The following is a 111,868-nucleotide window of genomic DNA, read 5'->3' as shown; positions in this document are numbered from 1 at the left end:
GTCGCGCACCGGTTGCTTGAGTTCGATGCCGATCATCAAGCCCTGGCCACGGATCGCCAGCACATTCGGGTTGTCCGCCAGCTCGGCCCGCAGCCGGTCGAGCAATTGCTCGCCCTGGCGCCGGGCGTTATCGACCAGCCCTTGCTCCTCGACAATCGCCAGCACCGTGCAACCGGCCCGACAAGCCAAGGGGTTACCGCCAAAGGTGCTGCCGTGGCTGCCGGGCGTGAACAGTTCGGCGGCCTTGCCCCGGGCCAGGCATGCGCCGATGGGCACGCCGTTGCCCAGGCCCTTGGCGAGGGTCATGACGTCCGGCACGATGCCCTCGTGCTGGAACGCGAACCACTGGCCCGTGCGACCGATGCCGGTCTGGATCTCGTCGAGCATCAGCAGCCAGGCCCGGCGGCTGCACAGTTGACGCAAGGCCTTGAGGTAACCGGGCGGTGCGAGTTGCACTCCGCTTTCTCCCTGGATCGGCTCGACCAGTACTGCGACGATGCGATCGGCATGAGCCCGCTGGACGTCCTCCAGCGCGGCGAGATCGCCAAACGGCACCTTGATGAAATCCCCAGGCAGGCGGTTGAAACCCAGGCGCACCGACGGGCCATCGCTGGCAGACATCGTGCCCAGGGTACGGCCGTGGAACGCGTTGTCCATGACCACCACCAACGGCTGCTCCACGCCCCTGTGCCAGCCATAGAGCCGCGCCAGTTTCAGCGCGGTCTCGTTGGCCTCGGCCCCCGAATTGTTGAAGAACACCCGCGTAAGCCCGGACAGTTCGGTGAGCTTGTGCGCCAGGCGTTGCTGCCAGTCGATGCTGTACAGGTTGGACGTGTGCAGCAACAGGCCGGCCTGTTCACTGATCGCCGCCACCAACCTGGGGTGGGAATGGCCAACGTTGGTCACCGCCACGCCCGCCACCGCATCAAGGTATTCGCGACCGTCCTGGTCCCACAGGCGCGTGCCCAAGCCGCGAGTGAAGCTCAGCGCCAGGGGTTGATAAGTGCACATCAGGCAGGCTGCGGTCATGACATCAAGCTCCATCGGGTGGTTTTTTCCAGTATGGTTAGCCACTCTTGCTGGATAAACGCCGCTTTACTTCAATCATTTAAAAGCCGAGCTTGATAATGGACCTGTTCCAGGCAATGACCGTCTACGTGAAAGTGGTGGAAACCGGCAGCCTGACCGCTGCGGCCCAGGCGTGCGAAATGTCCACCACCATGGTGGGCAATCATCTTCGCGCGCTGGAACAGCGTCTGGGTGTGCGCCTGATCAACCGGACGACCCGACGCCAGCGCCTGACCGAATTCGGCTCGACCTACTATCAGCGCTGCCTGGAAGTGCTGGGGCTGGTGGCCGACTCCGAACGCCTGGCCGAACAGACGCAAGGCGAACCCACCGGCACCCTGCGCATCACCGCACCACTGACCTTCGGCACCGAACGCCTGGCCCCGGCACTGGCGGATTTCAACCAGCGTTTTCCCCAGGTCAAGCTCGACGTGGTGTTGACCAACCAGCGCCTGGACCTGCTCGACCACGGGTTCGATGTCGCCATCCGCCTGGGTCATCCCGATCCGAAGATGATCGCCCGGCCATTGATGGACTACACCCTCACCGTCTGTGCGTCCAAGGCTTACCTGGCTCGACGAGGCACACCAAGGCAACCCGCCGACCTGCAACAGCATGATTGCCTGTCGTTCGCCTACTCGGCGGGAGACGAGTGGCGCTTCGCCCAGGACCACTGGCCGATCAACGGGCCCGAGGGCGAGATCAAGGTGCCGGTGAACGGCCCCATGCTGATCAACAGCTCTTCCGGCCTGCACCGTGCCGCGCTGGCCGGCATGGGCGTGGTGATGCTACCCGACGCGTTGGTGGCCCAGGACCTGAAGGACGGACATCTGGTGGCGCTGCTGCAGGATTACCAATTGCCCCACCGGCCCATGAGCCTGATGTACGCACAGGATCGCTACCGTCTGCCGAAGCTGCGCAGTTTTGTCGAGTTCGCCCTGCAGCGTTGGGGTAAACCTCGAACAGGGGCCGAATGAGCGCATGACGAGGCTCGCCCGGACGCCGTGCGGCGCTAGTGGCGCACCGTCCCATCGGCTACTCTTCAACCGCGGACGAGCATTTTGATATCAAGGTTGATTGAGGGACGCATGATGGGAAATGCCTCGAACATGGACGCGCTGCGGTTCGACTTGTCGGACCTGGACGAAGGCGTGCTGCACACCATCCTGGAGCTGGTCAGCGACGGCATCTGGGACTGGAACGCCAATACCGGTTTCGTCTACCGCAACCCCGGCTGGTACACGATGCTGGGTTACTCGCCGCACTCCCTCGACAACACCGTGTTGACCTGGGAAAACGTGATCCATCCCGAGGACTACCCACGGGTGATGGCGTTGTTCGACGATTACCTGGAGCAGCGCTCCACCGGCTACCAGGCCGAGTACCGCTGCCGCATGCGCGACGGCGGCTGGCTCTGGATCGAGGACCGCGGCTACATCATCGCCCGCAACCCCGACGGCACGGTGGCGCGCATGCTCGGCGCCCACCGCAGCATCGACGACAAGAAGCGCCTGTTCGAACAACTGGAGCGGCGCAATTCGTCATTGGAAGCGGCCATCGAAGAACGCACCCGCGAGCTGTCCCGGGTCAACCAGCAGTTGCAGGTCCAGCTCGATGAAAACCGCAGGCTGGCCGAAACCGACGCGCTGACGCGGGTTGCCAATCGCTATCGCCTGGAACAGGCCCTGCCGCTGGCGTGCGAGCGCGCCCAACGCTTTCGCGAGCCGTTGTGCCTGATCGCCATGGATGTCGATGACTTCAAGGACATCAACGATCGCTACGGCCACGCGTTCGGCGACGCGGCTCTGGTGCAAGTGGTGCAGAGTGTCCGGCGCAGCGAGCGTGACGGCGACTTGCTGGCGCGCTGGGGCGGCGATGAATTCATTCTGATCTTGCCCAACACCACCCTGGCTGACGCCCGGCTGGTGGCCGAAACCATTCGCCGTGGCCTGTCCGACCTGCTGCCGGTGGGCGACTTCCAGATCACCATGAGCTTCGGCGTGGTGCAGCGCCTCGACGATGAACAGCAGGCGGCGCTGCTGAACCGGGCGGACCAGGCGCTGTATCGCTCCAAGATGGCGGGCAAGAACGTGATCTGCGAGTAAAAAAGAATGCAGCTTCGAGGCTCGTGAAAGGGTCACAAGGGTATCGTCTGTCACCCGGTTTTCGACCTTGCCGACTCAATCCACTTCACCGTCTCGCGTTTACCTGGGCTGCGCCGGCTGGTCGCTGCCCCGGGAGCAGTGGCCTGCGTTTCCCGTCGAAGGAACTCATCTGCAGCGCTACAGTGCTCGATTCAGCGCCGTCGAGATCAACAGCTCGTTCTACCGTGCGCATCGCCCTGCCACCTACGCCAAGTGGGCTGACAGCGTCGCCTCCGACTTCCGGTTCTCGGTCAAGGTACCCAGGCAGATCACCCATGAACGGCGCCTGATCGATTGCGAAGGATGGGTGGACGAGTTCCTGGGGCAGTGTTCGCAGTTGGGCGAAAAACTCGGGTGCCTGTTGATTCAATTGCCGCCCTCGCTGGCCTTCGATGACGCCGTCGCCCAGGCGTTCTTCACGGCCCTGCGTGACCGATACCAAGGCCCGGCCGTGCTGGAGCCGCGACATCCGAGCTGGCTTGCGCCGCAGGCCATGGCGCTGTTGCAGGCCGAGCGAATCGGCCGTGTCGCGGCCGACCCATCGCCCTTGCCCGGCGGCGACCAGCCCGCCGGCTGGCCGGGCATCCGTTACTATCGCCTGCACGGCTCGCCACGGATCTACTACTCGCCCTACGAAGACGCCTGGCTGGCGCACCTGGCCGACCACCTGAAGGCCGATCCGCACACGCCGACCTGGTGCATCTTCGACAACACCGCCAGCGGCGCCGCGACAGCCGACGCCTTGCGGCTGATGACGCTGTTGCACGACTGAACACCGAGCCCGCCAACAAATGCGCACCGGCCAACGGTCCGACCGTGACAACGTTGCCCGCGTCCAATAGATTAGTCGGCCGGAAAAAGCTCAACGCCTTTCTCGCCTCATCCCGCTAACAGAAGTAGTGAAATTTCAATGTCCGATTCCAACACCGCTGAATCCGTAGTCACCCTCTCGTCCAAAGCGGAATACGAAAACTCCATCAATCTTTCACAGCATCTGCCCCAGGCCAAGAGCATCAGCGAGATGGTCCTGGATGCCTTCCAGTCGAAGCGCGAAAGCGATCAGATCCGCGAACTGCGCACCGCCATCCGCCAGGCCCACGATGCGTTCGACGATGACAAGGCCTACGAACTGATGGGCCAGCTCAAGCAACTCAAGGACGCCGAAGCCGCCGACTTCGCGGCACTGGAAGACTTGAGCAGCCGCTTCCCCATCAGCCGCATCCTGTCGAGCTACAAGGATGACCCGGCGTTTCAGGAACTGGTCTATGGCCTGGCCTTGAAGGTGCTGAACCAGACCCACCAGGCCATCAGCAACCCGAGCGGCGGCAAAGGCAAGGCCTCGCGTGCCAAGAAGGACGCCGAAGTCTTTGTCATCAGCAAGGACGGCATCAGCGTCACCCTGCCCTTGCGCACACCGCGCTCCAAGCCGAACGTCGACCGCGAAGCCTTCGAGTTCCTGGGCTTCAACTTTGTCGGCGAAGGCGATGACGCCGAACTGGAAAACGACCTGTTCCTGGACAACGACGGCACCGAACAACCGGTCACCCGTAAAAGCATCATCACCGCCCTGCAACAGCAGAAGGCCTTCGACGGCTACAGCATCGCCCAGCAATAACCTGTCACCCGAAGCCATTTTTTGTGGGAGCGGGCTTGCTCGCGAAGACGTCGTGTCAGCCAACATCACCGTCAACTGCACCACCGCATTCGCGAGCAAGCCCGCTCCCACAAGGTTTTTTGACGAACGTTGATCCTGCGGCCAACCCGAACAACTGTGGGAGCGGGCTCGCCCGCGAAGGGGCCGGTACATCCAACATCGTGCAAGCTGACCCTCCGCATTCGCGAGCAAGCCCGCTCCCACAAGGGTTCAACGGCGTTCACTGCCCCAGACACCTTCGCAAAAAAACCCCGCGCTTCTCTCGAAGGCGGGGCTTTTTCATGGCAGCGATGCGGGCGTTCCTCAAACAGTTGCGAGCCGCTCGACCATGTCTGGAAACTTCTCGACCAACCTGATCAACAGCGCCGCCTGGGCATTGGGCCTGGACTTTTCCTGCTCCCAGTTCCTGAGCGTGCCAGGACTGGTCCTGATGCTCTTGGCGAAAACGGCTTGGGACATGTGGAGCTTGTCACGCAACGCCACAATTTCCTGGGCCGATACCTCGGGCGCCGGTTTATCTTCGATCGATACCTGGCGAAGGGTCAGCTTGCCCCCCCGGTGAGCGGCCATTTCCTCGATGCCCTGCATCATCTCGGCAAACAGATCACGTTTTTTCATAAGGTACCTCGCACTTTCAACTCAGCCTCAATGGCGCGCTTGAGCGACTTCTCTTGCTCGCGGGTCAGGTTTTCCAACTCGTCCTTGTCATAAATCGCGAACATCCAGAACTGAAGATCATTCATGAGCCAATAGTAAATGACTCGCAAACCACCTCGCTTCCCCTTGCCACGACGCTCATCGAACCAGCGCAGCTTACGAAAGCCGCCGGTACGTGGCATGACGTCACCGGCCGTTGGGTGCTGCAGCAGATAGGACTGGAGCAAACGATATTCATCGTCAGTCAGGTAATGTCCCACCGTGGCGGTGAACGCAGTCGTTTCAAAAAATAAGATATGCATGGCAGAAACTATAAGCAAATTGCCTACAGTTCAACACGCCATAATCTATTGCGACGAATGACAGTCAATCCAGGCCTGTCTACACAAAAAACCCCGCGCTTCTCTCGAAGGCGGGGCTTTTTGTACAGCGTCTGAAGCTTAGGGTGCGTACGTCAGCAGCAGCTCACTGGGCACCTTGAAGTCCAGGGACATCATGACGCTCAGGGCGGTGATGGTGAAGATCGAGAACACGAACAGCTTGCGTGCCCAGACCGTGTCATCCACGGCCTTGTAGCCGGTCCAGGCCATGTACAGCCAGTACATGCCCATGGCGGCGGCGACGGCGAGGTAGCTCATGCCGGCGTAGCCGCTGAAGGTCAGCATCAAGGTCGCCACGAGGAAGGCCAGGATGTAGAGCAGGATGTGCTTCTTGGCCACCCGGATGCCGCGCTTGACCGGCAACACCGGAATCGAAGCCGCCAGGTAGTCGTTGAAGCGGAAGATCGCGATGGCATAGGAATGCGGCATCTGCCACAGGCTGAACATCACCAGCAGCGTCAGCGCGGCCATGTCGAAGCTGTTGCTCACCGCGACATAGCCGATCACCGGCGGCATCGCCCCCGACAGGCTGCCCACCAGCGTGCCGTGGACCGACTTGCGCTTGAGGTACAGGCTGTAGAGGCCGACGTAGATCACAAAGCCGATCACCGCGAACAACGCTGCCAACGGGTTGGCCACCCGATACAACAGCGCCACCCCGGCCACGCCCAGCACCGTGGCGAACGCCAGGGCCAGTTGCACCGGGATCAGGCCCTGGACCAGGGCTCGGTTCTTGGTGCGCTCCATCTTGATGTCGATGTCGCGGTCGATGCAGTTGTTGAATACGCACCCCGACGCGACCACCAGGGACGTGCCGATCATCGCCGCCAGGAAGATGGCCAGATCGACATGCCCTTTCGAGGCCAGGAAAAACCCGCCTGCCACAGAAAGCACGTTACCGAAAATGATCCCCGGCTTGGTGATTTGGATAAAGTGCTTTAAGGACATCCGGACTTTCCTCAGTGCGCCATCATGTTGGTGTGGATGCTGAACATGATCCACAACGACAGGCCGACCAGCAGGACAATCACGATCGCGGCAAAGACAAACGCGACCACGTTGTTGCGTTGGGCGGCGGAGCGGTCCAGGTGCAGGAAGTACACCAGGTGCACCAGTACCTGGACCACGGCGAAGATCAGGATGATCCACAGGGTCAGGCTCTTGGGCAGCGTCGGGTACATCACCAGGCCGAACGGAATGACGGTCAGGATCACCGACAGGATGAAACCGATGGCGTAGGACTTGACGCTGCCGTGGCCGGCGTCGTGGCCATCGTGGGAATGTGCGTTAGCCATTTACAGGGTCCCCATCAGATAAACAACGGTGAATACGCAGATCCACACCACGTCCAGGAAGTGCCAGAACAGGCTCAGGCAGCTCAGGCGCGTCTTGTTGGTAGCGGTCAGGCCGTTTTTCTGGACCTGGTACATCATGATCGCCATCCAGATCAGGCCGCTGGTCACGTGCAGGCCGTGGGTGCCGACCAGGGTGAAGAAGCCCGACAGGAAGCCGCTGCGGTTCGGACCGTAGCCTTCGGAGATCAGCATGTGGAACTCGTTGATCTCCATGCCGATGAAGCCGGCACCGAACAGGAAGGTCATGGCCAGCCAGCCCAGGACCTGGTTCTTCTTGCCCTTGAACAACGCCAGCATGGCGAAGCCGTAGGTGATCGAGCTGAACAGCAGCAAGGCGGTTTCGCCCAGTACGTACGGCAGCTCGAAGATGTCGTGGCCCGACGGGCCACCGGCGACGTTGTTTACCAGCACCGCGTATGCCGCGAAGATCGACGCAAACAGAATGCAGTCGGTCATCAGGTAGAGCCAGAAACCGAATACGGTCATCTCGCCCGAGTCGTGGTGATGGTCATCGTGCCCATGGTCATGACCATGGGCGTGTCCAACATTGGTCACTAAGTTCGACATGGTTTAAGCCTGTTCCAACGAGGTTTCAACACGGGTGGCGGAGGCTGGGATCTTCCCGGCCGCGACCAGACGTTTGTGCTGCTCGGCTTCGGTGCGCTCGATGACATCCACCGGCACCATGTAGCCCTGATCGTCACGGGCAGCATGAATCACGAAATACGCCACGGTGCCGACCAGGCTTGCGATGGCCAGCCACCAGATGTGCCAGATCATCGCGAAACCGAACACCGTCAACAGGCCGCCCATGACCACACCGGTGGCGGTGTTGTTTGGCATGTGGATCGGCTCGTACTTGGCCGGAACCTGGTACGCGGTACCGTTTTCCTTGGCTTCGGTGAACGGGTCGATGACGTCTGCCTTCGGCAGCACGGCGAAGTTGTAGAACGGTGGTGGCGACGAGGTCGACCATTCCAGGGTATGGGCATTCCACGGGTCACCGTGCTCGCACATGTTCTCTGGCTTGTTGCGGTCGCGCACGCTGACATACAACTGGATCAGCTGGCAGGCGATACCGACCGCGATCATCAACGCACCGAACATGGCGACGTACAGGTACGGCACCCACTCAGGGTTGGTGGTGGTGTTCAGGCGACGGGTCATGCCCATGAAGCCCAGGACATAGAGCGGCATGAACGCGACGAAGAAGCCGGTGATCCAGAACCAGAACGCTGCCTTGCCCCAGCCTTCGTGCAGCTTGAAGCCGAACGCTTTCGGGAAGTAGAAGGCGAAGCCGGCGATATAGCCGAACACCGCACCGCCGATGATCACGTTATGGAAGTGCGCGATCACGAACAGGCTGTTGTGCAGCACGAAGTCAGCACCCGGGATGGCCAGCAATACGCCGGTCATGCCGCCAATGGCGAAGGTCACCATGAAGCCCAGGGTCCACATCACGTGGCTGGTGAAACGCAGACGGCCCTGATAGATCGTGAACAGCCAGTTGAACAGCTTCACCCCGGTCGGGATCGAAATCAGCATCGTCGCCAGGCCGAAGAAGGCGTTGACGCTCGCACCCGAACCCATGGTGAAGAAGTGGTGCAGCCAGACCATGAAGCCCAGCACCGAGATCGCGCCGCTGGCGTAGATCATCGAGTGGTGGCCGAACAGTTTCTTGCCGGAGAACGTCGAGATGACTTCGGAGAAAATACCGAACGCCGGCAGGATCAGGATGTACACCTCGGGGTGACCCCAGGCCCAGAACAGGTTCACGTACATCATCGGATTCCCACCCAGTTCATTGGTGAAAATGTGGAAATCCATGTAGCGGTCAAGCGTCAGCAGAGCCAGGGTAGCGGTCAGGATCGGGAACGAAGCGACGATCAGCACGTTGGCCCAGGTGCAGGTCCAGGTGAAGATCGGCATGTCCATCAACTTCATGCCAGGGGTACGCATTTTCAGCACGGTGGCGAGGAAGTTGACCCCCGTCAGCGTCGTACCCAACCCGGATAGCTGTAGCGCCCAGATGTAGTAATCCATCCCCACGCCCGGACTGTATTGCAAGCCCGACAGCGGCGGATAGGCCACCCAACCGGTCTTGGCGAATTCGCCAACGCCCAGGGACAGGTTGATCAGCACCACGCCGGACACCAGCAGCCAGAAGCTCAGGGAGTTCAGGAACGGGAAGGCAACGTCACGCGCGCCGATCTGCAGCGGCACTGCAAGGTTCATCAGGCCGGTGAAGAAAGGCATCGCCATGAAGATGATCATGATCACACCGTGGGCGGTGAAGATCTGGTCATAGTGTTCAGGCGGCAGGTAGCCAGGCGAACCCTCGGTGGCCATGGCCAACTGGGTACGCATCATGATGGCGTCGGCAAAACCACGCAGCAGCATGACCATGGCGACGATGATGTACATCACGCCGATTTTCTTGTGGTCGACCGAGGTCAGCCATTCGGTCCACAGGTAGGTCCACTTCTTGAAGTAAGTGATACCCGCAAACAGCGCCAGGCCACCGAGCGCGATGATGGCGAGGGTCACCATGACAATCGGCTCGTGGAACGGGATCGCTTCCCAACTTAATTTACCAAACATCGTTTACTCCTCTGCCCCGGCAGCTGAATGCGAACTCATGTCCATCCCTTCCATGTTGTGAGCCACTTCCTTCTCTTTCTTCTCGTGGTGCATCGGCTTGCCCGGGTTCATCCCTTCATACTTGTCGATGATGGTCTGGAACAGGTTCGGCGTGACCGAGGAGTAGAGTTCGACTGGGTTGTTCTGGCTCGGCTTGGAAAGGGCTTCGTATTCAGCCTTTTCAAGCTGTTTAGGTGCCTTTTTCACTTCGTTGACCCAGGCGTCGAAATCTTCCTGGGTCGTGGCGATTGCCTTGAACTTCATGCCGGTGAAACCTGCACCGCTGTAGTTGGCGGAGATACCGTCGAGTTCAGCGTTCTGGTTGGCAATCAGGTGCAGCTTGGTCTGCATGCCCGCCATCGCGTAGATCTGGCCGCCCAGGCCCGGGATGAAGAACGAGTTCATCACGGTGTCGGAGGTGACCTTGAAGTTGATCGGCGTGTGGGCCGGGAACACGATCTTGTTGACGGTGGCGATGCCTTGTTCCGGGTAGATGAAAAGCCACTTCCAGTCCATCGAGACGACTTCGATGGTGACCGGCTTGACGTCCGAATCCAGCGGACGGTACGGGTCCAGGGCGTGGGTCGACTTGTAGGTGACATAACCCAGGGCAATGATGATCAGGACTGGAATCGTCCACACCGCGACTTCGATCTTGGTCGAGTGCGACCACTTCGGCGTGTACACGGCCTTGGTGTTGGACGCGCGGTATTTCCAGGCGAACAGGAAGGTCATGACGATAACCGGCACGACCACCAGCAGCATCAGCAGCGTGGCGGTGATGATCAGGTTGCGCTCATCCAGGCCGACCTGGCCCTTGGGATCGAGCAGGGTCATGTTGCAGCCTCCCAGCAGCAACGTGCCGAGCAACGGCAACAAGCCTAGTAATCGGGGGTACCTGTTTTTACTCATCTCACGACCTCTAAAGCAGCTTGCGCAATGCAGTTGGGTTTTGATCGCCAACACTTCACCCTGCCAAGGGTTGGCATTTTTCTTGGATTGAATAAGGGCTGCCCGTCGAACGTCAGACGCTGTTCGACACATCCTGGGCCAGCAGTGAGTTCTTATTCGTTGGTCAAAAGGCCTAGTTCAAGCCCAATTCCATTTGGTGCGGGTATTGGAGGCTCCGACACCTGGGGTCGCATGGGGCGCTGGCGCCCTTCGACCGCCTTCGTGCTCAAAGCCTGAGCCGGGTCGGAAAATCGGTGCGGGCGATTGTAGTGAGCTGAGGCGCTGTAGACCATGTTTCATCCCGAAATAATTTTTCTCCGATCCGGCAATAATCCTTCACCGAAATTGCAACAGGCCAGCATGTTATCGAAATTGATTCTCAACAAGAACCCCAAAAAAGGTAAGGCTACTACGCCCGATTTAGACAGCCTGGCGTATTCACGGTGGAGATTTTTTCGCGCAAAGCGCCTGTTTTACGGGGGTTGGGCCGCCCGTCGCTTCGCTGTTAAAAATGCCTGCTGGCCGGGAAGAGGGTTTTACGAAATCCGCCGAGCTTTTGTTACAGGAGTGGGTGTTTATTCACCCCCGCAAAGGCGGTAGGACTCCAAATATGTGACAACATGTCGCACATTGTCGCAGGCCATTCTTGCCTCGGATCAAGGACGACCCGCCACAAGGCTGAAACGAAAAACGCCCCGGCTCTGCTGGAGAGAAACCGGGGCGTTCAGCAAGGGGGATTCAGCGCAATTGCTTGCGGTTGCGCGACACCAGCAAGGGCACCAGCACCACCGTCAGGACGAAGGCCACCAGGGCCCATTGCGCCAGGGACAGGCCGAGGATCGGCGGGTAGGGGGTGGAGCAGAAGCCATCGACCTGGAACCCCAGCGGGAAGATCTTCGCCAACGGCAGACCATCGACAATCGGCTGTAACACGTCGACGCCGCAGCTGACGGCCGGGAAGAACTGGGTGTACACGTGATGCCCCGCCACCCCCGCGCCGGCCAGGGCACTGAGCACCACCAGCCCCTCGAAAATCGTCACGCTGCGACGGGTGCGCATGGCCGCACCAATAAAGGCGAAGATTGCGATCAGCAATAGCGCATAGCGCTGCAGGATGCACAGCGGGCACGGCGCCTCGCCGAGGGCCACCTGCATGTACAGCGCGCCGCCGATCAACGCCAGGCAGATCAGCCCCAGCAACACCAGATAGCGCCGCTCACGACCTAACCGCGTCATTTCCTCATTCATTGCGTTTCCCTTTGTCTACATGGATCAACGCGCGGCCTTGCAACACTCGGCGCGCCATCGGATGGCCGAAGTCTACACGCTGACCATGACAGTGAACGAGCGGCCGCCGGCAACTTTGCAGGCACTAGACAGGAAAAGCGTTAAGGGCGGATTAATTTGCGTGGGTGCAGGGGCTTTGGGAATGGGATTGGGCATGCTGGCCCCTTCGTGAGCAAGCTCGCTCCCACTGGTTTTTTCGGGGTGTTCACGGGCTGTGTTCACGGGCTGTGTTCACGCCAAAACGTTATGGGAGCGGGCCTGCCAGGCTGGTTACTCCAGTGCCGCTGCCGGCCCGAAGAATTCGTAGCGGCTCTGCCCATCCGGCACGCCCAGGGCCTTGAGGTGGCGCTTGACGGCGCCCATGAAGCCCTTCGGCCCGAGGAAGTAAGCATCCAGGTCACGCTGTTCCGGCAGCCAGTGCGCCAGTTGCACTTCGCTCAACAACCCGACCTTGTCAGCCGGCGGGCTCACGCCGTCGTCTTCGTCGTAGCAATAGAAACGCTTGAGCTGCGGGTGCCGTTTGGCCAGGTCATCGATCCAGTCACGGAACGCATGGGCCCGGCCGTTGCGGGCACAGTGGATGAAATGCACCGGGCGCTCGGTTTGCAAAGCCGCCTGCAACATCGCCAGGGTCGGGGTGATGCCAACGCCGCCACTGATCAGCACCAGCGGCTTGTCGCTGGCCGTCAGGTAGAAATCCCCGGACGGCGGGAACAACTGGATGCTGTCGCCGACCTGGACATGATGATGCAGGTGGTTGGACACCCGCCCGCCCGGCTCGCGCTTGACGCTGATCCGGTACTGGCCGTTGTCCGCCAGGGCCGACAGCGAATAGTTGCGACGCACTTCCTCACCGTCCAGGATCAGCTTCATACCGATGTACTGGCCGGGCTCGGCGAGCAGGATCGGGCCCTTGTCCGCTGGCTCGAAGTAGAACGACGTGATCTCCGAGCTCTCCTGCACCTTGGCCGTCAGCACGAACGTCCGCTCGCCACGCCAGCCACCCGGCGCCGCGGCTTTCCGCTCATACAGGCCGGACTCGGCACCGATCAGGATATCGGCCAATTGGTTGTAGGCCGCCGCCCACGCGGAAATCACTTCGGGGGTGGCGATTTCTTCGCCCAGCACCTCGGCAATCGCCCGCAGCAGGCAGGAACCGACAATCGGATAATGCTCCGGCAGGATCTGCAAGGCGACGTGCTTGTTGACGATCTTCGCCACCAGGTCTCCCAACTGGTCGAGCTGGTCGATGTGGCGGGCATACATCAACACGCCATTGGCCAATGCCCGGGGCTGATCGCCGCTGGCCTGGTGCGCCTGGTTGAACAGCGGGCGCACCTCAGGGTACTCGGACAGCATCATGCGGTAGAAATGGGTGATCAGTGCCTCGCCGCCGCTTTCCAGCAATGGAACGGTGGCACGAATAATGGCGCGTTGTTCTTGACTGAGCATTAAGGTGACTCCTGATGTGTACGGATACCCTCTCTTATCAGATTCCATGCCAATATTTTTATTGTTATTTATCAATTACTTATAAATAAAGTAGTCATAAAGACACAGATCGACTTATAGTCCTTGTGACTACATGGAGTCATTATGACCGCAACCTCCCTGCTCACCTCCCTGCTGCCGCTGGTGGCCGACCTGTCTCGCGAATTGCCTGAGGGCGAACGCTATCGACGCCTGCTCGGCGCCTTGCGCGCGTTGCTGCCTTGCGATGCGGCCGCCTTGTTGCGCCTTGACGGAGACTGCCTGGTGCCCCTGGCGGTGGATGGATTGAGCGCCGACACACTGGGCCGGCGCTTCCGGGTCAGCGAACACCCGCGCTTCGAGGCCCTGCTGGCCAACCCGGAACCTACCCGCTTCGCCGCCGACAGCGCTCTGCCCGACCCCTACGACGGCTTGGTCGAAGGCCTGGACGAACACCTTGAAGTCCATGACTGCATGGGCTGCCCGCTGTTCGTCGATGAGCGCCCCTGGGGCCTGCTGACCCTCGACGCGCTGGACCCGGGGCGCTTCGAACCGATCGATCTCGGTGCCTTGCAAGCCTTCGCCAGCCTCGCCGCCGCGACGGTCAGCGCTGCCGAACGCATTGAGCGCCTGGCCTTGAAGGCCGAAGACGAACACCGTCGCGCCGAGGTCTACCGCCAGGCCAGCGGCCAACAGCACCGCGACATGGTCGGCCAGAGCAAGGCCCACAAACGCCTGGTGGAAGAAATCAACCTGGTGGGCGGCAGCGACCTGACCGTGCTGATCACAGGTGAGACCGGGGTCGGCAAGGAACTGGTGGCCCAGGCCATCCATGGCGCCTCGAAACGCGCCGAACAGCCGCTGATCAGCCTCAACTGCGCCGCCCTGCCGGACACGCTCGTAGAAAGCGAGCTCTTCGGCCATGTACGAGGAGCCTTCACCGGCGCCACCAGTGACCGCCGAGGCAAATTCGAACTGGCCGACGGCGGGACATTGTTCCTCGACGAAGTGGGCGAGCTGTCACTGACCGTCCAGGCCAAGCTGCTGCGCGTGCTGCAAAGCGGCCAGTTGCAACGGCTGGGCTCGGACAAGGAGCACCGGGTCGATGTACGGCTGATCGCGGCCACCAATCGCGACCTCGCCGAAGAAGTGCGCAACGGCCGTTACCGAGCCGACTTCTATCATCGCTTGAGTGTGTATCCGCTGCAGGTTCCGGCGCTGCGCGATCGCGGCCGGGACGTGCTGTTGCTCAGCGGCTTCTTCCTGGAGCAGAACCGTTCGCGCATGGGCCTGGGCAGCCTGCGCCTGAGCAGCGATGCCCAGGCGGCTCTCTTGGCCTACGACTGGCCGGGCAATGTGCGCGAGCTGGAGCACCTGATCGGCCGCAGCGCCTTGAAGGCCCTGGGCCGTTGCGCGGTGCGACCGAAAATCCTCAGCCTCGGCGCCCAGGACCTGGACCTGCCGCAAGTCGCTGTGGATAACGCCGCGCCCTCGACCGTCAATCCGCAGCCCGACATGACCGGGGTCACCGGGGATCTGCGCGAAGCCGTCGATCAGTTCCAACGCAACCTCATCGGCGCGGCCCTGGAACGCCACCAGCACAACTGGGCCAGCGCCGCCCGTGAGCTGGGCCTGGACCGGGCGAACCTTGGGCGGATGGCGCGGCGGTTAGGGCTTAAATAGCTGTGTGTAACTAGGGCGCTTGCCCCCGGTCAGGTTGCACAGCGCCCCTCTCTTTATGGGCGCTGCGCACCCAAGCGGGAGCAAGCTCCCTCGCCACACAAAAGCCATCTGCCCAGTGCGTCTGTCCAAGACGATCCCGCTGTCGACAGGTTTCCCCCTAAAGCCTGCCCCCAACGGGTCGATAACCCGTTATCACAAGCTGTTCTGGCGTTCTTCACGCTCGCCCCACCTTTTTCCACAGAAGGTTTTTATGTCTTCCAACAAAGCCCGCGCAGATTCACTTTCGCTTCTGCTGTTTACCTTGCGCAGCGGCAAGCTGATGGCGATCAACCTGCTCAAGGTCAGCGAAATCATTCCCTGCCCGCCGCTGACCAAGCTGCCGGAGTCGCACCCGCACGTCAAAGGCATCGCCACCCTGCGCGGCACATCGCTGTCGGTGATTGACCTGAGCCGCGCCATCGGCGAACGCCCCTTGGAAGATCCGGACGGCGGCTGCCTGATCGTCACCGATGTCAGCCGTTCCAAGCAGGGCCTGCATGTGCAGGCCGTGAGCAAGATCGTCCACTGCCTGACCACCGACATCAAACCGCCGCCCTACGGTTCCGGCGGCGTGCGGGCGTTCATCACCGGCGTGACCTCGGTGGATGGCACCCTGGTGCAAGTGCTGGATATCGAAAAGGTCATCCACGGCATCGCGCCGGCACAAATCGAAACCGCGCCCACCGAGCTGAGCATGGAAGACGCCGAGGTACTGGGCAACGCCCGGATCCTGGTGGTCGATGACAGCCAGGTCGCGCTGCAACAATCGGTGCACACGTTGCGCAACCTGGGCCTGCAATGCCACACCGCCCGCAGCGCCAAGGAAGCCATCGAATGCCTGTTGGACCTGCAAGGCACCGCAGGGCAGATCAACCTGATCGTCTCTGACATCGAGATGTCCGAGATGGACGGCTACGCCCTCACCCGGACCCTGCGCGAAACACCGGACTTCGCCCACCTCTACGTGTTGCTGCACACTTCCCTGGACAGCGCCATGAACGCCGAAAAGGCCCGCCTGGCCGGCGCCAATGGCGTGCTGACCAAGTTCTCCTCGCCGGAACTGACCAAGTGCCTGATCACCGCTGCCAAGGCCGTGGCCGAACAAGGTCACTGAAACCTATCGGCCCGGCTGTGGCGCCTGCGTTCCAACGCCGGGGCCATCGCCGTCCGGCAACCTCAGGCATACTCGTGCCCTGACATCCCGGAACGAGGCCCTTCGATGAAAACCCGCACATTGATTCTCCTTGGCTTCACCGCCCTGGCCGCCCAGGCCCATGCCTCCAGCCCGGACGCCTGGGCTGCCTACGATAAAGCCGTGCTGGCCAGCTGCGTCAAGGCCAGTGGCCTGAAGAACGTCGAACCGGTGGGCAGCGCCGCGCAATTCGACGATCGGGTCGGCTACACCGCACTGTTGCTGCAAGGCCAGTACCCACAGAAACACATGAAAGGGGCGACCGGTACCGAGTTGTGCCTCTACCGCAAGAAGACCAAGACCGCCCATGTGACCGAGTGGGACTCGATCCGCCCCGCCTCCGCCGATCGGTGAATGGCGCATAACTTGCTTCGCCCGGCGCATCACGGCGTTTTTTTGTCGCCGCTTTCCAGCCATCTGCGAACGGGCGTTCAATGAGCACAAGGTTTTCCTGCGTAGGGTGCGGCAAATGCTGCTCCGACCACCACGTCCCCCTGACCCTTTCGGAGGCTCGGATGTGGGCCGAGGACGGCGGCCAGGTCATTGTCCTGGTGGAAGCCTTCCTGTCCAACGGGCTCGGCCTGCCAACGACGCAACGCGAGCATGCCGAGCGGCGCTCGGCGGTGGTCCGCAGCGGCACTGCCGAGGCCCGCGTGGCGATCACGTTCGCCGCCTACAACGCCGGCCCCTGCCGCAATCTTGACGCAGACAATCGGTGCAGCATCTACGAACGCCGCCCTTTGGTGTGCCGCATCTATCCGATGGAAATCAACCCGCACATCCCTCTCAATCCAGCGGCCAAGGATTGCCCGCCACAATCCTGGGAAACCGGCCCGCAACTGATCGTCGGCGGCACGTTGGTCGATGAGGAACTGGCCACGCTGATCGAACGCTCGCGCCAGGCCGATCGCGAAGACATCGCGACCAAGGACCGCATCTGCGCCGCCCTGGGCATTCGCACCACCGCGCTGAAAGGCGACGGCTTCACCGCGTACCTGCCAGACATGAGCGCATTTGCCAGCGCGCTCGACCAGGTGCAATTGCAGCCAACGGAGCAGGCAACCGGTGAATGGCTGTTCCATCTGTCCGGTGATGACGTAGCCCGCGAAGTCATGGCCTGTGGGGCGCGGGTCGTCACCGAGGCAGCCTCGGATTATGCGTTTATCTCGCTGCGGGCCGCCTAGGCCTACGGGACGGCAACGTCATCCCCTGTGGGAGCGGGCTTGCTCGCGAAGGCGGGCTTGAATTGAACATTGATGCAAGCTGACCCGACGTCTTCGCGAGCAAGCCCGCTCCCACAGGGGAAATTATGAGTGTTCCATCAGGCCCCCTCTCGCCTAACCCTCGCCGGGAATGTTAGCGTGCTTGGTATTCTCTGCCAGACGAGCCTTGCACGATGAAAAAAACCGTACTTGCCTTCAGCCGTATCACGCCTCAGGTGGTCGAGCGCCTGCAACAGGACTTCGACGTGATCGTGCCCAACCCGTCGAACGGCGACATCAATGCCCAGTTCAACGAAGCCCTGCCCCACGCCCACGGTCTGATCGGGGTCGGGCGCAAGCTGGGGCGCGAGCAACTGCAAAACGCCGCGAACCTGCAAGTGGTGTCCAGCATTTCGGTGGGCTTCGACAACTACGACCTGGCCTACTTCAATGAGCGCGGAATCCTGCTGACCAACACCCCCGACGTGCTCACCGAAAGCACAGCCGACCTGGCCTTCGCCTTGCTGATGAGCAGCGCCCGCCGTGTGGCGGAGCTGGATGCCTGGACCAAGGCCGGGCAGTGGCAAGCCACGGTGGGGCCACAATTGTTCGGCACCGACGTGCACGGCAAGACCCTGGGCATCGTCGGCATGGGCAACATCGGCGCCGCCATCGCCCGCCGTGGCCGGTTCGGGTTCAACATGCCGATTCTCTACAGTGGCAACAGCCGCAAGCCCGAGCTGGAAAGCCAGTTGGGCGCACAATTTCGCGAGCTGGATCAGTTGTTGGCCGAAGCGGACTTCGTGTGCCTGGTCGTGCCATTGAGCGAGAAGACCCGCCACCTGATCGGGCAGCGCGAGCTGGGCCTGATGAAGTCCAGTGCCATCCTGGTCAACATTTCCCGCGGCCCGGTGGTGGATGAGCCGGCGCTGATCGAAGCCTTGCAGAGCCAGCGCATCCGCGGCGCCGGGCTGGACGTGTACGAAAAAGAACCGCTGGCTGAATCGCCGCTGTTCCAGCTGAAAAATGCCGTCACCCTGCCCCACATCGGCTCCGCCACCTTCGAGACCCGTGCCGCCATGGCCGACCTGGCCGTGGATAACTTGCGCAGTGCCTTGATGGGCGAGCGGCCGCAGAACCTGGTCAACCCACAAGTCTGGAAATAAGCCACCCGGCAGATCGGCTGCCAAGGGAGGCAAACCGTGGCGAGGGGGCTTGCTCCCTCGCCACGGTTTATCTCTGGACGTTATAGGTCAGCGTGCGCCCAAGGCGACATTCGTCGCCACTGGCCGAGGCTTGCGAAACACCAGCACGTTCCCCAGCATCACCAATACCAGACCGACCAAGGCTGGCGCCGTCCACTGGTAGCCTTCGGCAACTGCCGAGACATTCAACGCCACCACCGGAAACAGCACCGTGCAATACGCCGCCCGCTCCGGCCCCATGCGTCCGACCAGCGTCAGGTAGGCAGTAAAGCCAATCACCGAGCCCGGAATCACCAGGTACAACAGCGAACCGATGTAGCGCGAGTTCCACTCCATGTCGAAGGCAATGCCTTTGAAGGCACACCAGGCCGCCAACATCATCGCGCCATAGGCCATGCCCCAGGCGTTGGTGGTCAAGGGCTTGAGACCGGCTTTCTGTTGCAGGCTCGAGAGCATGTTGCCCGCCGAGAAACACAAGGTGCCCAGCAGCGCCAATGCCAACCCGAGCAGCGTTTGCGGGCTGGCGTGGTGGCCGACCAACTCCGGCCAGAACAGCAACGCCAACCCCGACAACCCTAGCGCGCCCCCCAACAGCACGTTTCGGGCAATCCGCTGACCGAAGAACACCCGGGCATTGAGGGCGTTCCAGAGCGTGGCGGTGGAAAACACCACGGCGACCAAACCACTGGGGATCCACTGGCTGGCGGTGAGAAAGCACATGAAGTTGATGCAAAACAGGCACAGGCCCTGGGCCACGCAAATCAGGTGACCGCGCCGGTTCATCACTTGCAGCCGCCGGCTGAGCAGCAGCAGCGCGAACAGGATCAACGCGGCGAGACCGAAGCGGTAGACAATCGACACCGGGATGGCAACGACGCCCAGTTGCAGTTTCAGCGCGATCCAGGTCGTGCCCCAGATGAGCACGGTGAGCAGGTACAACGAGAGGTTCATGGCAACAACTCCTGACAATGACCTCCAGTATCACGACGCCATCCAACCGGCACTTGCATAAACTTGCGGTTTTGTCGGCGACCAGGCTGGCAGACGCCAGCCGACAGAGTAGGATGCAAGGCGTTGGAGAGAACCGATCATGCCCACACTGCAAACCCTGCAAGTCTTCCAAGCCCTCGCCAGTTCGCCCAATGCTCGCCTGGAGCACAGCGCCGAGCTTGGCGACGGCATGGCAGCCGCCCTGTGGAGCAATCATCATGACGCCCGGGACTATGAGGCTCCGACCCACCACACGCTGTCGTGCTACATCGCGGGTGGCACCGGCACGTTTCGCCGCGAGCGGCCTGCCACCACCGGCGGCCCCGACAAACTCTGCATCCTGCCGGCCGGGCATGAGTCGGCCTGGGTCATCAACGGCGATATTCGACTTGCCCACTTGTACTTCAGCCCGGAACAATTCGCCCTCGGGTGCGTCACGCTGCTGGACCGCGAGCCCCGTCAGGTGCAACTGCACGAGGCGACATTCCTCGACGACCCGCAGCAGGCCAGGCGTTTTCGCCAGTTGATCGCCTTGAACTGGGACGAGCCCGGCGAACGGCTGTTGACCTCCAGCCTGGCCCACGACCTGCTCGACCACCTGCTGCTCAGCCAGGTCGGCCAGCGCCAGGGGCTGCGCCTCAAGGGTGGCCTGGCCGCGCACCAGCGGCGCTTGCTGGTGGAGTACATCGACAGCCACCTGGCCGACGCCATCAGCCTCGGTCAGCTGGCGGCGCTGTGTGCACTGTCGCACTACCACTTCGCGCGGATGTTTCGCGAAAGCTTCGAGCTGCCTCCCCACCAATATGTGCTGGCAAGGCGCCTGGCACGGGCTCGGCAGCTGTTGCGCAGCACCTCGCAACCGCTGGGCGACGTGGCATTGGCCTGTGGATTTGCCAGCGCCAGCCACTTCACCAACCGTTTCCGCCAGGCGCTGGGCGCAACGCCGGGAGAGTATCGGCAAGCGTTCCTGACCCGATAATAGTGGCGCTGAAATGAAAAGGGCCTGCAATGCAGGCCCTTTTTCCGTTTCCGATGGGTTTAAATTGAACCGGGCATCAGCCGTGAAGCGCAGCCCGTTCGTTCTCCAGGAATTCTTCTTCCAGCAGCGCATCGGCCGATGCGACCGATTCGGTCGGCGCCGCACTGGCTGCGCGCTTGCCGCGCAATTTGCCGAACAGGTGCTCCAGGGCGTGCTCAAGCTTGGTCGCCGCACCTTCGATCGCCTGCTCCAGCGAATCGGCTTTGTGCGTCACGGAAACCGGCTGATGGCCTTTTGGCCGTGCCTCAAGCTGGCAACGCATGTCATGGGGACCCGGCTTGTCGCCGTTCTCGTCCCGCAAATGAACTTCAACCCGTGTCAGATCTTCTTCATAACGTTCGAGCGTGCTTTCGATGGTAGTACGTACCCACTCCTCCAGTCGGATGCTGCTTTGAATATGGTTATCGCTGTTGACTTGGATTTGCATAGTTCATCCCTTATTTCAGCTAGCTCGCCGGGGGCCATCGACGTGGGTGCAACGGCCCCTTGAGTACAGAGTCGGGCTGGCGGAGGAACAATTCAACCCCTGAAAAAAGAAAAATATCCATTTGCAAATAAAGCCGGACAACGGGCAAAAGCGCTGTTAATGTCGGGAGTTTCCTCGCTACACCATTCTTCAGAAAACCATCCTTGCTGCACCGTCGACGCACATGGCGCCCTGAAACGGGCAAGCGTTGCCGCCTCATTTCCATCCATTGCAGCCCGATGCCCCGCGAACATTGTCCGACGATTTTTCCGGCATGCCCCTTGCTACCCCATGAGAGAGCCGCCACCGGTCTAGCCCCTTTTCGGGTTGTCAGCCGTGCGGCCCCTGGAAACACCCGATGAACACGATCATGGAATGGCCGATGGTCCGGTGTTGCGAACTAATCCCGATCAAGGCCGGTCAACAACTGCACGTTCAATCAGGCGGTGACGCATCATGGACAACCCTTTTCAGATCATTACCGACGCTTTTGCGCCGCACTATCAAATCAACCTGAGCATCCAGGGCCTGGACGGCAGCATCATGCTGACCCTGTCCAAAAGCGGGCGGATCGTCGCCAAGCGCATGATCAGCGCCCAGCAGCGCAACGACCCGGAACGCCTGCGGCGCCTGGTGCAGAGCATTCAGTTCGGCATTGCCATCGAACAGGGCCACAGCGCCGTGGCCATCCTCGAAGCCATGACCGGCGGGGACAACATCAAGCTGCCCCCACCGCACGCGCAAGGCGCGACATCTTCTGCGGCCGGTCTCTAGATCTCGCCTTTTTCCACCTCGGCATGCTCACTGGAACCCGCACCCACCTTGCGGTGCGGGTTTTCGATCTTCACCGAAGGAAACTGCGACGAGGCGTAGCGCACCACCAGGATCGCGAACGCCAGCAGCAGGATGCCGCCGCACAGGTAGATGATGCCCAGGTCCGGCGGGCTGTGGTGGGACACGTTGGAGATCAACAGACGCGTCAGCGCTGTGATGGCCACGTAGATCAGGAAGCGCACCGGCATGTGGTTGGTCTTGAAATAAATCCCGACCATCGCCCCCAACTCCAGGTAGATGAACAACAGCAGGATGTCATCGATCTTGATGTGCCCCGCCTCGATCATCTGCAGGAACTCCATCACCGCCGCCCACGCAGTCACCGCACCGATGGCGAACAACGCCAGGTAGTGGAAGGTCTCGACGAACAGGTTTCCCAACGATTCGGCCAGTTGATGCACGTTCTGGCGCAGGTTCTCGGCCCAGTTGATTTTCACGATGTAGTTTCCTTAGGTCGACTCGACCGGATGATGCGGGTTGGACGTGACGGTTTCTGCATGCAGAAAGAAGGCCAGCGGCTGGGGATGAGATGGCGATAAGCTGGCATCCGACACGTCTGACGCGCAAATCAGCTTCATGGCCTTGGACGACAAACGCCGAAATCGGTCTACATTAAAAAGCCACTACCCAAAGTGAAGGGATTCGCTTATCCTTCGACCTGTACATAAATACAGTAGTCGCACTTTTCAATTCGTCGAGATGGACCGAAGAAGCGGCTCGGGTTGGCCAACACTTTCGCAAGGCTGTGCCTGGGCTTCTTCTCCAGCATCGCCCAGCTGGCCCTGAGGAACGATCAGGGAATGAATTTTGTATCACTGACTGACCCGCATGCAGCGCTGAGCGCATGTTCACTCAATTCGCACCGCACACTATGACGAGGCCAAGAAATGGCTGTTGAAACCCTTTACCGCAGTACGCGCGATTTGGAGACTACCTTCGTGGACCGAAAACTCGCCGATGCACACGACCAGATGCTTGAGCTGGCAGAGCTCCTCACGGACGTGCTGATGAAAAACGTTCCCGGTCTCTCAGAGAAGCACGCCGAAGATGCAAGCATCTACATGGCGAAAAATCGCGCTATCTTTGCAGCGGCCTTCAAAAATAATGCAACGGCGCTGACTGAGCTCTCTGCCCCAGCAGGTTCTGAAGACTAGGTTCCGCCAGCCTAGGGCAGATCATCCTGTGTGCTCCTGCTCGAAAAGCGAGCAGGAGCGCGATGCGACTCTCGCGCAGCTACTTCACAATGTATAGCCTGGGTCGCTGATGCCCTGAGCGAATCTGTAAACTCACCAAGGTTCGCATTTGCTCACTGAGACGTTCCGTAGAGAGAAGAAGGCTTCTCAAGGCGTCGAGCAAAATTTTTTGTCCCTGGACATCCAGCTTGTTTCTACTGCTGGCAATTTCTTCGAGCAGATCCATAAGGTCGTTGCACAGTTCATTGACTGGATCCATCTCTGCCTCCAGGCACACTCTTAACAAGTGACTTCACGTGCATCTTCACATGCTTATCCAAAGTTAAAGCCATCAAGCCGCTCCTTGAGTTTCGTCGCAATGTGCGCGAGTTCTTCACTCGCGGCCATCGTCTGATCGGAACGCACTGCCGACAGATTTGAAAGATCACGAATACGAATGATGCTGCGGTCCACGTCCTTGGCCACCAGCGCCTGCTCCTCACAAGCGGTTGCGATCATGGTATTACGCTCATCGATGCTGCTGACGGTGGTGGTAATGCCTTGCAGCGCCTTGTTCGCTGAAGCCGCTTGTTCGCGAGTCTGTGCGGCCTGTACAGCGCTGTCATTCAGGGCGCTTACCGTTTCCTGAGTGCCGTTTTGGATATGACTGATCATACGTTCAATATCCATGGTCGAAGTGCTCGTACGGTGCGCCAGGGAACGAACCTCATCGGCAACCACGGCAAACCCTCGGCCGGCCTCGCCCGCCCGCGCTGCCTCGATCGCCGCATTGAGCGCCAGCAAATTAGTCTGTTCGGCAACCGATCGGATCACTTCAAGTACCTTGCTGATCTCTACGGTATTGGACGCCAAAATATCTGCACGCTGTGAGGCATCGTTAACGCTGCCGTCCAAGCGCGCGATCGCGTTGAGCGTCGAATCAAGCTCCCGTTGACCATCGCGAGCCAAGTGCAAGGAAGCGCGCGACTCATCGGAAGTACTAATGGCATTGTGCGCGACTTCATCAACGGCCTGACTCATTTCAGTAATTGCAGTGGCGGCTTGTTCCAGCTCGCTGTTTTGCGCCTGGAGGTCGTTGTTGCTGCTACCGACCAAGACGCTTAACTCTTCTGCCGCGTTGGAAAGCTGTCCTGCCGCTTGATAAACGTCGATCAAGGTATCGCTCAAGTTTTTCCGCATGATCATAACGGCCCGCAGCAACAGCGCCGCTTCATCGTTCCCACTGGCGTCCTGCGCCGGTTCACGCAGATCGCCTCGGGCAATGGCGTTGGCACATTCCAACGCCTGTGCAATGGGCCTGGAAATACTAACGGTCAGCCTATGCGCAAGAAATATTGCCCCTAGCGCCACCAACATAATCGCGGTCAGTGTCACTCGTATTGACGTCTCATAGGCGTTTTGTCCGGCTGCGCTAGCCAATTGTTGTGCTTGATCATTGAGCTTCTCCAGCTCACCTAGCACCTTGACCATGTCTTGAGCGATGCTGGTCATCTCCCCTTCGACCAAGGCAGTGGCTTCGCCCGTCGAGCCACGCTTGATGAGATCGTGGACATGGAGCGCCGAAGTACGATAACTCTCGAAGAGCTTGCCTATTGTGGTGAACAGGCCTCGCTCCTGATCCGTACTGATGATGGGAAGATAAGCCGCCTGAGCCGCTTCAAATTCGCGGATATCAGCAACAAGCAAATTGTAGTTATTGGCAAGTTTCAAATCATCGGTGGACACCAGCAGACGAAATACACTGAATCGAGTCTTGCTAAAGGCCAAGATTATATCGTCTCCCAAGGCAATCCCTGGGAGAGCGTCCTGCTCAACCACCAGGCTCGCCTGCCTTATTTCCCTAGCCTTATACGTAGCAAAGGCGCTTACGCCTATTAACGCGGCAATCACCAAAACGAAACAAAATCGGATCCGTGCCGCAAACTTCAGGCGTCTTAGCTGCATTGACTTACTCGTCCTATCGAAGAAACATCGACCTCGAATTCTCTCCTTAATCCCGGAAAATTAAGATAGCGTTGCGCGCTCGGGGTAACTGAAACCCGCCTGAGGATAAGCGTAAAAACAGATCACTTTGAACCGTGCCGAAACACCTACTCGCCAACGCCTACATCTTCTCGCGGGAGCGACAAGCGCCTGGCGCCATACCAAACCATCTTTCGCAAGCCTTATTCAAAGCACTGGAATGCCTGAACCCCAAACTGTAAGACACCTGTTTGAGCGTGAGCCTTGTGTTAACCAGCAAGTGATAGCAATGCTGCTTCTTAACCTGATCAACCAGTAACTGAAAGCTTTTATTCTCTTTTTCCAAGGCTCTGACCAACTGATGGGTCGACATGCCCAAGGTAAGCACAATATCGCCCATGGCCAGGGATCTGGCTTGAACCAAGTGCTGCAGGATCACTTTCTTTGTCGCTGCTGCAATATTTTCCGAGCGCATCTCATCCAGGCGGCGTTTAAGGTATTGATCATGAATTTGTTGCAGCGATGCGTCGGACGTAGCGATAGCGATATCCATGTCCGACTTCTGAAACACCATGGCATTGGCAGCACAGGAAAATCTCAGATCATGACCAAAGATCTGCTCCAACTGGCGAGTGTCTCGTGGTTTTTCATAAGCAAACTCAGCCCTTACAGGAGTAATACAAACAGTCGGTACTAGCCAGCGCAAGAGGCCGAGGGTAATAGCCGCCACGGCATCGATAAACGCCCTGGGCAGCACCTCACCTTGTGCATTACCCGACAAGCCCGCAATCCTGACCGTGGTTTCGTCACATTCAAAAAACATACAAAAACCCGTGCCGATGATGGAGTGATGATCAACCATTCGAGCCATCGCTTCGCCGAGCGTCGAGCTAGACATCACCGCATACCCTAAAGCACCCAAGTGACCAGGGTGGGCACTTTTATAAGCCAGCAGGCCTAAATCCTCATTGCCACTGTGGCGTATGGCGAGTTCGAACAACTGAGACAACTCACTCATGGGAACTTGTTCAACCCCATGAGACAAGACGTAGTTTTCAAGCCTGAGTAAAGTTCTTTTGTCGAAATTTGATATCGAGTTGATGAGCGCTCTGGCGAACGCTAGAGAAACACTCTGCAAACCTACCTCACACCCTGATGATCAAACTTTCAAATCTTTCATCCTGAGAGGTTTTCTGATCAATTGATCAAAAAAATACTGACAGGCAAGTGCCAGTCTATAACGCCACCGCCAAAGCTGGCTAGCCGGAGCCGTTTTCAGCCCCCACACTCCCCACAAAAAAACGCCAACTGCCCAGAGAGTCAATATTCAACAAATCGCAACTAACCACCCGCAATAACCGCCTCATTTTCACCCTGCACGACTTAATTCAAAGTGCCTCCTAGATGCTTTGATTAAATGCGTCAGTGCGAATCACACAGCCCTCAAAACCTGAACATCCCACACCACCTGCATTCAAAATACGTGTGCTGGCCCTAGTGGCCTGTGTGGCTTATTCGAGTACTCAAATTAACCGTACAGGCCACTAGCGATACAACAAGCGCTCCGCCAGTTCATCGGCTACCCGGGCCGGTGAGCGTTTCTCCGCCTGGGCGTGGGCGAAGATTTCGGTCAGGCGCGCGCCGATCTTCGACAGGTGTGCGGTGATGCTCGGCAGTTCTTCGCCGCGGTGCTTGAGGGCGACATAGATCAGACCGCCGGAGTTGATCACGTAGTCGGGCGCGTAGAGGATCCCGCGCCGCTCCAGTTGATCGGCCACTTGCAAGTTGCTCAACTGGTTATGGGCCGAACCGGCCACGGCCGAGCAACGCAGTTGCGCCACGCTGTGACTGTTGAGGACGCCGCCCAGGCCACAGGGGGCGAGGATGTCGCAAGGGGTGCTGAGCAGTGCGTCATTGGCGATGGGGTGCGCGCCCAGTTGCTCCATCGCCAGTTGTACCTTGCCGGGGTCGATGTCGCTGACCAGCAGTTCGGCGCCAGCGGCGTGCAGTTGTTCGGCCAGGGCATAACCGACATTGCCCAGGCCCTGGATCGCCACGCGCAGGCTTTCCAGGTTATCGCTGCCCAGGCGGGCCATGGCGGTGGCCCGGATGCCGGCGAACACGCCCATCGCCGCATGGGGGGCGGGGTCTCCCGAGGCCGTGGTGCTGGTGACGTGGCGGGTCTGCTGGGCGATGCAATCCATGTCGGCCACCGACGTTCCGCTGTCGATGGCGGTGATGTAGCGCCCGTCCAACTGTTCGATGCACCGACCAAAGGCTTCGAACAACGCGGCCCGGCTTTCGACATGGGCCGGACGCATGATCACCGCCACCCCGCCACCCACGGGCAAGCCGGCCAGGGCAGCCTTGTAGCTCATGCCCTGGGCCAGGCGCACGGCGTCCGCCACGGCACTTTCGTCGTCGGGGTAGGCAAGATAACGACAGCCACCCAGGGCGGGCCCGGGACGGCTGCAATGAATGGCAATCACCGCCTTCAACCCGGTCATCGGGTCTACGCTTAAGTGCAGCGATTCAAGGCGGGAGCTTTGCATGAGAGCGAACATCGACAGGCTCCCGAATCACTTTGTTCGTTTCGCCAGTATAGGCGCGCGCTCGAAATTTGCTGAAACACACCGGCATAAGTCCGTTGGACCTCCAGCGTTTTCGGCATAACCGCCGACTGCGCCGGCCCGGGACTGGACGAAAATCCATGGCAGAGCTACAACGGGGACATAGCCCGGAGAGTGTAATGAAACCGCGCCAAGCCTTTTTTGCCTGCCTGCACCGCTCGCCCCCGGCGCTGTTCGAAGCCGCGCTGTGGATCGCCGCCGAACATGATCGCGACGTCGACGTGCCGGCCCTGCTGCGCGACTTCAGGGACCTGCAACAACGGGTCAGCCATGACCTGCCGATGCTGCCGGTGAGCGAGTTGGCCCAGCCCTTGTTACGCCGACTCAACGACCTGGGGTTCGCCCAGGACGACGCCACACCGCTGCGCCCGCGGGCGGCATTGCTCGACAAGGTCCTGGTGGGCAAGCGCGGGCAGCCGCTGGCCCTCGGCCTGATTGCCCTGGAACTGGCGCGCGGCCTGGAAATCCCGATGGTCGGCGTCAATTTCCCTGGCCACTTCCTGTTGAAGGTGCCTGGGGCCGACCATTTGCTCGATCCGTGCGGCGGACGCCGGTTGTACCCCCATGACTGCCGGGACCTGCTGCACCGTCAATATGGCGCGAACATGCCGCTCAAGGCTGAACACCTGGTCAACGCCGAGCCGCTGCAGATGCTCCAGCGACTGTCACGCAACCTGCGCCAGTTGCACCTGGCGAACGACGACTACATTGCCGCGCTGATCGACGCCGAACGGGTGCTGGAACTGGGCAACGCCAGCGCCGCCGACTACCTGGCCCGCGCCAGCCTGTACCAGCGACTCGATTGCCCCAACGCCGAGCGATTCGACCTGGAGCATGCGCTGATGCTCAGCGAGGACCCGATCCAGCGGCTCCGGCTAACGGAACGGCTCGGGCACCTGCCACCGAATTCGATTGTGCATTGAGACAGGATGAAGCGGGCCACTGTTGACCGACCTGACGCCTTCGCGAGCAAGCTCGCTCCCACAAGGCGCTGTGTGCTGCCGGCAGAGAGAGGGCGGCTGTCGGGCCGCCTTCGCGAGCAAGCTCGCTCCCACAAAGCGCTGTGTGCTGCCGGCAGAGAGAGGGCGGCTGTCGGGCCGCCTTCGCGGGCAAGCCCGCTCCCACAGTGGGGCCGCTACCTATTCCCTGTGGGAGCGGGCTTGCCCGCGAAGGCGTCAGGTCGGTCACGGCCCTATCCGGCAGGCGTATCGGGCTGATTCGCAGGATGCGCCCGCTGGAACGCCGCATGCCCGGCCGCCAGCCCCGCCACTCGACAGATCCGCGGGTACGCCTGCAACGAGACATTGAACCGCTCAGCCGCGTACAACTGCGGAATCAGGTAGACATCCGCTAGCCCCGGCGTCGCGCCGAAGCAAAAACCCTCATCGCCGATCAACCGCTCCACCGCCGCCAACCCCTGGCTGATCCAGTGCCCGATCCACTCCGTCACCTGCCCCTCGTCATGCCCCCACTGGCGCAGTTTGTTGAGCACGCTGACGTTGTGCAGCGGGTGAATATCGCAACCGATCAACGCCGCAACGCCCCGCTCGTGGGCTCGAATGGCCAAGTCCGCGTTGAGCAACGGCACCTGCGGATACCGTTCTTCCAGATACTCGATGATCGCGGGAGATTGCACCAGCACGTCCCCCTCATCGGTCCGCAGCGCGGGCACTCGCCCCTGGGGATTGATCGCCAGGTAGGCCGGCTGGCGATGCTCGCCTCCCGGTGGGGCGATCAGGTTGATGGGCAGGGCCTGGTAGTCCAGCCCCTTGAGCGCCAGGGCGATGCGCACCCGGTACGACGAAGTGGAGCGGTAGTAGGTATAGAGTTCCATGCTCGCCCCTCAACGCGCCGGCAGGATCTTGCCACGGCACTCGCCAAACCCGATGGAGGCAAAGCCCTCGCGGCGGCAACGGGCCCGCAGGATGATTTCGTCACCGTCCTCGAGGAACCTGCGCACTTCGCCAGACGCCAGCTCGATCGGCTTCTTACCACCCTCGGTGATTTCCAGCAGGCTGCCAAACTGACCGTTCTGCGGGCCCGACAAGGTGCCCGAACCAAACAGGTCACCGGCCTGCAACTGGCAACCATTGACGCTGTGGTGCGCCACCATCTGCGCCACGGTCCAGTACATGTACTGGGTGTTACTCAAGGTCAGGCGATGCGCCGGCAGGTTCTGCTCGCGCATGGCGTCGGTCAGCAGCAGCACTTCCAGTTCGATGTCGAAGGCACCACCGGCCTGGTCGCGCGCGTCCAGCAGATACGGCAGCGGTTGCGGATCGCCCTGCGCACGCGCCGGTTGTGCACGACGAAACGGCTCGAGCGCCTCGGCCGTCACGACCCACGGCGAAATGCTGGTGAGGAAGCTCTTCGACAGGAAAGGCCCCAGCGGCTGGTATTCCCACGCCTGGATATCCCGGGCCGACCAGTCGTTGAGCAGGCAAAAACCGCCAATGTGCTCGGCGGCGTCACCAATGGCGATGGGTTCGCCCAATGCATTGCCCTGGCCGATCCAGATCCCCAGTTCCAATTCATAGTCCAGCCGTGCGCACGGACCGAAGGTGGGTTCGGCCTGACCGGCCGGCAGCGTCTGCCCCTTGGGACGGCGCACGTCGGTGCCGGAGGGACGGATGGTCGAGGCGCGGCCGTGATAACCGATGGGCACGTACTTGTAGTTGGGCAACAGCGGGTTGTCGGGGCGGAACAGCTTGCCGACATTCTGTGCGTGCTCGATCCCCACGTAGAAATCGGTGTAGTCATTGATCCTGGCCGGCAGGTGCAACTGGCAATCGGCCGCGGGGAACAGCCATTGCGACTGCTGGGCTTCGAGCTGGGCACGCTGAGGGCTGTCCTCGCGCAGCAGCTCCAGCAGCCGCTCACGCAAAGCGACACGGGCGCCACGGCCCAACTCGAAAAACCCGTTGAGCTCTCCGCCAGCCATGGCTTCGACCGCTGCTCGCGCCGCGCCGTCGAACAGGCCGGCCTGCAACGCGGCCGACAGATCGAGAATCTGCTCGCCGATGGCCACGCCGCCGCGTCGGGTGCCGCCCTGGTGGCTGAAGATGCCCAGCGGCAGGTTCTGCAGCGGGAAATCGGCATGACCGTTGGCAGAAGCCACCCAGCTACGGACGGGGGAAAGTTGAGTCATGGGTTATCTCCGGGTCGGGTCGAAGGTGACAGGCAGCGAGGCCCAGCACCCATCGTAGTCGGTTTGCAGTTGCGGGCAGTCCATGGCGAAACGGCTCGGACGCAGCACTTGGCTGGTCTCGAACATGAAGGCCATGGTGTTGTCGATTTTCGCCGGCTGAAGTTCGGCGTTGACCGCCTTGGTACAGGTTTCGCCGTCCGGGCCATGGGCGCTCATGCAACTGTGCAACGACGCCCCGCCGGGCACGAAGCCCTCGGCCTTGGCATCGTAGGCGCCCTGGATCAGGCCCATGAATTCGTTCATCAGGTTGCGGTGGAACCAGGGTGGACGGAAGGTCTTCTCGGCCACCATCCAGCGGGGTGGGAAAATGACGAAATCCAGGTTGGCCAGGCCGTGGACGCTGGTGGGCGAGGTCAACACGGTGAAAATCGACGGGTCCGGGTGGTCGAAGCTGACGGTGCCGATGGTGTTGAACCGCCGCAGATCATATTTGTATGGCACGTTGTTGCCGTGCCAGGCGACCACGTCGAAGGGCGAATGCCCCAGCTCGCAAGCCCACAACTGGCCGAGGAACTTCTGCACCAGGGTGGTGGGCTGGGCGAGGTTCTCGTAATGGGCGACCGGGGTCAGGAAGTCCCGCGGGTTGGCCAGGCCATTGCTGCCGATGGGCCCGAGGTCCGGCAGACGCAGCGGCGCGCCATGGTTTTCGGCGAGGTAACCGCGGGCCTGCGCATCCAGCAGTTCGACGCGAAACTTCAAGCCCCGGGGCAGCACGGCGATTTCCAGCGGCGCCAGTTCCAGCACGCCCAGTTCGGTGATGATCCGCAACCGGCCCAACTGCGGCACGATCAGCCATTCACCGTCGGCATTGAAGAACACCCGCTCCATGGAGCGGTTGGCGCAATAGTGAAAAATGCTGATGCCGGCCGGCTTGTCCATGCTGGCATTGGCGGCCATGCGCACCAGGCCATCGAGGAAATCGGTGGGCTGCGCGGGATTCTCCAGCGGGTTCCAGCGCAACCGATTGGGCGTGACCTCGCCCAGCGGGCCGCCGACCAGTTGCCGCTCCAATGGGGTGAAGGCCGGGTGGTTGGCCGACGGCCGGATGCGGTACATCCAGGTCCGCCGCGCTTCGCTGCGGGCCATGGTGAACGCGGTGCCGGAGAACAACTCGGCGTACAGGCCGTAAGGGGCTTTTTGCGGAGAGTTCTGGCCGACGGGCAAGGCGCCGGGCAGGGCTTCGCTGGCGAACTCATTGCCGAAGCCTGATTGATAAGCCAGGTCCGACGCTGGGGAATCGAGGTTCATGGAGCCTCCAGGGATGCGGCCCGTGACTCATGGGATGAGTGTCAGGCGCACCGGGTTATTTTTATCGTAATTCAATTACGCATAACGTAATTTGCTCGACAACGACCGTCAAGCTATAAAGACGCCCATTCGCCCCTGGACCCCGCGCCGCCATGCAAACCCCGCTCAATAACGGTAAACAGAAAGTCCGCTCGGCCGAAGTCGGTACCGACATTCTCAAGGCCTTGGCCGAGCTGTCGCCGTCCACGTCGCTGTCGCGCCTGGCCGAGCACGTGCAAATGCCGGCAAGCAAGGTACATCGCTACTTGCAGGCGCTGATTGCCAGCGGATTCGCCGAGCAGAACACCGCCACCAACCACTACGGCCTGGGCCGTGAAGCGCTGCGCGTCGGGCTGGCGGCATTGAACGGCATGGACGTGCTGCAAGTGGCCGCCATGCCCCTGGCCGAGTTGCGCGATGACCTGAACGAAACCTGCTTCCTCGCGGTGTGGGGCAACCACGGCGCCACCGTGGTGCGCATCGAGCCTGCCGTGCGCGCCGTGACGGTCGTGACGCAACTGGGCTCGGTGCTGCCCCTGCTCAGTTCGTCCACCGGGCTGGTGTTCAGCGCCTACCTGCCCGAGCGCGAGACGATCGGCTTGCGTGAACAGGAAGTGCAGGGATCCGAGCGGCATGCCCTGGCCGACGACCAGGCCTATGCCACCTTGTGCGAACAGATCCGCAACCGTGGCCTGCACCATGTGCATGGCCTGCTGATGCCCGGCGTGGATGCCTTGTCCGCCCCGGTGTTCAATGCGATCGGCCAGGTGACGGCGGTGATGACCATCGTCGGCCCGACCTCGTTGTTCCACGCCGACGAAAACGGCCCGGCGGCGCAACGATTGCTCGCCGCGACCCGGGCCGTGAGTTGGCGGATGGGGTATGAAACCGATGGAAGATCAGCCCAGGAAGTCGGGGACGATCCTGATCAGTAGGTCATTGAGGTGGGCAGGCGTCAGGCGCGGATGCAGGTGACGCTCTTCGCCGCTGAAGGCGACCAGGTAGATGGCCTGGGGATCGCCCTTGGCATGGTAAGGAATATCGTTGTTGCGTAGGTGCGCCAGCAAGTACTCAACCAGGGGTTCGGAAGAAAACACCACCGGTTTTGCAACGTCATGGTTGACGAAACTGGTGACGAAGACTTTCTCCAGATCGACGCCGGGCAGGTGGACTTTCAACGCACCATGAAGCTCTTCGGCGCTCAACGGCAAGATGGGCCGCTCGGATAAATCCATCCCGGGCTTTTCAGCCAGGCCCGTCACGATGTCCGCCACGATTTTCTCGAAGGTGATCAAGTCCAGCGCCTTGACCCGATCTTCGACGGCAAAGGAATACCGCTTGCTGAAGATATTGGTGATGCCTTGGGTGTAATGCGCCAAGGTCTGTTTCTGAACGCAGGCCAGTGTTTCATCGAACAATGTCCTGGACGTTTCAACCTGGGGGTCGGGAAACCCGGCCACGGTATTCAGATACAGGTTATGCGGGTTGAGGCCCAGTGCCTCCAGGTGATCGCCCAACAGCACTTGCACGGCAAAGTCGACGCGAGTGAGCTTGAGGGCAAGCAGTCTTTCGGAATACGTAGAAAACGCTTGAGTGTTCATGAACATCCTTGTCATTTCATGGCCCGAACGTCCTGTTCGAACCAGCATCGCCGTTATAACCCAACTCCCCCTCCGGGGGTAAAAGCGCAACTGTAAGCACGCGTAAGGCTTGCAGTGCGCCCTATCCCATCATCCCCATGACCTTGGCCTTCGCCACTGCCTGGGTACGCCGCTGCACGCCCAACTTGCTGTGTATGCGCCGTGAATGGGTTTTTACCGTGTGCAACGAGATGAACAGCCGTTCGGCAATCTGTTGGTTGGAATAACCTTGGGCTATCAGTTCCAGCACTTCCAGTTCGCGATGACTGAGCAAGGCGTCCTCGGGGGCCGCCGGCGGTTCGATCGGGCCTGACGATTGCGCCCAGTGCAACAGTTCGGGCTGGCGCAGGCGCAGTTCGCACAAGGCTTGCTGGGCGCGCCAACAGGCCACGCGCTCCAGGCCTTCCTGGACAAGCACGCGGGCCCGCGAGCGGTCGGCGGTCAACCAGGCGACCTCCGCCAGCGCCAGGTGCAGCTCGGTTTCCAGGCCGTGCATTTCCGCGTGACGGGCCTGGGCGATCATGGCCTCCAGGCGCGCCATCGGGTCTTGCGCGCGGTGCAGGTGCACCTCGGTCAACAGCAACAGGTACTCCAGCCGAGGAATCAACTCCAGGGTCGCGGGCGGTGCGTGCTTGGCCTGGGGCCCGTGGAAATGCCGCAGCACGCGGGTCAAGGCTTCGTGGGCCAGCTCGGCGCGCCCTTGCTGCAACCAGAACTGACAACTGGTTTGCAGCAATACACCGCGGTAGACGGTGTCGGGAATGTGCCGCTGCTGCATGATCCGCTCGGCGTCGCGCAGTTGCATGAAGGCCTCGCCATAGTCGCCCTGGTTAGCCGCCAGACTGGCCTTGCCGAGAAAACCGTAAAGTACCTGCTTATCCTGGCTGCGCAGGCCGGTTTCCAGCCCGGCCTGGAACTGCTCGGCAGCGCGCTCTTCAAAGCCCATGCGCAGCGCCAGGCGTCCGCGTCGCGAGGCAATGCGGCCCAGCAACGGGGAAAAATCCTGGCCGGGCTTGTCGAGCCGCGCCTGGACATCGCCCAGCAATTCGTCGGCCCGATGCGGCGCACCGCGTTGCTCCAGCACTTGTGCATGATCCAGTTCCAGCAGCCCTTCGAACACCAGCGAGCCTTCGGCACGGGCCAGGCACAGCGCCTGGCGGTTGATCCATTGCGCCGAGGCCAGGTCGCCCTTAAGCAACGCCTGCTGGGTCAATCCCGACTGACACAACAAGCGCGAGGCCCAGGCCTGCGGATCCAGATGAGCCTGGGCCTGGAGGAAATGTTCGCGGGCCGGATCTCCGTCGCCCGACAAGTGCAGCAGCCAGCCCCGCAGGACCTGCCAGCGTGCGATCAACTGGCGCTGCTGGCAGGCCCGCGGCTGGGGTGCGAACCGCGTGAGTTGCTCGATGCACACTGCGGCCTGGTCGAAGCGACCGGCAAACAACAGCGCTGCGGTGACCAACCCTACCGATTGCGGCGTGCCAAGGGACAGCGCCTCGCCCTGCTGGTCATGCAAGTTCAGCAGCAACACGACGTTGCGGCCCTGCAAGAGGTGCTCGAAGCTCAGATGCTGCAAGACACTCACGGCCGTCTCGAACTCGTGGGCCAACATCGCCTGCTCGAATGCCATGGGCCAATCCTGTTCGGCGGCAAACCACTGGCAGGCCCGGCGATGCCAGGAACGGCCCTGGGGCCAGGGTTCCTCGCGAACCAGCCGGGCCAGGGCCGGGAAGATCTGCAACCAGTCAGAGGAGTGTTCCCACGGCTCGATGAAACAGCCCAGGTCCTTCAACAGCGGGAGGCATTCAACGCCCACCGTGTCGCCGAACAGATGCTCGCAAAGCCGGGCATTGAAACGTGGCAGGTGGGCCAGCACGCGCCAGGCTTGCGCCAGGTCCGGGCTCAGGGCGCTGAACAGTTCGTACTCCAGGTAGTCCACCAGGGTTCCGGGCCGCCCCGGCGTGGCGTGGCTGCGCGCCCATTCGCAACGTTCGAGCAAGCTGATGCGCACCCCGGCGCACCAGCCGCCGCTGCGCTGTATCACCTCGCGCGCGGTGCGGGCCGCCTGGGGACCAGGCAGATGACGCAGCAGTTGCTGGACATCGCCAGGGCTGAACACCAGCGCCTGCGTGTCGAATTCGTGCAGCTCATCGTCGAGCAACAGCCGCGGCCAATTGCAGTGCGGCCGGCGACGGCCGTTCAGCCACAGGTGCAAGGCCGGGCTGCTGGTGTTCAACAGGCGGTCGAGCCATTGGTCCAGCTCGGGATTCGGCACCCGGCAGTAATCATCCAGGAACAGCCAGGTGGGTGTTTGCAGGCGCGCCAGGTGGGCCAGCAGCCCCGCTTCGTCCATCACTGGCAGGCCCAGGGTCTGCGCCAGTCGCTCGCCCATCTGCGCGGGGGTCAACGCAACGCCACCCAGCGGCAACCAATGCAGTCGGCAGTCGGCGGGGGCCTTGAGAAAACACTCGGCGAACAGCGCACTCTTGCCACTCCCCGCGGGCGCGCACAGCAGTTTTACCCGTGCCTCGGAAGTCAGCAACGGCTCGCTCAAGGACCGCCGCGGTACATGCGTCGAGGACAGGCGGGGCAGCAATCCTGGACGGTCCGGACACGGGGTCATGGCAGTCATGTACGAAGGTCCTGTTTATTGTTGTTTCATCACCCTAGTCCTGTGTCGCTGACCTTTGGAGAAGTATTCAGCGCGCTGATTGGCGCCCATAAAAAAACGACCGGCAGAGGCAACTGCCGGTCGTTCACGATGCCCTTGCGCAGACACCACTCTGTGCCGAGGGAGCTCGCTCCCTCGCCACACCTTTAACGCACGCCCGAGGACCGCAGCGCCGCCGGCGTGTAGTCCGCCGCCCGCGCTTCGAAGCCGTACTCGTAGCTGTGCTTCTCCTCGTTCTTCATCCCCAGGGCGATGTAGCGGCCGGCGATGATGTCGTAGAGCGCTTCGAGGGTGTAGCCCGGGTTCTGGTGGTCGTAGTAGAACTGGGCATGACCTTCGGCCACGCGCCACAGTTGGCCGCGACCGTCGTAGTGATCCACCACCGCGGCTTGCCAGCTGTCCTCGTCGATGTACATGTGGCGCTTGGCGTAGATGTGGCGCTCGCTGGGCTTGACCGTGCCCACCACTTCCCAGACCCGGTGCAGCTCATAGCGGGTCAGGTCCTGGTTGATGTGGCCGGCCTTGATCACATCGTCGTACTTGAGGGTCGGCGAATCGAGCTTGTAGCTGTTGTACGGGATGTACATTTCCTTCTTGCCGACCAGCTTCCAGTCGTAGCGATCCGGGGCGCCGGAAAACAGGTCGAAGTTGTCGGAGGTGCGCAAGCCATCGGCCGCAGTGCCCGGACCGTCGTAGGCCACTTGCGGGGCGCGGCGCACGCGGCGTTGACCGGCGTTGTAGATCCACGCCAGGCGCGGCTCCTTCACCTGGTCGAGGGTTTCATGCACCAGCAGTACGTTGCCGGCCAGGCGCGCCGGGGCGGTGACCTCCTGCTTGAAATAGGTCAGCACGTTGCTGGCCTTTTCCGGGTCGGCGTCCTTGATCAGGAACGGCACGGCCACTTCTTCTTCGAAGCGGATCGGCGTGAAGCTGCCGTTGGTCTGCGGCGTCGCCTGGGTAATGATGCGGCGCAGGTTGCCGCCGTGATAGCGGGTGATGTGGTTCCACAGCACTTCCACGCCATTCTTGGGGATCGGGAACGCGTAGTAACGGTTACCGGTGAAGTTGGCCAGGCCGTTACCGTCGTTGATGGACGTAACGTTCAGCGCACTGCGCTTGGCCGACTCGTAGATTTCCGGCGGCAGCGCAACGCTGCGATGGGTCGGGTAGACCGGGATCTTGTAGGTCTCGGGATAGCGCTTGAACATCGCGACCTGGCCTTCGGACAGCTTGTCCTTGTACTTGTCCACGGTCGCGGCGGTGATGGTGAACAGCGGTTTTTCATTGGCGAACGGGTCGGCCAGAAAGCCCTTGCTGTCCACGGCACCGGCATTTTTCGGGATACCACCGGTCCAGGCCGGGATCGAACCATCGGCGTTGCCGGCCTTTTCCGCGCCCAGCGGCGTCAGGGTGGTGCCCAGCTTGTTGGCTTCCTCCGGCGAAACCGCCGCCATCACGTTCGCGGCCAGCAGGCTCAAGGCCAGGGCACCGCATTGCAGGATCATCTTGCGCATTGGGTTTTCCTTGTCAGCCAGATCAGAAGTTCACGCCGAAGCTCAACGCGAGGAAGTCGCGGTCTTTGAGAACGTTGTAGTCGCCGCCAAAAAAGTCGGTGTAGCTCAGGCTGGCGGTGTAGGTGTTGCGGTAGTCGGCATCGACACCCAGGCTGACGGCCTTGGCGCCTTCGTTGAACAGGCCGTTGGGACCGTAGCCGGCCACGTCGTGGGACCAGGACACGTTGGGCTTGAAGTTCACCCCGCCGATGACGTTGGAGTAGTCGAGAATCGCCCGGGCGCGGTAGCCCCAGGACGTGGACGTGACGAAACCGTCGGTGTCGCCATTGAAGCCGTACTGGCCGAAGACCGAGTCGCGGCCGTAACGCAGCTTGTCCCTGGATTCCAGCCCGCCGACATGCACCACCGCGGCCTCGCCCACCAGGGTCAGGCGATCGGCGCCCCACACCTGATCGACGAAGTGCGTCAGGGTGCTCTGGACCTGGGTGATTTCCTTGCGCCGGTAACCGGTGTTGTCCGCCCCCGGCCTGGTGGCGATGGGCGACGCCGCACCGCCGGCAATCGGATTGACCAGGGCCAGGGTCAGGTCGTTGGTGCTCAGTTGCACCGGCGCATTGGGCCGGTAGCTGATTTCACCGGTCCACGCGGTGCCGGTGGGCAGCGTGGTGGAGAAGCTGGCGCCATACAGGCGAATGTCTTCAGGGTACTCGAGGTAGTACTGCCCGCGTCCCAGCATCACGCTCTGGGCCAGGCCCGAACCACTGCCGGGGGCCAGGCCATTGGCGATCGCAACCATTCCCGGCAGGGCCGCGAGGGTGGACGCACCTGCCGTGGTGGTGCCGACGGTGGGTGTGCGGCTGTGGTAGTTCATGAAGTACAGGCCGTACTCGGTGTCATCGCCGAGCCAGCGCAATGCCGTGCCCCACTGGCCCGAGTCACGGGCATCGCGGTCGCCACCACGGGGGATGATCACCCCTTCGCGCGACACCTGGATGCCCTGGCCGAACAGCGCGGTCAGCGGCTGGAACGGCGCAATGGCCGGGCTGCCCACGGTGTAGCCGGTGGTGCAGCCGTCGGCCACCACGTCGTTGCCGAAAAAGGTGCCGCAGTTATCGACGACCGTCTGGTCCCATTCCAACTGATAGAAACCTTCGAGGGTGAGCTTGTCGGTCAGGCCCTGGGAGGCGAACAGCATGTTCACCGGGATCAGGCCTTCCTTGATCTCCGCACCCGGGCGACGGAACGCCGACACGTCGATCGGGTTGATGCTGTTGATGGAGTTGCCGATGAAGGTACTTTCACCCCAGCTGACCACCTGCTTGCCGGCACGCACCGTGCCCGGCAAATCGGCGATGGAATAGTTGTGGTAGACGAACGCGTCGAGGATCTCCGCCCCCGACGACTTCGCGCCTTCCTTGCGGTTGCTGTCGCTGATGTCCTTGAACTCACGGTTTTCGTCCTTGAGTTCGAAGTCGTACCAGTACTTGCCGCGCACGAACACACCGGTGTCGCCGTACTTGAGTTCGAGGTCGTGCAGGCCCTTGAAGATCTTGGAAAACGTCTCGCCTTTCTTGAAGTTCAGTCGCCCGTCATCCCCGGTGGACGATTGCCCCCGACCGCCGTTGACGGTGCCGACGAAATCCTTGTCCGCATCGCGCATGCCCCAGCTCGCGCCCACGGACAACGAAGAGTCGAACTGACCTTCGATTTCACCAATGTTGAATGAAACGGCCTGCGCCTGGGCACAGCAACCCAAGGCCACCGCGGCGGCGAGTGCCTGCGGCTTGAAGATGGCGCGCATTGTTATTGTTGTCATGCGTCTTCCCCGGTGAGTGACAGAGGCTTCACCCTACTGCCGCACGCCAGGGGCGATAAGCGCACCAAGGAGGTATTCGCGCTGTACCCCGAAAGGATTACCCCCCATACCAGGCGGGCCTTCTCGCAGGGCATCGACGCACTGGATGATGGGTTATCAGCCAGGCGCATGTTCCAGCGGCCGGCCTCACTGTTGCGCGCCCTGCAACAGTGCATGTCCGGATCCGGGCTGTTTCCAGGCACCCTGGATCCCTATGCTGGCCGGGCTTGCAGCGCAACGGGCCTGCAAGCGCAAGCCGCCATGGCATCCCTCATGCCTGGCGCACCGTCATTCGGATGGATTGGCGCATTCGATCCATCGTCCCGTGTGTACCGACGTTGATTTGTAGCTCCTTTGCAACGTCACGCTTAGGCCGCTGCTTTTTGCAGCGGCCTTTTTTATGCAGGTGTATTCCTAGAGAATTTTTCAGGATTCCTACAATTTTATCGGAATCCCTCACCTGCCCGGTCGGTGAACCGGGACTCATAATTTTCTCGTCACCTTATAGGGAGACGACATACACGGTCGTGGTTGTCTGCAACCACTCACAGCGCATCGAAAGGAACTCGATATGCAGCAAGAAAAAAACATCCTGGTTAATAGAGGTATCCCTCGTAGCCCTTCGTCATCTTTTGGCTTCGGATTTAGCGGCGGAGGCACACCAAACCACACCCATTGGGACAGAGCCTACGACGCAGTTGATCATGCTGTTGCTTGGTTAATGGACAGCAATGACGCCACCGAAAAATCTTTTCAAGAAAACATCCAGAACATCATTTATATAACCGATACCGAGCTCGCAAAAACAAGAGCAGCGGTTAGTGCCGTAGTCCCACCAGGCACAGATGCTCTCGACATTGAATCAAGAACGCTTAAACTGCAAATTTTCAAAGCCAGGAAAGATCACCAGGAACATGTAGCAATAGCTAATTTATATTATGGACATGATCCACTGACCCACCGCGCCCAAGATACTCGCCTTCAGGGTTTCGAATTCATTGGGCGACGCGGAGGGCACATAGCCTATTACAACGCCATTGCCAAATGGAATGTCTCCTATGCCGCAGCTTACGAGGCAAAGTTTTTGGCTGAACAGATAAAGATAATGGACGGCCGCTTAGTCTCTTTAGATCATGCTATTGCCGAGGCCAAGGCCCGAGCGGCGGCAGCGGCAGATGCTGCCCAGGCAAGGGCCCAGGCTGAAGCCAACCGAGTAGCTGAGGAACAGACGCGCAAGGCAGCCGAAGCCGAGGCCGAGGCGAAGCGCGCTATCGAAGAGCAAGCGCAGCGTGCACGGATTGCCGCAACAGTATCTGCCAAACAAGGCATGGAGGCCGCCAACGCCCTATGGGAAGCCGAAAGAAACGCCGAAATTGCAGAACAGGACGCAGCGGAAGCGAGGCGCCAGAAAGAAGTCCAAAAGGCACGTGAACCAGCCCGGGCTACCCGCACCTTTCCAGTATCGGGGTCCGCCGCAGCCGCCGGCCCGGTGTTTACCATTGCAGGAGGAACCCTCGCTCCCAACCTCGCGACTGCTTCCGGAATCACTAAGACGCTACGTGTCGCGGTTTCAGCAGTCATTGAAACAGAGGCAGCAACAGCGTTACCCGTTGTCGCAGCGTTTGCGGCACTTAGCGATCCGTCAGAGCTGGGCAATAGAGAACGCTACGCCCTGAGTGTTCCGCTATCAGAACTTGCGCCGGCCAACACTGGCGAATTGATGGCAGTCGCAGCATCGCAAGGAGAAATCAATCTACCGATAGTCTTGGGCTCCAAGACCACCGATGACGCTATGGTGTTCGTTGTCGCGAGTAGCAAAGGAACATCGATACCCTCCAATGTGCCGGTCAGGCTTGCGGCACTCGCCCCCCACAGCAACGTCTATAAGTCCTACAGTCCGGACGGCTCATCCACCTTGATGACTTGGACGCCTATCGTTAAAGAAACTGATGCGTCCCCGGCATCAGCATCGAGCGTGCCAAATATCGTGCTCCATGAGGGCGCGAGCCCTTGGGACACAACCAGATGGGTCAAGAAGGATCCGGAGCTGAAGGATTACGATTTTGGTAGTGGGTTCGTCACGGTGTTCCCGCTGGAGTCGGGTATTGCGCCGATCTATACCGTCTTTAACAATCCTTATGAATGGGTAGTCGCGGAAGAGGCACGTAAAGCGGCTGAAGCCGAGATCCTACGCGTAGCCCAGGCACAAGCCCTGACGGGACGCGCATATCCAATACCGGGCACGGCAGCCGCAGTCGGTCCAGTGTTCACGCTCGTCGGCAGTAGCCTGGCTATAAGTCCGGAAACGACCTTGGCAATCCAGGCGGCGCTACGAGCCGCAGTCGCCATGGCTATCGAGTCGCTCACCGCAATTGCTGCGCCGACCTTGGCGGGTTTTGCGGCGCTTCTCTATTCACCCAAGCTGGCTAACGGTGAATTACCCGAGCGATATGCGTTCAGCACGCCCCTTTCAGAACTCGCACCGACACAACACCATGATTTTCAAGCCATAGCGGCGGCCGACGGGACGATTGACTTGCCGGTACGCCTCACTTCCCAAGCAGCAGCGGATGGCCGGTCAGAAATCCTGGTGATCAGTACCGACGGTGTAACCCACCCGTCGAAAGTCAGAGTCGTGCCGGTTAGCTATAACGCCCAACAGAACCTCTACACCGCTACGACTGAAGAAACCTCACCCAGAACGTTGGCGTGGACACCTATTATTCAACCTGGAAACAGCTCCACAACCCTCCCCGTTGAACTTCCCGATCCACCGGTTTATACGGGGGCATCGGTAACCCCCATCGCGGGAAGGATTGATCCGTTCCCCGAGATAACCGAAAACAGTTTTGATGACTATGTGTTTGTTTTCCCAATCGACTCAGGCTTGCCGCCTCTGTACGTCATGTTCAGAGATCGACGGGAAGACCCTGGGGTTGCGCTGGGCAGCGGTACTCCCGTTTCAGAGGTATGGTCGGATGCAGCGTCGAAAGGTCAAGGGGTACCTATTCCGCTCCAGATTGCTGATCAATTGAGGGGGAGGGCGTTCAGAAATTTCAGGAAGTTTCGAGAGGCTTTTTGGAAGGCGGTTGCTAATGACCCAAATCTTGCTCAACAGTTTGATCCGGGTAGCCTAGCTCATATGAGAAAAGGATACGGAGCCTTCGTTAAAAAAATAGACCGTGTTGGCGCCCGGATTAAATACGAGCTGCACCACAAAAAATACATATCCCTAGGCGGTGAAGTTTACAATCTTGACAACATCATCGTAATGACACCCAAGAGACACATTCAAACGCATCAGGAGAACAACAAGTGAAAACGTTGATAACAGACATCACCGAACTCGAATTTCTTACTTTTGTCAAAAAAATATATAACGCAGACTATGATACGGAAGAAGCTCACACTCACGCAGTTCTCGAATTCGAGAGAATTTCGGAGCACCCCTCTGGATCAGATTTACTCTTCTACCCTGATATAGGAAAGAGTGGGCCTGAAGCTATAGTGAAAGAAATTAAGGAATGGCGTGCTGCCAACGGAAAACCAGGCTTCAAGCAACTCTGACCTTCCGAAAACCTTTCGCTCCCCCCATCGACAGGAACTACATGCGCCTTCTCTACCCCAGCGATCCCTTTGATAAGAAACGCCCCGATGAACAATACCTGGAAGAGTACAATGCTGTCGTGGCTGCAGGATTGCAAGCTGGGCTGTTCTCTTTCGAAGATTTCGAAGCCGGGACTTTCAAGGCTTCCGTGCCCTTCGAGCCCGGCGACACAGTTCTGTACCGCGGATGGATGCTGACGGTGGATGCTTACGCAGCTTTGGTTAAGCATTTGCGCGACCAAGGCGCCACCGCAGGCACGAGCCCCACGCAATACCGACATTGTCATCACCTGCCCGAGTGGTACCCATTATTGGCGGCCTGCACGAGCGAAACCGTGGTGTTGCCCAGTGACGCCAACTTCGATCAGGCGCTTGACGGTTTGCAATGGCCCGGCTATTTCATCAAAGACTATGTGAAGTCACTCAACACGGGCGGCGGCAGTCTGGTGGAGACGCCCGCAGGCATCGCGCCGCTTGTCGAGCGGATGCGAAAGTATCGGGGCCAAATCGAAGGCGGTATATGCGTCAGGCAACGAGAGCAATACCTCGAGGAAACTGAGCGTCGCTACTTTGTACTCCATGGACAAGCCTATGGCGTCACCAGCGAAGTGCCTGAGTTGGTGACCGAGTGCGCACGGCTGATCGACAGTCCTTTTTTCTCGGTCGATGTAGTGTTCAGGTCAGACGGTGTTCTGCGGGTAGTCGAGCTCGGCGATGGGCAGGTATCAGACCGCAAGGAATGGCCCGCCGAGCGCTTTGCCTGGATGTTGAGCCGTACGGGATAAATCTGCGCCGTATCGAAACCGCTGCAAACCGGGCGGTGCTGGGGGAGCGAATATTGTCGATGAGCATGGTTGCCGCGACTGGCGACAACCGGCTCAGGCAATGAGGCTTAAACGGCGTACCGTTGCAGGTTCGCCATCATCTCCTTCAAGGCTTCCAGGTTGTCATTGGGATGCACCGCATCCTCGAAGTCGCAGATCTGCTGCCAATGGGCGGCGACGTCTTCGGCTGAAAAACCTGTGCGCGGGTCGAAGCCTGCACCCAGGCTGCGTTCCCAACGCACCTTGCCCATCCAGCCGCCGCCCACCTCGAACAGGCCGCTGGTTTCCTGGCAGGCTTCACTGGCCAGGTACACCACCAACGGGCTGACGAGTTCGGGCTTGAGTTGCTCGAACACCTGCGGCGGAATCAGGCCCTCGGTCATGCGGGTGCCGCCGGTGGGGGCAATGGCATTGACCAGGATGTTGTTCTTGCGCCCCTCGATGGCCAGCGTACGCGTCAGCCCATACAGCCCGAGCTTGGCCATGCCGTAGTTGGATTGGCCGAAGTTGCCGTAGATACCCGAAGTCGAGGCGGTGAAAATCACCCGTCCATAATTCTGCTCACGCAGGTGCGGCCAGGCGGCGCGGGTCACCTTGTAGGCCCCTTCGACATGAACGCGGTAGACCAGGTCCCAGTCGGCGTCGTCCATCTTGTGGAAAGTCTTGTCCCGCAGGATCCCGGCGTTGTTGACCACCACGTCGACCCGGCCGAACGCGTCGAGGGCGTTCTGCACGAGCTTGTCGCCATCGGTGACCGAATCGTGGTTGGCCTCGGCAATGCCGCCCGCCGCGCGGATTTCAGCCACCACCCGGTCTGCCGCCGAGGCATTGGCCCCTTCCCCCTGGGCCGAACCGCCCAAGTCGTTGACCAGTACCTTCGCGCCGTGCCTGGCGAACAGCAGGGCATGGGCCCGCCCCAGGCCACCGCCGGCCCCGGTGACGATCACGACTTTATCTTCGAAGCGCACAGACTCATTCATGGCAGAACTCCAGCAGGCCAATAGGACATTGAGGCCGAGTGTCCGGCACTCGCCGGCCGGTCACAATGAAATGGGCTGGGAGTGAATAGTGGGCGATAAGGTGGGGGGATGATGCGATGCCAGAGGTGAGATCACTCTGTTGATCCAGAAGTGAGACCGCGATGCCGCTTTCGCGGGCAAGCCTGCTCCCACAAGGGATCGAGTCGGGCAGCACATCCGGGAACACCTCAAACATTGTGGGAGCGGGCTTGCTCGCGAAAGCGGTACTTCAGTCAGAGATGCGCCGCCTGGCACTGCGCTTTCGCGGGCAAGCCCGCTCCCACAGGGATTGAGTCGGGCAGCAGATCCGGGATTTCCCACAGAGGGGTGTGTCAGGAACAGGCTACCTTCCTGCACCGTGGCGCGATGTTTTCGCGAAACGCCAGGTAATGCCTGAGCACCTGCACCGGAGCCTCGGTGTGGGGGTAGTGGCCGATCTCCGGCAGCAGCACTGTATCCGGATTGGGGATCAGCGACTCGTAGCGCGCCACCATGTGCTCGCCGGAAATCGGATCGAGCGCCCCATCGATCACCCGCAAGGGCACGTCGTCACGCTGCATCGCCTGCACCCAGCGATCACGCTGTACTCGTCGCTCGGGAATGTAGGCGATAAGCTTGTGCATGATCCGCGGCCCGTGATGCGCTTCTATCAGGCTCCAGAAATCATCCAGCACGCTTTCGGTGGGGCCGGTGTGGGGGCCGAAGATCTGCCGGAAGCTCTTGACCAGGCTTTGCCGCGAAAACGCCCGCCCCAGCAGCCAGCCCAGCGGGCTGAGCAACAGTTTCTGGGCCAGCACCGGCCGGTGGGTTTCGGGGAACAGGCCGCCATTGAGGAAGACGCAACTGGCAACGTTGGAGCGCGCTTCGTAGTGCCGGGCGATGAGTTCCTGGGCCACGCTGTCACCGTAGTCGTGGGCCAGCACGTGCACCCCTTGCCGCACGTTCAGGTGCGCCAGCAAAGCCTGTTGCAGATCGGCCTGCTCCAGCAGGCTGTAGGTGTGGTCCGCCGGCTTGGCGGAGTCGCCGAAACCGAGCATGTCGCAGGCGATCACCCGGTAGCGCTGCGCCAACGGCTGCCATAGGTAATGCCAATCCCAACTGGCAGTAGGAAAGCCGTGGATCAGCAGCAGCGGCTCGCCCTGCCCCGCCACCCAGTAACGGATGGCATGGCCGCGGAACAGGAAGATCTGGCTGTGCTGGCGCCAGATACGCAAGGGAATCTGGGCCAGGGGCATCAGCTTTTATACCCGCTGTCCTGTTGGTCGAGCTTGCGCAACAACGCCGGCCAGGCCAGCGCGCCGCCCATGCCTTGGGCACTTCTGGTCACCCCGGCGATCATCGCCCGGGCGCCGGCCAGGATCTGCGGTTCGATGCCGATCAGCTCGGCGCCACCGTTCTGCGCCAGGACCTGGATGTCACAGGCGCGCTGGAAAATGAACATCATCAGGAAGGTATCGGCGATGCTGGCGCCACAGGTCAGCAAGCCATGGTTGTGCAGCATCAGGAAGTTGCTGTCACCCAGGTCCGCCTGCAGGCGCGCTTTCTCTTCGTGGTTCAAGGCCACGCCTTCGTAGGCGTGATAAGCCAGGCTCGACAGCACGAACAACGATTGCTGGCTGATCGGCAGCACCCCTTGCTTCTGTGCCGACACCGCCACCCCGGCGGCGGTGTGGGTGTGCAGCACGCACGTCACGTCGTGGCGCACCTCGTGCACGGCGCTGTGGATGGTGTAGCCGGCCGGGTTGATGTCGTAGGGGCTGTCCATCAGCTTGTTGCCGGCCTGGTCGACCTTGACCAGGCTGGAGGCGGTGATTTCGTGGAACATCAACCCGTACGGGTTGATCAGGAAATCCTCGGTGCCGGGGACCTTCGCGGAAATGTGGGTGAAGATCAGGTCATCCCAGCCATGCATCGCAACCAGGCGGTAACAGGCGGCCAGGTCCACCCGGGTTTGCCATTCAGCCGCACTGACCTGTTCCTTGATACCGAGTGTCGTTTGGATGGGCGCTACGCTCACGGCTCTGACCCCTTTGTTTTCTTATTATATGAATCGCGTTTTTCAAAACTTCATACGCAAGAAAAATGAGTCTAGCCAGCTCTCCCCGGGCCGCTAGTTGCATTGGCAGCCAGCTTACTGGCCGAGCGAGTCATCGCGGGTGCATCACGCACGCAAGGCTTCGATCAAGGCCTGTAGCCACGGCTCGGCGTCGCTTTCGGGCGTGACGCTCTCGCTGGCGTCCAGGCGCAGCATGGGCAGCACCTCTCGCACGCCCAGCTCGGCGAACAACTCGCTCATCTGCTCGCCACCGGCGCAGAAGGTGTCCCCGTAGCTGGCATCGCCCAAGCCGATCACCGCTCCGGGCAACCCACGAAGGAACGCCGGCAACTGGTCGCGCAGGGTCGAATACAACGGCATCAGGTTGTCCGGCAGCTCCCCCATGCCCGTCGTCGAGGTCACCGCCAACATCGCCTGCGGAGCGAACGTCTGGATATCCGCCAGGGTGGCGCGCGGGTTGTGCCACGCCTCGAAACCCGCCGCTTCGAGCAGTTTGGCGGCGTGCCGGGCGACTTCTTCGGCGGTGCCATAGACCGAGCCGGAAAGGATGGCGACTTTCATCAATCTGATCCTGAACCTGAATAAAAGAGCCGGGGATAGTAACAGCTGCACCCGCCAAGCTGCGAATGGCTCTCAACCGGCGCTGATGGCCAGTAGACAGCCCGTTGAATTCTTCTAGAATGCTGGCTCTAAACAAGGACGTTTCAACGGAGCTGCGCCATGATCAACGCTCATTTGATGCAACTGGTCATCAACGCGACCAACGACGGGATTGTCATCGCCGAAAAAGAAGGTGACGAGGACAATATCCTGATCTATGTGAACCCGGCCTTCGAACGCCTGACCGGCTACAGCCGCGAGGAAATCCTCTATCAGGATTGTCGTTTCCTCCAGTCGGGTGATCGCGACCAGCCCGCCCTGAAGCACATTCGCCAGACCTTGGAACAAGGCGGTGCCTGCCGTGAGGTGCTGCGTAACTACCGCAAGGACGGCACGCCGTTCTGGAATGAGTTGTCGCTCTCCACGGTCAGAAACGAAGCCGATGGGCGTACGTACTTCGTCGGCGTGCAAAAGGATGTCACGGCCCAGGTCAAGGCCCAACAGCGCACCGCCCAGTTGGAAAAGGAACTGGCCGAAGCGCGGGAAACGATTGCCCGGCTCGAAGCGACGAACGGCGCAAACAAAATAGCGAATTAACGGTCAGTCACTACAATCACCAGTGAAAATGCACATCACCTCTTCGAGCCCATCATGCCGCGCGATGCCCTCCTGACGCAGGATGAACTGGATTTCATCCGGACCATGCAGCACAACCCGCAACTCAATGAGCGGGATGTCACGTCGAGCTTGCTGGTAAACGGTGGCTCGCAGATCCGTGACCTGCTGACGCGCCTGGCGGCGAACGAGCAGGTGACGCTACAAGCCAACTTCGAAAACCAGCAGATGACGTTCCCCTTGCACCTGGTGGAAGACGAATTCCATGCCATGCACCTGCGCCTGGGCGTGCCGAGCATCTACGAAGACGGCCCGAAGGTACGTCCCTGGCGCCTGACCCTCGAAGAGCCCGTGGCACTGGAAAACATCAAGGGCCAGCCGGGCTCGCTCTGGGTGCACGAGGTCTCGTGCAAGGGCGTCCTGGTGGAAAGCCGCAGTCGTACCAAGCCACTCAAGCAATTCGCCTTGTGGTTCAGCCCCTCGGGCTATGAACGGATTTCATTGCGCGGCACCTTCGAACGGGAAACCGCCCAAGGCTTGTACGCCTACCATCTTAGCCAGGATGACCAGGACGAGACCGAACGCCTGCGCCAGTACATCCTGCAGCAACATCGCCTGACCCATCCGACGATGCATCTCTGATCAGGTGTCCAGGTTGCCTGCCAGAAATTGACGCAGGCGCTGGCGCATCACGGTCCCTTCGTTACCCAGGCAGCCAATCGATGAACCGGCCAGGGCGTCCTGCGCCAGGTCAGACGCATCGCCGGCCAGCAACAACGGGCAATCCAGGCTCATGGCCAACTTGCCCAGGCGCTTGGGCAATTCGGGGACCGGCGCATGATGGGACACCACCACCAGCGCGAGCGGCTGGATCTTCTGGCACACCAGGGTCAGCTCATCGAAAGGCAAACCGGTCGCCAGCACCCTGACTCCCACATCCGCCTTGGACAGGAACAGCGCCGTGACCAGCAGCTCCAGCTCGCGGCACTGGCCGGCGATGGCGCAGACCAGCACCCGTCGCGACACACCTTCGCGCTTGAGCAGCAACCGCTGGATGATGCGTGAACGCAGGAAGCCGTCGAAGAACACCCATTCGCTGGTTTGCCCGAACACTTGCTGGCGTTGCAGCAACTGCCGCCAGAGCGGCATCAGGATGTCCTGGAAGACGATGGGCACCGCGTAGGTGGAAAAGATCTGGCCATAGATGCGGTCCAGTTCCACGTCGTCGAACTGACCCACCGCGTCCGCCACCTGCTGCTGCCATTGGGCGTAGTCGGCCCTGACCAGGTCCGAGGGAATCAACGCGCAGACCGACTGCACCGACTCGGTCTTCGCCAGGATCTTGCCCACCTTGCTGACCGCCACGCCACGCTCGATCCAGGCCAGGATGCTGCGCACCTTTTCAATGTCGCCCAACGAATACAGGCGGTGTCCGCTGTCGGTGCGAGTGGGCTGGATCAAACCGTAGCGACGCTCCCAGGCCCGCAGCGTCACGGGGTTCACACCGGTCAGGCGTGCGACTTCACGAATGGGGAACAAGTCTTCGCGCGCCCAGGCCCCTGGCGCCTTGAAGATGAAGTTGTCCTCAGTGATTACGCTCATGTTGGCAGACCCATCCGGCTGGCGAATTGGATCCCAGTCTACTCCTTCCGGCAGATGTCATGACAAGAACAAAACGTCGCCGCTGCGCGGTTTTGTTGTTTTGTGCGCGATCTGGAATATCACCGGCCCACGTAGGAGACGCCCCCCTGTCGCTGTTATAGTTTTTACTCCAGTCGCGAACCGAGCCCCCTATGCCCAGCGCCCTCGCTCCAATCCTGATTACCGGCGCCGCCCAACGCGTCGGCCTGCATTGTGCTCGACGCTGCCTGGAAGACGGCCAGCCGGTGATCGCGACCTATCGCACCGAGCGCCCGGGCGTACAGGAACTGCGGGACCTTGGCGCCACCGTGCTGTTTGCCGATTTTTCCAGCGAAACCGGGATCCTAGCCTTTATCGAGCGGCTCCAGCAGCACACTGATCGACTGCGGGCCATCGTGCACAACGCGTCGGCCTGGCTGGCCGAAGACCCCGGCAACGAAGCGCAGGCGTTCGGCGCCATGTTCGGCGTGCACATGCTGGCGCCGTACCTGATCAACCTGCACTGCGCCGGCTTGCTGCAGCGTTCGAACCCGGCCGACATCGTGCACATCAGCGATGACGTGACGCGCAAGGGCAGCACCCGACACATCGCCTACTGCGCCACCAAGGCCGGCCTCGAAAGCCTGACCTTGTCATTCGCGGCAAAATACGCACCGGCCATCAAGGTCAACGGCATCGCCCCGGCCCTGCTAATGTTCAATCCCGAAGACGACGCGGCCTACCGGGCCAAGGCCCTGGCCAAGTCCGCACTGGGCATCGAGCCCGGCAGCGAGGTGATCTACCAGAGCCTGCGCTACCTGCTGGACAACCCTTATGTCACCGGCACGACGCTGACCGTCAACGGCGGGCGGCACGTCAAGTAGCCCGGCGTTGCCTTCATGAGTTTCTGCAATTGATTCGACGGAGCCCGTAAATGTCACAACTTCAGCCCGCCATGGCACGCATCAAGGTCAAGGACCTGCGCCTGCGCACCTTCATCGGCATCAACGAGGATGAAATCCTCAACAAACAGGATGTGTTGATCAACCTGACCATCCTCTACGCCGCCCAGGAGGCGGTGCGTGACAATGACATCGACCACGCCCTGAACTATCGCACCATCACCAAGGCAGTGATCGCCCACGTGGAGGGCAATCGCTTCGCCCTGCTCGAACGCCTGACCCAGGAGCTTTTGGACCTGATCATGGCCAACGAGTCGGTGCTGTACGCCGAAGTCGAGGTCGACAAGCCCCATGCCTTGCGCTTTGCCGAGTCGGTGTCGATCACCCTGGCGGCCAGCCGGGCGACCCAATAGCCGCTGCCGGCTTCAAGCTGTAAGCTTCAGGCCTGACCCCCAACGTGCAGCTTGAAGCTAGCCCTTGAAGCTGTCTTGCAGAGACCACCATGAACGAGCAACAACGCCTCGAACTCGAAGCCGCCGCTTTCCGCCGGCTGGTTGCCCACCTGGACAGCCGCAAGGATGTGCAGAACATCGACCTGATGAATCTGTCCGGCTTCTGCCGCAACTGCCTGTCCAAGTGGTACAAGGCCGCCGCCGATGAACGCCAGATCGAGGTCAGCCTCGACGAAGCCCGCGAAGTGGTCTACGGCATGCCGTACGCCGAGTGGAAAGCCCAATACCAGAAAGAAGCCTGCGCCGAACAGCAAGCGGCGTTCGCCAAAGGAAAACCCGATGCCTGATCTCGACACCCTGCGCACCCGTCTCAAGAGCGGTGAGCACCTGTTCGCCGACACCCTGGCCTTCATCGCCGCCGGCTACGACTACCAACCCCAGGCTTTCACCAATGGTGGCGTGACCAACGCCGCGGGGCAGAACGAAGGTTCCTGCAAGACCCTGGGCCTGGCCTTGCTCGAAGGCTTGAGCGACGAAGAAGCGCTGCTGGCATTCGGCGAGCATTACCGTTCAGTGCTGGCCACGCCCGAAGGCAGCGATCACGGCAATATCCGTGCGCTGATGGCGCATGGGTTGGCCGGCGTGAAGTTCGAGGCGCAGCCGCTGCAGCGTCGCTGATCCAAAAACCGCCGCTCTGCCGAAATCCGCTTTCGTGGCGAGGAAGCTTGCTCCCTCGCCACGAAAGCTTCGTCGTCACGCACACAGTGCGCGCAGAATCTGCACCGGCTCCACATCCCGACTTTTAAGATTGACCCGGCAACTTTATTTCGTTTGCCGACGCCCTTCGCTCACCGCTTGAATAGCGCACGCCATCTTCCCTTGCGAGCGGTCATTCATGAGCAGCGAAACCATCAGCCAATCGATTTCCATCGTGCACCCCATCAGCCTCAGCCACGGCAGGAACGCCGAGGTCTGGGACACCGATGGCAAGCGCTACATCGATTTCGTCGGCGGCATCGGCGTGTTGAACCTCGGCCATTGCCATCCGCGCATCGTCGAGGCGATTCGCACACAGGCGACCCGGCTGACCCACTACGCGTTCAACGCTGCACCGCATGTGCCCTACATTGAACTGATGGAGCGCCTGAGCGCATTCATACCGGTGGACTACCCGGTCAGTGGCATGCTCACCAACAGCGGTGCCGAAGCGGCGGAGAACGCCTTGAAGATCGTGCGCGGCGCCACCGGCCGCACTGCCGTCGTGGCGTTTGACGGCGCGTTCCATGGCCGCACCCTGGCCACGCTCAACCTCAACGGCAAGGTCGCGCCGTACAAACAGAAGGTCGGCGTGCTGCCTGGGCCGGTCTATCACCTGCCGTATCCGAGCCAGGACAACGGCGTCACGTGCGCCGAGGCGCTCAAGGCCATGGAACGGCTGTTCAGCGTCGAGATCGACGTGAACGACGTCGCCTGTTTCATCATCGAACCGGTGCAGGGCGAAGCCGGCTTCCTGGCCTTGGATGTACCGTTTGCCCGGGCGCTGCGGCAGTTCTGCGATAAGCAGGGGATCGTGCTGATCGTCGATGAGATCCAGTCCGGCTTCGGTCGCACCGGCCAGCGCTTCGCATTCTCGCGCCTGGGCATCGAGCCGGACCTGATCCTGCTGGGCAAGAGCATTGCCGGCGGCGTGCCACTGGGCGCGGTGGTGGGACGCAAGGCGTTGCTGGACAACCTGCCCAAGGGTGGGCTGGGCGGTACTTATTCAGGCAACCCCATCGCCTGCGCCGCCGCATTGGCGACCCTGGACGAGATGACCGATGCCCACTTGCACACCTGGGGCACCCAACAGGAAGCAGCGATCGTCAGCCGCTACGAAGCCTGGCGCCATCGTAAACTGACACCGTACCTGGGCCGCCTGACCGGCGTCGGCGCGATGCGTGGCCTCGAACTGGCCCATGCCGACGGCACGCCAGCACCGGCACAACTGACCCAGTTGCTGGCCCTGGCACGGGAAGCGGGCCTGCTGTTGATGCCCAGTGGCAAGTCGCGACACATCATCCGCCTGCTGGCACCGTTGACGACCGAACCGGCGGTGTTGGAGGAAGGCCTGGATATTCTCGAAGCGTGCCTGGCGAAGTTGTCCTGATACGATCTAAAAGCCATGGATAACCTGTGGGAGCGGGCTTGCTCGCGAATGCGGTATGTCAGTCAAACCTGTGCTGGCTGACCCACCGCTTTCGCGAGCAAGCCCGCTCCCACAGGGTTCCAGGAAGTCCACACACATGAAAAAACCGGCCGAAGCCGGTTTTTTTGTACCCGATGAATCAGAACGAAGCGTTCTGCAGGCCGTCCAGGTAACGCTCGGTGTCCAGGGCCGCCATGCAGCCGGCGCCGGCCGAGGTGATGGCCTGGCGGTAGACGTGGTCGGCCACGTCGCCGGCCGCGAAGATGCCTTCGACGCTGGTGGCGGTGGCATTGCCGTCACGGCCGCCCTTGACGACCAGGTAGCCGTCCTTGAGCTCCAGCTGGCCTTCGAACAGCGAAGTGTTCGGCGTGTGGCCGATGGCGATGAACACGCCGTCGACCTTGATCTCGTCGAAACTGCCATCGTTGTTCTTCAGGCGCGCGCCGGTCACGCCCATGTTGTCGCCCAGCACTTCGTCCAGGGTCGCGTTGAGCTTGAGGATGATCTTGCCTTCGGCAACGCGGGCGTTGAGCTTGTCGATCAGGATCTTCTCGGCGCGGAAGGTTTCACGACGGTGGATCAGGGTGACCGTGCTGGCGATGTTGGCCAGGTACAAGGCTTCCTCGACAGCGGTGTTGCCGCCGCCGACCACTGCCACGGGTTTGTTGCGATAGAAGAAACCGTCGCAGGTGGCGCAGGCGGAAACACCCTTGCCCATGAAGGCTTCTTCCGACGGCAGGCCCAGGTAGCGAGCGCTGGCACCGGTGGCGATGATCAGGGCATCGCACGTGTAGGTCGCGCTGTCACCGGTCAGGGTGTAGGGCTTGGCGGCAAAGTCCACGGCGTTGATGTGATCGAAAACGATCTCGGTTTCGAAGCGCTCGGCGTGTTCTTTCATGCGCTCCATCAGGGCCGGGCCGGTCAGGCCGTGGACATCGCCCGGCCAGTTGTCGACTTCGGTGGTGGTGGTCAATTGACCGCCGGCCTGCATGCCGGTGATCAGCAGCGGCTTGAGGTTGGCACGGGCGGCATAGACAGCAGCGCTGTAACCGGCAGGGCCGGAACCGAGGATAATCACTCGCGAATGACGGACTTCAGACATGACCTGCTCCTGTTGACCGGACCCTGCGGCCCGGAACGCCGGGTGAGCGGCGTGAATAAAAAAGACCGTTGACGCACTTGGGGAAGGCTGGGTTCGACGGTCCTGAAAAAGAATGGGTGCAGCGTATCGAGGGAGCGAAGATTAAGGAAATACGGTTTAACAATCCAGCTCATAGGTGAGCTCTATCCGCAATGGTCGCTCCAATAGCAGCGGTTGTAGCCTGAAACGTTGTTACACGCCATGTCGCCGCTTTCGCGCGCCAGACAAAGCCGGTAAGGTCGGCGCGATCAACTTCGTTCGGAGCTCCTCATGCCCGCCCCTGTCCTGTCCGGCCCGCAATACCTGCAAGAAGGCCTCAAGCTGGTCTTGAGCCCGGGCCTGCGCCTGTTCGTTCTGTTGCCGTTGGCCATCAACCTGGTGCTGTTCGTCGGGCTGATCTACCTGGCCGGCCACCAGTTCAGTCTGTGGGTCGACACCCTGATGCCCTCGCTGCCAGAGTGGCTGGGCTTCCTCAGCTACATTCTCTGGCCGTTGTTCGTGGTACTGGTGGTGCTGATGGTGTTCTTCACCTTCACCCTGCTCGCCAACATCATCGCCGCGCCGTTCAACGGTTTTCTCGCGGAAAAGGTCGAGGTGGTCATCCGTGGCACCGATGACTTCCCGGCATTCAGCTGGGGTGAGCTGATCGCAATGGTTCCTCGCACCTTCGCCCGGGAGGCGCGCAAGCTCGGCTATTTCCTGCCCCGCGCCCTGGGGCTGTTCGTGCTGTCGTTCATTCCGGTGGTCAACCTGGTAGCCGCCCCGCTGTGGCTGCTGTTCGGGGTGTGGATGATGGCAATCCAGTACATCGACTACCCGGCGGACAACCACAAGCTGGGCTGGAACGAAATGCTCGCCTGGCTGCGGCAGAAGCGCTGGCAGAGCCTCGGCTTTGGCGGCAGCGTGTACCTGGCGCTGCTGATCCCCGTGGTCAACATCCTGATGATGCCGGCGGCCGTGGCCGGGGCGACCTTGTTCTGGGTGCGCGAGCAAGGGGCCGAAACCGCGTTGGCGCGGCAGGTCCCTTAAGGTCACAAATCCATCATCCTGACGTCACAATGACGACATGGCCCCGGTCGACACTGGGGTCATGACCACACACCTGCACATCACCCTCATCACTGAAACCTTCCCGCCGGAAATCAATGGTGTGGCCAATACCCTGGGCCGTCTGTACGACGGTTTGTGCGCCCGAGGGCACCGGGTCGAGCTGATCCGTCCCCGCCAGGGCGACGACCAGCGCCAGGCCAGTGACGAGCAATTGCTGTTGTGCCGGGGCTGGCCGTTGCCGGGTTATCCGGGCCTGCAGTGGGGCCAGGCGTCGATGCACAAGCTGCTGCGGCGCTGGAAACGTCACCGTCCCGACGTGCTGTACATCGCCACCGAAGGCCCGCTTGGGCTAGCCGCGTTGCGGGCGGCGCGGCGCCTGGGGATCGCGGTGGTCAGTGGTTTCCACACCAACTTCCAGCAGTACACCCAGCAATACGGGCTCGGGCTGTTGAGCCGCGTACTCACGCATTACCTGCGCTGGTTTCATAACCGCTCCCACCTGACCCTCGTCCCCAGCCTCAGCCAGCGCCTGGAGCTGGAACGGCGGCACTTCGAACGCGTGGCATTGTTGTCGCGGGGTGTGGACAGCCAGCTGTTTCACCCGATAAAGCGCTCGGCCAGCCTGCGCGAGGCCTGGGGCCTGGGCGATGACGACATGGCAGTGATTCATGTCGGACGCCTGGCGCCGGAGAAGAACCTCGGCTTGCTCAAGCGCAGTTTCGACAGGCTGCGCAGTACATTCCCGGAGCGGCGGATGAAGCTGGTGGTGATCGGCGATGGCCCGCAACGCGCCGAACTGGAACAGGCACTGCCCGAGGCGATTTTCTGCGGTTCGCAACGTGGCGAAACGCTGGCCAGCCACTATGCCTCGGGAGACCTGTTTGTCTTCCCGAGCCTGACCGAAACCTTCGGCAACGTGGTGCTCGAAGCGCTGGCGTCCGGGTTGGGCGTGGTGGCCTATGACCAGGCCGCGGCGGCCCAGCACATTCGTCACGGCTATAACGGCGTGCTGGCGATGCCAGGGGATGAAGAGGCGTTCTGCGACGCCGCCTGTTGGCTGCTGGAGGCCCGCGAGAACTTGCGTTGCGTGAGGCTCAATGCACGCCAGCATGCCAGCCGCCAGGGTTGGACGGCCGTGATCGAGCAATTCGAAGCGCAGTTGCGCGGGGCTTGCCTGACTGAGCAGGCGATGCCGGCAGCCTCGACAATACGTTAGTCCCAGGTGCCGTGCAGATCGCCATCGCGAGCGAGCTCGCTCCCACAAGGGATCCTGGTCGCGGACAAGGTAGATGTCCGCCAGAGATCAGTGTGGGAGCGAGCTTGCTCGCGATAGCGTCAGTTCAGTCAGTCCTTAAACCAAGGTCATCAACGCCTCGCGGCTGAACGGCAGGATCTCCTGCTCGCGGCCGTCGCGAACTTTTTGCGCCCAGTCCGGATCCACCAGCAGCGCACGCCCCACAGCCACCAGGTCGAACTCATCGTTGTTCAGGCGCTCCAGCAACTTCTCCAGGCTGGCGGGCTGGGCGACCTTGTCGGTGTTGACCATGAACTGCAGGAACTCGCCATCCAGGCCGACGCTGCCCACGGTAATGGTCGGCTTGCCGGTGAGCTTGCGGGTCCAGCCGGCCAGGTTCAGCTCGGAGCCTTCGAATTCCGGTTCCCAGAAACGCCGCGTCGAGCAGTGGAAAATGTCCACGCCGGCGTCGGACAACGGCTTGAGGAATTCGCCCAACGCCTGCGGCGTCTGCACCAGGCGGGCGGTGTAGTCCTGCTGTTTCCATTGGGAAAAACGGAAGATAATCGGGAAGCCCTCGCCCACCGCCGCGCGCACGGCACGGATCAGCTCGATCGCGAAGCGCGAACGGTTGGCCAGGCTGCCACCGTAACCGTCGGTACGCTGGTTGCTGCCCTCCCAGAAGAACTGGTCCACCAGGTAGCCATGGGCTCCGTGGATCTCCACACCGTCCATGCCGATGGCCTGGGCATCCTTCGCGGCCTGAGCGAATGCGGCAATGACCTCGTCGATGTCCGCCTGGGTCATGCCATGGACCACCACCTGGCCGTCCTTGAGTTTTTCGGTCGGCCCGTAGCCCGGCACGCTGGCATCCGGCTCGGTCCCGATGCGGCGCACACTGCCCACATGCCACAGTTGCGGAACGATCTTGCCACCTTCGGCATGTACCGCGTCGACCACCTGCTTCCAACCGGCCAGCGCGGCGTCACCGTAGAAATGCGGCACGTGGGGATAACCGTTGGAAGCCTTGTGCCCGACCGTGGTGCCCTCGGTGATGATCAGGCCGACGCCGGCGGCTGCGCGGCGGCGGTAGTACTCGATCACCTTGGCATTCGGTACCCCGCCCGGCGAGAAGGAACGGGTCATCGGCGCCATCACCACTCGGGTCGGCAACTCCAACGCGCCGAGGTGGAAGGGTTTGAACAGGGCTTTTACAGGCATGGGGCACTCCACGGGGATAAGGTCGCAGGTCTATATGACGAGGATAATATGTGCCGTGCCGAGTGGTGGGTAGCACTATTGATTGGAGTGATTAAGGATCAGAAGGGAGCACTGAGGTTCGCTCAATCATGAACCCCGTGGCGAGGGAGCTTGCTCCCGCTGGGCTGCGTAGCAGCCCCTTTTTTGGCGATTGCCGCGCAACCGAGCGGGAGCAAGCTCCCTCGCCACACGGGCCGGGCTTCAACCCAATGCTTTTTCGATGGCCTGGATCACCGCAGGATCATCCGGTGCCGTACGCGGCGAAAACCGCGCGAGTACCCGGCCATCCTTGCCCAGCAGGAATTTCTCGAAGTTCCAGGTGATGTCGCCGGGAAACTCGGCGCCCTCGCCCGCCAGCAGGCGATACAACTGATGGCGGTCATGACCGTTCACTTCCAGTTTGCTGGACAATGGGAACGTGACGCCATAGTTGAGGCTGCAGAAGTCCTGGATCTCCTGCTCGGTCCCGGGCTCCTGCCCGGCGAACTGGTTGCAGGGCAGCCCCAGTACGCTGAAGCCCCGGTCCTTGAATTGCTGGTGGAGGTTTTCCAGCGCGGCGTACTGAGGCGTCAGGCCACATTTGGAGGCGACGTTGACCACCAGCACGACTTGCCCCTTGAACGGCGCCAGAGGAAGCTCCTGACCATCCAGGGCTTTCAGTTTAAGGTCGTGGAAAGCACTCATGACGAACTCCAGGTTTGCAGGTCTTTTCGAAACAGCCACGGTCGATGCTAACAGCAACCGACCAAAAAAGGCGCCTCACGGCGCCTTTTCAGTTCTCTGAGCGTAGCGCAGAAAATCAGTGGTGATGACCACCTTCGCCATGGACGTGACCATGGGCCACTTCTTCCTGGCTGGCGTCACGGATGTCGACGACCTTGACCTTGAAGTTCAGGCGCTGGCCAGCCAGCGGGTGGTTGCCGTCGACAGTCACGTCGTCGCCTTCCAGATCGCGGATGGTGACGATCTGCATCTGGCCATCGGGGGCCGATGCGTGGAACTGCATGCCCACTTCCAGCTCGTCGACGCCTTCGAACATGCTGCGGCTCAGGGTGCTGACCAGTTCGGCGGAGTACTCGCCATAGGCATCTTCCGGCTCGACGGTCACGTTCAGCTCGTCACCGGTGGTTTTACCTTCCAGGGCTTTTTCCAGGCCCTGGATGATGTTGCCTGCACCGTGCAGGTAGACCAGCGGTGCGCCGCCGGCAGAGCTGTCGATGACCTCACCAGCGTCGTTGGTCAGGGTATAGTCGATGGAGACAGCCTTATTGGCGGCGATCAGCATGGGGCGAGACCTTTTGCATAAGAATGAAGAACGGACAAGTCTAAACAAGGATTTGCCCGAAAGCGAACGGAACCCGGACAAACGGGCTAGCGTAGCCAGACCGACGGTCTGCGGTTTCCACCAGGACGAGGACGGGCACTGGGTGGCCGAGCTGTCCTGCGGCCACACCCAGCATCTGCGCCACCAGCCGCCCTGGCAATCCCGGGCCTGGGTCCTGGAACCGACGCAACGTATTGAAAAAATAGGCCAGCCCTTTGATTGCGGCTGGTGCGCGCAAGCCCCCGTTAGCGATAACCTTGGCGACTGAATTTCACGGCAGACGGCCAGACATAGGCCTCGCCCTTGCCATGCACCCTTAGAGAACCCGCATGCAAACTTTTTTTATCGCGCCCACCGATTTTGGCGTGGGTCTGACCTCCATCAGCCTCGGGCTGGTGCGTACCCTCGAACGGGCCGGGTTGAAAGTCGGCTTTTTCAAGCCCATCGCCCAGCCGCACCCCGGCGACACCGGGCCGGAGCGCTCGACCGAACTGGTGGCGCGCACCCATGGCCTGAAACCGCCACAGCCCCTGGGCCTGGCCCACGTCGAACGCATGCTCGGCGACGGCCAGCTCGATGAGCTGCTGGAAGAAATCATCACCCTGTACCAGCAGGCCGCCATCGGCAAGGACGTGCTGGTGGTCGAAGGCATGGTCCCGACCCGCAACGCCAGCTACGCCGCCCGGGTCAACCTGCACCTGGCCAAGAGCCTGGACGCCGAAGTCATCCTGGTGTCGGCGCCGGAAAACGAAGTGCTGACCGAGCTGTCCGGCCGGGTTGAGTTGCAGGCGCAATTGTTCGGCGGGCCGAAAGACCCGAAAGTGCTCGGCGTGATCCTGAACAAGGTCCGCACCGAGGAAAGCATGGACGCCTTCTCCGCCCGCCTCAAGGAACACTCTCCCCTGCTGCGCAGCGGCGATTTCCGCCTGCTGGGCTGCATCCCGTTTCGTCAGGAACTCAATGCGCCGCGTACCCGTGACGTGGCCGACCTGATGGGCGCGCAGGTGCTCAATGCCGGCGACTACGAAAGCCGGCGCATGAGCAACATCATCATTTGCGCCCGGACCATGCGCAACACCGTGGAACTGCTCAAGCCCGGCGTGCTGGTGGTCACCCCCGGCGATCGCGACGACATCATCCTGGCGGTGAGCCTGGCCGCCATCAACGGCGTGCCGCTGGCCGGCCTGTTGCTGACCAGCGACACCCTGCCCGACCCACGCATCATGGACCTGTGCCGCGGCGCCTTGCAGGCCGGCCTGCCGGTGCTGTCGGTCAGCACCGGCTCCTACGACACCGCCAACCTGCTCAACGGCCTGAACAAGGAAATCCCGATCGACGACCGCGAGCGCGCCGAGATCATCACCGACTTCGTCGCCAGCCACCTGGACGCCAACTGGCTGCACCAGCGCTGCGGCACGCCACGGGAGATGCGCCTGTCGCCTGCCGTGTTCCGCTACCAATTGATCCAGCGCGCCCAGGCCGCCAACAAGCGCATCGTCCTGCCCGAAGGCAGCGAGCCGCTGACCGTCCAGGCCGCCGCCATTTGCCAGGCCCGGGGCATCGCCCGCTGCGTGCTGCTGGCCAAGCCGGCCGACGTCGAGGCCGTGGCCCGTGCCCAAGGCATCGAACTGCCGCCGGGGCTGGAGATTCTCGACCCGGACTCGATCCGCGAGCGCTATGTCGAGCCCATGGTGCGACTGCGCAAGAGCAAGAGCCTGAACGCGCCAATGGCCGAGCAGCAACTGGAAGACACCGTGGTGATCGGCACCATGATGCTGGCGCTCGATGAAGTGGACGGGCTAGTGTCCGGCGTCATCCACTCCACCGCCAACACCATCCGCCCGGCGCTGCAATTGATCAAGACCGCCCCGGGTTGCTCCCTGGTGTCCTCGGTGTTCTTCATGCTGTTTCCCGAGGAAGTGCTGGTCTATGGCGACTGCGTGATGAACCCGCACCCCAGTGCCGCGGAACTGGCGGAGATCGCCCTGCAGAGCGCCGACTCGGCCGCCGCGTTCGGTATCACGCCACGGGTGGCGATGCTCAGTTACTCCAGCGGCGAATCGGCCAGTGGCGAGGAAGTCGAGAAAGTCCGCGAAGCCACGCTGTTGGCCCACGAGGCGCAACACGGCCTGCTGATCGACGGCCCGCTGCAGTACGACGCCGCCGCCAACGAAACCGTGGCGCGACAACTGGCGCCCAATAGCCAGGTGGCCGGCCGGGCGACGGTGTTCATCTTCCCGGACCTGAACACCGGCAACACCACCCACAAGGCCGTACAACGCAGCGCCGACTGCGTCAGCCTCGGGCCGATGTTGCAAGGCCTGCGCAAGCCGGTGAACGACTTGCCGCGCGGCGCCCAGGTCGACGACATCGTGTACACCATCGCCCTGACCGCGATCCAAGCCGCCAACCGACCCATGGACATTTAAATGCTGGACTTCCTGCCTGCCCCGGTACGCGGCGTCATCGCCTCGCTGCTGCTGGCCCTCAATACCATTGTCTGCTGCACACCGCTGTTCATCGTGGCGATCTTCAAGTTGCTGCTGCCCTTCCCCGCCGCCCAGCGCTTCACCGACTGGCTGATGAGCCATATCCATGAAGCCTGGATCAGCAACAACAAGGCCTGGATGAACCTGCTGCGCCGCACCCGCTGGCACCTCAGTGGCCTGGAGGGCCTGGACTACCAGCACTCGTACCTGATCACCAGCAACCACCAGAGCTGGGTCGACATCATGGTGTTGCAGTACGTGCTGAACCGTCGCGTGCGCCCGTTGAAGTTCTTCCTCAAGCAGGAGCTGATCTGGGTGCCAGTGATCGGCCTGGCCTGGTGGGCGCTGGGGTTCCCGTTCATGAAGCGCTACTCCAAGGCTTATCTGGAGAAGTACCCGGAAAAGAAAGGCAAGGACCTGGAAACCACCCGCAAGACCTGCGCGAAGTTTCGCGACAATCCGGTGGGCATCTTCAACTTCGTCGAGGGCACCCGCTTCACCGAAGGCAAGCATGCCCAGCAGCAGTCACCGTTTCGCTACCTGCTCAAGCCCAAGGCCGGAGGCATCGCGTTCGTGCTGGATGCGATGGGTGAGCAACTGGAGTCGATCATCAACGTGACCATCCACTACCCCGGCGGTCGCCCGGGGTATTGGGACCTGCTGTGCGGCAATGTTGCCGAGGTGGTCGTGCACTTCCAGGAACTGAAGATCCCACCCCAGTTCATCGGCAAGAGCTACGACCTGGACGGCGCCTATCGCCTGGAATTCCAGGGCTGGATCAACCAGCTGTGGCAGGACAAGGATGCGTTGCTGGAACAGATGCATCGGGAACATTCCGCCAAGTCTTGAGGTGGCTGCACTGGCCTCATCGCGAGCAAGCTCGCTCCCACAGGGATCGGTGTGAACGCCGACTCTATATTCACTGACAATCCCCTGTGGGAGCGAGCTTGCTCGCGATAGCACCCCTCCAGACAACAAAAAAAGCCCGCCGATGATCGCTCATCGGCGGGCTTTTTGTTGGCCAGCGCGGTGTCAGATCGCGCCGCGACTGCGCAGCAGGTCCAGCACTTGCTTGACGCTCTCTTCCAGGGTCAGTGCCTGGGTGTCGATCACCAGGTCGGCATCCAGCGGCACGTCATACGGGAAGGACTCGCCCGGGATGTTGTCGCCGGCGGCGGCATACAGCCCTTGCGGGTCACGCTGGGCACACACGCTCGGCGAGGCCTGGACGTAGACCGTCAGCAGACGCTCCTTGCCGATCAGGTCCTTGGCCTGTTCACGCCCTTCGGCACTCGGCGCCACGAACGCCGCCAGGGTCAACAGGCCGGCTTCGTTGAACTGACGGGCGACGTGGGCCGCACGACGCCAATTCTCGGTGCGTCCGGCGCGGTCTTGCGGCAGGCCCTTGTTCAGGTCGTGACGCAGGTTCTGGCCGTCGAGCACGAACACCGCGCGTCCCGAGTCGAACAGCTTGCGCTCCACGGCATAGGCCAGCGTGCTCTTGCCAGCGCCCGACAGGCCACTGAACAGGACGGTGGCCGGCTTCTGGCCGAAACGCTGGGCGCGCTCTTCCACCGACACGTGGGCCAGCTTGCCATGATGGGTGCTGCTGCCGTGAGCCAATGGCTGGGCCACGATCATGCCGGCGCCGACGGTGCCATTGGTCAGGCGATCGATGACGATGAACGCGCCGGTGGTGCGGTTGCTCTCGTAGCCGTCCAGGGCGATCGGTGCATCCAGGGCGATCTTCACCTTGCCGATTTCGTTGAGCTGCAACGCGCTGGCCGGCCCCTCTTCCAGGGTGTTCACGTCCACCTTGTTGACGATGCTGGCAATCGAGCCCGGCACGTAGCTGGTGGCCCGCTTGATGTCGTATTTCTTGCCCGGCAACATCGGTTCTTCAGCCATCCACACCAGCATCGCTTCGAAGCTGTCGGTGACCGGCGGTACGTTGTCGGCATGCACCAGCAGGTCGCCGCGGGAGATGTCGATCTCGTCTTCCATGGTCAGCGTCACCGCCTGGCCTGGGCCGGCCTGCTCCAGCTCACCTTCGAAGGTGACGATGGACTTGACCCGGCTGCTCTTGCCCGAAGGCAACACCACCACTTCGTCGCCCTTGTGCACGATGCCGCTGGCCAGGGTGCCGGCGAAACCGCGGAAGTTCAGGTTCGGACGGTTGACGTATTGCACCGGGAAGCGCAGGTCGGTGAAGTTACGGTCGCCCGCCACTTCCACGGTCTCGAGGATTTCCATCAGCGACTGACCGGTGTACCACGGCGAGCGCTCGGACTTGTTCACCACGTTGTCGCCCTTGAGGGCCGACATCGGTACGAAATGCATGCTCGTGGGCTTCATCTTCAAGCCTTCGGCGAACTGCAGGTAGTCGGCCTTGATCGACTCGAACACGCCCTGGTCGAAGTCCTTGAGGTCCATCTTGTTGATGGCCACCACGATGTGCTTGATGCCCAGCAACGAGGCGATGAAGCTGTGGCGACGGGTCTGGGTCTGCACGCCGTAGCGCGCGTCCACCAGGATGATCGCCAGGTCACAGGTGGACGCACCGGTGGCCATGTTGCGGGTGTACTGCTCATGGCCGGGGGTGTCGGCGATGATGAACTTGCGCTTGGCGGTGGAGAAATAACGGTACGCGACGTCGATGGTGATGCCTTGCTCACGCTCGGCCTGCAAGCCGTCGACCAGCAACGCCAGGTCGATGTCGTCGCCGGTGGTGCCGACTTTCTTCGAATCGCGGGTAATGGCTTCCAGGTGATCTTCGTAGATCATCTTGGAGTCGTGCAGCAGACGCCCGATCAGGGTGCTCTTGCCGTCGTCGACGTTGCCGCAGGTCAGAAAGCGCAGCAGTTCCTTGCGCTCGTGCTGGCCCAGGTAGGCGAGGATGTCCTCGCTGATCAAATCAGATTGGTGGCTCATTGCATTCAAGCTCCGAGCTGTAAGCTTCAAGCGGCAAGCTTGTCGGCGTACAGCTAGTCAGAAATTTTATTGATCAACCCGCCTAGCATCCTAGAGAGCTCTCGGGTTTCTTTAATCCAATTTTCAGCCAGTGGTTCTGCAATGTAAGCAATATCTCGGGCTATCAGGATCTGAGTGCGCAACTCTCCACAAGAAGCCTTCGCCATCCAGAGAAAGTGGATCTTTTCCTTGGAACTCCGACGCTCCATGCCTTCAGCAACATTGGAAGGCACTGAAAGTGCAGAACGGGTGATTTGGTCCTTGAATCCAAAATCCCCGCATCGCGCAAACTCTCGATAAATCCCCACCGCCAAACATTTGCTTCGCTGCCAGACAATCAACTTCTCGAAATCCATTACGAGTCACTCAATCGCGGCTCGCAACAACCGGCTGCAAGCACCAAGCTGCGAAGTTACGCATACCGCCTCTAACTTGCAGCTCGCCGCTTGTAACTCGAAGCTTAAAAGTACCCCTGACGTTTCTTATCTTCCATCGAGCCTGCGCCATCGTGGTCGATGACCCGGCCCTGGCGCTCGGAAGTTCGCGTCAGGAGCATTTCCTGAATGATGTCCGTCAGGCTTTCGGCCTCGGACTCCACCGCGCCCGTCAACGGGTAGCAGCCAAGGGTACGGAAACGCACTTTCTTCTTGACGATACGGGCTTTGTCCTCGTCGGACAGGTGCTCGAGGATGCGCTCGTCGTCGATCATGATCAGGGTGCCGTTCTTCTCGATCACTTCACGCTCGGCGGCGAAGTACAGCGGCACGATCGGGATGCCTTCGAGGTAGATGTACTGCCAGATGTCCAGCTCGGTCCAGTTCGACAGCGGGAACACGCGGATCGACTCGCCTTTGTTGACCTTGCCGTTGTAGACGTTCCACAGCTCCGGGCGCTGGTTCTTCGGGTCCCAGCGGTGCTTGCTGTCACGGAACGAGTAGACGCGCTCCTTGGCGCGGGACTTCTCTTCGTCGCGACGGGCACCGCCGAACGCGGCGTCGAAACCATGCTTGTCCAGCGCCTGCTTGAGGCCCTGGGTCTTCATGATGTCGGTGTGCTTGGCGCTGCCGTGGGTAAACGGGTTGATGCCCTGTGCCACGCCCTCGGGGTTCACATGGGTGATCAGGTCCAGGCCCATTTCCTCGACCATGCGATCGCGGAACTTGTACATCTCCTGGAATTTCCAGCGGGTATCGACGTGCATCACCGGAAACGGCAGCTTGCCAGGGAAAAACGCCTTGCGTGCCAGGTGCAGCATTACGGCGGAGTCTTTGCCGATGGAGTACAGCATCACCGGGTTATCGAACTCGGCGGCCACCTCGCGGATGATGTGGATGCTTTCCGCCTCCAGCTGTTTCAGGTGCGTCAGTTTGTCGACCATGGCTACTCACGAAAACTATCTTATGAACGGCCAGCGGGCCGTGTTCGAGCGGGGAATCCTAGCACAGCGACCTCTTCTAATCAGGGCGCCAACTAGATCGAAACAGCATATGGATATGCCAGGTGGTTCGGGCACTGCAACTGCTTTTTGTGGGAGCGAGCTTGCTCGCGATAGCAGTGTATCAGTCAGCACTGAGGTTGACTGACCCACTGCTATCGCGAGCAAGCTCGCTCCCACAATGTTATAAGCAATCAGATCGGATTCGGGCAATCGACGAAGATGTGCTCCAGGGCAAACCGGCGCGCCAGGTAGTCGCCCAAGGCCTGGACGCCGTAGCGCTCGGTCGCATGATGGCCGGCGGCGATGAAGCTGATGCCGTTTTCCCGGGCGCTGTGGAAGGTCTGCTCCGAGGCTTCGCCGCTGAGGTACAGGTCAACCCCGGCCAGCACCGCTTGATCGATGTAACCCTGGCCACCACCGGTGCACCAGCCGACTCGCCGGATCATCGACTCACCTTCGATCAGCAGGGGTTCGCGGCCCATGGCCTCCTGGACCTTGCGGGCGAAATCCCGTGCAGTCATGGGCTCGGCCAGGGAGCCCACCAGGCCGACGACCTTGGGGTTGTCCGGGTCCAGCGGCCCCTCGACCGTGATGTCCAGTTGGCGAGCCAGTTGCACGTTGTTGCCGACCTCCGGGTGCAGGTCCAGGGGCAAGTGATAGGCCAGCAGGCTGATGTCATGCTTGAGCAGGGTTTTCAAGCGACGCTGCTTCATGCCCGTGACGCAGGGGTTCTCGCCCTTCCAGAAGTAACCGTGGTGCACCAGCACCAGGTCGGCGCTGGCTTCCACGGCCGCGTCGAGCAACGCCTGGCTGGCCGTGACACCGCTGACAATGCGCATCACCTGGGGCGCGCCTTCAACCTGCAGGCCGTTGGGGCAATAATCGGCAATCCTGTTGCTTGCCAAGTAGCGGTCCGCTTCTTCGACCAGGGTGCTCAGGGCGACGGCCATGAAAAGACTCCTAAATATCCCGTTCAGAGGCGCGCGCGGCCTCGTATAATGCGCGACATTATGGGCGGTCCCATACCGCCTGCAACCTTTGTAGGACATGCTTAATGCTCAAGGCGCTGCGTTTTTCCGGCTGGCCGCTGTTGGCCGGCGTGCTTGTCGCTCTATTGATTATCCAGCGCTACCCGGAATGGGTCGGCCTGCCGAGCCTCGATGTCAACCTGCAGCAGGCGCCGCAACCCAAGACCCTGTTGCAGGGCCCGGTGTCCTATGCCGACGCCGTCACCACCGCGGCGCCGGCCGTGGTCAACCTGTACACCACCAAGGTCATCAACAAGCCCAGCCACCCGTTGTTCGAGGACCCGCAGTTCCGGCGCTTCTTCGGTGATAACTCGCCCAAGCAGAAGCGCATGGAGTCGAGCCTGGGCTCGGGCGTGATCATGAGCCCCGAAGGCTACCTGCTGACCAACAACCACGTGACCAGTGGCGCCGACCAGATCGTGGTCGCCCTCAAGGATGGCCGCGAAACCCTGGCCCGCGTGATCGGCAGCGACCCGGAAACCGATCTCGCGGTACTGAAGATCGACCTGAAGAACCTGCCGGCCATCACCATCGGCCGTTCCGACAGCATCCGCATCGGCGACGTCGCCCTGGCCATCGGCAACCCATTCGGGGTCGGCCAGACCGTGACCATGGGCATCATCAGCGCCACCGGCCGCAACCAGTTGGGCCTGAACAACTACGAAGACTTCATCCAGACCGACGCCGCCATCAACCCCGGCAACTCCGGCGGCGCGCTGGTGGACGCCAACGGCAACCTCACGGGGATCAACACGGCGATCTTCTCCAAGTCCGGCGGCAGCCAGGGCATTGGCTTCGCGATCCCGGTGAAACTGGCGATGGAAGTGATGAAGTCCATCATCGAACACGGCCAGGTGATTCGCGGCTGGCTGGGCATCGAAGTCCAGCCACTGACCCAGGAATTGGCGGAGTCCTTCGGCCTGTCGGGACGGCCAGGCATCGTGGTCGCGGGGATTTTCCGCGATGGCCCGGCACAAAAGGCCGGCCTGCAACTGGGTGACGTGATCCTGAGCATCGACGGCGAACCGGCTGGCGACGGCCGCCGCTCGATGAACCAGGTGGCGCGGATCAAACCCACCGACAAAGTCACCATCCAGGTGATGCGCAACGGCAAGGAGCTCAAGCTCACCGCCGAAATCGGCCTGCGCCCACCGCCTGCGCCAGTGGCCGTCAAAGAAGAGCAGTAGCCCGCTCAAATCCCCTTTGTGGCGAGGGGATTTATCCCCGTTGGGCTGCGCAGCAGCCCCCTCGAACCCTCAGACTGATCCTATGGCCTCTCGGGCTGCTTCGCAGCCCAACGGGAGCAAGCTCCCTTGCCACGAAGAACCTGGCAGCCTGCGATTTCGTGGCAAATCATGGATAGCATAAATTCTCATTAGTAGTGTTATATTGTTTCAATTAAGGAAATTGGAACAACATAACATGTCATCTCTAAAACGGATTTCCCTCGTCAGCCTGGCCGTCGGCCTATTGGGCGATCCAGCCTTCGCTGAAGAACCCCAGCCCCTGGAACTGGACGCCATCAGCGTCACCTCCGATTACGAATCGCCCTCCGGCCCCGTCAAGGGCTATCGTGCCATTCGCTCGGCCAGCGCCACCAAAACCGACACGGCCCTGCGCGACATCCCCCAATCGATCAGTGTGATTCCCGCCAGCGTGCTCAAGGACCTGGGCAGCACCCAGGTGGAGCGGGCGTTGGAATATGCGGGGGGCGTGTCGAAACAGAACAACTTCGGTGGCCTGACGCTCTACGAGTACAGCGTGCGCGGCTTCACCACCTCGGAATTCTACAAGGACGGGTTCAGCGCCAACCGGGGTTACCCAAGCACACCGGACACGGCCAACATCGAACGCATCGAAGTGCTCAAAGGCCCGGCGACGAGCCTGTATGGACGCGGCGATCCCGGCGGCACGGTGAACATCGTCACCAAGAAACCCCAGCCAGACGCCTTCACCACCCTGCAAGCCAGCGCCGGCAGCTGGGATCGCTACCGCACCGCGCTGGACGTCAACACACCGCTGGATGCCGAGGGCAACCTGTTGTCGCGGGTCAATCTGGCGATCGAGGACAACCACAGCTTTCGCGACCACGTCGACGGCCAGCGGGTCTTCGTCGCCCCCACGCTCAGTTGGCAACTGAACCCCGACACTCGCTTGCTGCTGGAAAGTGAAATCGTGCGTCACCGTTCGACCTTCGACCGCGGCATCGTCGCCCCGGACAATCGCTGGAGTGGCGTTTCGCGCTCGACTTTCCTGGGCGAACCCAACGACGGTGACATCGACAACCACAACAACATGCTCCAGGCCGCCCTCGAACATCAGCTCAACGACGCGTGGCAAGTGCGCCTGGCCAGTCATTACAAGCAAGGCGAGCTCTGGGGCTTTGCCTCCGAAGCACGCCCGCTGAATGCCGACGGCCACACCGTCAATCGCCGCTACCGCGAGCGGGACAACGACTGGCATGACAGCATCACCCAGTTGGAACTGCGCGGCCTGTTCGACCTCGGGCCCTGGCAGCATGAACTGCTGATCGGCAGCGAGTACGAGGATTATCGCAAGAACGAACGCGTCACCACCGTCAACGGGGGCGCTTACCCCATCGACCTCTACCACCCCGTCTACGGTCAGCCAAAACCCAACGGGCTGCGCACCGGCACGGACTTCTTCGAACGCGTGCAAAGCCGCGCGCTGAACCTCCAGGACCAGATCGTCTTCACCGACCGGTTGCGGGGCATGATCGGCATGCGCTACGAACACTTCGAACAGCACATCGACGATCACACCACCCGTCTCACCCGGCGCCAACGCCACGACGCCCTGACACAACGAGCCGGCCTGTTGTACCAACTGACACCCGAAGTCGGGTTGTTCGCCAATGCATCCACCTCGTTCAAGCCCAACAACGGCCTGGATGCCCAGGGAAAATCTTTCGCCCCCGAGGAAGGCACCGGCTATGAAGTCGGGCTCAAGAGCGAGTTGTTCGATGGGCGCCTGAGCACCACCCTGGCGGCATTCCATATCGAAAAGGAAAACGTCCTGGCCCTGGACCCGGGCACCGACACCAGCCGCGCCATGGGCAAGGCCCGCAGCCAGGGCATCGACCTGCAAGTTGCCGGGCAGTTGGCCGACGCCATCCGGGTGATCGGCGCCTTCGCCTACATCGATGCCGAAGTGACCCGAGGTGACGAAACCATTCCCACCGGCAGCCGGATCCTCGGCGTTGCCAAGCGCAGCGGCAGCCTGCTGGGGGTGTATGAATTCCAGGATGGGCGACTGCGGGGCTCGGACGTCGGTGCGGCGTTCACCTACGTCGGCGATCGCTCAGGCGAAGCCGGCGGCGACTTCCAATTGCCGGCCTACCACACCGTGGACCTGCTGGCGCATTACAAGGCCAGCGAGACCGTCACCGTGGGTCTGAACCTGAACAACGTCTTCGACGAAAAAAACTACGAACGCGCCTACAGCAACTATTGGGTCAACCCCGGCGAGCCGCGCAACTTCACCGTCAGCCTCACCCTCGACCTGTAAAGGAACCCCCGCATGAAACACCCCAAGACAATCGCCCTGCTCGGCCTTCTCCTGGCAACACAGGCTTCGGCCCATGGTTTGTGGACCGAACAACGGCGCGGCAACATCGAAGTGGTCTACGGCCATGGCGCCGAGGACAACGCGTTCAAGGCCCAGAAAATCAGCGGCGCCTGGGCTTATGATCTCGCCGGCAAAATGATCCCCGTCACGGTGCAACGCCTGCCCGACCATGCCCGCCTGCAACCGCTCAAGCCGCCGGCGGTGCTGGCGGTGGCACTGGACAACGGCCCGTGGTCGCAGACGGCCGACCAGCGCTGGGTCAATGAAGGACGCAGCAAAGTACCGGGGGCGATCGCGTCGACCCACACCTTCAAGTACAGCCTGGCCATCTACCAGCCGGGGGCAAAGCTGCCGAAGCTGGAGTCGATCAAGTTCCTGATCCGGCCCCAAGTCGATCCGCTGACGGTCGGCCCCGGCCAGTCGCTACCGGTGCAGGTGTGGCTGGATGGGAAACCGGCGGCCGGGGTCAAGCTGGTGGGCGACTACCGCAGCGCGCCGAACACCGTATCCACCGAAACCGACGCCGACGGCCGGGCTACGGTACTGGTGCGTAACGAAGGGTTGAATGTCATCGCCGCCCAGATGGAGATCCCGCTCAAGGACGACCAGGACGCTGCCAGCCGTGGTGTTTTCACCTCACTGACCTTCCTCGGCGAGCCCCATCACGAATGAGGCCTTGATGTACAGCCTGTGGGAGCAAGCTCGCCCCACAATGGATGGGTGGCGAACGTTGATCCTGCGGCCAATCCGAATGCCTGTGGGAGCGGGCTTGCCCGCGAAGGGGCCGGTACATCCAACATCTTTACAAGCTGAGCCAGCGCTTTCGCGAGCAAGCTCCCACAAGGCCGACCTAGGGCTTTAGAGTTCGCCCAAGCCGTCGATCAGCGCCTGGTTCTGCTCCGGGGTACCGATGCTGATCCGCAGGAATTGGGCGATACGCTCCTGCTTGAAGTGCCGCACGATGACGCCCTGCTCCCGCAGTTTGGCCGCCAGACCCGCCGCATCATGCCGGGGGTGACGGGCGAAGATGAAGTTGGCCGCCGACGGCAGCACTTCAAAACCCTTGGCCCGCAGCTGCGCCACCACCCATTCGCGGTGCTCGATGACCAGACGGCAGGTCTGCTCGAAATACTCGCGGTCGTCGAACGCCGCTGCACCGCCGACATTCGCCAGGCGATCCAGCGGGTAGGAGTTGAAGCTGTTCTTGATCCGCTCCAACGCCTCGATCAGGTCCGGATGGCCCACCGCCAGGCCCACCCGCAGCCCCGCCAGCGAACGGGACTTGGACAGGGTCTGGGTGACCAGCAGGTTCGGGTAACGGTCCACCAGGCGGATGGCCGTTTCGCCGCCGAAGTCGATGTAGGCCTCATCGACCACCACCACCGAAGCCGGATTGGCCTTGAGGATCTGCTCCACCGCGTCCAGTGCCAGCAGGCAGCCAGTCGGGGCGTTCGGGTTAGGGAAGATGATCCCGCCGTTCGGCTTGGCATAGTCCGCCGGGTCGATCCGGAACTGCGCGTCCAGCGGCACCGCGTCGAACGAAATGCCGTACAGCCCGCAGTAAACCGGATAGAAGCTGTAGCTGATGTCCGGAAACAGGATCGGCTGGTCGTGCTGCAGCAGGCCGTGAAAGATGTGCGCCAACACTTCGTCCGAACCGTTGCCAAGGAACACCTGGTTCCCCTGTACCCCGTAGTAGCGGGCCACGGCATTCTTCAACTGGTCACTGTTGGGGTCCGGGTACAGGCGCAGGTTGTCGTTCAACTCGGCCTGCATCGCCGCGAGTGCCTTGGGGGACGGCCCGTACGGGTTTTCGTTGGTGTTGAGTTTGACCAGTCGGGTCAGCTTCGGTTGCTCGCCCGGCACGTAGGGCACCAGGTCCTTGACGAACGGGCTCCAGAATTTACTCATTTCAGTTTCCCCTGCCCTTCACTGGAAAGCTCATCGACAATGCGGTACTCGGCGCTGCGGGCGTGGGCGCTCAGCGATTCGCCACGGGCCAGCACGGAAGCCGTCTTGCCCAGCTCGGACGCGCCCTGCTCGGAGCAGAAAATGATCGACGAACGCTTCTGGAAGTCATACACCCCCAGCGGCGACGAGAAGCGTGCGGTACCGGACGTCGGCAGCACATGGTTGGGCCCTGCGCAGTAGTCGCCCAAGGCTTCGCTGGTGTGGCGGCCCATGAAGATCGCGCCGGCGTGACGGATCTTCGGCAACCAGGCCTGCGGATCGGCGACCGACAACTCCAGGTGTTCCGGAGCGATGCGGTTGGCGACCTCGATGGCCTGCTCCATGTCATCGACCTTGATCAGCGCGCCACGGCCGTTGATCGAGGTGTTGATGATCTCGGCGCGGTCCATGGTCGGCAGCAGCTTGTCGATGCTGGCGGCGACCTTGTCGAGGAACCCGGCGTCGGGGCTGACCAGGATCGCCTGGGCGTCTTCGTCGTGTTCGGCCTGGGAGAACAGGTCCATGGCGATCCAGTCCGGATCGGTCTGGCCGTCGCACACCACGAGGATCTCCGAAGGACCGGCGATCATGTCGATGCCCACCTGGCCGAACACGTGGCGCTTGGCAGTGGCGACATAGATGTTGCCCGGCCCGACCACCTTGTCGACCCGCGGCACGCTTTCGGTGCCATAGGCCAACGCAGCCACGGCCTGGGCGCCGCCGATGGTGAACACCCGGTCCACCCCGGCGATGCAAGCAGCCGCCAACACCAGCTCGTTGATTTCACCGCGCGGGGTTGGCACCACCATCACCACTTCGGCCACACCCGCGACCTTGGCCGGGATGGCGTTCATCAGCACCGACGATGGATAGGATGCCTTGCCACCCGGCACGTAAAGGCCGGCACGGTCCAGCGGCGTGACCTTCTGGCCCAGCACCGTGCCATCGGCCTCGGTGTAGGTCCAGGAGTCCTGCTTTTGCCGTTCGTGATAGTCGCGTACCCGGGAGGCGGCTTTTTCCAGGGCTTCGCGCTGGGCCACGGTGATCCGGGTCAGGGCCAGTTCCAGGCGCTCGCGTGGCAGGATCAGGTCCGCCATGGACGCCACTTGCAGGCCGTCGAACTTCTGGGTGAACTCCACCAGCGCGGCATCGCCACGCTCGCGCACGGCCTTGATGATGTCCAGCACCCGCTGGTTGACCGAGTCGTCTGACACACTTTCCCAGCTCAGCAGATGATCCAGATGATGTGCGAAATCCGGATCGGCAGCGTTGAGTCGGCGAATCGAAGTGGGAGCGGTCATAGCGAGGGCCTCATTAATGGCAAATGCTCAGGCGCCCTAAGCTACCAGTCCATTCGCGTGGGCACCTGAGAAAATTGGCTATGACACGGATAGACGGGCGCGACCGAAGTCGCGCAGGTGTATCAGCCGCGGTGTCGCGATTCCACTGCCTTGCGCAGGGTATCGATCAAAGCCTGGATACGGGCGTGCTGCATTTTCATCGAAGCCTTGTTGACGATCAGCCGGGAGCTGATGTCCGCGATGAAATCCTGGGGCTCCAGGCCGTTGGCCCGCAGGGTATTACCGGTGTCGACCACGTCGATGATCTTGTCCGCAAGGCCGATCAGCGGCGCCAGTTCCATCGAACCGTACAGCTTGATGATATCGACCTGGCGCCCTTGCTCGGCGTAGTAGCGCTTGGCAATGTTGACGAATTTGGTCGCCACCCGCAGGCGCCCCTTGGGCTGCGGCGCGCCGACTTTACCGGCGGTCATCAGCTTGCAACGGGCGATTTGCAGGTCCAGGGGCTCGTACAGGCCCTGGCCGCCGTATTCCATCAGCACGTCCTTGCCGGCAACGCCCAGGTCGGCCGCGCCATGTTCAACGTAGGTTGGCACGTCGGTGGCACGCACGATCAGCAAGCGCACGTCGGCCTGGGTCGTGGGGATGATCAGCTTGCGGCTCTTGTCCGGATTCTCGGTCGGCACGATGCCCGCTTCAGCCAGAAGCGGGAGGGTGTCGTCAAGGATACGGCCCTTGGACAGTGCGATGGTCAACATGGAAAGCGTCAGTCCTTATCAAGGTACTCGTGCCCGGACGCAAACGGCGCCGGACACACATCGAGGGTGAAAACACCCTCGATTTGAAACGAATCAAAGGACGCGTCCTTGCGCCCACGGAAAGTGCCTGAGCAGCGCCTTTCCAACTAGCCCGGTACGCGGCGGATCTTGGCGCCGAGCATCTGCAGTTTCTCTTCGATGCACTCGTAGCCACGGTCTATGTGGTAGATGCGGTCGATCAGCGTGTCGCCTTCGGCAATCAGGGCCGAGATCACCAGGCTGGCCGAGGCCCGCAGGTCGGTGGCCATCACTGGCGCGCCCTTGAGCTTCTCGTTGCCGGTGACGATGGCGGTGTTGCCTTCGACCTGGATCTTGGCGCCCATGCGGTGCAGCTCGTACACGTGCATGAAACGGTTTTCGAAGATCGTCTCGATCACAGCGCCCGTGCCTTCGGCAATCGCGTTGAGGGAGATGAACTGGGCTTGCATGTCGGTCGGGAACGCCGGGTACGGAGCAGTCCGCACGTTAACGGCCTTTGGCCGCTTGCCGTGCATGTTCACTTCGATCCAGTCTTCGCCGCAGGTGACTTCGGCGCCAGCTTCCTTGAGTTTTTCCAAAACCGCTTCAAGGATGGTCGGATCGGTGTCCTTGACCTTGACGCGGCCGCCGGTGACGGCAGCAGCCACCAGATAGGTGCCGGTTTCGATCCGGTCCGGCATCACCTTGTAGGTGGCCGAATGCAGGCGCTCGACGCCGTCGATGGTGATGGTGTCGGTGCCGGCACCGCTGATCTTGGCGCCCATGGCGATCAGGAAGTTCGCCAGGTCCACCACTTCAGGCTCGCGCGCGGCGTTCTGCAACACGCTGCGGCCCTTGGCCAGCGCCGCGGCCATCATGATGTTCTCGGTCCCGGTCACGCTGACGGTATCGAAGAAGAAATGCGCGCCACGCAGGCCGCCTTCAGGTGCCTTGGCCTTGATGTAGCCGCCTTCGACGTCGATCACCGCGCCCATGGCTTCCAGGCCGCGGATGTGCAGGTCCACCGGACGCGAACCGATGGCGCAACCGCCAGGCAAGGCGACTTCGGCTTCGCCGAAACGGGCGACCATCGGGCCCAGGACCAGGATCGACGCACGCATGGTCTTGACCAGTTCATACGGTGCGACCAGAGTCTTGATGGTGCGCGGGTCGATCTCGACGGCGAGCTTCTCGTCGATCACCGGCTCGATGCCCATGCGGCCGAACAGCTCGATCATCGTGGTGATGTCGTGCAGGTGCGGCAGGTTGGCCACGGTTACCGGGCCATCGCACAGCAGGGTCGCGGCCAGAATCGGCAGAGCGGAGTTCTTTGCCCCGGAAATACGGATTTCGCCATCAAGACGAACGCCGCCGGTAATAATCAGTTTATCCATAAGAATCTCGACGCCCTTGGGCTCAGGTGCGCTCGGCCCAGGCCGCGCTGCTGAAAAATTTCATAGTGACCGCGTGGATGCTGCCATCGGTGATCCATGGGTTCAAATGGGCATAGACCTGCTGCTGACGCTTCACCGGGCTCAATGCCGCCAGTTCATCGCTGATCACGTTCAACTGAAAGTTGCAGCCTTCGCCTTCAACTTCCACCTGCGTACCTGGCAGTTTTGCTTCAAGGAAGCTCTTAACTTCTACAGCCTGCATGCTCAACCTCAATCGGCGCCCAGTGCGCGCGGGTCGCACATCATACAAAAAAGCCCCGCGCCTGCGAACCCCGCGTAGCAGGACTCTGACAGGGGGCTTTTCGCGGATGTGGGTCAGGGGTGCGCCAACAGCTCGGTCAATTCGCTGACCTGGGCTATTTCGCGCATGTCTTCGGGCATCGCGCGGATGCTCCACGTCTTGCCGGCCGCCTTGGCGTCCCGGATGAAGCACAGCAGCAGCGACAGGCCGACACTGCTGGACTTCTGCACCGCCGAGCAGTCAATGACCACCTCGGCGGCACCGGAGGACTTGATCAGCGCCTGGCCCTGCTTGCGCAAGGCCGGGCCGGTGCGATAGTCCAGCACACCACTGAGCATCAGCTCGCCGGCCTGGCCCGGACGAACGGCCGATTCACTCACCGGCTCGATCATTGTTCCTGCTTCTCTTTGGCTTCTTCGGTCACTTCCTTGGCCTTGGCGACTTCGCCAGCCCAACCGTCGATGGTCTTGTCCAGGTTGTTGCCATTGCGCTGCATCGCGTCGGCGAACTGGTCACGGAACAGTTTGCCAATGTTGATGCCGTTGATGATCACGTTGCGCACTTTCCACTCGTCGTTGATCTTCTCGAGCGTGTAGGAAACCGGGTAGACCGCGCCGTTGTTGCCCTTGACCTGCATGTCGACGCTGGTGCGGGTACCGCTCTCATCCTTCGCCGGCGAGACGGTGATGCCCTGGTTGTTGTACTCGAGCAACGCGTTGCCGTAGAACTGCATCAGGCTGCGCTTGAAGTTTTCCTGGAAGCGGGCCATCTGCGCAGGGGAGGCCTTGCGCGAGTACTTGACGGTCATGATGCTCTTGGAAATGCCGTCGGCGTCAACGACCGGGCCGACGATGCCGTTGAGCGCGTCATAGAACGCGCTCGGGTCCTGCTTGTATTTCTCTTTGTTGGCGGCAAGGTCTGCCAGCAACCGGGTGGTGGTGTCCTGGATGATGTCGTGAGCCGAAGGCGCAGCCACGGCGTTGCCCATCAGCGGCAGCGCCGCGAGCAACACCAACAGGCCACGTCGCAAGATAGAGATCATTCAAAAGCTCCTCATTTGGCGTCTTTGCTAACGGTATTGAGCAGGAATTTACCGATCAGGTCCTCGAGCACCAGGGACGACTGCGTATCGTGGATGGTTCCGCCGTCCTTGAGCACGGTTTCTTCCCCGCCTACGCTGAGGCCAATGTACTTCTCGCCCAGCAGCCCAGCCGTGAGGATAGATGCCGTGGTGTCAGTCGGCAGGTTGTCCACGCGCTTTTCCAACTGCAGCGTCACCCGACCGGTGAAATCCTCCCGGTTCAGATCGATTGCCGTGACCTTGCCGATGGTCACGCCGGCCATGGTCACCTTGGCTCTGACAGTCAAACCGGCGATATTGTCGAAATAAGCATAAAGTTTATAAGTGTCGGTGCTTGCCGTCGGCGCCAGCCCACTGACTCGCAGGGCCAGCAGCAGCAAAGCCAGGATGCCAGCCAGCAAGAAAAGGCCGACACCGATTTCCAGGGTGCGGTTTTGCATCAGAAATCTCCAAACATCAAGGCGGTCAGAATAAAGTCAAGGCCCAGGACCGCCAGCGAGGCGTACACCACGGTCTTGGTTGTGGCACGGCTGATCCCCTCTGACGTGGGCTCACAGTCATAGCCTTGAAACACGGCGATCCAGGTCACCACGAAAGCGAATACGGCACTTTTGATCACGCCATTGAGCACATCGCCGAGGAAGTCGACGCTGTTCTGCATGTTGGACCAGTAGGAACCTTCATAGACCCCCAGCCAGTCGACCGCGACCCAGGAACCGCCCCAGATCCCGACGACGCTGAAGATCATCGCCAGCACCGGCAGGGAAATGAAGCCGGCCCACAGGCGCGGGGCAATGATGTACTTGAGCGGGTCCACGCCGATCATTTCCAGGCTGGACAGTTGCTCGGTGGACTTCATGTTACCGATTTCAGCCGTCAGCGCCGAACCGGCACGCCCGGCGAACAGCAGCGCGGTCACCACCGGGCCGAGTTCGCGCAGCAGGGTCAGCGCGACCATCTGCCCGACGGCCTGCTCCGAGCCGTAGCTGGACAGGATGCTGAAGCCTTGCAGGGCCAGCACCATGCCGATGAAGATCCCGGAGACCACGATGATCACCAGGGACATCACGCCCACGGCATGCAATTGCTTGACCAGCAGGCCAAAACCGCCGCTGGTGGAGTTGCGGCCCAGCAAGGCGTGCATCAGGAACAACGAGGAACGGCCCAGCACGGCCACCACGTCGATACCCGATCGGCCAAACAGGCGGATTCTTTCCAGTAATGATTTCTTGCGCATCAGCGCTTCCCCAGCAGATCGGTACGGTAATCCGTGGCCGGAAAATGGAACGCCACCGGGCCGTCCGGATCACCCTTCATGAATTGGCGAATGCGCGGGTTGTCCGAGTCCTTGAGCTCCTGGGGCGTGCCCTGCCCCAGTACCTGGCCATCGCCGACCACGTAGATGTAGTCCGCGATGCTGGCGGTTTCGGCCAGGTCGTGGGACACCACGATACTGGTGATGCCCAGCGCGTCGTTGAGCAGGCGGATCAGGCGCACGAGCACGCCCATGGCGATCGGGTCCTGCCCGACGAAAGGCTCGTCGTACATGAGGATCTTCGGATCGAGGGCAATCGCCCGCGCCAGGGCGACCCGGCGCTTCATGCCACCGGACAGCTCGTCCGGCATCAGGTCGAGGGCGCCACGCAGCCCGACGGCCTGCAGCTTGAGCAGCACGATGTCGCGGATCATCTCTTCCGGCAGGTCGGTATGGACCCGCAGGGGAAAGGCCACGTTTTCGAAAACGTCCAGGTCGGTAAACAATGCACCACTCTGGAACAGCACGCCCATGTGCTTGCGCGCATCGAACAGGTCGCTGCGCGACAACTGGGGAAGATTCTGGCCATTGACCCAGACTTCGCCGGCACTGGGACGCAGCTGCGCGCCCATCAGCCGCAGCAACGTGGTCTTGCCGCACCCGGAAGGCCCCATGATGCCGGTCACCTTGCCGCGTGGAATGCGAATATCGATGTCATTGAAAATGCTGCGCGTCCCTCGCTTGAAGGACAGCCCCTTCAGCTCGACCGCGTAAGCGTTGTCGGCACTCATCTAAACTCCTTGCGATGCAGCCTCACATTCGAATGCCCCGGCCTGCCGACAAACGCCGGTACCGCCGGGCACCCGAACCGGCGGCGAACTATATCACTGCAACACCCTTGCGCCCAAGGCCCAAGCCAGGGGCGAGTCGGCCTGGATCCACCGATAAAGACCACACTTTGTGTCAGGCCGGGCGACCCATTCACACAAAGCATGACGAACTTACGTGAGGGAATTGTTCATTGCCGCTATAATCGCCGCCTTTTCATCGGGCTATACGATTTCTGACATGAGCCAATCCAGCGACCTGATTCAATCGGCACAACGTACCATCCGCCTCGAGCTCGAAGCCGTACAAGGCTTGCTGCCCCATATCGACGCTGATTTCGTACGCGCCTGCGAGATGATTCTGGCCAGCAAGGGCCGCGTGGTCGTGGTCGGCATGGGCAAGTCCGGGCACATCGGCAACAAGATCGCCGCCACGCTGGCCAGCACCGGCACCACGGCATTTTTCGTCCACCCGGCCGAAGCCAGCCACGGCGACATGGGCATGATCACCCGGGATGACGTCATCCTCGCCCTGTCCAACTCCGGCTCCACCAATGAAATCGTCACGCTGCTGCCGTTGATCAAGCGCCTGGGCATCCAGTTGATCAGCCTCACCGGCAACCCCGACTCGCCCCTGGCCAAGGCCGCCGACGTGAACCTTAACGTGCATGTCGAGCACGAAGCCTGCCCGCTGAACCTGGCACCGACCTCATCCACCACTGCCGCGCTGGTCATGGGCGATGCCCTGGCCGTGGCCTTGCTGGAAGCCCGGGGCTTCACCGCCGAAGACTTCGCCTTCTCCCATCCCGGCGGCGCCCTCGGCCGGCGCCTGCTGCTCAAGGTCGACGACGTGATGCACGCCGGCCAGGAGTTGCCGCAGGTGCAGCGCGGCACCCTGCTCAAGGATGCCCTGATGGAGATGACCCGCAAGGGCCTGGGCATGACGGTGGTCCTGGAAGCCGACGGCAAGCTGGCCGGGATCTTCACCGACGGTGACCTGCGCCGCACCCTGGACCGCACCATCGACATCCACAGCGCCACCATCGACCAGGTGATGACGCCCCACGGCAAGACCGCCCGCGCCGAGATGCTCGCCGCCGAGGCCCTGAAGATCATGGAAGACCACAAGATCAACGCCCTGGTGGTCGTCGACGACGAAGACCGTCCGGTGGGCGCCCTGAACATGCACGATCTGCTGCGTGCGGGAGTCATGTAAATGAGCACAGACCTGTTGCAACGCGGCGAGGCCATCAAGCTGGCGGTATTCGATGTAGACGGCGTACTGACCGACGGTCGCCTGTATTTCCTCGAGGACGGCAGCGAGTTCAAGACCTTCAACACCCTCGACGGCCAGGGCATCAAGATGCTGATGGCCGCCGGCGTGCAGACCGCGATCATCAGCGGCCGCAAGACCCCGGTGGTCGAACGGCGCGCCAAGAATCTCGGCATCCCGCACCTTTACCAGGGGCGCGAGGACAAACTCGTCGTCCTCGACGAACTTCTGGGCCAACTCAACCTAAGCTATGAACAGGTGGCCTACCTCGGTGACGACCTACCGGACCTGCCGGTGATCCGCCGCGTCGGCCTGGGCATGGCCGTGGCCAATGCGGCCAGCTTCGTACGCGAGCACGCCCATGGCGTGACCACGGCGCGCGGCGGCGAAGGCGCGGCCCGCGAATTCTGTGAACTGATCCTGCGCGCCCAGGGCCGTCTCGAAGCGGCCAACGCCGCGTACCTGTGAGCCAATTATGCTGAGCAAGAAGATTCGCACCATCGTGGTGTTTGCCTGTATCGCGGCGATTTTCGCGGCGGTGGGCTACTGGAACATCAGCCCGGAACGGTTTCTCGACCAGCCCGCGCCGGTGGTCGAGGAAAAGATCGACTGGTATGCGACCAACACCCACACCCTGCAATACCTGCCCGACGGAAAAGTGCAGTACGAAATGACGGCCGACAAGGTCGACCACGTCAAGGCAACCGACATTACGCTGGTCACCACGCCGGACCTGAACATGTTCCGCGGCACCGAGTTTCCGTGGCACGTGCAGAGCAAGCGCGCCGAAGTCAATTCCGGCGGCACCGAAGTGGAGTTGATCGACTCGGTGCGCGTGGCCCGGACCGACGAGAAGAATCGCACGACCATCATCACCAGCACACGCATGACGGTGTTCCCGCAGCAACAATATGCGCAGACCGAGCAACCCGTTAGAATCGACGGCGCCGGGGGTGTATCGACCGGCACGGGAATGAAGGCGTATTTGAAGGAAAGCAGGATACACCTGCTATCGAACGTAAGAGGACAGTATGAAGCTCGCTAAAACCCTCCCTATTTTGCTCAGTCTGGGCGCAGCACTGGGAAGCGCGAGCGCCTGGGCTCTTCCCAACGACCGCGACCAGCCTATCCGTATCCAGGCCGACGACGCCCAATTGGACGACAAGAACGGCGTAGCCACCTACAAGGGCGATGTGATCATCACCCAAGGCTCGATGAAAGTGACTGGCAACACCGTGACCATCACGCGCACCCAGTCCGGCGACATCGACGTGGTGACCTCGGTCGGCAACCTGGCCTACTTCGAGCAGTTGCAGACCGCCGGCGACACCAAGCCCGTGCAGGGCTATGGCGTGACCATCCAGTACCACGCCTCCCAGGACCGTGTCGTTCTGATCGACCGCGCCAAGGTCGTCGACAAGGACAACAACGTCACCCAGGGCGAGAAGATCGTCTACGACACCAACAAGAAACTGGCCAGCGCCGGTCGCGCCACCGGCAGCAAGGTGACCGAGCAGCGCCCACGGATCGACATGGTGATCCAGCCCAAAAAGAAAACCGACCAGAAGGCCCAGTAATGGCAACTCTGAAAGCTCAGCACTTGGCCAAGAGCTACAAGAGCCGTCAAGTCGTGCGTGATGTCAGCCTGTCCATCGACAGCGGCCAGATCGTCGGCCTGCTCGGCCCCAACGGCGCGGGCAAGACCACCTGCTTCTACATGATCGTCGGCCTGGTCCAGGCCGATCAGGGTCGCGTACTGATCGACGACCTGGATGTCAGCCACCAGCCGATGCACGGCCGAGCCAAGGCCGGTATCGGCTACTTGCCGCAAGAAGCGTCGATCTTCCGCAAGCTGTCGGTCGCCGACAACATCATGGCGATCCTCGAGACCCGCAAGGAACTCGACAAGGCCGGTCGTCGCCAGGAACTGGAAAGCCTGCTGCAGGAATTCCATATCAGCCACATTCGCGACAACCTGGGCATGAGCCTGTCCGGTGGTGAACGGCGCCGGGTGGAAATCGCCCGGGCCCTGGCCACCGCACCGAAGTTCATCCTGCTCGACGAACCCTTCGCCGGCGTGGACCCGATCTCGGTGGGCGACATCAAGCAGATCATCCACCACCTCAAGGCCAAGGGCATCGGCGTGCTCATCACCGACCACAACGTGCGCGAGACCCTGGATATCTGCGAGACCGCCTATATCGTCAATGACGGCCAGCTGATCGCCGAAGGCGACTCCGCCGCCATCCTGGCCAACGACCTGGTCAAGGAAGTGTACCTGGGCCATGAGTTCCGCCTGTAAGCACAAGTGTCTGGCGAATCGCCGCGGGCATTGCTGATTTTATTATGGTGATGCCCTAGGCAAACACTTCAGTTTCAGGCATATAATTTGCTTAAGTTTGGCGCTCCGGCGCCCTGTAGTGGATGGCGCATGTGCGCCGGCGAATAAGGTGTTAAGCCCCTGCCATGAAACCATCGCTAGTCTTGAGAATGGGCCAGCAGCTGACGATGACGCCGCAGCTGCAACAGGCCATCCGCCTGCTCCAATTGTCGACCCTGGACCTGCAACAGGAAATCCAGGAGGCCCTGGAGTCCAACCCGATGCTCGAACGCCAGGAAGAAGGCGACGACTTCGACAACACCGACCCGCTGGCCGACAACGTCGAGCAAAAGACCAACACCGAGATTCCCGAACCGTCCTACCAGGAAGCCGCCCCGACGGTGGACAACCTCGAGGACGGCGAATGGAACGAACGCATTCCCAACGACCTGCCCGTGGACACGGCCTGGGAAGACGTCTACCAGACCAGCGCCAGCAGCCTGCCGAGCAGCGATGACGACGAGTGGGACTTCACCACCCGCACCTCCGCCGGCGAAAGCCTGCAAAGCCACTTGCTGTGGCAGCTGAACCTGGCGCCGATGTCCGACACCGATCGCCTGATCGCCGTCACCCTGATCGACTGCATCAACAACCAGGGCTACCTGGACGAGACCCTGGAAGAAATCCTGGAAGCCTTCGATCCCGAGCTCGACATCGAGCTGGACGAGATCGAGGCCGTTCTCCACCGGATCCAACAGTTCGAGCCGGCTGGCATCGGCGCCCGCAACCTGGGCGAATGCCTGCTGCTGCAACTGCGCCAGTTGCCGGCCAAGACACCCTGGCTGGCCGAAGCCAAGCGACTGGTCACCGACTACATCGACCTGCTGGGCGGCCGCGACTACAGCCAGTTGATGCGCCGCATGAAGCTCAAGGAAGACGAATTGCGCCAGGTCATCGAACTGGTGCAGAGCCTCAACCCGCGCCCCGGCTCGCAGATCGAATCCACCGAACCCGAATACGTGGTGCCCGACGTCATCGTGCGCAAGCACAACGATCGCTGGCTGGTCGAGCTGAACCAGGAGTCGGTGCCCAAGCTGCGGGTCAACGCCCAGTACGCCGGCTTCGTCAGGCGCGCCGACACCAGCGCCGACAACACCTTCATGCGCAACCAGTTGCAGGAAGCGCGCTGGTTCATCAAGAGCCTGCAGAGTCGCAACGAAACCCTGATGAAAGTGGCCACCCAGATCGTCGAGCATCAGCGCGGCTTCCTGGAGTACGGCGACGAAGCGATGAAACCGTTGGTCCTGCATGACATTGCCGAGGCAGTGGGCATGCACGAGTCGACGATTTCCCGGGTAACCACCCAGAAATTCATGCATACCCCACGGGGCATCTATGAATTGAAATACTTTTTCTCCAGCCATGTCAGCACCTCCGAAGGCGGCGAATGCTCGTCCACGGCCATCCGCGCAATCATCAAGAAACTGGTGGCTGCGGAAAATCAGAAAAAGCCGTTGAGTGACAGCAAGATCGCTGGTTTACTGGAGGCACAAGGCATTCAGGTGGCCCGCCGTACCGTCGCCAAGTACCGCGAATCCCTCGGGATCGCACCTTCGAGCGAACGCAAGCGGTTGATGTAACAGGCCACGCCACAGCGTTCCAGTGGCAGGCATTTCTGCCTGCCGCTTTATGCACTGGCAACGAAGGAGAAGCTGTATGCAAGTCAACATCAGTGGACACCAACTGGAAGTGACCGAACCCCTGCGCACCTATATCGGCGAAAAACTCGACCGATTGGAAAGGCATTTCGACAAGATCACTAATGTGCAAGTCACGATGAACGTCGAGAAGCTGCTGCAGAAAATCGAAGCCACGTTGCATATTCCCGGCGGAGAGGTGGTTGCCAATGCGGAGCACACAGACATGTATGCCGCGATTGACCTGCTGACCGACAAGCTGGATCGCCAACTCAAAAAGCATAAGGAAAAGACCCAGAGCCTCCTCCAGGGCGCTACCGGTCGTTAACCCCCCCAATCCATGATCCGACTAGAAACCATCCTGACCCCCGGCCGTTCCCTGGTGAACGCGCCGGGCGGCAGTAAAAAGAAAGCCCTCGAACAAATCGCCAACCTGATCCACCGCGAAGTGCCGGATCTGGAAATGCAGGACGTCTTCGAGGCCCTCGTTGCCCGTGAAAAACTCGGTTCCACCGGTTTTGGCAACGGCATCGCCATTCCTCACTGCCGCCTCAAGGGATGCACCTCGCCCATCAGCGCGTTGCTGCACCTTGAGGCCGCCATTGATTTCGACGCCATCGACGGCGCACCGGTCGACCTGCTGTTCGTACTGCTGGTCCCGGAAGCGGCGACCGATGCGCATCTTGAGCTGCTGCGCCAGATCGCCAGCATGCTGGACCGCAAGGAAGTGCGCGAAAAACTGCGCAGCGCACCGACTAACCAAGCCTTGTATCAGGTTGTCCTGGACGAGCAGAACGGTCATTAAACATGCGCATGATCATCGTCAGTGGTCGTTCCGGCTCCGGTAAAAGCACGGCCCTCAATGTGCTTGAAGACAGCGGCTACTACTGCATCGACAACCTCCCCGCCGGCTTGCTGCCGGAGCTGGCCGAACGGGCGATGATCCATACCGAGCTGGCGCAGCCTTTGGTGGCGGTGTCCATCGACGCGCGCAACCTGCCCAGCCACCTGTCGCGTTTCCCGGCCCTGCTCGAGGAAGTGCGCAGCCGGCACATCCAGTGCGATGTCTTGTACCTGGATGCCGATGAAGAAACACTGCTCAAGCGTTTTTCCGAAACCCGCCGGCGCCATCCGCTGAGCAACGCCAATCGCTCCCTGGCCGAAGCCATCGAGGACGAGAGCCTGTTGCTGGGGCCGATTGCCGACCTGGCGGACCTGAAGGTCAATACCACGAACCTGAACCTGTATCAGTTGCGCGACACCATCAAGTTGCGCCTGCTGAACCAGCCGGAGCCAGGTACGGCGTTCCTGGTGGAGTCGTTCGGGTTCAAGCGTGGCATGCCCGTGGACGCCGACCTGGTGTTCGACGTGCGCTGCCTGCCCAACCCTTACTGGAAACCGGAATTGCGCGAGCAGTCCGGGCTCGACCAACCGGTGATCGACTACCTGGCCGCACAGCCGGATGTCGAAGAGATGTACCAGGACATTTCCAGCTACCTGCTCAAGTGGCTGCCCCGCTTTGCCGCCAGCAACCGTGCCTACGTCACGATCGCCATTGGCTGCACGGGCGGCCATCACCGCTCCGTCTACCTGACCGAACGCCTGGGTCAGCTCCTGCAACAATCCCTGAAGAATGTCCAGGTTCGCCACCGCGACCTCAGTTAAAGGATTCACATCGCGATGCCTGCTCAGGAAATAGAAATCATCAACAAGCTGGGGCTGCACGCCCGGGCTTCAGCCAAATTCGTTGGCGTGGCAGGCCGGTTCAAGGACACGACTATCCGCGTCGGTCGGACGCCTGAAACCATGATCGACGGCAAGAGCATCATGGCCATGATGATGCTTGCCGCCGGCAAGGGCACCAAGATCCACCTGGCCACCGAAGGCGAAGAGGCGCAGGAAGCGATGGATGCCCTGGTGACCTTGATCAACAACTATTTCGACGAAGGCGAATGAGCGCCTAGCGCGGCCTCGTAGCGCCGCGCCACTTCTGGCCAGTTGATCACGTTGTAGAACGCGCTGATGTATTCGGGCCGACGGTTCTGGTAGCGCAGGTAGTAAGCGTGCTCCCACACGTCCAGCCCCAGGATCGGCGTATTGCCATTCATCAGCGGGCTGTCCTGGTTACCGCTGCTTTCCACCACCAAGGTATTTTGCGGCGTCACGCTCAGCCAGGCCCAGCCACTGCCGAAGCGGGTGAGCGCGGCCTTGGTGAAGGCTTCCTTGAAACGCTCCAGGCCACCCAGTTGCGTTTCGATCGCTTCGGCCAAGGCACCTTCCGGCCGCCCTCCCCCCTGGGGACTCATCACCTCCCAGAACAACGAGTGGTTGGCATGGCCACCGCCCTGGTTGATCACGGCGGCTTTCAGGTCCTGGGGCAATTGCGCCACACTGGAAACCAGTTTCTCGACGGGCCAGTTGGCGTATTCGGTGCCCTCTACCGCAGCGTTGAGGTTGTTGATGTAGGTCTGGTGATGCTTGGTGTAGTGGATTTCCATGGTCTGCGCATCGATGTGCGGTTCCAGGGCGTCGTAGGCGTAGGGCAATGCAGGCAAGGTAAAAGCCATTTTCAATGAACTCCGTAATGAACCGGGGCATTGCGCGGCCGCGATGAGGCGGCATCGCAGTGCAGCAGGCGTTGGGTGCGAGGGTATTCGCCGTGCTCGCTGATGAAATTCAGCAGTTCGACGTAGGTCTTGTGGCTCTGGCGCAGCGCCGCTGTACGCAGGGCCGGTGCCAGGCGTTCGTCCTGCATGGTTTGCAACAGGCGTTGGTGAATGGCGCACAGGTACTCGACACTCTCCTCCGGCTGGTTCAGGCACAAGTGCAGGTCCGCCAGGTTGTGATGGGAAACGACACAGGCAGCCACGGCTTCATCGGCGTCCGGCCAGCGCTCGAACAACACCTGGGCCAAGGCCAGTGCCTGCAGATAGGCCTCCCGGGCATCCACCCACTCGCCCAGCCTGAACCAGCGATTGGCGCGTTCGATCGTTCGTTTCCAGTGTTCCATGATCAATCCTCCACAGGTGTGTCGGGTTAAACGCCGCCAGCGGTGAGCTTCTCGGGGTCCAGCAGAACTTCGAGTTCGCTACGGCTCAGATGGGTGTGTTCCAGGGCGACATCGATGACCGGGCGACCTTGCCGGTAGGCCGTCTTGGCGATTTCAGCGGCCTTCTGGTAACCGATGATCGGGTTCAAGGCGGTAACCAGGATCGGATTACGCGACAACGCATCGTTGAGCCGGGCTTCGTTGACCTTGAACGTGGCGATGGCCTTGTCCGCCAGCAAACGGCTGGCAGTGGACATCAGGGCGATGCTGCTCAACAGGTTCTGGGCGATGATCGGCAACATCACGTTCAGTTCGAAATTACCGGACTGACCGGCGACGGTGATCACCGTGTCGTTGCCGATGACCTGGGCTGCCACCATCGCCGTGGCTTCGGGGATCACCGGGTTGACCTTGCCGGGCATGATCGACGAGCCCGGCTGCAGGCCTTCGAGCTCGATCTCGCCCAGGCCAGCCAGCGGCCCGGAATTCATCCAGCGCAGGTCGTTGGCAATTTTCATCAGCGACACCGCGGTGGTCTTGAGTTGGCCGGACACCGCCACGGCGGTGTCCTGGGAACCGATCAGCGCGAACAGGTGCTTGCCTGGAGTGAATTGCACCCCGGTCAATTGCGTCAGTTGCTGGCTGAACAGCTCGGCGAAACGCGGATGGGCATTGACCCCGGTGCCCACCGCCGTACCGCCCTGGGCCAGCGCTTGCAGGCTCGGCAGCAAGTCCTGCAGGTGACCGATGTTGGCCTTGAGTTGCTGCGCCCAACCCTCGAGCACCTGGCTCAAGCGCACCGGCATGGCATCCATCAGGTGGGTACGGCCGGTCTTGATGAACGGGTGGACCTGCACGGCCTTGTGCTCGATCACCTGCACCAGGTGCAGCAACGCCGGCAGCAATTGTTCATGCAGGGCCAGCGCGGCGCTGACATGAATGCTGGTGGGAATGATGTCGTTGCTGCTCTGGCCGCAATTGACGTGGTCGTTGGGGTTGATCGGCTCGCCCAGCAACCGGCTGGCGAGGGTGGCGAGCACTTCGTTGGCGTTCATGTTGGAGCTGGTGCCGGAGCCGGTCTGGAAGATGTCCACCGGGAAATGCGTCATGAAGTCGTCTTCGAGCAAACCCTGGGCGGCCTCCACGATCGCCTTGCCCTGGGCCGCGCTGATCTGCCCCAGCTCGACATTGGCCCGGGCGGCGGCAGCCTTGGCCAGGATCAGCGCGCGAATGAACTGCGCGGGCATGCGCTGGCCACTGATGGGGAAGTTATCCACGGCACGCTGGGTCTGCGCACCGTAGAGGGCCGCCTCCGGGACTTGAAGTTCGCCCATGCTGTCGCGTTCGATACGGGTATTACTCATCGGAAGATCCTTGCACCAGTTCAACAAGAGGGATCGACGGTTCCAAGGCGCAGGTCGCCAGCGCCCAGGCATGCGCCTGCCAACGCTTGAGGCGGCAGCCGCACAGGGATTGTCGTTCGAGGTCACGCAGGGGGCGCCACGCCTGGTCGAGGCAGAGGGTTCGCCAGTGCCAGGGCAACGCGACATCCGAAGCCGTGTCGAGCAGCAAACGGAAGGCCGTTTCGCCAATCATCCATGGCGAAGTGGCGGTGCAGCAGGCCAGGTAACGACCTTCGGCCAGGTAGTGCTCGATGAGCCGCGGCTCGTCCGGGTCCATTGCACAACGGATCTGGCGACTCATCCAGCGCCAGCTTTCGAGGTAGGGTTGCTCGTGCAGTGCGGAACTCATGACCGGGCCCTTGCGGAAAATGAGATTAATTATTAAATGATAATCAAACTCAATACAAGAGAAGTCCGCGGACAAAAAAAAAGCGCGTCCCCCCGTCAGGGGGAACGCGCCTTTTTCATTGTGCTGGCGATCAGCTGCCCGCCACCGTCATTCGTTCGATCAGCACCGAACCGGTGCGGATATTACTGCGCAGCTCCAAATCATTACCCACGGCGACGATCTGCTTGAACATGTCACGCAAGTTGCCGGCAATGGTCACTTCCTGGACCGGGAACTGGATCTCGCCGTTCTCGACCCAGAAACCCGCCGCGCCGCGCGAGTAATCACCGGTCACCATGTTCAGGCCATGGCCCATCAGTTCGGTCACCAGCAAGCCGCGCCCCATCCGCCGCAGCAACGCCGCCTGGTCTTCCTCGCCATGGGTCACGAACAGGTTGTGCACGCCACCCGCGTTGGCGGTGCTCGGCATGCCGAGCTTGCGGCCCGAATAGGTGCCGAGGATGTAGGACACCAGTTCACCGTTCTCCACGAACGGCTTGGCATAGGTCGCCAGGCCATCGCCGTCGAACGCGGAACTGCCCATGGCCTGCATCAGGTGCGGGCGTTCATCGATGGTCATCCATTCCGGGAACAGTTTCTGGCCCAGGGCGCCCTCGAGGAACGACGACTTGCGGTACAGGTTGCCGCCGGACACCGCCGACAGGAAGCTGCCGAACAGCCCCCCGGCCAGCTCGGCGGAAAACAGCACCGGCACTTCGCAGGTGGGGACCGGCCGTGCGCCGAGACGGCTGGCCGCCCGCTGCGCGGCTTTCTGGCCGATGCTCAGCGGGTCCGCCAGCAATGTGCCCTGGCGGTTCACGTCGTACCAGTAATCGCGCTGCATCTGGCCGTTCGCCTCGGCGATCATGACGCAACTGAGGCTGTGGCGCGTCGAAGCATAGCCGCCGATGAAGCCGTGGCTGTTGCCATAGACCCGGCACCCCTGGTGGGTATTGAGCGTCGTGCCGTCGGCATTCTTGATTCGCGCGTCGGCCTCGAACGCCGCCGCTTCGCAGCGCAGCGCCTGCTCGATGGCTTGTTCGGGCGTGATGTCCCAGGCGTGGAACAGGTCGAAGTCGCGCGCCTCCTTGCACATCAGGGCGGCGTCGGCCAGCCCCGAGGCTTCATCTTCGGACGTGTGCTTGGCAATCGCCAGTGCAGCGGCGACGGTTTCGCGAATGGCGTCCGGGCCGCTGGCCGAGGTGCTGGCCGAACCCTTGCGCTGGCCGACGTACAACGTGATGCCAAAACCCTGGTCGCGATTGAACTCGACGGTTTCCACCTCGCGCTGGCGTACCGACGTCGACAAGCCCTGCTCCAGCGACACCGCCACTTCACACGCGCTGGCACCCTGGCGCTTGGCCTCGGCGAGGATCTGCTCGACCTGCTCCTGCAGTGCCGGCAATGCTTGCGGGCCGACGCTCTGAACTGCACTCATTGGTTTTCTCCATCAAATTCGGCTTTCGGTTAGGCCTTCGAGCGACCGGGCCGGACAAGCGGCCCCCGACTGGTTATCATGGCGGCGTTTCTTTGCGGACTGCCACCATGGTTGATTCTTACGACGACGCCCTCTACGGGGGCGAAAAAAGCAAATCCCAGGTCAAACGCGAGCTGCATGCTCTGGTTGACCTCGGCGAGCGCCTGACAACACTCAAGCCTGACTTGCTGGCCAAACTGCCCCTGACCGACGCCTTGCGCCGGGCCTTGGCCGATGCGCCCAAGCACACCGCGAACATCGCGCGTAAACGGCACCTGCAATTCATCGGCAAACTGATGCGCGACCAGGACACTGACGCCATCCTGGTGCTGCTCGATCAACTCGATGCTTCCACCCGGCAATACAACGAACGTTTCCACAACCTGGAGCGCTGGCGCGATCGTTTGATCGCAGGCGACGACGGCACCCTGGAAAAATTCGTCATCGACTACCCAGAGGCCGATCGCCAGCAACTGCGCTCCCTGATCCGTCAGGCCCAGCACGAAGTGGCGCAGAACAAGCCGCCGGCCTCGAGCCGTAAAATCTTCAAGTACATCCGTGAGCTGGACGAAACCCAACGCGGTTTGCGCTGATCCCTCCCAACTTCACCCGCCTCCCTTTGGAGGCTGCCTTCATTGTGGCGAGGGAGCTTGCTCCCGCTGGGCTACGCAGTAGCCCCAAATGCGGTCGCTGCGCCCGAGGCGTCGGACCGACCGAGCGGGAGCAAGCTCCCTCGCCACAATGAGTTACACAAGCCTTGGCGCATTTCACGCACCGGTGCCACCCACGGTGATCGCATCGATCTTCAAGGTCGGCTGGCCAACACCCACCGGCACCGATTGCCCATCCTTGCCGCACGTCCCCACACCGCTGTCCAGCGACAGGTCGTTGCCGACCATCGACACCTTGCTCATCGCTTCCGGCCCGTTGCCGATCAGGGTCGCGCCCTTGACCGGCGCGGTGATCCTGCCGTCTTCGATCAGGTAGGCCTCGCTGGTGGAGAACACGAACTTGCCGCTGGTGATGTCCACCTGGCCGCCGCCGAGGTTGGCGCAGTAGATGCCTTTTTTCACCGAAGCGATGATTTCCGCCGGATCGCTCTGGCCGCCCAGCATGTAGGTATTGGTCATGCGCGGCATCGGCAGGTGCGCGTAGGACTCGCGGCGACCGTTGCCGGTGCGGGCGACGCCCATCAGGCGAGCATTGAGCTTGTCCTGCATGTACCCCTTGAGCACGCCGTTTTCGATCAGCGTGGTGCACTCGGTCGGGGTGCCTTCGTCGTCGACGCTCAGGGACCCGCGACGTCCGGCGAGGGTGCCGTCATCGACAATGGTGCAGAGTGTCGAGGCGACCTTCTCGCCCATGCGACCGCTATAGGCCGAACTGCCCTTGCGGTTGAAGTCGCCTTCCAGGCCGTGTCCCACCGCTTCGTGCAGCAGCACGCCGGACCAACCGGAACCCAGCACCACCGGCAGGGTACCCGCCGGTGCCGCAATGGCCTCCAGGTTGACCAGTGCCTGGCGCAGCGCCTCGCGGGCATAGCCCATGGCGCGATCCTCGTTGAGGAAGTAGCGATAGTCGGTGCGCCCGCCACCGCCATGGCCGCCCCGCTCGCGGCGGCCGTTCTGCTCGACGATCACGCTGACGTTGAAACGCACCAGCGGCCGCACGTCCGCCGCCAGGCCGCCGTCGGTGGAGGCCACCAGGATCCGCTCCCAGACCCCGGCCATGCTCACCGACACCTGCTGGATGCGTGGATCGAGGGCGCGGGTGGCGACGTCGATGCGCTTGAGCAACTCGACCTTTTCGGCGCGCGTCATGACTTCCAGCGGGTTGTCCGGTGCGTACAGCTGTGCCACGTCCTGGCTGCTGAAGGCCTGGACCGTGCCGTTCTGCCCGGCCCGGGAAATCGACCGAGCGGCACGGGCCGCGGCGCCCAAGGCCTCGAGGGTGATGGCATTGCTGTAGGCAAAACCGGTCTTTTCCCCGGACTGGGCACGCACACCCACGCCCTGGTCAAGGTTGAAGCTGCCTTCCTTGACGATGCCGTCTTCCAGCGACCAGGACTCGGAAATCTGGCCCTGGAAATACAGGTCGGCCGCATCGATGCCCGGGCCGGCCAGATCGCCCAGCACGCCTTGCAGGCTTTCGAGGGTCACGCCACCGGGGGCTAGAAGGTGTTCACTGACTGAGGACAACAACCCGCTCATATGTTCTACGCCTTGAATTCGTCGTCTTGGACAGGCCGCTGTCGAGCGCCCTGCGAGAAAAAGCGCCGATGGCTGGCCACCGGCATGCGCGCCCGGATGGACGCCTGTTCGCTGCTGTCGCGCTCGGCCACCAGCACGGCCTCGCCTTGATCCTGTTGCGCCAGCACGCGCCCCCACGGGTCGACAATCGCGGCATGGCCAAAGGTTTCCCGAGGCCCCGGGTGCACGCCGCCCTGCGCGGCCGCCAGCACATAGCACTGGGTCTCGATGGCCCGGGCGCGAATCAGCACCTCCCAATGGGCCTGGCCCGTCACCGCGGTGAACGCCGAGGGCGCGGTGATCAGCTCGGCCCCGGCTGCCCGCAGCTCGCTATAAAGCTCCGGGAAACGCAAGTCGTAGCAGACCGTCAATCCCACCCGGCCCACCGGGGTATCGGCGACCACCACCTGGCCGCCATAAGCATAGTCGTCAGACTCACGGTAGCGACCGCGATTGTCCGCCACGTCCACATCAAACAGGTGCAGCTTGTCATAGCGCGCCACGATCTCGCCCTGATCGTCGACCAGCAACGAACAAGCATGGGCCTTGGCCTCAGGTCGGCCCGCCGGCGGCAACGGCAACGTGCCTGCGACAATCCATAACCTGAGGTCGCGGGCGACCTGTTTCAACCAGGGCAGGATCGGCCCCTGACCAATGGCCTCGGCACGGCCGATGTCGGCCACGTCCCGCCGCCCCATGGCCGCGAAATTCTCGGGCAGCACCGCCAGCCTGGCGCCACTGGCAGCCGCCTGCTCCAACAGCACACGGGCTCGCGCCAGATTGGCGAGCACGTCGCTCTGGCTGACCATTTGAATCACGGCGATTGGCATGGTGCTTTCCTCATTGTCTGCATTCTTCCCCCTGTGGGAGCGGGCTTGCTCGCGAAAGCGGTGTGCCTGTCACATCAATGTTGATTGTGCCGGCGCTTTCGCGAGCGAGCCCGCTCCCACAGGGGTTATCGCATCGTCTGTCAGAACGGCTTGTCGAACGTGATCTTCGGCTCTTTCCACGGCCCCTTGACGTCGTATCTTACGCTGGCAAAACGGGCCACGCGGTCGCCGATCAGCTTGTCGATCAGGAACAGCGCCCCACCCACCGCCGGTGCGCCGACGATCAACGCGGCGATGGGCAGGTTGTTGGTCACCGGCAGGGTCACCAGCAGCTTGGCATCGACCCGGTCAGCCACCATGTCCAACGTGCCGTTGAGCTCCAGGTTGCTTGACGGTCCTGTCAGGGTAATCGGCTCGCGGGTCACGTAGACGCCGTCGCTCGCCACCAGCAGGCCCTTGACCCGATCGTAGCTCAGGCCCTTGCCGAACAGGTCGGAGAAGTCCAGGCGCAGGCGTCGACCGATGGAGTTGAAGTTCAACAGGCCAAAAACCCGCAACGCCTGGGCACTGCCTTCGACTTCGACGAACTGCCCTTTGCTCAGTGACGCATCGAGGCTACCGGAAAAGCGCTTGGTGGCGACCCACGCCGGCGAACCGGGCCAGCGGCCATCCACATCCAGGTGGAACTCCTGGCTGGTCACGCTCGGTGCAAAGCCCCAGCCCTTGAGCACATCGGCCAGGTTCTTGCCGCTGATGCGTCCCTTGTACCAACTGTTGGTGGCACCGGGCACGCCTTCCCAGCCGCCGCTGCCATTCAAGACCATGCCCCGCAGGCCCATGTCCAGGTTGTTCAAAGAAATACCCTTGGCGGTCGGGCGCACTTTCAGCGACCAGGCGCCGATGAGGTCAGGGCCCTGGAACAGCTGGTCGATGGCGATATCCATGGCCGGGACCTTGGTCGGGTCGACCGAGGCCAGCGGATCCGGGGCGTTCTCATCCGCCTGGACCGTCGGGTCCACCGGCGGCAGGCGAACATAATCCATCGCGATGCCAATCGGCGCCCCCTTGGCATCCGGGAGCGTGACGTTGCCCTTGGCCTGTTGGCTGGCGAGGCGCAAGCCCCAGGCGTCCGGGTTGCGGTCGAGTTGCACCGAGGCCTGGTCCAGGGTGGTGCCCATCGCCGTCAGCTTGCCGACGCTCAGGTCGACGCTGTTGAGCAGTTGCTTGGCGCTGCCGCCCGGGTCTTGTCCAGCGTACCGGGTCACCAGCTCCTGCCAGGGACTGACATCCAGCTCCGACAGCGTCCCGCGCAGGCGCAGGCCCTTGGCGCCCGGCAACACCGCGTCGCCCGTGCCCAGCAGCAATTCACCGCGACCGTCGGCCAGTTTCCCGCCTGGCGCGGCGTAAGCGAAACGGGCCAGGTCGCCATAGGTCGCCCAATAACGCCGCTCCGGCCCTTGCAGGGTCATGCGAAACGACGTATCGCGCCCGACATCGGCCGCCATGCCGAAAGGTGCCGGCAGGTCCACCGCCACGCCCTTGAGGTTGGAATTGACCGACAACTGGCTGTCGGCGCCGTCGAGGACCACCTGCAACTGGTAAGGCACCACGCCGGATACCGGCAACGGTTGGGTGACATCCAGCCAACTGGCAAGCTTCTTGACCTCCACCTGGCCAGACGCCGTGACCCGGGTATTGAGTTCGCCGGCACGGCCCTCGGCAAAGATCTGTGCCGTCACGGGCCGGTCGAACGCCCGGGCACTGATGCCCTTGCCACTCAGGCCCTTGTTGCTGTCGAAGCGGAAATCACCCTTGAGCTGGGTCAGCTCCAGCGCCGGCTCGCTGAGCTTGAGTCGGGCCTTGTCGGCGGCGAAGTCCACCAGGATCTTCGGTTGCTCGCCCTTGACCAGCGGGATGTCGAGTTTCACGCTGCCCTGCAGATCGCCCTCGCCTTCCCACCCGGCGAACGTCTCGGCCGTGCCGATTGGCGCCGTCTGGAGAATCTTCAGCCCGTCCCCCAACCCGCCGGTGAACCCGCCGTCCAGCAACAGGTGGGAGTTCTGCCCACTGGGAACGTGGGGAATGTTCACCGAGACATCCTTGACCTGGGTATCGAGCAACTGCCCCTGGCTGGCATAGACGCGTACGCCGCTGTCCTCGACGAAGACATCGCCGCTGACCTTGCTGACCGACGGCCAGCCCGGCTGGAATGCCAGTTCAGCATCATGCACCTTGAAGAACAGGCTGATGCTGCGCGCCGCGTCCTCGGCGCCGTGGTTCAGCGAGCCTTGGTACTGGAAGAACCCCTGGTCCACCGCGCCCTTGACGATGGCGGTACGCAGCCATTCATCCAGTGCCGGGCTGAGGACGGCAGGCAGGTACTTGCCGGTGTAGCGGCCGTCACCGTCCACCAGGCCGACCCGCAGGTCCATGTAGTCTTCCTGGCTGTGGTCGAAGTGCAGGCGGATCAGGAAATCGCCGGCAATCCGGCCCTCCTCGCCCAGTACCTTCAGGTACGGCGCGATCAGGGTGAAGCCTTGCTTGTCCAGCTTCCAGGTCAACCGGGCATTGGCTTGCAGGTATTGCCAGGGCTTGGCGAAGATCGGGTCCAGGTGCAGGGAAAAATCCTTGCTGTCCATGCGCAGCTCGCCGCCGCCCAGGTCGCCGCTGAGGCTGCCCGAAACGTTTCGCGCGGCCGGGGCACCGTGGTAGGCATCAAAGCCGACGGTGTCGAGGTTGGTGGCAAAGCTGATCTTCTGGTCGCCGGTGTTCTGCGGCCGGTAGTCCAGCAGCACGTTGCGCAGGCTGCCGGTCACCTTGAGCCGGTCGATGACCGTGGCGACGCCTTCGGGCAATGGCGCCAGGGCATTGAGCAACGGGGTCAGCGGCGTCAGGTCGAGGCGATCGGCCTGCACATGCCAGCGCTCTTCAGCCTGGCCGGTGGCGTTGCTCTGCTGCAATTGCAGGCGCGACTCCCAACGCGTCTCGCCCAGGTTCATCGCCAGGGAATCGAACGTCGCGGTGAACCCTTGGTCGCCGCGCTGGAAATACCCGTTGAGGGCCAGGTTGTGGATCTGCACCGGCTTGCGCTCGGCATAGCCGCCCTGCAGTTGCGGCGCGTTCAGGCGCATGGCCGCGCTCTGTACGGTGCCGGCGCCCCAACTGAGCCAGAACTCGCCGCCGGCCTGGAGGCGGGCGACATTCCACTGCCCGGTCAGGCGCTTGGGCAGCCACTTGGACCAGTCACTCTGCGGCAGGCTCAGGTAGGCGTCGGCCGTGCCATTCTTCCAATCACTGGCGCGGATCCGGGTGCGCAGGTTGATTGCCACGGGTTGGCCGTCGGGCAGGGTCAGGCGTGCGTCGAGCCGCTGGCGCGTCGCGCCCGTGCGCAGGCTCAGGCCGACGTAGGTCAAGGTCAGGGGGGATTGTTCGAGGGGTTGCAGGGTGACCTGGCTGTCGAGCAGCGACAGCTTGGCCACCACCTGCATGCGCTCCAGCAATTGCTGCGGGGCGAGAGGCTGGTCGTCCTGCACCGGCAGGCCTTCCAGGGCCCACTTGCCGTCGGCGCCTTCCTTGAGGCTGATCTTCAGGCCGCTGAGCTCCAGGTGAGCAAGACGCACCTGGCGCGCCATCAGGCTCGCCCACAGGTCTGGCACCGCACGCACCTGGTCCAGGTGCAGGGCATTGGGCCCCTCGCCGACCACCACATCGCGCGCGGCCAGGATCGGCGCCAGTGCGCTCCAGCTACCGTCGAGGCTGCCGATGTGCACGGGCAGGCCCAGGGCCTGGCCGGCCCGGTCCTCGACCTCGGCACGGTACTCGGCCACCAGCGGCACCAGCTCGCGCCCCAGGCTGACGTACAACGCCACCAGCACCAGCAGCAATGCACACAGGCCCAGCCCCCAGCGGGTCAGCGCAGCCAAAAAGCGTATCAGACGCTCCATGTCAGTGGCCTCCCCGGCAAAAAATGATCAAAACGGCGGACTCTCCGCTTCCCGAGCCCTTCAGAGCAGCACCACGTCGTATTGTTCCTGGGAATACATGGTTTCGACCTGAAAACGTATCGTGCGTCCGATAAAAGCCTCCAACTCGGCGACGTTGCCCGACTCTTCATCGAGCAGGCGATCCACCACCTTCTGGTTCGCCAACACTCTATAGCCGGTGGCCTGGTAGGCGCGCGCCTCCCGGAGGATTTCCCGGAAGATTTCGTAACACACGGTTTCCGGGGTCTTCAGCTTGCCCCGGCCCTGGCAACTGCTGCACGGCTCGCACAGCACCTGCTCAAGGCTTTCGCGGGTGCGCTTGCGGGTCATCTGCACCAGGCCCAATTCGGTGATACCGATGATGTTGGTCTTGGCGTGATCGCGCTCAAGCTGTTTTTCCAGGGTTCGCAGCACCTGGCGCTGATGCTCTTCATCTTCCATGTCGATGAAGTCGATGATGATGATCCCACCCAGGTTGCGCAGGCGCAGTTGCCGGGCGATGGCAGTGGCGGCCTCCAGGTTGGTCTTGAAGATGGTCTCTTCGAGATTGCGATGGCCGACGAACGCGCCGGTGTTGACGTCGATGGTGCTCATGGCCTCGGCCGGGTCCACCACCAGGTAACCGCCGGACTTGAGCGGGACCTTGCGCTCCAGGGCTTTCTGGATTTCATCCTCGACGCCGTACAGGTCGAAGATCGGCCGCTCGCCGGGGTAATGTTCGAGGCGGTCGGCAATTTCCGGCATCAGCTCGGCGACGAACTGCGTGGTTTTCTGAAAGGTTTCCCGGGAGTCGATGCGGATTTTCTCGATCTTCGGGCTGACCAGGTCGCGCAGGGTACGCAGCGCCAGGCCCAAATCCTCGTAGATCACGCTGGGGGTGGCGATGGTCTTGATCTGCGCGGCGATCTGGTCCCAGAGCCTGCGCAGGTAGCGGATGTCCATGAGGATCTCATCGGCACCGGCCCCCTCGGCGGCGGTGCGCAGGATGAAGCCACCGGCCTCCTTGATGCCTTCCTTTTCCACGCAGTCGCTGACCACCTGCTTGAGGCGTTCGCGCTCGGCTTCGTCTTCGATCTTCAGGGAAATGCCGACGTGGGCCGTGCGTGGCATGTACACCAGGTAGCGCGACGGAATCGACAACTGCGTGGTCAGGCGTGCGCCCTTGGAACCGATGGGGTCCTTGGTGACCTGCACCACCAGGCTCTGGCCTTCGTGGACCAGCGCGCTGATGGTCTCCACCGCCGGCCCCTCGCGCATGGAGATTTCCGATGCGTGGATGAATGCCGCGCGGTCCAGGCCGATGTCGACGAATGCCGCCTGCATGCCCGGCAACACCCTTACCACCTTGCCTTTGTAGATATTGCCGACGATGCCGCGCTTTTGCGTGCGTTCGACGTGAACCTCTTGCAACACACCGTTTTCAACCACCGCCACGCGCGATTCCATCGGCGTGATGTTGATCAGGATCTCTTCACTCATGGCAGGGTCTCGTTCAGGCATGTTCACGATTATGGCCGCATCAAGTCAGACGACGCCCAAGGGGCGCTCCAGGGTTTGCCAACAGGGTATGCCGAAATCACCCAGCAGTTGCGCGGTTTCGCACAACGGTAAGCCAACCACCGCAGAATAGCTGCCCTCCAGCCCGGCGACGAACACCGCCCCCAAGCCCTGGATGCCGTAGCCGCCGGCCTTGTCCCGGGGCTCACCGCTGGCCCAGTAGGCCGCCGCTTCCTGTTCGGTGATGGGACGGAACCGCACCCGGCTGCGGACCACCCGGGACTCGCATCGCTGGCCATCGAGCACGGCAATGGCGGTCAGCACTTCATGATCGCGTCCGGACAGGCTCATGAGCATCGCCTGGGCATCGGCTTGATCCCGCGGCTTACCGAGAATCTGTCCGTCCAGCACCACCGCCGTGTCGGCGCCCAACACGCAGCCGTCCGCGCCGCTGCGCCGTCCGGCTTCGGCCTTGCCGCGCGCCAGGCGCTCGACATAGGCGGCCGGGGTTTCGTGATCCAGGGGCGTTTCATCGATGTCCGCGCTGATGGCGGTAAAGGGCACGCCGACCTGTGTGAGCAATTCACGCCGACGCGGCGAGCCTGAGGCGAGGTAAAGCGGTTTCATCAAGACATCTCTCTCTCAAAGCACGGCCATCCGAACACAAACAGCTTTTTGTGGCGAGGGCGCTTGCTCCCTCGCCACAGGGATGTAACTCATCAGAAAAAGTGTAGATATCCTGACCGAATCAGTTGATCTTGAAACGCAGGCGCAGGCCACGCAAACCGAAGCTGACCCACGGCCAGAGCAGCGCGCTGACCAGGGCTGGCAACACCAGCGCCAGGGTCGGCTGGCGATTGCCGGTCAAGGCGCTGAGCCATAGCTGGACCAACTGCGCCAGGCCGAAGATCACCAGGATCACCAGGCACTGCTGCCACATGGGAAACATCCGTAGGCGCTGTTGCAGGGACAGGACCAGAAAGGTGATCAAGGTCAGGATCAACGCGTTCTGCCCCAGCAGGGTGCCGTAAAGCACATCTTCGGCCAGGCCCAGGCACCAGGCAGTGACCATGCCGACTTTGTGCGGCAAGGCCAGTGCCCAGAAGGCCAGCAGCAGGGCCAGCCACAGCGGTCGCAGGATTTCCATGAACTGCGGCAGTGGCGAAACGCTGAGCAACAGGCCGATGGCAAAGGTCAGCCAGACCATCCAGCCGTTACCGGATTTACTGCTCATTCTTCTCGTGCTCCCCTGGTGGCGGGCGCAGTGGCCGGCGTGGAGGTGGCAGGCTTGGGCGCGGGCCGGGCGTGCTGCGTCGCCGGCGCATGGCTGGTCGAACGACTGCCGTTAGCGGCAGGCGCCGTGGCCGGGGCCGTTGGGGGCGCCGGCGTCGTGGTCGGCGCGGGTGCAGCCGGGGTGGTCGGGGCGGTCGCAGGCTTGGGCACGGTGGCCGGGACAGCCGCCGGCGCCTGGGTGCCTGGCGTGGCCGAGTCGCCGCCCTGCCGGTCCTGGGCTTCCTGGGCCACCGCGGCATCGTTGGCGCGTTCTTCCGGGGTGCGATTGTCGCTGAACACCAGCAGCAGGTAGCGGCTGCGGTTCAGCGCGGCAGTCGGCACCGCGCGGACGATGGCGAACGGCTGGCCGGAATCGTGGATGACTTCCTTGACGGTCGCCACCGGATAACCGGCGGGGAAACGCTGGCCGAGACCGGAGCTGACCAGCAGGTCGCCTTCCTTGATGTCGGCGGTATCGGCCACGTGCCGCAGCTCCAGGCGTTCCGGGTTGCCGGTGCCGCTGGCAATCGCGCGCAGGCCGTTGCGGTTGACCTGCACCGGAATGCTGTGGGTGGTGTCAGTGAGCAACAGCACCCGGGCCGTATAAGGCATCAGTTCCACCACTTGGCCCATCAGGCCGCGGGCGTCGAGCACCGGCTGGCCGAGGAACACACCATCGCGTTCGCCCTTGTTGATGAGGATGCGGTGGGTAAAGGGGTTGGGGTCCATGCCGATCAGCTCGGCCACCTCGACCTTCTCGTTCACCAGCGCAGAAGAGTTGAGCAACTCGCGCAGCCGCACGTTCTGCTCGGTGAGGGCCGCAAGCTTCTGCATGCGCCCCTGCAACAGCAGGTTCTCGGTCTTGAGTTTTTCGTTTTCGGCGACCAGTTCGGTGCGGCTGCCAAACTGGCTGGCCACACCCTGCCACAAGCGCTGTGGCAGGTCGGTGATCCAGTAGGATTCCATCAACACCAGCGACATCTGGCTGCGCACAGGCTTGAGCAGCGTGAAGCGGGCATCGACCACCATCAGCGCGACCGACAGCACGGCCAGCACCAGCAGGCGTACGCCCAATGAGGGGCCTTTGGCGAAAAGCGGTTTAATAGGCCGCTCCTCCCAGGCAAATGTTTTCTTTATTCATACGGCATCAGACCGGCCTGGATACGAATGGCAGAAGATAAACGCCAACGGGCAGCACTGCAAAGTGCTGCCCGGGCGCGAACAACATGCACCACCGCCAGGCTTATTCGCTGGAGAGCAGGTCCATGGTGTGCTTGTCCATCATTTCCAAAGCACGGCCACCGCCGCGGGCCACGCAGGTCAGCGGGTCTTCGGCAACGATTACCGGCAAGCCGGTTTCCTGGGCCAGCAGTTTGTCTAGGTCACGCAACAGCGCGCCACCACCGGTCAGCACCAGGCCGCGCTCGGCGATGTCCGATGCCAACTCCGGCGGCGACTGCTCCAGGGCGCTTTTCACCGCCTGGACGATCGTCGCCAGGGACTCTTGCAGCGCTTCCAGGACTTCGTTGGAATTCAAGGTGAAGGCACGTGGCACGCCTTCGGCCAGGTTGCGGCCGCGAACGTCGACTTCACGTACTTCGCCGCCCGGGTAGGCCGTACCGATTTCCTGCTTGATGCGCTCAGCGGTGGATTCGCCGATCAGGCTGCCGTAGTTGCGACGTACGTAGGTGATGATCGCTTCGTCGAAACGGTCGCCGCCCACACGCACGGACTCGGCGTAGACCACGCCATTGAGGGAGATCAGCGCGATCTCGGTGGTACCGCCACCGATGTCGACGACCATCGAACCGCGGGCTTCTTCCACCGGCAGGCCGGCACCGATGGCAGCGGCCATCGGCTCTTCGATCAGGAACACTTCGCGAGCACCGGCACCCAGGGCCGATTCACGGATGGCGCGACGCTCCACCTGGGTGGACTTGCACGGCACGCAGATCAGCACACGAGGGCTGGGCTGCAGGAAACTGTTTTCGTGAACTTTGTTGATGAAGTACTGCAGCATCTTTTCGCAGACGCTGAAGTCGGCGATCACGCCGTCCTTCATCGGGCGAATGGCGGCAATGTTGCCCGGTGTACGGCCCAGCATGCGCTTGGCTTCCGTACCGACAGCCACGACACTTTTCTGGTTGCCGTGGGTACGGATGGCCACGACCGAGGGCTCATTCAGGACGATACCGCGCTCGCGCACGTAAATAAGGGTGTTGGCAGTGCCCAGGTCGATGGAAAGATCGCTGGAAAACATGCCACGCAGTTTCTTGAACATGGGAAAGGGACCCTAGGCAACGCGTGGGTAAAAAAGTGCGGCAAACTCTAACAACGACAGGGATTTTGGGCAAGGCGCCAATATGTTAAATTGGCCGCTTTTCTGTGCACCAAACCCTACAATCGCGGCCGATGCCCTGTTGTGACACAGGGCACTGGACCGTGGAAATGCGATAGTGTTCCGATAATCCAACACACGGGCCGACTGCGTCCGTTCTGTTTTCCACTGGAGAATCCCATGGCGCTTGAACGCTCCGACGTGGAAAAAATCGCTCATCTGGCCTGCCTGGGCCTCAATGAAGCCGATCTTCCACACATCACTTCTGCCCTGAACAGCATTCTGGGGTTGGTCGACGAGATGCAGGCGGTCAATACCGACGGTATCGAACCGCTGGCCCACCCACTGGAAGCCAGCCAGCGCCTGCGCGCCGACGTCGTGACCGAATCCGATCATCGCGAGGCCTACCAGTCCATCGCACCAGCGGTCGAAAACGGCCTGTACCTGGTTCCGAAAGTCATCGACTAAAGGGAAAGAGCCTCTCATGCATCACATGACCCTGGCCGAGATCGCCCGCGGACTCGCCGACAAGCAGTTTTCCTCCGAAGAGCTGACCAAAGTCCTGCTGGCGCGCATCGCCCAACTCGACCCGCAGCTCAACAGCTTCATCAGCCTCACCGAAGAACTGGCCCTGAACCAGGCCGCCGCCGCCGACGCCCGGCGCGCCAAAGGCGAGAGCGGCGCGCTGCTGGGTGCACCGATCGCCCACAAGGACCTGTTCTGCACCCAGGGCATCCGCACCAGTTGCGGCTCGAAGATGCTCGACAACTTCAAGGCCCCGTACGACGCCACCGTGGTCGCCAAACTGGCCGCTGCCGGCGCCGTGACCCTGGGCAAGACCAACATGGACGAGTTCGCCATGGGCTCGGCCAACGAGTCGAGCTACTACGGCGCGGTGAAGAACCCGTGGAACCTGGAACACGTGCCGGGCGGTTCGTCCGGCGGCTCCGCTGCCGCCGTGGCCGCCCGCCTGCTGCCGGCCGCCACGGCCACCGACACCGGTGGTTCGATTCGTCAGCCCGCAGCCTTCACCAACCTCACCGGCCTGAAGCCGACCTACGGCCGGGTGTCGCGCTGGGGCATGATTGCCTACGCGTCGAGCCTCGACCAGGGTGGCCCGCTGGCCCGCACCGCCGAAGACTGCGCGATCCTGCTGCAAGGCATGGCCGGCTTCGACCCGAACGACTCCACCAGCATCGATGAACCGGTGCCGGACTACAGCGCCAACCTCAATGGTTCCCTGCAAGGCCTGCGCATCGGCGTGCCGAAGGAGTACTTCAGCGCCGGCCTCGATCCACGCATTGCCGAGCTGATACACGACAGCGTCAAGACGCTGGAAAAACTCGGCGCGGTCGTCAAGCAGATCAGCCTGCCGAACATGCAGCATGCGATTCCCGCCTACTACGTGATCGCGCCAGCGGAAGCCTCGTCGAACCTGTCGCGTTTCGACGGCGTGCGCTTCGGCCATCGCTGCGAGAACCCGGAAAACCTGATGGACCTGTACAAGCGCTCCCGTGGCGAAGGCTTCGGTGTCGAGGTGCAGCGTCGGATCATGGTCGGGGCCTACGCCCTGTCTGCCGGCTACTACGATGCCTACTACCTCAAGGCGCAGAAGATCCGTCGGCTGGTGAAGAACGACTTCATGGCCGCCTTCAACGAGGTCGACGTCATCCTCGGCCCTACCACGCCGAACCCGGCCTGGAAACTCGGCGCCAAGGACAGCGACCCGGTGGCCGCCTACCTGGAAGACGTCTACACCATCACTGCCAACCTCGCCGGTTTGCCGGGCCTGTCCATGCCGGCCGGCTTCGTCGATGGCCTGCCGGTGGGCGTGCAGTTGCTCGCGCCGTATTTCCAGGAAGGCCGCCTGTTGAACGTTGCCCACCAGTATCAGTTACACACTGACTGGCACACCCGCACCCCAACCGGCTTCTGAGGAGACACACATGCAATGGGAAGTCGTGATCGGGCTGGAGATTCATACCCAGCTCACCACCCGGTCGAAAATCTTTTCCGGAAGCGCTACCACTTTCGGTTCCGAGCCTAACACCCAGGCCAGCCTGGTGGACCTGGGCATGCCCGGCGTGCTGCCGGTGCTCAACGCCGAAGCGGTGCGCATGGCGGTGATGTTCGGCCTGGCGATCGACGCCGAGATCGGCCAGCACAACGTGTTCGCCCGCAAGAACTACTTCTACCCGGACCTGCCCAAGGGCTACCAGATCAGCCAGATGGAACTGCCGATCGTTGGCAAGGGCCACCTGGACATCGCCCTGGAAGACGGCACGGTCAAGCGCGTCGGCATCACCCGGGCGCACCTTGAAGAAGACGCCGGCAAGAGCCTGCACGAAGAATTCAACGGTGCCACCGGCATCGACCTGAACCGCGCCGGCACGCCGCTTCTGGAAATCGTCTCCGAACCAGACATGCGCAGCGCCAAGGAAGCCGTGGCCTACGTCAAGGCCATCCACGCGCTGGTACGTTACCTGGGCATCTGCGACGGCAACATGGCCGAAGGTTCGCTGCGCTGCGACTGCAACGTGTCGATCCGTCCCAAGGGCCAGGCCGAGTTCGGCACCCGCTGCGAGATCAAGAACGTCAACTCGTTCCGCTTCATCGAGAAGGCGATCAACAGCGAGATCCAGCGCCAGATCGAACTGATCGAGGACGGCGGCAAGGTCATCCAGCAGACCCGCCTGTACGACCCGAACAAGGACGAGACTCGTCCGATGCGCAGCAAGGAAGAAGCCAACGACTACCGTTACTTCCCCGACCCGGACCTGCTGCCGGTGGTCATCGAGGACACCTTCCTCAATGACGTGCGTGCCACTCTGCCGGAACTGCCACCGCAAAAGCGCGAGCGTTTCCAGGCGCAATTCGGGCTGTCGAGCTACGACGCCAACGTCCTGGCCACCAGCCGCGAACAGGCCGACTACTTCGAGAAAGTCGTGAGCATCGGCGGCGACGCCAAGCTGGCGGCCAACTGGGTGATGGTCGAGCTGGGCAGCCTGCTGAACAAGCAGGGCCTGGAGATCGACGCGTCGCCGGTGTCGGCCGAACAACTGGGCGGCATGCTGTTGCGGATCAAGGACAACACCATTTCCGGCAAGATCGCCAAGATGGTGTTCGAGGCCATGGCCAATGGTGAGGGCAGCGCCGACGAGATCATCGACAAGCGCGGCTTGAAGCAGGTCACCGACACCGGGGCGATCAGCGCCGTGCTCGATGAAATGCTCGCAGCCAATGCCGAGCAGGTCGAACAGTACCGCGCGGCAGACGAAGCCAAGCGCGGCAAGATGTTCGGCTTCTTCGTCGGCCAGGCCATGAAAGCCTCCAAGGGCAAGGCCAACCCGCAACAGGTCAACGAATTGCTGAAAAGCAAGCTCGAGGGTTGACGGTTATGGAGCCAGTACCTGCATCTGGCTCATTCCCCTGTGGCGAGGGAGCTTGCTCCCGCTGGGGCGCGCAGCGCCCCCCGGCTTTCTGTTGCCAGAGTCGGGGGGCTGCTGCGCAGCCCAGCGGGAGCAAGCTCCCTCGCCACAATGCATTCCACAACCACATTGATGTGGGAATCCCCAAATGAAGCGTCTTCTCGGCGCCTGCGCCCTGCTGTCCCTGCTGGCCGGTTGTGCCAGCCAGAGCGGGACAGTTGATCCACACGGCTACGACCAGACCGGCGTCGCTTCTTATTACGGTGCCAGGCACCACGGCAAACGTACCGCCAGCGGCGAGCGTTTCGACCAGCACGGCCTGACCGCCGCCCATCGCCAGTTGCCATTCGGCACACGGGTGAAAATCACCAACCTGGGCAACAATGACAGCGTCGTGGTCCGCATCAACGACCGTGGCCCGTATACTCGGGGACGCTTGATCGACGTGTCTCGCGAAGCAGCCGAGCAACTGGGCATGTTGCGCACCGGCACCGCGCGGGTACGCGTGCAAGCCCTCGACGACTGATAGACGGAGCCCGGCCATTTCCCTACTCGCCGCTTTATCGCTGCTGAGCCTGATCGAACTGTTCGGCGGCCTGCTGTTGCTGATTGTCGGCGCCGAGTTGCTCGTGCGCGCCGCCGTCGGCGTGGCAGCACGCTTGCAGGTGCGCCCGCTGATCATCGGCCTGACCGTTGTTGCCCTGGGCAGCAGCGCGCCACAGATGGCCGTCAGCCTGCAAGCGACCCTGGCGCAGAACGCCGACATCGCCGTGGGCAGCGTGATCGGCAGCAGCATCTTCAACATCCTCGTCACCCTGGGGCTGTCGGCGCTGATCATGCCGTTGCGCGTCTCGCGCCAACTGGTGCGCCTGGACATCCCGTTGATGATCGGCGCCAGCCTGCTGGTGTTCGTGCTGGCCTTGAACGAAGAACTGACCCGCCTGGACGGGACATTGTTGCTGGCGGCCCTGGCGGTGTACCTCGGCCTGCTGCTGCGCCAGTCACGGCACTCCATGCTCCCCCACGCTGCGAGCGTCGACGCGGCGCAGGTATCTTGGCCCAGGAGCCTGACGATGATCGTCCTCGGCCTTGCCATGCTGATCTACGCCGGGCACCTGCTGCTGGGCGCGGCAGTGACGGTGGCGACGGACCTGGGCTTGTCGGAACGCATCATCGGCCTGACCATCGTCGCCGTCGGCACCTCGCTGCCGGAACTCGCCACCTCGCTGATCGCCGCCCTGCGCGGCCAGCGCGACATTGCGGTGGGCAACGTGATCGGCAGCAACCTGTTCAACCTGCTGGGGGTGCTGGGGGTGACCGCCCTCGTCGCGCCCACGCCGCTTTCGGTTTCGCCGAACGCCCTGGACTTCGACCTGCCGGTGATGCTCGGCGTGGCGGTGCTGTGCCTGCCGGTGTTCTATTCCGGGTACCGGGTCACCCGCGCCGAAGGCCTGCTGTTGCTGGGCCTGTACCTGGCCTATGGGCTGCACGTGGTGTCGTTCACCACCGGCATGCCCCTGGCCGGCCGACTGGAACGGCTGATGCTGTTCTATGTGCTGCCCACCTTGCTCGCGTTCTTGCTGTTCACTTTCGTGCGCGCCTGGCGCCGCCAACACCACAAGAGGGATTTGCCATGACCGACACTCCGAAGACCGGCCTCGACATGCGTCGCCAGGTCATGGGCGACGCGTTCGTCGACCGCGCCCTGGGCAACGCCACCGACTTCACCCAGCCGTTGCAGGACTTCGTCAACGAACACGCCTGGGGCAGCGTCTGGCGCCGCGAAGGCCTGCCGCTGAAAACCCGCAGCCTGATCACGCTCGCCGCCCTCACCGCCCTCAAGTGCCCACAGGAATTGAAAGGCCACGTGCGCGGCGCGCTGAACAATGGCTGCACGGTGGAGGAAATTCGCGAGGCACTGCTGCATTGCGCGGTGTACGCCGGCGTGCCGGCGGCGATCGACGCGTTTCGGGCAGCGCAGGAAGTGATCGAGGCGTATCAGAAGCCGGAATAAAGCGCGGGATTTTTCGTGAATGGACCGGCCTCTTCGCGGGCAAGCCCGCTCCCACAGTGATCGGGCTTCTTCAGAAGGAATACGGTCGAATGTGGGAGCGGGCTTGCCCGCGAAGAGGCCCCAGAGAACATCAGAAACCCCAGCCTAGATCCACCCACCCCATTGCAACACGAAAATCCCCACGTTAGTGGTGATCGCCGCCATCAAGGTGGTGATGACGATGATCGCCGCCGCCAGTTCATGGTTGCCATCGGCAGCCCGGGCCATGACGAAGCTGGCCGCGGCGGTGGGGCTGCCGAAGTACAGGAACAGGATCCCCAGCTCCGCGCCGCGAAAGCCCCAGACCCAGGCGCCCAGGGTGGTCAGCAGCGGCAGGCCGACCATCTTCACCAGGCTCGAACTCATGGCCATCTTGCCGCTCTTGCGCAGCGCTGCCAGCGACAGCGTGCCACCGATGCAGATCAGCGCCAGGGGCAAGGTCATCTGCGCCAGGTATTTGCCTGATGTCTCGAACCAGTTCGGCAGGCCGATCTGCCAATAGGCGAACGGCGCGGCGACGATCACGCTGATGATCAGCGGGTTGCTGAACACGCTTTTGCAGATGCTCCACGGATCCGATTTGATCACCGGGCTGTAGACCGCCAGCACGATGGTCGACAGGGTGTTGTAGAACAGGATCACCAGCGCCGCGAGAATCGCCCCCAGGGAAATCCCGTAGTCGCCATACATGCTTGCTGCCAGCGCCAGGCCGATCACCCCGTTGTTGCCGCGAAACGCGCCCTGGGTATAGATGCCGCGGTCTTCCCGCGGGCACCGCCAGATCGCCCAGCCCCAGGCCATGGCGAAACTCACCAGGGTGGCGACGGAAAAGTAGATCAGCAGGTCAGGTTGCAACGCGGCGTGCAGGTCGGCATGGAGGATGCCAAGGAACAACAGCGCCGGCATGGTGACGTTGAACACCAGGGACGAGGCGATGTGGATGAAGTTGTCGTTGATCCAGTCGATGCGCTTGAGCACCACCCCCAGAAACAGCATGGCAAACACCGGCGCGGTGATGTTCAGGGTTTCGAGGAAAATTGCCAGCATGCCGGAGACCTTTCGAGGGGGGTGTCGTTAGGTGGCTAATGATAAGCCACTCGCGGCACTGGCGTCTGGAGATTCCTGTGGGAGCGGGCTTGCTCGCGAAAGCGTTAGTTCAGTCGACACCATGTCGCATGTCCTGCCGCCTTCGCGGGCAAGCCCGCTCCCACACTTGATCGTGGATGGCCACAGCATATGTGTCCGCCACCAAAACCCTGTGGGAGCGAGCTTGCTCGCGAAAGCGTTAGTTCAGTCGACACCATGTCGCATGTCCTGCCGTCTTCGCGAGCAAGCCCGCTCCCACACTTGATCGTGGATGGCCACAGCATATGTGTCCGCCACCAAAACCCTGTGGGAGCGAGCTTGCTCGCGAAAGCGTTAGTTCAGTCGACACCATGTCGCATGTCCTGCCGTCTTCGCGGGCAAGCCCGCTCCCACACTTGATCGTGGATGGCCACAGCATTTGTGTCCGCCACCAAAACCCTGTGGGAGCGAGCTTGCTCGCGATGGGGGCGGCAGATTCAACATCGGGCAAACTGCCCCGCCGCTATCGCGAGCAAGCTGAACTGGTCAAGTAATTCTGGACACCAGTTAAGGTTTCACGCCGCCAGTTTCTCCATAGCTACCGGCGACCGATAGTCGTTGTAGCTATGGAGCCTGACGTTGTTGTAACGCATCACATAACGCTGCACATCCACGCGGGCGTCATGCTCCGAGCTGTAGCCATCTTCTGGCACCCACTCTGATTTCAGGCTCCCAAAGAAACGCTCCATCGGGGCGTTGTCCCAGCACTCACCTTTGCGACTCATGCTTTGCAGGAGTCCATGCTTGCGCATCTCATTCCTGAATTTGTGGCTGGTGTATTGGCAACCTTGATCAGAATGAAACAGCACCTCTTTTGGACGGCCTCGCAATTGCACCGCCATCCGCAACGCTTCGCAGGTCAGAGTCATCGGAAATCATTGAAAACGACCACCCCACGATCCTGCGAGCAAACAAATCCAGTACTGCCGCGAAGTACATCCAGCGCTTACCCACCTTGATGTACGTCACATCACCACACCACAC

111 protein-coding genes (1 of these 111 cut by a window edge) are annotated in these 111,868 nt (G+C 61.9%); 49 read left to right on the top strand and 62 right to left on the bottom strand.

What is annotated here, in order from left to right; translation table 11 throughout:
* A protein-coding gene (locus AD664_RS20725) for an aspartate aminotransferase family protein (protein ID WP_053149263.1) crosses the window boundary here: on the bottom strand, positions 1-1,029 show its 5' portion. 147 nt of this gene lie to the left of the window's left edge; 1,029 of the gene's 1,176 nt are visible here — the first part of the coding sequence; it begins with the start codon at positions 1,027-1,029; the stop codon falls past the left edge of the window.
* Between the two features lie 98 nt (positions 1,030-1,127).
* Between AD664_RS20725 and AD664_RS20720 the strand changes: the two genes are divergently transcribed.
* The 4 genes from AD664_RS20720 to AD664_RS20705 all read left to right on the top strand — a co-directional run bounded on the left by AD664_RS20720 (position 1,128) and on the right by AD664_RS20705 (position 4,827).
* Entirely contained in the window at positions 1,128-2,045 is a 918-nt protein-coding gene (locus AD664_RS20720) for a LysR family transcriptional regulator (protein WP_053149260.1), read from the top strand.
* Positions 2,046-2,159: 114 nt separating this feature from the next.
* On the top strand, positions 2,160-3,173 hold the full coding sequence (locus AD664_RS20715; protein ID WP_053149470.1) for a sensor domain-containing diguanylate cyclase: 1,014 nt from the start codon (positions 2,160-2,162) through the stop codon (positions 3,171-3,173).
* Between the two features lie 67 nt (positions 3,174-3,240).
* A complete protein-coding gene (locus AD664_RS20710) occupies positions 3,241-3,984 on the top strand; it encodes a DUF72 domain-containing protein (protein ID WP_053149258.1) in 744 nt (247 codons plus the stop codon).
* A gap of 138 nt (positions 3,985-4,122) precedes the next feature.
* The gene (locus tag AD664_RS20705; protein ID WP_053149255.1) at positions 4,123-4,827 is read left to right on the top strand and encodes a hypothetical protein; all 705 of its coding nucleotides are present in this window, start codon (positions 4,123-4,125) and stop codon (positions 4,825-4,827) included.
* Between the two features lie 342 nt (positions 4,828-5,169).
* Here the strand turns inward: AD664_RS20705 and AD664_RS20700 are convergent, their stop codons facing one another.
* From AD664_RS20700 to hmpA, 9 genes are all read right to left on the bottom strand, one after another.
* Complete coding sequence (locus tag AD664_RS20700) at positions 5,170-5,484, bottom strand: DNA-binding transcriptional regulator (RefSeq protein ID WP_053149252.1); 315 nt, start codon at positions 5,482-5,484, stop codon at positions 5,170-5,172.
* Positions 5,481-5,825 carry a hypothetical protein gene (locus AD664_RS20695; RefSeq protein WP_053149249.1) on the bottom strand — a complete coding sequence of 115 codons (345 nt, stop codon included), beginning with the start codon at positions 5,823-5,825 and terminating at the stop codon, positions 5,481-5,483. The genes AD664_RS20700 and AD664_RS20695 overlap by 4 nt, the downstream gene beginning before the upstream one ends.
* 138 nt (positions 5,826-5,963) lie before the next feature.
* Entirely contained in the window at positions 5,964-6,851 is an 888-nt protein-coding gene (cyoE, locus tag AD664_RS20690; protein ID WP_025211928.1) for a heme o synthase, read from the bottom strand.
* Between the two features lie 11 nt (positions 6,852-6,862).
* Positions 6,863-7,198 carry a cytochrome o ubiquinol oxidase subunit IV gene (cyoD, locus tag AD664_RS20685; RefSeq protein WP_025211927.1) on the bottom strand — a complete coding sequence of 112 codons (336 nt, stop codon included), beginning with the start codon at positions 7,196-7,198 and terminating at the stop codon, positions 6,863-6,865.
* Entirely contained in the window at positions 7,199-7,825 is a 627-nt protein-coding gene (locus AD664_RS20680) for a cytochrome o ubiquinol oxidase subunit III (RefSeq protein WP_042728257.1), read from the bottom strand. It lies immediately after the preceding gene.
* Positions 7,826-7,828: 3 nt separating this feature from the next.
* Positions 7,829-9,859 (bottom strand): cytochrome o ubiquinol oxidase subunit I, encoded by a 2,031-nt coding sequence (cyoB, locus tag AD664_RS20675; RefSeq protein WP_053149246.1) that lies wholly within the window; start codon positions 9,857-9,859, stop codon positions 7,829-7,831.
* 3 nt (positions 9,860-9,862) lie between these two features.
* Positions 9,863-10,810, bottom strand: a complete 948-nt coding sequence (cyoA, locus tag AD664_RS20670; protein ID WP_042728255.1) for a ubiquinol oxidase subunit II — start codon at positions 10,808-10,810, stop codon at positions 9,863-9,865.
* A gap of 777 nt (positions 10,811-11,587) precedes the next feature.
* A complete protein-coding gene (locus AD664_RS20665) occupies positions 11,588-12,097 on the bottom strand; it encodes a disulfide bond formation protein B (RefSeq protein WP_042728254.1) in 510 nt (169 codons plus the stop codon).
* A 309-nt stretch (positions 12,098-12,406) separates the two neighbouring features.
* Positions 12,407-13,588: an NO-inducible flavohemoprotein gene (hmpA, locus tag AD664_RS20660; protein WP_053149242.1), complete on the bottom strand. Its 1,182-nt coding sequence runs from the start codon at positions 13,586-13,588 to the stop codon at positions 12,407-12,409.
* Between the two features lie 144 nt (positions 13,589-13,732).
* Here hmpA and norR point away from each other — a divergent pair, with 144 nt between their 5' ends.
* From norR to AD664_RS20635, 5 genes are all read left to right on the top strand, one after another.
* Positions 13,733-15,289: a nitric oxide reductase transcriptional regulator NorR gene (gene norR, locus AD664_RS20655; protein ID WP_053149240.1), complete on the top strand. Its 1,557-nt coding sequence runs from the start codon at positions 13,733-13,735 to the stop codon at positions 15,287-15,289.
* A gap of 250 nt (positions 15,290-15,539) precedes the next feature.
* Complete coding sequence (locus AD664_RS20650) at positions 15,540-16,442, top strand: chemotaxis protein CheV (RefSeq protein ID WP_042728251.1); 903 nt, start codon at positions 15,540-15,542, stop codon at positions 16,440-16,442.
* 105 nt (positions 16,443-16,547) lie between these two features.
* Positions 16,548-16,874, top strand: coding sequence for a hypothetical protein (locus AD664_RS20645; protein WP_053149238.1), 327 nt, complete (start codon positions 16,548-16,550; stop codon positions 16,872-16,874).
* 80 nt (positions 16,875-16,954) lie between these two features.
* The gene (locus tag AD664_RS20640) at positions 16,955-17,704 is read left to right on the top strand and encodes a YkgJ family cysteine cluster protein (RefSeq protein ID WP_053149235.1); all 750 of its coding nucleotides are present in this window, start codon (positions 16,955-16,957) and stop codon (positions 17,702-17,704) included.
* 212 nt (positions 17,705-17,916) lie between these two features.
* Positions 17,917-18,888, top strand: coding sequence for a D-glycerate dehydrogenase (locus tag AD664_RS20635; RefSeq protein ID WP_053149232.1), 972 nt, complete (start codon positions 17,917-17,919; stop codon positions 18,886-18,888).
* An 87-nt stretch (positions 18,889-18,975) separates the two neighbouring features.
* On the opposite strand, the gene AD664_RS20630 is transcribed toward AD664_RS20635, so the two are convergent.
* Complete coding sequence (locus AD664_RS20630) at positions 18,976-19,878, bottom strand: DMT family transporter (RefSeq protein WP_053149229.1); 903 nt, start codon at positions 19,876-19,878, stop codon at positions 18,976-18,978.
* Positions 19,879-20,017: 139 nt separating this feature from the next.
* Here AD664_RS20630 and AD664_RS20625 point away from each other — a divergent pair, with 139 nt between their 5' ends.
* The gene (locus tag AD664_RS20625; protein WP_053149226.1) at positions 20,018-20,896 is read left to right on the top strand and encodes an AraC family transcriptional regulator; all 879 of its coding nucleotides are present in this window, start codon (positions 20,018-20,020) and stop codon (positions 20,894-20,896) included.
* 76 nt (positions 20,897-20,972) lie between these two features.
* Here the strand turns inward: AD664_RS20625 and AD664_RS20620 are convergent, their stop codons facing one another.
* Positions 20,973-21,383 carry an HPF/RaiA family ribosome-associated protein gene (locus AD664_RS20620; RefSeq protein ID WP_053149223.1) on the bottom strand — a complete coding sequence of 137 codons (411 nt, stop codon included), beginning with the start codon at positions 21,381-21,383 and terminating at the stop codon, positions 20,973-20,975.
* Positions 21,384-21,878: 495 nt separating this feature from the next.
* Between AD664_RS20620 and AD664_RS20615 the strand changes: the two genes are divergently transcribed.
* Entirely contained in the window at positions 21,879-22,196 is a 318-nt protein-coding gene (locus AD664_RS20615; RefSeq protein WP_042728244.1) for a DUF3509 domain-containing protein, read from the top strand.
* On the opposite strand, the gene AD664_RS20610 is transcribed toward AD664_RS20615, so the two are convergent.
* Positions 22,193-22,693: a phosphate-starvation-inducible protein PsiE gene (locus AD664_RS20610; RefSeq protein ID WP_042728243.1), complete on the bottom strand. Its 501-nt coding sequence runs from the start codon at positions 22,691-22,693 to the stop codon at positions 22,193-22,195. The two genes, AD664_RS20615 and AD664_RS20610, sit on opposite strands and share 4 nt — an antisense overlap.
* Before the next feature lie 450 nt (positions 22,694-23,143).
* Between AD664_RS20610 and AD664_RS20605 the strand changes: the two genes are divergently transcribed.
* Positions 23,144-23,410: a YebG family protein gene (locus AD664_RS20605; protein WP_042728242.1), complete on the top strand. Its 267-nt coding sequence runs from the start codon at positions 23,144-23,146 to the stop codon at positions 23,408-23,410.
* A gap of 351 nt (positions 23,411-23,761) precedes the next feature.
* On the opposite strand, the gene AD664_RS20595 is transcribed toward AD664_RS20605, so the two are convergent.
* The 3 genes from AD664_RS20595 to AD664_RS20585 all read right to left on the bottom strand — a co-directional run bounded on the left by AD664_RS20595 (position 23,762) and on the right by AD664_RS20585 (position 27,975).
* A complete protein-coding gene (locus AD664_RS20595; protein ID WP_053149217.1) occupies positions 23,762-25,393 on the bottom strand; it encodes a methyl-accepting chemotaxis protein in 1,632 nt (543 codons plus the stop codon).
* 160 nt (positions 25,394-25,553) lie between these two features.
* Complete coding sequence (locus tag AD664_RS20590; RefSeq protein ID WP_053149213.1) at positions 25,554-26,429, bottom strand: AraC family transcriptional regulator; 876 nt, start codon at positions 26,427-26,429, stop codon at positions 25,554-25,556.
* Between the two features lie 526 nt (positions 26,430-26,955).
* On the bottom strand, positions 26,956-27,975 hold the full coding sequence (locus tag AD664_RS20585; protein WP_042728238.1) for a Glu/Leu/Phe/Val dehydrogenase dimerization domain-containing protein: 1,020 nt from the start codon (positions 27,973-27,975) through the stop codon (positions 26,956-26,958).
* A 185-nt stretch (positions 27,976-28,160) separates the two neighbouring features.
* Between AD664_RS20585 and AD664_RS20580 the strand changes: the two genes are divergently transcribed.
* On the top strand, positions 28,161-28,964 hold the full coding sequence (locus tag AD664_RS20580; RefSeq protein WP_053149210.1) for a SirB1 family protein: 804 nt from the start codon (positions 28,161-28,163) through the stop codon (positions 28,962-28,964).
* A 269-nt stretch (positions 28,965-29,233) separates the two neighbouring features.
* On the opposite strand, the gene maiA is transcribed toward AD664_RS20580, so the two are convergent.
* The 3 genes from maiA to hmgA are packed head-to-tail and all read right to left on the bottom strand — an operon-like array spanning position 29,234 to position 32,497.
* The gene (gene maiA, locus AD664_RS20575) at positions 29,234-29,875 is read right to left on the bottom strand and encodes a maleylacetoacetate isomerase (RefSeq protein ID WP_047738255.1); all 642 of its coding nucleotides are present in this window, start codon (positions 29,873-29,875) and stop codon (positions 29,234-29,236) included.
* 9 nt (positions 29,876-29,884) lie between these two features.
* Entirely contained in the window at positions 29,885-31,189 is a 1,305-nt protein-coding gene (gene fahA, locus AD664_RS20570) for a fumarylacetoacetase (protein WP_053149207.1), read from the bottom strand.
* A gap of 3 nt (positions 31,190-31,192) precedes the next feature.
* Complete coding sequence (hmgA, locus tag AD664_RS20565; RefSeq protein WP_053149205.1) at positions 31,193-32,497, bottom strand: homogentisate 1,2-dioxygenase; 1,305 nt, start codon at positions 32,495-32,497, stop codon at positions 31,193-31,195.
* 152 nt (positions 32,498-32,649) lie between these two features.
* Here hmgA and AD664_RS20560 point away from each other — a divergent pair, with 152 nt between their 5' ends.
* The gene (locus AD664_RS20560) at positions 32,650-33,471 is read left to right on the top strand and encodes an IclR family transcriptional regulator (protein WP_053149202.1); all 822 of its coding nucleotides are present in this window, start codon (positions 32,650-32,652) and stop codon (positions 33,469-33,471) included.
* On the opposite strand, the gene AD664_RS20555 is transcribed toward AD664_RS20560, so the two are convergent.
* From AD664_RS20555 to AD664_RS20540, 4 genes are all read right to left on the bottom strand, one after another.
* Complete coding sequence (locus tag AD664_RS20555) at positions 33,436-34,137, bottom strand: hypothetical protein (protein ID WP_157061585.1); 702 nt, start codon at positions 34,135-34,137, stop codon at positions 33,436-33,438. The two genes, AD664_RS20560 and AD664_RS20555, sit on opposite strands and share 36 nt — an antisense overlap.
* A gap of 121 nt (positions 34,138-34,258) precedes the next feature.
* Positions 34,259-36,808, bottom strand: a complete 2,550-nt coding sequence (locus AD664_RS20550) for a LuxR C-terminal-related transcriptional regulator (protein WP_053149196.1) — start codon at positions 36,806-36,808, stop codon at positions 34,259-34,261.
* Positions 36,809-36,993: 185 nt separating this feature from the next.
* On the bottom strand, positions 36,994-38,361 hold the full coding sequence (locus tag AD664_RS20545; RefSeq protein WP_042729378.1) for a DUF1329 domain-containing protein: 1,368 nt from the start codon (positions 38,359-38,361) through the stop codon (positions 36,994-36,996).
* Positions 38,362-38,383: 22 nt separating this feature from the next.
* Complete coding sequence (locus tag AD664_RS20540) at positions 38,384-40,177, bottom strand: DUF1302 domain-containing protein (protein ID WP_042729379.1); 1,794 nt, start codon at positions 40,175-40,177, stop codon at positions 38,384-38,386.
* A 610-nt stretch (positions 40,178-40,787) separates the two neighbouring features.
* On the opposite strand from AD664_RS20540, the gene AD664_RS20535 reads away from it, so the two are divergent.
* From AD664_RS20535 to AD664_RS20525, 3 genes are read left to right on the top strand one after another with little or no spacing between them, the layout of a single operon-like run.
* Positions 40,788-43,535: an S-type pyocin domain-containing protein gene (locus AD664_RS20535; protein ID WP_053149193.1), complete on the top strand. Its 2,748-nt coding sequence runs from the start codon at positions 40,788-40,790 to the stop codon at positions 43,533-43,535.
* Positions 43,532-43,783, top strand: coding sequence for a bacteriocin immunity protein (locus AD664_RS20530; RefSeq protein WP_053149190.1), 252 nt, complete (start codon positions 43,532-43,534; stop codon positions 43,781-43,783). Before AD664_RS20535 ends, AD664_RS20530 begins: the two co-directional genes overlap by 4 nt.
* A gap of 41 nt (positions 43,784-43,824) precedes the next feature.
* A complete protein-coding gene (locus AD664_RS20525; RefSeq protein WP_053149187.1) occupies positions 43,825-44,607 on the top strand; it encodes an ATP-grasp domain-containing protein in 783 nt (260 codons plus the stop codon).
* Between the two features lie 107 nt (positions 44,608-44,714).
* Here AD664_RS20525 and AD664_RS20520 read toward each other — a convergent pair whose 3' ends face one another.
* The 4 genes from AD664_RS20520 to AD664_RS20505 all read right to left on the bottom strand — a co-directional run bounded on the left by AD664_RS20520 (position 44,715) and on the right by AD664_RS20505 (position 48,282).
* Positions 44,715-45,626: an SDR family oxidoreductase gene (locus AD664_RS20520; protein ID WP_053149184.1), complete on the bottom strand. Its 912-nt coding sequence runs from the start codon at positions 45,624-45,626 to the stop codon at positions 44,715-44,717.
* 371 nt (positions 45,627-45,997) lie between these two features.
* Positions 45,998-46,900, bottom strand: coding sequence for an alpha/beta fold hydrolase (locus AD664_RS20515; RefSeq protein ID WP_053149182.1), 903 nt, complete (start codon positions 46,898-46,900; stop codon positions 45,998-46,000).
* Entirely contained in the window at positions 46,900-47,682 is a 783-nt protein-coding gene (locus tag AD664_RS20510; RefSeq protein WP_053149179.1) for a class II aldolase/adducin family protein, read from the bottom strand. Before AD664_RS20510 ends, AD664_RS20515 begins: the two co-directional genes overlap by 1 nt.
* 144 nt (positions 47,683-47,826) lie before the next feature.
* A complete protein-coding gene (locus tag AD664_RS20505; protein WP_053149176.1) occupies positions 47,827-48,282 on the bottom strand; it encodes a flavodoxin in 456 nt (151 codons plus the stop codon).
* A gap of 159 nt (positions 48,283-48,441) precedes the next feature.
* Here AD664_RS20505 and AD664_RS20500 point away from each other — a divergent pair, with 159 nt between their 5' ends.
* The gene (locus tag AD664_RS20500) at positions 48,442-48,918 is read left to right on the top strand and encodes a PAS domain-containing protein (protein WP_042729384.1); all 477 of its coding nucleotides are present in this window, start codon (positions 48,442-48,444) and stop codon (positions 48,916-48,918) included.
* A 54-nt stretch (positions 48,919-48,972) separates the two neighbouring features.
* Positions 48,973-49,578, top strand: a complete 606-nt coding sequence (locus AD664_RS20495) for a hypothetical protein (RefSeq protein WP_042729385.1) — start codon at positions 48,973-48,975, stop codon at positions 49,576-49,578.
* Here the strand turns inward: AD664_RS20495 and AD664_RS20490 are convergent, their stop codons facing one another.
* Positions 49,579-50,538 (bottom strand): MerR family transcriptional regulator, encoded by a 960-nt coding sequence (locus AD664_RS20490; protein WP_053149173.1) that lies wholly within the window; start codon positions 50,536-50,538, stop codon positions 49,579-49,581. It lies immediately after the preceding gene.
* Positions 50,539-50,729: 191 nt separating this feature from the next.
* Between AD664_RS20490 and folM the strand changes: the two genes are divergently transcribed.
* The 5 genes from folM (at position 50,730) to AD664_RS20465 (ending at position 54,056) form a co-directional block, all read left to right on the top strand.
* Entirely contained in the window at positions 50,730-51,440 is a 711-nt protein-coding gene (gene folM, locus AD664_RS20485) for a dihydromonapterin reductase (protein WP_053149170.1), read from the top strand.
* A 50-nt stretch (positions 51,441-51,490) separates the two neighbouring features.
* Positions 51,491-51,871 carry a dihydroneopterin triphosphate 2'-epimerase gene (gene folX / locus AD664_RS20480; protein ID WP_042729388.1) on the top strand — a complete coding sequence of 127 codons (381 nt, stop codon included), beginning with the start codon at positions 51,491-51,493 and terminating at the stop codon, positions 51,869-51,871.
* A gap of 89 nt (positions 51,872-51,960) precedes the next feature.
* The gene (locus AD664_RS20475; RefSeq protein ID WP_053149167.1) at positions 51,961-52,257 is read left to right on the top strand and encodes a DUF1244 domain-containing protein; all 297 of its coding nucleotides are present in this window, start codon (positions 51,961-51,963) and stop codon (positions 52,255-52,257) included.
* The gene (locus tag AD664_RS20470) at positions 52,250-52,588 is read left to right on the top strand and encodes a HopJ type III effector protein (RefSeq protein ID WP_042729390.1); all 339 of its coding nucleotides are present in this window, start codon (positions 52,250-52,252) and stop codon (positions 52,586-52,588) included. Before AD664_RS20475 ends, AD664_RS20470 begins: the two co-directional genes overlap by 8 nt.
* Positions 52,589-52,805: 217 nt before the next feature.
* Entirely contained in the window at positions 52,806-54,056 is a 1,251-nt protein-coding gene (locus AD664_RS20465) for an aspartate aminotransferase family protein (protein WP_053149164.1), read from the top strand.
* A 178-nt stretch (positions 54,057-54,234) separates the two neighbouring features.
* On the opposite strand, the gene trxB is transcribed toward AD664_RS20465, so the two are convergent.
* The gene (gene trxB, locus AD664_RS20460) at positions 54,235-55,197 is read right to left on the bottom strand and encodes a thioredoxin-disulfide reductase (RefSeq protein WP_003205459.1); all 963 of its coding nucleotides are present in this window, start codon (positions 55,195-55,197) and stop codon (positions 54,235-54,237) included.
* Positions 55,198-55,506: 309 nt separating this feature from the next.
* Here trxB and cysZ point away from each other — a divergent pair, with 309 nt between their 5' ends.
* Both cysZ and AD664_RS20450 read left to right on the top strand, forming a co-directional pair.
* A complete protein-coding gene (gene cysZ, locus AD664_RS20455) occupies positions 55,507-56,265 on the top strand; it encodes a sulfate transporter CysZ (protein WP_042729392.1) in 759 nt (252 codons plus the stop codon).
* A 37-nt stretch (positions 56,266-56,302) separates the two neighbouring features.
* Positions 56,303-57,502: a glycosyltransferase family 1 protein gene (locus AD664_RS20450; protein ID WP_053149161.1), complete on the top strand. Its 1,200-nt coding sequence runs from the start codon at positions 56,303-56,305 to the stop codon at positions 57,500-57,502.
* A 135-nt stretch (positions 57,503-57,637) separates the two neighbouring features.
* Here AD664_RS20450 and AD664_RS20445 read toward each other — a convergent pair whose 3' ends face one another.
* From AD664_RS20445 to AD664_RS20435, 3 genes are all read right to left on the bottom strand, one after another.
* Positions 57,638-58,741, bottom strand: coding sequence for an NADH:flavin oxidoreductase (locus tag AD664_RS20445; RefSeq protein ID WP_053149159.1), 1,104 nt, complete (start codon positions 58,739-58,741; stop codon positions 57,638-57,640).
* Positions 58,742-58,981: 240 nt separating this feature from the next.
* The gene (locus AD664_RS20440) at positions 58,982-59,464 is read right to left on the bottom strand and encodes a glutathione peroxidase (protein ID WP_047738275.1); all 483 of its coding nucleotides are present in this window, start codon (positions 59,462-59,464) and stop codon (positions 58,982-58,984) included.
* A gap of 115 nt (positions 59,465-59,579) precedes the next feature.
* Complete coding sequence (locus AD664_RS20435; protein ID WP_047738276.1) at positions 59,580-60,065, bottom strand: peptidylprolyl isomerase; 486 nt, start codon at positions 60,063-60,065, stop codon at positions 59,580-59,582.
* Between AD664_RS20435 and AD664_RS20430 the strand changes: the two genes are divergently transcribed.
* The 3 genes from AD664_RS20430 (at position 60,034) to AD664_RS20420 (ending at position 63,442) form a co-directional block, all read left to right on the top strand.
* Complete coding sequence (locus tag AD664_RS20430) at positions 60,034-60,372, top strand: DUF3565 domain-containing protein (RefSeq protein WP_053149156.1); 339 nt, start codon at positions 60,034-60,036, stop codon at positions 60,370-60,372. The two genes, AD664_RS20435 and AD664_RS20430, sit on opposite strands and share 32 nt — an antisense overlap.
* Positions 60,373-60,433: 61 nt before the next feature.
* Positions 60,434-62,533 carry a phosphate acetyltransferase gene (gene pta, locus AD664_RS20425; protein ID WP_053149154.1) on the top strand — a complete coding sequence of 700 codons (2,100 nt, stop codon included), beginning with the start codon at positions 60,434-60,436 and terminating at the stop codon, positions 62,531-62,533.
* Positions 62,534-63,442 carry an acyltransferase gene (locus AD664_RS20420; protein ID WP_047738281.1) on the top strand — a complete coding sequence of 303 codons (909 nt, stop codon included), beginning with the start codon at positions 62,534-62,536 and terminating at the stop codon, positions 63,440-63,442.
* Positions 63,443-63,625: 183 nt separating this feature from the next.
* On the opposite strand, the gene cysN is transcribed toward AD664_RS20420, so the two are convergent.
* From cysN to AD664_RS20400, 4 genes are all read right to left on the bottom strand, one after another.
* Entirely contained in the window at positions 63,626-65,524 is a 1,899-nt protein-coding gene (gene cysN / locus AD664_RS20415) for a sulfate adenylyltransferase subunit CysN (RefSeq protein WP_042732316.1), read from the bottom strand.
* 53 nt (positions 65,525-65,577) lie between these two features.
* On the bottom strand, positions 65,578-65,919 hold the full coding sequence (locus AD664_RS20410; protein ID WP_042732315.1) for a four helix bundle protein: 342 nt from the start codon (positions 65,917-65,919) through the stop codon (positions 65,578-65,580).
* 104 nt (positions 65,920-66,023) lie between these two features.
* Complete coding sequence (cysD, locus tag AD664_RS20405; RefSeq protein ID WP_042732314.1) at positions 66,024-66,941, bottom strand: sulfate adenylyltransferase subunit CysD; 918 nt, start codon at positions 66,939-66,941, stop codon at positions 66,024-66,026.
* 251 nt (positions 66,942-67,192) lie between these two features.
* Positions 67,193-67,951 carry a Nif3-like dinuclear metal center hexameric protein gene (locus AD664_RS20400; protein ID WP_053149152.1) on the bottom strand — a complete coding sequence of 253 codons (759 nt, stop codon included), beginning with the start codon at positions 67,949-67,951 and terminating at the stop codon, positions 67,193-67,195.
* Between the two features lie 104 nt (positions 67,952-68,055).
* Between AD664_RS20400 and algW the strand changes: the two genes are divergently transcribed.
* From algW to AD664_RS20385, 3 genes are all read left to right on the top strand, one after another.
* Entirely contained in the window at positions 68,056-69,216 is a 1,161-nt protein-coding gene (gene algW / locus AD664_RS20395) for a Do family serine endopeptidase AlgW (protein WP_042732519.1), read from the top strand.
* A gap of 235 nt (positions 69,217-69,451) precedes the next feature.
* Positions 69,452-71,557: a TonB-dependent siderophore receptor gene (locus AD664_RS20390; RefSeq protein WP_053149150.1), complete on the top strand. Its 2,106-nt coding sequence runs from the start codon at positions 69,452-69,454 to the stop codon at positions 71,555-71,557.
* Between the two features lie 12 nt (positions 71,558-71,569).
* Entirely contained in the window at positions 71,570-72,289 is a 720-nt protein-coding gene (locus AD664_RS20385) for a DUF4198 domain-containing protein (protein WP_053149147.1), read from the top strand.
* 186 nt (positions 72,290-72,475) lie between these two features.
* Here the strand turns inward: AD664_RS20385 and hisC are convergent, their stop codons facing one another.
* The 10 genes from hisC to AD664_RS20335 all read right to left on the bottom strand — a co-directional run bounded on the left by hisC (position 72,476) and on the right by AD664_RS20335 (position 80,466).
* Positions 72,476-73,528, bottom strand: a complete 1,053-nt coding sequence (hisC, locus tag AD664_RS20380; RefSeq protein ID WP_053149144.1) for a histidinol-phosphate transaminase — start codon at positions 73,526-73,528, stop codon at positions 72,476-72,478.
* On the bottom strand, positions 73,525-74,868 hold the full coding sequence (hisD, locus tag AD664_RS20375; RefSeq protein ID WP_053149141.1) for a histidinol dehydrogenase: 1,344 nt from the start codon (positions 74,866-74,868) through the stop codon (positions 73,525-73,527). The genes hisC and hisD overlap by 4 nt, the downstream gene beginning before the upstream one ends.
* 122 nt (positions 74,869-74,990) lie before the next feature.
* Positions 74,991-75,626: an ATP phosphoribosyltransferase gene (gene hisG / locus AD664_RS20370; protein WP_042729872.1), complete on the bottom strand. Its 636-nt coding sequence runs from the start codon at positions 75,624-75,626 to the stop codon at positions 74,991-74,993.
* 146 nt (positions 75,627-75,772) lie between these two features.
* Entirely contained in the window at positions 75,773-77,038 is a 1,266-nt protein-coding gene (gene murA / locus AD664_RS20365) for a UDP-N-acetylglucosamine 1-carboxyvinyltransferase (RefSeq protein ID WP_042729873.1), read from the bottom strand.
* Between the two features lie 22 nt (positions 77,039-77,060).
* Entirely contained in the window at positions 77,061-77,300 is a 240-nt protein-coding gene (locus AD664_RS20360; protein WP_042729874.1) for a BolA family protein, read from the bottom strand.
* 113 nt (positions 77,301-77,413) lie between these two features.
* The gene (locus AD664_RS20355) at positions 77,414-77,719 is read right to left on the bottom strand and encodes a lipid asymmetry maintenance protein MlaB (protein ID WP_042729893.1); all 306 of its coding nucleotides are present in this window, start codon (positions 77,717-77,719) and stop codon (positions 77,414-77,416) included.
* 8 nt (positions 77,720-77,727) lie between these two features.
* Positions 77,728-78,381: a phospholipid-binding protein MlaC gene (locus AD664_RS20350; protein WP_042729875.1), complete on the bottom strand. Its 654-nt coding sequence runs from the start codon at positions 78,379-78,381 to the stop codon at positions 77,728-77,730.
* Positions 78,382-78,392: 11 nt separating this feature from the next.
* Positions 78,393-78,860, bottom strand: coding sequence for an outer membrane lipid asymmetry maintenance protein MlaD (gene mlaD, locus AD664_RS20345; protein WP_042729876.1), 468 nt, complete (start codon positions 78,858-78,860; stop codon positions 78,393-78,395).
* Positions 78,860-79,657: a lipid asymmetry maintenance ABC transporter permease subunit MlaE gene (gene mlaE, locus AD664_RS20340; RefSeq protein WP_053149138.1), complete on the bottom strand. Its 798-nt coding sequence runs from the start codon at positions 79,655-79,657 to the stop codon at positions 78,860-78,862. The genes mlaD and mlaE overlap by 1 nt, the downstream gene beginning before the upstream one ends.
* Entirely contained in the window at positions 79,657-80,466 is an 810-nt protein-coding gene (locus AD664_RS20335; protein WP_042729878.1) for an ATP-binding cassette domain-containing protein, read from the bottom strand. Before AD664_RS20335 ends, mlaE begins: the two co-directional genes overlap by 1 nt.
* A 277-nt stretch (positions 80,467-80,743) precedes the next feature.
* Between AD664_RS20335 and AD664_RS20330 the strand changes: the two genes are divergently transcribed.
* From AD664_RS20330 to AD664_RS20285, 10 genes are all read left to right on the top strand, one after another.
* Positions 80,744-81,718 (top strand): KpsF/GutQ family sugar-phosphate isomerase, encoded by a 975-nt coding sequence (locus tag AD664_RS20330; protein ID WP_042729879.1) that lies wholly within the window; start codon positions 80,744-80,746, stop codon positions 81,716-81,718.
* Entirely contained in the window at positions 81,719-82,243 is a 525-nt protein-coding gene (locus tag AD664_RS20325) for an HAD family hydrolase (protein WP_053149135.1), read from the top strand.
* Positions 82,244-82,250: 7 nt separating this feature from the next.
* A complete protein-coding gene (gene lptC, locus AD664_RS20320; RefSeq protein ID WP_042729881.1) occupies positions 82,251-82,820 on the top strand; it encodes an LPS export ABC transporter periplasmic protein LptC in 570 nt (189 codons plus the stop codon).
* Positions 82,807-83,352, top strand: a complete 546-nt coding sequence (lptA, locus tag AD664_RS20315; protein ID WP_042729882.1) for a lipopolysaccharide transport periplasmic protein LptA — start codon at positions 82,807-82,809, stop codon at positions 83,350-83,352. The genes lptC and lptA overlap by 14 nt, the downstream gene beginning before the upstream one ends.
* Positions 83,352-84,077, top strand: a complete 726-nt coding sequence (gene lptB / locus AD664_RS20310; protein ID WP_018614004.1) for an LPS export ABC transporter ATP-binding protein — start codon at positions 83,352-83,354, stop codon at positions 84,075-84,077. Before lptA ends, lptB begins: the two co-directional genes overlap by 1 nt.
* 164 nt (positions 84,078-84,241) lie before the next feature.
* A complete protein-coding gene (locus tag AD664_RS20305) occupies positions 84,242-85,735 on the top strand; it encodes an RNA polymerase factor sigma-54 (protein ID WP_053149132.1) in 1,494 nt (497 codons plus the stop codon).
* Between the two features lie 76 nt (positions 85,736-85,811).
* Positions 85,812-86,120 (top strand): ribosome hibernation-promoting factor, HPF/YfiA family, encoded by a 309-nt coding sequence (gene hpf / locus AD664_RS20300; protein ID WP_003178005.1) that lies wholly within the window; start codon positions 85,812-85,814, stop codon positions 86,118-86,120.
* Between the two features lie 12 nt (positions 86,121-86,132).
* Positions 86,133-86,597, top strand: a complete 465-nt coding sequence (gene ptsN / locus AD664_RS20295) for a PTS IIA-like nitrogen regulatory protein PtsN (RefSeq protein WP_042729884.1) — start codon at positions 86,133-86,135, stop codon at positions 86,595-86,597.
* 2 nt (positions 86,598-86,599) lie between these two features.
* Positions 86,600-87,457 (top strand): RNase adapter RapZ, encoded by an 858-nt coding sequence (gene rapZ, locus AD664_RS20290; protein ID WP_053149129.1) that lies wholly within the window; start codon positions 86,600-86,602, stop codon positions 87,455-87,457.
* A 15-nt stretch (positions 87,458-87,472) separates the two neighbouring features.
* Positions 87,473-87,748 carry an HPr family phosphocarrier protein gene (locus tag AD664_RS20285; RefSeq protein WP_053149126.1) on the top strand — a complete coding sequence of 92 codons (276 nt, stop codon included), beginning with the start codon at positions 87,473-87,475 and terminating at the stop codon, positions 87,746-87,748.
* Here AD664_RS20285 and AD664_RS20280 read toward each other — a convergent pair.
* The 5 genes from AD664_RS20280 to pmbA all read right to left on the bottom strand — a co-directional run bounded on the left by AD664_RS20280 (position 87,727) and on the right by pmbA (position 92,070).
* The gene (locus tag AD664_RS20280; RefSeq protein ID WP_053149122.1) at positions 87,727-88,359 is read right to left on the bottom strand and encodes a superoxide dismutase; all 633 of its coding nucleotides are present in this window, start codon (positions 88,357-88,359) and stop codon (positions 87,727-87,729) included. The genes AD664_RS20285 and AD664_RS20280 overlap by 22 nt on opposite strands.
* A gap of 2 nt (positions 88,360-88,361) precedes the next feature.
* A complete protein-coding gene (locus tag AD664_RS20275) occupies positions 88,362-88,802 on the bottom strand; it encodes a hypothetical protein (RefSeq protein WP_053149119.1) in 441 nt (146 codons plus the stop codon).
* Between the two features lie 26 nt (positions 88,803-88,828).
* Entirely contained in the window at positions 88,829-90,205 is a 1,377-nt protein-coding gene (locus AD664_RS20270) for an aspartate ammonia-lyase (RefSeq protein WP_053149116.1), read from the bottom strand.
* Positions 90,198-90,593 carry a hypothetical protein gene (locus AD664_RS20265; RefSeq protein ID WP_053149113.1) on the bottom strand — a complete coding sequence of 132 codons (396 nt, stop codon included), beginning with the start codon at positions 90,591-90,593 and terminating at the stop codon, positions 90,198-90,200. The genes AD664_RS20270 and AD664_RS20265 overlap by 8 nt, the downstream gene beginning before the upstream one ends.
* A gap of 130 nt (positions 90,594-90,723) precedes the next feature.
* On the bottom strand, positions 90,724-92,070 hold the full coding sequence (gene pmbA, locus AD664_RS20260; RefSeq protein ID WP_053149110.1) for a metalloprotease PmbA: 1,347 nt from the start codon (positions 92,068-92,070) through the stop codon (positions 90,724-90,726).
* Positions 92,071-92,177: 107 nt separating this feature from the next.
* On the opposite strand from pmbA, the gene yjgA reads away from it, so the two are divergent.
* On the top strand, positions 92,178-92,702 hold the full coding sequence (yjgA, locus tag AD664_RS20255) for a ribosome biogenesis factor YjgA (RefSeq protein WP_042729892.1): 525 nt from the start codon (positions 92,178-92,180) through the stop codon (positions 92,700-92,702).
* A gap of 174 nt (positions 92,703-92,876) precedes the next feature.
* On the opposite strand, the gene tldD is transcribed toward yjgA, so the two are convergent.
* The 8 genes from tldD to mreB all read right to left on the bottom strand — a co-directional run bounded on the left by tldD (position 92,877) and on the right by mreB (position 104,221).
* Positions 92,877-94,319, bottom strand: coding sequence for a metalloprotease TldD (gene tldD, locus AD664_RS20250; protein WP_053149107.1), 1,443 nt, complete (start codon positions 94,317-94,319; stop codon positions 92,877-92,879).
* A gap of 5 nt (positions 94,320-94,324) precedes the next feature.
* Positions 94,325-95,188 carry a carbon-nitrogen hydrolase family protein gene (locus tag AD664_RS20245; protein ID WP_053149104.1) on the bottom strand — a complete coding sequence of 288 codons (864 nt, stop codon included), beginning with the start codon at positions 95,186-95,188 and terminating at the stop codon, positions 94,325-94,327.
* A 140-nt stretch (positions 95,189-95,328) separates the two neighbouring features.
* A complete protein-coding gene (locus AD664_RS20240) occupies positions 95,329-99,132 on the bottom strand; it encodes a YhdP family protein (RefSeq protein ID WP_053149102.1) in 3,804 nt (1,267 codons plus the stop codon).
* Between the two features lie 60 nt (positions 99,133-99,192).
* A complete protein-coding gene (gene rng, locus AD664_RS20235) occupies positions 99,193-100,650 on the bottom strand; it encodes a ribonuclease G (RefSeq protein ID WP_042730609.1) in 1,458 nt (485 codons plus the stop codon).
* 45 nt (positions 100,651-100,695) lie between these two features.
* A complete protein-coding gene (locus AD664_RS20230) occupies positions 100,696-101,295 on the bottom strand; it encodes a nucleoside triphosphate pyrophosphatase (RefSeq protein ID WP_053149100.1) in 600 nt (199 codons plus the stop codon).
* Positions 101,296-101,416: 121 nt separating this feature from the next.
* On the bottom strand, positions 101,417-101,902 hold the full coding sequence (gene mreD, locus AD664_RS20225) for a rod shape-determining protein MreD (protein WP_042730611.1): 486 nt from the start codon (positions 101,900-101,902) through the stop codon (positions 101,417-101,419).
* Positions 101,899-102,996 (bottom strand): rod shape-determining protein MreC, encoded by a 1,098-nt coding sequence (gene mreC / locus AD664_RS20220; RefSeq protein ID WP_371260978.1) that lies wholly within the window; start codon positions 102,994-102,996, stop codon positions 101,899-101,901. The genes mreD and mreC overlap by 4 nt, the downstream gene beginning before the upstream one ends.
* Positions 102,997-103,183: 187 nt before the next feature.
* Entirely contained in the window at positions 103,184-104,221 is a 1,038-nt protein-coding gene (gene mreB, locus AD664_RS20215; RefSeq protein WP_002555108.1) for a rod shape-determining protein MreB, read from the bottom strand.
* Positions 104,222-104,458: 237 nt separating this feature from the next.
* On the opposite strand from mreB, the gene gatC reads away from it, so the two are divergent.
* The 6 genes from gatC (at position 104,459) to AD664_RS20185 (ending at position 109,720) form a co-directional block, all read left to right on the top strand.
* Positions 104,459-104,746, top strand: a complete 288-nt coding sequence (gene gatC / locus AD664_RS20210; protein WP_042730612.1) for an Asp-tRNA(Asn)/Glu-tRNA(Gln) amidotransferase subunit GatC — start codon at positions 104,459-104,461, stop codon at positions 104,744-104,746.
* A 16-nt stretch (positions 104,747-104,762) separates the two neighbouring features.
* Positions 104,763-106,214, top strand: a complete 1,452-nt coding sequence (gene gatA / locus AD664_RS20205) for an Asp-tRNA(Asn)/Glu-tRNA(Gln) amidotransferase subunit GatA (RefSeq protein ID WP_053149096.1) — start codon at positions 104,763-104,765, stop codon at positions 106,212-106,214.
* Positions 106,215-106,224: 10 nt separating this feature from the next.
* The gene (gene gatB, locus AD664_RS20200; RefSeq protein ID WP_053149093.1) at positions 106,225-107,670 is read left to right on the top strand and encodes an Asp-tRNA(Asn)/Glu-tRNA(Gln) amidotransferase subunit GatB; all 1,446 of its coding nucleotides are present in this window, start codon (positions 106,225-106,227) and stop codon (positions 107,668-107,670) included.
* A gap of 184 nt (positions 107,671-107,854) precedes the next feature.
* Positions 107,855-108,232, top strand: coding sequence for a septal ring lytic transglycosylase RlpA family protein (locus AD664_RS20195; RefSeq protein ID WP_042731712.1), 378 nt, complete (start codon positions 107,855-107,857; stop codon positions 108,230-108,232).
* 49 nt (positions 108,233-108,281) lie between these two features.
* Positions 108,282-109,343 carry a calcium/sodium antiporter gene (locus AD664_RS20190; protein ID WP_053149090.1) on the top strand — a complete coding sequence of 354 codons (1,062 nt, stop codon included), beginning with the start codon at positions 108,282-108,284 and terminating at the stop codon, positions 109,341-109,343.
* Complete coding sequence (locus AD664_RS20185; RefSeq protein WP_042731714.1) at positions 109,340-109,720, top strand: carboxymuconolactone decarboxylase family protein; 381 nt, start codon at positions 109,340-109,342, stop codon at positions 109,718-109,720. Before AD664_RS20190 ends, AD664_RS20185 begins: the two co-directional genes overlap by 4 nt.
* A gap of 144 nt (positions 109,721-109,864) precedes the next feature.
* Here AD664_RS20185 and AD664_RS20180 read toward each other — a convergent pair whose 3' ends face one another.
* From AD664_RS20180 to AD664_RS28255, 3 genes are all read right to left on the bottom strand, one after another.
* Entirely contained in the window at positions 109,865-110,806 is a 942-nt protein-coding gene (locus tag AD664_RS20180) for an AEC family transporter (protein ID WP_053149086.1), read from the bottom strand.
* Positions 110,807-111,399: 593 nt separating this feature from the next.
* A complete protein-coding gene (locus tag AD664_RS20175) occupies positions 111,400-111,747 on the bottom strand; it encodes an integrase core domain-containing protein (protein ID WP_371260977.1) in 348 nt (115 codons plus the stop codon).
* Positions 111,677-111,823, bottom strand: a complete 147-nt coding sequence (locus tag AD664_RS28255) for a hypothetical protein (protein WP_371260976.1) — start codon at positions 111,821-111,823, stop codon at positions 111,677-111,679. The genes AD664_RS20175 and AD664_RS28255 overlap by 71 nt, the downstream gene beginning before the upstream one ends.
* Positions 111,824-111,868 lie beyond the last annotated feature (45 nt).

This window comes from Pseudomonas sp. P97.38 (assembly GCF_001269745.1).
GTDB lineage: Bacteria > Pseudomonadota > Gammaproteobacteria > Pseudomonadales > Pseudomonadaceae > Aquipseudomonas > Aquipseudomonas chlororaphis_E.
The sequence above is the reverse complement of the archived record's forward strand: the minus strand, read 5'-3'. Positions and strand labels throughout refer to the sequence as shown.

What these genes read in the sequence shown, in the direction of transcription:
- AD664_RS20590 (WP_053149213.1), bottom strand. Translation starts at nt 26,429, where the DNA reads ATGAGTGAGTTGTCTCAGTTGTTCGAACTCGCCATACGCCACAGTGGC.
- lptC (WP_042729881.1), top strand. Translation starts at nt 82,251, where the DNA reads ATGCTGAGCAAGAAGATTCGCACCATCGTGGTGTTTGCCTGTATCGCG.
- hisC (WP_053149144.1), bottom strand. Translation starts at nt 73,528, where the DNA reads ATGAGTAAATTCTGGAGCCCGTTCGTCAAGGACCTGGTGCCCTACGTG.
- AD664_RS20635 (WP_053149232.1), top strand. Translation starts at nt 17,917, where the DNA reads ATGAAAAAAACCGTACTTGCCTTCAGCCGTATCACGCCTCAGGTGGTC.
- AD664_RS20440 (WP_047738275.1), bottom strand. Translation starts at nt 59,464, where the DNA reads ATGAGTGCTTTCCACGACCTTAAACTGAAAGCCCTGGATGGTCAGGAG.
- AD664_RS20630 (WP_053149229.1), bottom strand. Translation starts at nt 19,878, where the DNA reads ATGAACCTCTCGTTGTACCTGCTCACCGTGCTCATCTGGGGCACGACC.
- AD664_RS20520 (WP_053149184.1), bottom strand. Translation starts at nt 45,626, where the DNA reads ATGAATGAGTCTGTGCGCTTCGAAGATAAAGTCGTGATCGTCACCGGG.
- AD664_RS20465 (WP_053149164.1), top strand. Translation starts at nt 52,806, where the DNA reads ATGAGCAGCGAAACCATCAGCCAATCGATTTCCATCGTGCACCCCATC.
- cyoE (WP_025211928.1), bottom strand. Translation starts at nt 6,851, where the DNA reads ATGTCCTTAAAGCACTTTATCCAAATCACCAAGCCGGGGATCATTTTC.
- lptA (WP_042729882.1), top strand. Translation starts at nt 82,807, where the DNA reads ATGAAGCTCGCTAAAACCCTCCCTATTTTGCTCAGTCTGGGCGCAGCA.
- AD664_RS20505 (WP_053149176.1), bottom strand. Translation starts at nt 48,282, where the DNA reads ATGAAAGTCGCCATCCTTTCCGGCTCGGTCTATGGCACCGCCGAAGAA.
- AD664_RS20695 (WP_053149249.1), bottom strand. Translation starts at nt 5,825, where the DNA reads ATGCATATCTTATTTTTTGAAACGACTGCGTTCACCGCCACGGTGGGA.
- AD664_RS20550 (WP_053149196.1), bottom strand. Translation starts at nt 36,808, where the DNA reads ATGACTGCCATGACCCCGTGTCCGGACCGTCCAGGATTGCTGCCCCGC.
- lptB (WP_018614004.1), top strand. Translation starts at nt 83,352, where the DNA reads ATGGCAACTCTGAAAGCTCAGCACTTGGCCAAGAGCTACAAGAGCCGT.
- AD664_RS20595 (WP_053149217.1), bottom strand. Translation starts at nt 25,393, where the DNA reads ATGCAGCTAAGACGCCTGAAGTTTGCGGCACGGATCCGATTTTGTTTC.
- fahA (WP_053149207.1), bottom strand. Translation starts at nt 31,189, where the DNA reads ATGACTCAACTTTCCCCCGTCCGTAGCTGGGTGGCTTCTGCCAACGGT.
- AD664_RS20350 (WP_042729875.1), bottom strand. Translation starts at nt 78,381, where the DNA reads ATGATCTCTATCTTGCGACGTGGCCTGTTGGTGTTGCTCGCGGCGCTG.
- cyoA (WP_042728255.1), bottom strand. Translation starts at nt 10,810, where the DNA reads ATGAGTAAAAACAGGTACCCCCGATTACTAGGCTTGTTGCCGTTGCTC.
- mlaE (WP_053149138.1), bottom strand. Translation starts at nt 79,657, where the DNA reads ATGCGCAAGAAATCATTACTGGAAAGAATCCGCCTGTTTGGCCGATCG.
- mreD (WP_042730611.1), bottom strand. Translation starts at nt 101,902, where the DNA reads ATGAGCAGTAAATCCGGTAACGGCTGGATGGTCTGGCTGACCTTTGCC.
- AD664_RS20545 (WP_042729378.1), bottom strand. Translation starts at nt 38,361, where the DNA reads ATGCGCAAGATGATCCTGCAATGCGGTGCCCTGGCCTTGAGCCTGCTG.
- AD664_RS20390 (WP_053149150.1), top strand. Translation starts at nt 69,452, where the DNA reads ATGTCATCTCTAAAACGGATTTCCCTCGTCAGCCTGGCCGTCGGCCTA.
- algW (WP_042732519.1), top strand. Translation starts at nt 68,056, where the DNA reads ATGCTCAAGGCGCTGCGTTTTTCCGGCTGGCCGCTGTTGGCCGGCGTG.
- AD664_RS20400 (WP_053149152.1), bottom strand. Translation starts at nt 67,951, where the DNA reads ATGGCCGTCGCCCTGAGCACCCTGGTCGAAGAAGCGGACCGCTACTTG.
- tldD (WP_053149107.1), bottom strand. Translation starts at nt 94,319, where the DNA reads ATGAGCGGGTTGTTGTCCTCAGTCAGTGAACACCTTCTAGCCCCCGGT.
- hmpA (WP_053149242.1), bottom strand. Translation starts at nt 13,588, where the DNA reads ATGCTCAGTCAAGAACAACGCGCCATTATTCGTGCCACCGTTCCATTG.
- AD664_RS20500 (WP_042729384.1), top strand. Translation starts at nt 48,442, where the DNA reads ATGATCAACGCTCATTTGATGCAACTGGTCATCAACGCGACCAACGAC.
- AD664_RS20645 (WP_053149238.1), top strand. Translation starts at nt 16,548, where the DNA reads ATGAAAACCCGCACATTGATTCTCCTTGGCTTCACCGCCCTGGCCGCC.
- hmgA (WP_053149205.1), bottom strand. Translation starts at nt 32,497, where the DNA reads ATGAACCTCGATTCCCCAGCGTCGGACCTGGCTTATCAATCAGGCTTC.
- norR (WP_053149240.1), top strand. Translation starts at nt 13,733, where the DNA reads ATGACCGCAACCTCCCTGCTCACCTCCCTGCTGCCGCTGGTGGCCGAC.
- AD664_RS20665 (WP_042728254.1), bottom strand. Translation starts at nt 12,097, where the DNA reads ATGAATGAGGAAATGACGCGGTTAGGTCGTGAGCGGCGCTATCTGGTG.
- gatC (WP_042730612.1), top strand. Translation starts at nt 104,459, where the DNA reads ATGGCGCTTGAACGCTCCGACGTGGAAAAAATCGCTCATCTGGCCTGC.
- AD664_RS20605 (WP_042728242.1), top strand. Translation starts at nt 23,144, where the DNA reads ATGGCTGTTGAAACCCTTTACCGCAGTACGCGCGATTTGGAGACTACC.
- rng (WP_042730609.1), bottom strand. Translation starts at nt 100,650, where the DNA reads ATGAGTGAAGAGATCCTGATCAACATCACGCCGATGGAATCGCGCGTG.
- AD664_RS20640 (WP_053149235.1), top strand. Translation starts at nt 16,955, where the DNA reads ATGAGCACAAGGTTTTCCTGCGTAGGGTGCGGCAAATGCTGCTCCGAC.
- AD664_RS20580 (WP_053149210.1), top strand. Translation starts at nt 28,161, where the DNA reads ATGAAACCGCGCCAAGCCTTTTTTGCCTGCCTGCACCGCTCGCCCCCG.
- cysD (WP_042732314.1), bottom strand. Translation starts at nt 66,941, where the DNA reads ATGGTCGACAAACTGACGCACCTGAAACAGCTGGAGGCGGAAAGCATC.
- AD664_RS20445 (WP_053149159.1), bottom strand. Translation starts at nt 58,741, where the DNA reads ATGCCTGTAAAAGCCCTGTTCAAACCCTTCCACCTCGGCGCGTTGGAG.
- pta (WP_053149154.1), top strand. Translation starts at nt 60,434, where the DNA reads ATGCAAACTTTTTTTATCGCGCCCACCGATTTTGGCGTGGGTCTGACC.
- AD664_RS20330 (WP_042729879.1), top strand. Translation starts at nt 80,744, where the DNA reads ATGAGCCAATCCAGCGACCTGATTCAATCGGCACAACGTACCATCCGC.
- pmbA (WP_053149110.1), bottom strand. Translation starts at nt 92,070, where the DNA reads ATGAGTGCAGTTCAGAGCGTCGGCCCGCAAGCATTGCCGGCACTGCAG.
- AD664_RS20180 (WP_053149086.1), bottom strand. Translation starts at nt 110,806, where the DNA reads ATGCTGGCAATTTTCCTCGAAACCCTGAACATCACCGCGCCGGTGTTT.
- AD664_RS20335 (WP_042729878.1), bottom strand. Translation starts at nt 80,466, where the DNA reads ATGAGTGCCGACAACGCTTACGCGGTCGAGCTGAAGGGGCTGTCCTTC.
- AD664_RS20195 (WP_042731712.1), top strand. Translation starts at nt 107,855, where the DNA reads ATGAAGCGTCTTCTCGGCGCCTGCGCCCTGCTGTCCCTGCTGGCCGGT.
- AD664_RS20410 (WP_042732315.1), bottom strand. Translation starts at nt 65,919, where the DNA reads ATGGATTTCGAGAAGTTGATTGTCTGGCAGCGAAGCAAATGTTTGGCG.
- AD664_RS20705 (WP_053149255.1), top strand. Translation starts at nt 4,123, where the DNA reads ATGTCCGATTCCAACACCGCTGAATCCGTAGTCACCCTCTCGTCCAAA.
- mreB (WP_002555108.1), bottom strand. Translation starts at nt 104,221, where the DNA reads ATGTTCAAGAAACTGCGTGGCATGTTTTCCAGCGATCTTTCCATCGAC.
- cyoD (WP_025211927.1), bottom strand. Translation starts at nt 7,198, where the DNA reads ATGGCTAACGCACATTCCCACGATGGCCACGACGCCGGCCACGGCAGC.
- AD664_RS20420 (WP_047738281.1), top strand. Translation starts at nt 62,534, where the DNA reads ATGCTGGACTTCCTGCCTGCCCCGGTACGCGGCGTCATCGCCTCGCTG.
- folM (WP_053149170.1), top strand. Translation starts at nt 50,730, where the DNA reads ATGCCCAGCGCCCTCGCTCCAATCCTGATTACCGGCGCCGCCCAACGC.
- AD664_RS20495 (WP_042729385.1), top strand. Translation starts at nt 48,973, where the DNA reads ATGCCGCGCGATGCCCTCCTGACGCAGGATGAACTGGATTTCATCCGG.
- AD664_RS20265 (WP_053149113.1), bottom strand. Translation starts at nt 90,593, where the DNA reads ATGAGTTCCGCACTGCACGAGCAACCCTACCTCGAAAGCTGGCGCTGG.
- AD664_RS20240 (WP_053149102.1), bottom strand. Translation starts at nt 99,132, where the DNA reads ATGGAGCGTCTGATACGCTTTTTGGCTGCGCTGACCCGCTGGGGGCTG.
- hisG (WP_042729872.1), bottom strand. Translation starts at nt 75,626, where the DNA reads ATGTTGACCATCGCACTGTCCAAGGGCCGTATCCTTGACGACACCCTC.
- murA (WP_042729873.1), bottom strand. Translation starts at nt 77,038, where the DNA reads ATGGATAAACTGATTATTACCGGCGGCGTTCGTCTTGATGGCGAAATC.
- AD664_RS20430 (WP_053149156.1), top strand. Translation starts at nt 60,034, where the DNA reads ATGGAGACAGCCTTATTGGCGGCGATCAGCATGGGGCGAGACCTTTTG.
- AD664_RS20700 (WP_053149252.1), bottom strand. Translation starts at nt 5,484, where the DNA reads ATGAAAAAACGTGATCTGTTTGCCGAGATGATGCAGGGCATCGAGGAA.
- AD664_RS20650 (WP_042728251.1), top strand. Translation starts at nt 15,540, where the DNA reads ATGTCTTCCAACAAAGCCCGCGCAGATTCACTTTCGCTTCTGCTGTTT.
- AD664_RS20325 (WP_053149135.1), top strand. Translation starts at nt 81,719, where the DNA reads ATGAGCACAGACCTGTTGCAACGCGGCGAGGCCATCAAGCTGGCGGTA.
- AD664_RS20450 (WP_053149161.1), top strand. Translation starts at nt 56,303, where the DNA reads ATGGCCCCGGTCGACACTGGGGTCATGACCACACACCTGCACATCACC.
- ptsN (WP_042729884.1), top strand. Translation starts at nt 86,133, where the DNA reads ATGATCCGACTAGAAACCATCCTGACCCCCGGCCGTTCCCTGGTGAAC.
- AD664_RS20185 (WP_042731714.1), top strand. Translation starts at nt 109,340, where the DNA reads ATGACCGACACTCCGAAGACCGGCCTCGACATGCGTCGCCAGGTCATG.
- AD664_RS20615 (WP_042728244.1), top strand. Translation starts at nt 21,879, where the DNA reads ATGGACAACCCTTTTCAGATCATTACCGACGCTTTTGCGCCGCACTAT.
- cysN (WP_042732316.1), bottom strand. Translation starts at nt 65,524, where the DNA reads ATGAGCCACCAATCTGATTTGATCAGCGAGGACATCCTCGCCTACCTG.
- maiA (WP_047738255.1), bottom strand. Translation starts at nt 29,875, where the DNA reads ATGGAACTCTATACCTACTACCGCTCCACTTCGTCGTACCGGGTGCGC.
- AD664_RS20540 (WP_042729379.1), bottom strand. Translation starts at nt 40,177, where the DNA reads ATGACAACAATAACAATGCGCGCCATCTTCAAGCCGCAGGCACTCGCC.
- AD664_RS20270 (WP_053149116.1), bottom strand. Translation starts at nt 90,205, where the DNA reads ATGAGTAATACCCGTATCGAACGCGACAGCATGGGCGAACTTCAAGTC.
- AD664_RS20385 (WP_053149147.1), top strand. Translation starts at nt 71,570, where the DNA reads ATGAAACACCCCAAGACAATCGCCCTGCTCGGCCTTCTCCTGGCAACA.
- AD664_RS20620 (WP_053149223.1), bottom strand. Translation starts at nt 21,383, where the DNA reads ATGCAAATCCAAGTCAACAGCGATAACCATATTCAAAGCAGCATCCGA.
- AD664_RS20515 (WP_053149182.1), bottom strand. Translation starts at nt 46,900, where the DNA reads ATGCCCCTGGCCCAGATTCCCTTGCGTATCTGGCGCCAGCACAGCCAG.
- AD664_RS20560 (WP_053149202.1), top strand. Translation starts at nt 32,650, where the DNA reads ATGCAAACCCCGCTCAATAACGGTAAACAGAAAGTCCGCTCGGCCGAA.
- AD664_RS20535 (WP_053149193.1), top strand. Translation starts at nt 40,788, where the DNA reads ATGCAGCAAGAAAAAAACATCCTGGTTAATAGAGGTATCCCTCGTAGC.
- AD664_RS20490 (WP_053149173.1), bottom strand. Translation starts at nt 50,538, where the DNA reads ATGAGCGTAATCACTGAGGACAACTTCATCTTCAAGGCGCCAGGGGCC.
- cyoB (WP_053149246.1), bottom strand. Translation starts at nt 9,859, where the DNA reads ATGTTTGGTAAATTAAGTTGGGAAGCGATCCCGTTCCACGAGCCGATT.
- AD664_RS20285 (WP_053149126.1), top strand. Translation starts at nt 87,473, where the DNA reads ATGCCTGCTCAGGAAATAGAAATCATCAACAAGCTGGGGCTGCACGCC.
- AD664_RS20680 (WP_042728257.1), bottom strand. Translation starts at nt 7,825, where the DNA reads ATGTCGAACTTAGTGACCAATGTTGGACACGCCCATGGTCATGACCAT.
- AD664_RS20275 (WP_053149119.1), bottom strand. Translation starts at nt 88,802, where the DNA reads ATGGAACACTGGAAACGAACGATCGAACGCGCCAATCGCTGGTTCAGG.
- cysZ (WP_042729392.1), top strand. Translation starts at nt 55,507, where the DNA reads ATGCCCGCCCCTGTCCTGTCCGGCCCGCAATACCTGCAAGAAGGCCTC.
- AD664_RS28255 (WP_371260976.1), bottom strand. Translation starts at nt 111,823, where the DNA reads ATGTACTTCGCGGCAGTACTGGATTTGTTTGCTCGCAGGATCGTGGGG.
- AD664_RS20525 (WP_053149187.1), top strand. Translation starts at nt 43,825, where the DNA reads ATGCGCCTTCTCTACCCCAGCGATCCCTTTGATAAGAAACGCCCCGAT.
- AD664_RS20360 (WP_042729874.1), bottom strand. Translation starts at nt 77,300, where the DNA reads ATGCAGGCTGTAGAAGTTAAGAGCTTCCTTGAAGCAAAACTGCCAGGT.
- trxB (WP_003205459.1), bottom strand. Translation starts at nt 55,197, where the DNA reads ATGTCTGAAGTCCGTCATTCGCGAGTGATTATCCTCGGTTCCGGCCCT.
- AD664_RS20625 (WP_053149226.1), top strand. Translation starts at nt 20,018, where the DNA reads ATGCCCACACTGCAAACCCTGCAAGTCTTCCAAGCCCTCGCCAGTTCG.
- hpf (WP_003178005.1), top strand. Translation starts at nt 85,812, where the DNA reads ATGCAAGTCAACATCAGTGGACACCAACTGGAAGTGACCGAACCCCTG.
- hisD (WP_053149141.1), bottom strand. Translation starts at nt 74,868, where the DNA reads ATGACCGCTCCCACTTCGATTCGCCGACTCAACGCTGCCGATCCGGAT.
- AD664_RS20720 (WP_053149260.1), top strand. Translation starts at nt 1,128, where the DNA reads ATGGACCTGTTCCAGGCAATGACCGTCTACGTGAAAGTGGTGGAAACC.
- gatB (WP_053149093.1), top strand. Translation starts at nt 106,225, where the DNA reads ATGCAATGGGAAGTCGTGATCGGGCTGGAGATTCATACCCAGCTCACC.
- AD664_RS20470 (WP_042729390.1), top strand. Translation starts at nt 52,250, where the DNA reads ATGCCTGATCTCGACACCCTGCGCACCCGTCTCAAGAGCGGTGAGCAC.
- AD664_RS20555 (WP_157061585.1), bottom strand. Translation starts at nt 34,137, where the DNA reads ATGAACACTCAAGCGTTTTCTACGTATTCCGAAAGACTGCTTGCCCTC.
- AD664_RS20585 (WP_042728238.1), bottom strand. Translation starts at nt 27,975, where the DNA reads ATGTTCGCTCTCATGCAAAGCTCCCGCCTTGAATCGCTGCACTTAAGC.
- mlaD (WP_042729876.1), bottom strand. Translation starts at nt 78,860, where the DNA reads ATGCAAAACCGCACCCTGGAAATCGGTGTCGGCCTTTTCTTGCTGGCT.
- yjgA (WP_042729892.1), top strand. Translation starts at nt 92,178, where the DNA reads ATGGTTGATTCTTACGACGACGCCCTCTACGGGGGCGAAAAAAGCAAA.
- AD664_RS20435 (WP_047738276.1), bottom strand. Translation starts at nt 60,065, where the DNA reads ATGCTGATCGCCGCCAATAAGGCTGTCTCCATCGACTATACCCTGACC.
- AD664_RS20230 (WP_053149100.1), bottom strand. Translation starts at nt 101,295, where the DNA reads ATGAAACCGCTTTACCTCGCCTCAGGCTCGCCGCGTCGGCGTGAATTG.
- AD664_RS20475 (WP_053149167.1), top strand. Translation starts at nt 51,961, where the DNA reads ATGAACGAGCAACAACGCCTCGAACTCGAAGCCGCCGCTTTCCGCCGG.
- AD664_RS20305 (WP_053149132.1), top strand. Translation starts at nt 84,242, where the DNA reads ATGAAACCATCGCTAGTCTTGAGAATGGGCCAGCAGCTGACGATGACG.
- AD664_RS20280 (WP_053149122.1), bottom strand. Translation starts at nt 88,359, where the DNA reads ATGGCTTTTACCTTGCCTGCATTGCCCTACGCCTACGACGCCCTGGAA.
- rapZ (WP_053149129.1), top strand. Translation starts at nt 86,600, where the DNA reads ATGCGCATGATCATCGTCAGTGGTCGTTCCGGCTCCGGTAAAAGCACG.
- AD664_RS20715 (WP_053149470.1), top strand. Translation starts at nt 2,160, where the DNA reads ATGGGAAATGCCTCGAACATGGACGCGCTGCGGTTCGACTTGTCGGAC.
- folX (WP_042729388.1), top strand. Translation starts at nt 51,491, where the DNA reads ATGTCACAACTTCAGCCCGCCATGGCACGCATCAAGGTCAAGGACCTG.
- AD664_RS20245 (WP_053149104.1), bottom strand. Translation starts at nt 95,188, where the DNA reads ATGCCAATCGCCGTGATTCAAATGGTCAGCCAGAGCGACGTGCTCGCC.
- gatA (WP_053149096.1), top strand. Translation starts at nt 104,763, where the DNA reads ATGCATCACATGACCCTGGCCGAGATCGCCCGCGGACTCGCCGACAAG.